The 114,898-nt window shown below is 63.2% G+C and carries 97 protein-coding genes, 2 pseudogenes and 4 riboswitches (2 of these 103 cut by a window edge); of the genes and pseudogenes, 47 read left to right on the plus strand and 52 right to left on the minus strand.

Going from position 1 to position 114,898, the window contains the following annotated elements; translation table 11 throughout:
* From C1M53_RS22925 to C1M53_RS22935, 3 genes are all read left to right on the plus strand, one after another.
* A protein-coding gene (locus C1M53_RS22925; protein WP_129414338.1) for a LysE family translocator crosses the window boundary here: on the plus strand, positions 1 to 582 show its 3' portion. 15 nt of this gene lie to the left of the window's left edge; 582 of the gene's 597 nt are visible here — the last part of the coding sequence; its start codon lies off the left edge, out of view; it ends in the stop codon at positions 580 to 582.
* 191 nt (positions 583 to 773) lie between these two features.
* Positions 774 to 2,063 (plus strand): efflux RND transporter periplasmic adaptor subunit, encoded by a 1,290-nt coding sequence (locus tag C1M53_RS22930; RefSeq protein WP_245488249.1) that lies wholly within the window; start codon positions 774 to 776, stop codon positions 2,061 to 2,063.
* Positions 2,064 to 2,069: 6 nt separating this feature from the next.
* A complete protein-coding gene (locus tag C1M53_RS22935) occupies positions 2,070 to 5,225 on the plus strand; it encodes an efflux RND transporter permease subunit (protein WP_129414339.1) in 3,156 nt (1,051 codons plus the stop codon).
* 89 nt (positions 5,226 to 5,314) lie between these two features.
* Here C1M53_RS22935 and C1M53_RS22940 read toward each other — a convergent pair whose 3' ends face one another.
* The gene (locus C1M53_RS22940) at positions 5,315 to 5,866 is read right to left on the minus strand and encodes a TetR/AcrR family transcriptional regulator (protein WP_129414340.1); all 552 of its coding nucleotides are present in this window, start codon (positions 5,864 to 5,866) and stop codon (positions 5,315 to 5,317) included.
* Between the two features lie 90 nt (positions 5,867 to 5,956).
* Here C1M53_RS22940 and C1M53_RS22945 point away from each other — a divergent pair, with 90 nt between their 5' ends.
* Positions 5,957 to 7,426 (plus strand): MFS transporter, encoded by a 1,470-nt coding sequence (locus tag C1M53_RS22945; RefSeq protein WP_129414341.1) that lies wholly within the window; start codon positions 5,957 to 5,959, stop codon positions 7,424 to 7,426.
* 41 nt (positions 7,427 to 7,467) lie between these two features.
* Here the strand turns inward: C1M53_RS22945 and apaG are convergent, their stop codons facing one another.
* On the minus strand, positions 7,468 to 7,860 hold the full coding sequence (apaG, locus tag C1M53_RS22950) for a Co2+/Mg2+ efflux protein ApaG (protein WP_129414342.1): 393 nt from the start codon (positions 7,858 to 7,860) through the stop codon (positions 7,468 to 7,470).
* Between the two features lie 291 nt (positions 7,861 to 8,151).
* Here apaG and C1M53_RS22955 point away from each other — a divergent pair, with 291 nt between their 5' ends.
* Positions 8,152 to 9,303 (plus strand): glycosyltransferase, encoded by a 1,152-nt coding sequence (locus tag C1M53_RS22955; protein ID WP_129414343.1) that lies wholly within the window; start codon positions 8,152 to 8,154, stop codon positions 9,301 to 9,303.
* A gap of 58 nt (positions 9,304 to 9,361) precedes the next feature.
* The gene (locus tag C1M53_RS22960) at positions 9,362 to 9,685 is read left to right on the plus strand and encodes an MmcQ/YjbR family DNA-binding protein (RefSeq protein ID WP_129414344.1); all 324 of its coding nucleotides are present in this window, start codon (positions 9,362 to 9,364) and stop codon (positions 9,683 to 9,685) included.
* A 51-nt stretch (positions 9,686 to 9,736) separates the two neighbouring features.
* Here the strand turns inward: C1M53_RS22960 and C1M53_RS22965 are convergent, their stop codons facing one another.
* Positions 9,737 to 10,924 carry an O-succinylhomoserine sulfhydrylase gene (locus C1M53_RS22965; RefSeq protein ID WP_129414345.1) on the minus strand — a complete coding sequence of 396 codons (1,188 nt, stop codon included), beginning with the start codon at positions 10,922 to 10,924 and terminating at the stop codon, positions 9,737 to 9,739.
* An 88-nt stretch (positions 10,925 to 11,012) separates the two neighbouring features.
* Positions 11,013 to 11,090, minus strand: a riboswitch (SAM riboswitch).
* A gap of 85 nt (positions 11,091 to 11,175) precedes the next feature.
* Between C1M53_RS22965 and C1M53_RS22970 the strand changes: the two genes are divergently transcribed.
* The gene (locus tag C1M53_RS22970) at positions 11,176 to 12,276 is read left to right on the plus strand and encodes a 2'-deoxycytidine 5'-triphosphate deaminase (protein ID WP_207213142.1); all 1,101 of its coding nucleotides are present in this window, start codon (positions 11,176 to 11,178) and stop codon (positions 12,274 to 12,276) included.
* A gap of 67 nt (positions 12,277 to 12,343) precedes the next feature.
* Here the strand turns inward: C1M53_RS22970 and C1M53_RS22975 are convergent, their stop codons facing one another.
* On the minus strand, positions 12,344 to 12,904 hold the full coding sequence (locus C1M53_RS22975; RefSeq protein WP_129414347.1) for a glyoxalase superfamily protein: 561 nt from the start codon (positions 12,902 to 12,904) through the stop codon (positions 12,344 to 12,346).
* Between the two features lie 364 nt (positions 12,905 to 13,268).
* On the opposite strand from C1M53_RS22975, the gene C1M53_RS22980 reads away from it, so the two are divergent.
* Positions 13,269 to 13,997, plus strand: a complete 729-nt coding sequence (locus tag C1M53_RS22980; protein WP_245488643.1) for an ABC transporter substrate-binding protein — start codon at positions 13,269 to 13,271, stop codon at positions 13,995 to 13,997.
* Between the two features lie 82 nt (positions 13,998 to 14,079).
* On the opposite strand, the gene C1M53_RS22985 is transcribed toward C1M53_RS22980, so the two are convergent.
* Entirely contained in the window at positions 14,080 to 15,066 is a 987-nt protein-coding gene (locus tag C1M53_RS22985) for an MBL fold metallo-hydrolase (protein WP_129414348.1), read from the minus strand.
* 307 nt (positions 15,067 to 15,373) lie between these two features.
* On the opposite strand from C1M53_RS22985, the gene C1M53_RS22990 reads away from it, so the two are divergent.
* From C1M53_RS22990 to C1M53_RS23005, 4 genes are all read left to right on the plus strand, one after another.
* Positions 15,374 to 16,129 carry an ABC transporter substrate-binding protein gene (locus C1M53_RS22990; RefSeq protein ID WP_348630057.1) on the plus strand — a complete coding sequence of 252 codons (756 nt, stop codon included), beginning with the start codon at positions 15,374 to 15,376 and terminating at the stop codon, positions 16,127 to 16,129.
* Positions 16,130 to 16,330: 201 nt separating this feature from the next.
* Positions 16,331 to 17,125 carry an SDR family oxidoreductase gene (locus C1M53_RS22995; protein ID WP_129414350.1) on the plus strand — a complete coding sequence of 265 codons (795 nt, stop codon included), beginning with the start codon at positions 16,331 to 16,333 and terminating at the stop codon, positions 17,123 to 17,125.
* A 64-nt stretch (positions 17,126 to 17,189) separates the two neighbouring features.
* Entirely contained in the window at positions 17,190 to 17,831 is a 642-nt protein-coding gene (locus tag C1M53_RS23000) for a VOC family protein (RefSeq protein WP_129414351.1), read from the plus strand.
* Between the two features lie 72 nt (positions 17,832 to 17,903).
* Positions 17,904 to 18,851: a GlxA family transcriptional regulator gene (locus tag C1M53_RS23005; protein WP_129414352.1), complete on the plus strand. Its 948-nt coding sequence runs from the start codon at positions 17,904 to 17,906 to the stop codon at positions 18,849 to 18,851.
* A gap of 503 nt (positions 18,852 to 19,354) precedes the next feature.
* Here the strand turns inward: C1M53_RS23005 and C1M53_RS23015 are convergent.
* From C1M53_RS23015 to C1M53_RS23035, 5 genes are all read right to left on the minus strand, one after another.
* Complete coding sequence (locus C1M53_RS23015) at positions 19,355 to 21,355, minus strand: dipeptide ABC transporter ATP-binding protein (protein ID WP_129414353.1); 2,001 nt, start codon at positions 21,353 to 21,355, stop codon at positions 19,355 to 19,357.
* Positions 21,356 to 21,357: 2 nt separating this feature from the next.
* Positions 21,358 to 22,230 carry an ABC transporter permease gene (locus C1M53_RS23020; protein ID WP_129414354.1) on the minus strand — a complete coding sequence of 291 codons (873 nt, stop codon included), beginning with the start codon at positions 22,228 to 22,230 and terminating at the stop codon, positions 21,358 to 21,360.
* A complete protein-coding gene (locus tag C1M53_RS23025) occupies positions 22,230 to 23,180 on the minus strand; it encodes an ABC transporter permease (protein WP_129414355.1) in 951 nt (316 codons plus the stop codon). Before C1M53_RS23025 ends, C1M53_RS23020 begins: the two co-directional genes overlap by 1 nt.
* Positions 23,177 to 23,842, minus strand: coding sequence for a dimethylsulfonioproprionate lyase family protein (locus C1M53_RS23030; protein WP_129414356.1), 666 nt, complete (start codon positions 23,840 to 23,842; stop codon positions 23,177 to 23,179). Before C1M53_RS23030 ends, C1M53_RS23025 begins: the two co-directional genes overlap by 4 nt.
* A gap of 67 nt (positions 23,843 to 23,909) precedes the next feature.
* Positions 23,910 to 25,436 (minus strand): ABC transporter substrate-binding protein, encoded by a 1,527-nt coding sequence (locus tag C1M53_RS23035; protein WP_129414357.1) that lies wholly within the window; start codon positions 25,434 to 25,436, stop codon positions 23,910 to 23,912.
* Between the two features lie 110 nt (positions 25,437 to 25,546).
* Between C1M53_RS23035 and C1M53_RS23040 the strand changes: the two genes are divergently transcribed.
* Positions 25,547 to 26,422: a LysR substrate-binding domain-containing protein gene (locus C1M53_RS23040; RefSeq protein ID WP_129414358.1), complete on the plus strand. Its 876-nt coding sequence runs from the start codon at positions 25,547 to 25,549 to the stop codon at positions 26,420 to 26,422.
* A 48-nt stretch (positions 26,423 to 26,470) separates the two neighbouring features.
* Here C1M53_RS23040 and hutH read toward each other — a convergent pair whose 3' ends face one another.
* Positions 26,471 to 28,114: a histidine ammonia-lyase gene (gene hutH, locus C1M53_RS23045; RefSeq protein ID WP_129414359.1), complete on the minus strand. Its 1,644-nt coding sequence runs from the start codon at positions 28,112 to 28,114 to the stop codon at positions 26,471 to 26,473.
* Between the two features lie 113 nt (positions 28,115 to 28,227).
* Positions 28,228 to 29,259, minus strand: a complete 1,032-nt coding sequence (locus tag C1M53_RS23050) for a LacI family DNA-binding transcriptional regulator (protein WP_129416321.1) — start codon at positions 29,257 to 29,259, stop codon at positions 28,228 to 28,230.
* A 255-nt stretch (positions 29,260 to 29,514) separates the two neighbouring features.
* On the opposite strand from C1M53_RS23050, the gene C1M53_RS23055 reads away from it, so the two are divergent.
* The 7 genes from C1M53_RS23055 (at position 29,515) to C1M53_RS23085 (ending at position 36,810) form a co-directional block, all read left to right on the plus strand.
* Positions 29,515 to 30,840 (plus strand): extracellular solute-binding protein, encoded by a 1,326-nt coding sequence (locus tag C1M53_RS23055; protein WP_129414360.1) that lies wholly within the window; start codon positions 29,515 to 29,517, stop codon positions 30,838 to 30,840.
* A gap of 176 nt (positions 30,841 to 31,016) precedes the next feature.
* Positions 31,017 to 31,964, plus strand: a complete 948-nt coding sequence (locus C1M53_RS23060) for a sugar ABC transporter permease (RefSeq protein WP_129414361.1) — start codon at positions 31,017 to 31,019, stop codon at positions 31,962 to 31,964.
* Positions 31,961 to 32,902, plus strand: coding sequence for a carbohydrate ABC transporter permease (locus tag C1M53_RS23065; protein WP_129414362.1), 942 nt, complete (start codon positions 31,961 to 31,963; stop codon positions 32,900 to 32,902). Before C1M53_RS23060 ends, C1M53_RS23065 begins: the two co-directional genes overlap by 4 nt.
* Positions 32,899 to 33,087: a hypothetical protein gene (locus tag C1M53_RS23070; RefSeq protein WP_129414363.1), complete on the plus strand. Its 189-nt coding sequence runs from the start codon at positions 32,899 to 32,901 to the stop codon at positions 33,085 to 33,087. The genes C1M53_RS23065 and C1M53_RS23070 overlap by 4 nt, the downstream gene beginning before the upstream one ends.
* Positions 33,088 to 33,091: 4 nt before the next feature.
* The gene (locus C1M53_RS23075; RefSeq protein WP_129414364.1) at positions 33,092 to 34,189 is read left to right on the plus strand and encodes an ABC transporter ATP-binding protein; all 1,098 of its coding nucleotides are present in this window, start codon (positions 33,092 to 33,094) and stop codon (positions 34,187 to 34,189) included.
* Complete coding sequence (locus C1M53_RS23080; protein WP_129414365.1) at positions 34,182 to 35,177, plus strand: ABC transporter ATP-binding protein; 996 nt, start codon at positions 34,182 to 34,184, stop codon at positions 35,175 to 35,177. The genes C1M53_RS23075 and C1M53_RS23080 overlap by 8 nt, the downstream gene beginning before the upstream one ends.
* Before the next feature lie 13 nt (positions 35,178 to 35,190).
* A complete protein-coding gene (locus C1M53_RS23085) occupies positions 35,191 to 36,810 on the plus strand; it encodes a dihydroxyacetone kinase subunit DhaK (RefSeq protein WP_129414366.1) in 1,620 nt (539 codons plus the stop codon).
* 46 nt (positions 36,811 to 36,856) lie between these two features.
* Here the strand turns inward: C1M53_RS23085 and C1M53_RS23090 are convergent, their stop codons facing one another.
* Positions 36,857 to 38,350 carry a PLP-dependent aminotransferase family protein gene (locus tag C1M53_RS23090; RefSeq protein WP_129414367.1) on the minus strand — a complete coding sequence of 498 codons (1,494 nt, stop codon included), beginning with the start codon at positions 38,348 to 38,350 and terminating at the stop codon, positions 36,857 to 36,859.
* Positions 38,351 to 38,596: 246 nt separating this feature from the next.
* Here C1M53_RS23090 and C1M53_RS23095 point away from each other — a divergent pair, with 246 nt between their 5' ends.
* Entirely contained in the window at positions 38,597 to 38,815 is a 219-nt protein-coding gene (locus C1M53_RS23095) for a hypothetical protein (RefSeq protein WP_129414368.1), read from the plus strand.
* Positions 38,816 to 38,869: 54 nt separating this feature from the next.
* On the opposite strand, the gene araD1 is transcribed toward C1M53_RS23095, so the two are convergent.
* From araD1 to chvE, 4 genes are all read right to left on the minus strand, one after another.
* Positions 38,870 to 39,862, minus strand: a complete 993-nt coding sequence (araD1, locus tag C1M53_RS23100) for an AraD1 family protein (RefSeq protein ID WP_129414369.1) — start codon at positions 39,860 to 39,862, stop codon at positions 38,870 to 38,872.
* Between the two features lie 164 nt (positions 39,863 to 40,026).
* Positions 40,027 to 41,286, minus strand: coding sequence for a multiple monosaccharide ABC transporter permease (gene mmsB, locus C1M53_RS23105; RefSeq protein WP_129414370.1), 1,260 nt, complete (start codon positions 41,284 to 41,286; stop codon positions 40,027 to 40,029).
* The gene (mmsA, locus tag C1M53_RS23110) at positions 41,283 to 42,821 is read right to left on the minus strand and encodes a multiple monosaccharide ABC transporter ATP-binding protein (protein ID WP_129414371.1); all 1,539 of its coding nucleotides are present in this window, start codon (positions 42,819 to 42,821) and stop codon (positions 41,283 to 41,285) included. Before mmsA ends, mmsB begins: the two co-directional genes overlap by 4 nt.
* 141 nt (positions 42,822 to 42,962) lie before the next feature.
* Positions 42,963 to 44,033 (minus strand): multiple monosaccharide ABC transporter substrate-binding protein, encoded by a 1,071-nt coding sequence (chvE, locus tag C1M53_RS23115; protein ID WP_129414372.1) that lies wholly within the window; start codon positions 44,031 to 44,033, stop codon positions 42,963 to 42,965.
* A 262-nt stretch (positions 44,034 to 44,295) separates the two neighbouring features.
* On the opposite strand from chvE, the gene C1M53_RS23120 reads away from it, so the two are divergent.
* The 3 genes from C1M53_RS23120 to C1M53_RS23130 all read left to right on the plus strand — a co-directional run bounded on the left by C1M53_RS23120 (position 44,296) and on the right by C1M53_RS23130 (position 46,017).
* Complete coding sequence (locus C1M53_RS23120; protein ID WP_245488250.1) at positions 44,296 to 45,261, plus strand: LysR family transcriptional regulator; 966 nt, start codon at positions 44,296 to 44,298, stop codon at positions 45,259 to 45,261.
* A gap of 73 nt (positions 45,262 to 45,334) precedes the next feature.
* On the plus strand, positions 45,335 to 45,703 hold the full coding sequence (locus tag C1M53_RS23125; protein WP_129414373.1) for a hypothetical protein: 369 nt from the start codon (positions 45,335 to 45,337) through the stop codon (positions 45,701 to 45,703).
* A 77-nt stretch (positions 45,704 to 45,780) separates the two neighbouring features.
* Entirely contained in the window at positions 45,781 to 46,017 is a 237-nt protein-coding gene (locus C1M53_RS23130; protein WP_129414374.1) for a hypothetical protein, read from the plus strand.
* 134 nt (positions 46,018 to 46,151) lie between these two features.
* On the opposite strand, the gene C1M53_RS23135 is transcribed toward C1M53_RS23130, so the two are convergent.
* Positions 46,152 to 46,496, minus strand: a complete 345-nt coding sequence (locus tag C1M53_RS23135; protein WP_129414375.1) for a hypothetical protein — start codon at positions 46,494 to 46,496, stop codon at positions 46,152 to 46,154.
* Between the two features lie 182 nt (positions 46,497 to 46,678).
* On the opposite strand from C1M53_RS23135, the gene C1M53_RS31760 reads away from it, so the two are divergent.
* Positions 46,679 to 46,846, plus strand: a complete 168-nt coding sequence (locus C1M53_RS31760; protein WP_165358216.1) for a hypothetical protein — start codon at positions 46,679 to 46,681, stop codon at positions 46,844 to 46,846.
* A gap of 113 nt (positions 46,847 to 46,959) precedes the next feature.
* On the opposite strand, the gene C1M53_RS23140 is transcribed toward C1M53_RS31760, so the two are convergent.
* Positions 46,960 to 47,196 (minus strand): hypothetical protein, encoded by a 237-nt coding sequence (locus C1M53_RS23140; protein WP_245488251.1) that lies wholly within the window; start codon positions 47,194 to 47,196, stop codon positions 46,960 to 46,962.
* Positions 47,197 to 47,408: 212 nt separating this feature from the next.
* Positions 47,409 to 47,783: a hypothetical protein gene (locus C1M53_RS23145; protein WP_129414377.1), complete on the minus strand. Its 375-nt coding sequence runs from the start codon at positions 47,781 to 47,783 to the stop codon at positions 47,409 to 47,411.
* A gap of 319 nt (positions 47,784 to 48,102) precedes the next feature.
* On the opposite strand from C1M53_RS23145, the gene minC reads away from it, so the two are divergent.
* From minC to C1M53_RS31765, 4 genes are all read left to right on the plus strand, one after another.
* Positions 48,103 to 48,861 carry a septum site-determining protein MinC gene (minC, locus tag C1M53_RS23150; protein ID WP_129416323.1) on the plus strand — a complete coding sequence of 253 codons (759 nt, stop codon included), beginning with the start codon at positions 48,103 to 48,105 and terminating at the stop codon, positions 48,859 to 48,861.
* A 29-nt stretch (positions 48,862 to 48,890) separates the two neighbouring features.
* Complete coding sequence (gene minD, locus C1M53_RS23155) at positions 48,891 to 49,706, plus strand: septum site-determining protein MinD (protein WP_129414378.1); 816 nt, start codon at positions 48,891 to 48,893, stop codon at positions 49,704 to 49,706.
* Complete coding sequence (minE, locus tag C1M53_RS23160) at positions 49,703 to 49,981, plus strand: cell division topological specificity factor MinE (protein WP_129414379.1); 279 nt, start codon at positions 49,703 to 49,705, stop codon at positions 49,979 to 49,981. The genes minD and minE overlap by 4 nt, the downstream gene beginning before the upstream one ends.
* A gap of 184 nt (positions 49,982 to 50,165) precedes the next feature.
* Positions 50,166 to 50,342 carry a hypothetical protein gene (locus C1M53_RS31765; RefSeq protein ID WP_165358217.1) on the plus strand — a complete coding sequence of 59 codons (177 nt, stop codon included), beginning with the start codon at positions 50,166 to 50,168 and terminating at the stop codon, positions 50,340 to 50,342.
* A gap of 124 nt (positions 50,343 to 50,466) precedes the next feature.
* Here the strand turns inward: C1M53_RS31765 and C1M53_RS23165 are convergent, their stop codons facing one another.
* Entirely contained in the window at positions 50,467 to 51,183 is a 717-nt protein-coding gene (locus C1M53_RS23165; protein WP_129416324.1) for a dienelactone hydrolase family protein, read from the minus strand.
* A gap of 148 nt (positions 51,184 to 51,331) precedes the next feature.
* On the opposite strand from C1M53_RS23165, the gene C1M53_RS23170 reads away from it, so the two are divergent.
* The 6 genes and pseudogenes from C1M53_RS23170 (at position 51,332) to C1M53_RS23195 (ending at position 60,248) form a co-directional block, all read left to right on the plus strand.
* Complete coding sequence (locus tag C1M53_RS23170) at positions 51,332 to 51,934, plus strand: ANTAR domain-containing response regulator (RefSeq protein WP_129414380.1); 603 nt, start codon at positions 51,332 to 51,334, stop codon at positions 51,932 to 51,934.
* Positions 51,931 to 53,168 (plus strand): annotated as a pseudogene (locus tag C1M53_RS23175) (CmpA/NrtA family ABC transporter substrate-binding protein). Before C1M53_RS23170 ends, C1M53_RS23175 begins: the two are co-directional and overlap by 4 nt.
* Before the next feature lie 332 nt (positions 53,169 to 53,500).
* Positions 53,501 to 54,796, plus strand: coding sequence for a nitrate/nitrite transporter (locus C1M53_RS23180; protein WP_129414381.1), 1,296 nt, complete (start codon positions 53,501 to 53,503; stop codon positions 54,794 to 54,796).
* A 12-nt stretch (positions 54,797 to 54,808) separates the two neighbouring features.
* Positions 54,809 to 57,259 (plus strand): nitrite reductase large subunit NirB, encoded by a 2,451-nt coding sequence (gene nirB / locus C1M53_RS23185; protein WP_129414382.1) that lies wholly within the window; start codon positions 54,809 to 54,811, stop codon positions 57,257 to 57,259.
* Positions 57,259 to 57,594 carry a nitrite reductase small subunit NirD gene (nirD, locus tag C1M53_RS23190; protein WP_165358218.1) on the plus strand — a complete coding sequence of 112 codons (336 nt, stop codon included), beginning with the start codon at positions 57,259 to 57,261 and terminating at the stop codon, positions 57,592 to 57,594. Before nirB ends, nirD begins: the two co-directional genes overlap by 1 nt.
* The gene (locus tag C1M53_RS23195; protein ID WP_129414384.1) at positions 57,591 to 60,248 is read left to right on the plus strand and encodes a nitrate reductase; all 2,658 of its coding nucleotides are present in this window, start codon (positions 57,591 to 57,593) and stop codon (positions 60,246 to 60,248) included. The genes nirD and C1M53_RS23195 overlap by 4 nt, the downstream gene beginning before the upstream one ends.
* A 10-nt stretch (positions 60,249 to 60,258) precedes the next feature.
* On the opposite strand, the gene C1M53_RS23200 is transcribed toward C1M53_RS23195, so the two are convergent.
* From C1M53_RS23200 to metH, 13 genes are all read right to left on the minus strand, one after another.
* Positions 60,259 to 62,337: an ATP-dependent helicase gene (locus C1M53_RS23200; RefSeq protein WP_129416325.1), complete on the minus strand. Its 2,079-nt coding sequence runs from the start codon at positions 62,335 to 62,337 to the stop codon at positions 60,259 to 60,261.
* 183 nt (positions 62,338 to 62,520) lie between these two features.
* Positions 62,521 to 63,072 (minus strand): flavin reductase, encoded by a 552-nt coding sequence (locus C1M53_RS23205; protein WP_207213035.1) that lies wholly within the window; start codon positions 63,070 to 63,072, stop codon positions 62,521 to 62,523.
* Between the two features lie 86 nt (positions 63,073 to 63,158).
* Complete coding sequence (locus tag C1M53_RS23210; RefSeq protein WP_129414385.1) at positions 63,159 to 64,193, minus strand: methionine synthase; 1,035 nt, start codon at positions 64,191 to 64,193, stop codon at positions 63,159 to 63,161.
* Positions 64,194 to 64,219: 26 nt separating this feature from the next.
* Positions 64,220 to 65,203, minus strand: coding sequence for a DUF1852 domain-containing protein (locus tag C1M53_RS23215; protein ID WP_129416327.1), 984 nt, complete (start codon positions 65,201 to 65,203; stop codon positions 64,220 to 64,222).
* Between the two features lie 163 nt (positions 65,204 to 65,366).
* A riboswitch (cobalamin riboswitch) is annotated at positions 65,367 to 65,583 on the minus strand.
* A 134-nt stretch (positions 65,584 to 65,717) separates the two neighbouring features.
* Complete coding sequence (locus tag C1M53_RS23220) at positions 65,718 to 66,578, minus strand: helix-turn-helix transcriptional regulator (RefSeq protein WP_245488253.1); 861 nt, start codon at positions 66,576 to 66,578, stop codon at positions 65,718 to 65,720.
* A 123-nt stretch (positions 66,579 to 66,701) separates the two neighbouring features.
* Positions 66,702 to 67,088 (minus strand): hypothetical protein, encoded by a 387-nt coding sequence (locus tag C1M53_RS23225; protein WP_129414387.1) that lies wholly within the window; start codon positions 67,086 to 67,088, stop codon positions 66,702 to 66,704.
* Positions 67,089 to 67,256: 168 nt separating this feature from the next.
* Positions 67,257 to 68,231, minus strand: coding sequence for a GlxA family transcriptional regulator (locus C1M53_RS23230; RefSeq protein WP_129414388.1), 975 nt, complete (start codon positions 68,229 to 68,231; stop codon positions 67,257 to 67,259).
* 119 nt (positions 68,232 to 68,350) lie between these two features.
* Positions 68,351 to 69,541 (minus strand): formaldehyde dehydrogenase, glutathione-independent, encoded by a 1,191-nt coding sequence (fdhA, locus tag C1M53_RS23235; RefSeq protein ID WP_129414389.1) that lies wholly within the window; start codon positions 69,539 to 69,541, stop codon positions 68,351 to 68,353.
* Positions 69,542 to 69,578: 37 nt separating this feature from the next.
* Positions 69,579 to 70,808, minus strand: coding sequence for an aromatic ring-hydroxylating dioxygenase subunit alpha (locus tag C1M53_RS23240; protein WP_129414390.1), 1,230 nt, complete (start codon positions 70,806 to 70,808; stop codon positions 69,579 to 69,581).
* Positions 70,809 to 70,862: 54 nt separating this feature from the next.
* Positions 70,863 to 71,141 (minus strand): hypothetical protein, encoded by a 279-nt coding sequence (locus C1M53_RS23245; protein WP_129414391.1) that lies wholly within the window; start codon positions 71,139 to 71,141, stop codon positions 70,863 to 70,865.
* The gene (locus C1M53_RS23250) at positions 71,138 to 72,238 is read right to left on the minus strand and encodes a hybrid-cluster NAD(P)-dependent oxidoreductase (protein WP_129414392.1); all 1,101 of its coding nucleotides are present in this window, start codon (positions 72,236 to 72,238) and stop codon (positions 71,138 to 71,140) included. The genes C1M53_RS23245 and C1M53_RS23250 overlap by 4 nt, the downstream gene beginning before the upstream one ends.
* 10 nt (positions 72,239 to 72,248) lie before the next feature.
* Positions 72,249 to 73,496 (minus strand): aromatic ring-hydroxylating dioxygenase subunit alpha, encoded by a 1,248-nt coding sequence (locus tag C1M53_RS23255; protein ID WP_129414393.1) that lies wholly within the window; start codon positions 73,494 to 73,496, stop codon positions 72,249 to 72,251.
* A gap of 114 nt (positions 73,497 to 73,610) precedes the next feature.
* Positions 73,611 to 73,816, minus strand: a riboswitch (cobalamin riboswitch).
* A 67-nt stretch (positions 73,817 to 73,883) separates the two neighbouring features.
* Positions 73,884 to 77,681 carry a methionine synthase gene (gene metH, locus C1M53_RS23260; protein WP_129414394.1) on the minus strand — a complete coding sequence of 1,266 codons (3,798 nt, stop codon included), beginning with the start codon at positions 77,679 to 77,681 and terminating at the stop codon, positions 73,884 to 73,886.
* Positions 77,682 to 77,905: 224 nt separating this feature from the next.
* Here metH and C1M53_RS23265 point away from each other — a divergent pair, with 224 nt between their 5' ends.
* On the plus strand, positions 77,906 to 78,331 hold the full coding sequence (locus tag C1M53_RS23265; protein WP_245488254.1) for a Fur family transcriptional regulator: 426 nt from the start codon (positions 77,906 to 77,908) through the stop codon (positions 78,329 to 78,331).
* A 162-nt stretch (positions 78,332 to 78,493) separates the two neighbouring features.
* Here the strand turns inward: C1M53_RS23265 and C1M53_RS23270 are convergent, their stop codons facing one another.
* From C1M53_RS23270 to C1M53_RS23315, 10 genes and pseudogenes are all read right to left on the minus strand, one after another.
* Positions 78,494 to 79,342, minus strand: coding sequence for a metal ABC transporter permease (locus C1M53_RS23270; protein ID WP_129416329.1), 849 nt, complete (start codon positions 79,340 to 79,342; stop codon positions 78,494 to 78,496).
* Positions 79,339 to 80,199 (minus strand): iron/manganese ABC transporter permease subunit SitC, encoded by an 861-nt coding sequence (gene sitC / locus C1M53_RS23275; protein ID WP_129414395.1) that lies wholly within the window; start codon positions 80,197 to 80,199, stop codon positions 79,339 to 79,341. The genes C1M53_RS23270 and sitC overlap by 4 nt, the downstream gene beginning before the upstream one ends.
* A complete protein-coding gene (locus C1M53_RS23280; protein WP_129414396.1) occupies positions 80,196 to 81,095 on the minus strand; it encodes a manganese/iron ABC transporter ATP-binding protein in 900 nt (299 codons plus the stop codon). Before C1M53_RS23280 ends, sitC begins: the two co-directional genes overlap by 4 nt.
* A complete protein-coding gene (locus C1M53_RS23285; RefSeq protein WP_129414397.1) occupies positions 81,092 to 82,012 on the minus strand; it encodes a metal ABC transporter substrate-binding protein in 921 nt (306 codons plus the stop codon). The genes C1M53_RS23280 and C1M53_RS23285 overlap by 4 nt, the downstream gene beginning before the upstream one ends.
* A 108-nt stretch (positions 82,013 to 82,120) precedes the next feature.
* Entirely contained in the window at positions 82,121 to 82,903 is a 783-nt protein-coding gene (locus C1M53_RS23290; RefSeq protein WP_129414398.1) for an SAM-dependent methyltransferase, read from the minus strand.
* Entirely contained in the window at positions 82,900 to 83,142 is a 243-nt protein-coding gene (locus C1M53_RS23295; protein ID WP_129414399.1) for a hypothetical protein, read from the minus strand. Before C1M53_RS23295 ends, C1M53_RS23290 begins: the two co-directional genes overlap by 4 nt.
* Complete coding sequence (locus C1M53_RS23300; RefSeq protein ID WP_245488647.1) at positions 83,133 to 84,200, minus strand: ribonucleotide-diphosphate reductase subunit beta; 1,068 nt, start codon at positions 84,198 to 84,200, stop codon at positions 83,133 to 83,135. The genes C1M53_RS23295 and C1M53_RS23300 overlap by 10 nt, the downstream gene beginning before the upstream one ends.
* 89 nt (positions 84,201 to 84,289) lie before the next feature.
* Positions 84,290 to 87,177: pseudogene (locus C1M53_RS23305) on the minus strand (ribonucleoside-diphosphate reductase subunit alpha).
* Positions 87,178 to 87,281: 104 nt separating this feature from the next.
* Positions 87,282 to 87,482: riboswitch (cobalamin riboswitch) on the minus strand.
* 72 nt (positions 87,483 to 87,554) lie between these two features.
* Positions 87,555 to 88,643 (minus strand): TonB family protein, encoded by a 1,089-nt coding sequence (locus C1M53_RS23310; protein ID WP_165358220.1) that lies wholly within the window; start codon positions 88,641 to 88,643, stop codon positions 87,555 to 87,557.
* Positions 88,644 to 88,732: 89 nt separating this feature from the next.
* Positions 88,733 to 90,901, minus strand: coding sequence for a TonB-dependent receptor (locus C1M53_RS23315; RefSeq protein WP_129414402.1), 2,169 nt, complete (start codon positions 90,899 to 90,901; stop codon positions 88,733 to 88,735).
* Between the two features lie 232 nt (positions 90,902 to 91,133).
* Here C1M53_RS23315 and C1M53_RS23320 point away from each other — a divergent pair, with 232 nt between their 5' ends.
* The 4 genes from C1M53_RS23320 to C1M53_RS23335 all read left to right on the plus strand — a co-directional run bounded on the left by C1M53_RS23320 (position 91,134) and on the right by C1M53_RS23335 (position 95,106).
* Positions 91,134 to 92,189, plus strand: coding sequence for an iron ABC transporter substrate-binding protein (locus C1M53_RS23320; protein WP_129414403.1), 1,056 nt, complete (start codon positions 91,134 to 91,136; stop codon positions 92,187 to 92,189).
* Position 92,190: 1 nt separating this feature from the next.
* Positions 92,191 to 93,234, plus strand: coding sequence for an iron ABC transporter permease (locus C1M53_RS23325; protein ID WP_129414404.1), 1,044 nt, complete (start codon positions 92,191 to 92,193; stop codon positions 93,232 to 93,234).
* On the plus strand, positions 93,231 to 94,037 hold the full coding sequence (locus tag C1M53_RS23330; RefSeq protein ID WP_129416330.1) for an ABC transporter ATP-binding protein: 807 nt from the start codon (positions 93,231 to 93,233) through the stop codon (positions 94,035 to 94,037). Before C1M53_RS23325 ends, C1M53_RS23330 begins: the two co-directional genes overlap by 4 nt.
* Positions 94,038 to 94,230: 193 nt before the next feature.
* The gene (locus C1M53_RS23335; protein ID WP_129414405.1) at positions 94,231 to 95,106 is read left to right on the plus strand and encodes a hypothetical protein; all 876 of its coding nucleotides are present in this window, start codon (positions 94,231 to 94,233) and stop codon (positions 95,104 to 95,106) included.
* Positions 95,107 to 95,176: 70 nt separating this feature from the next.
* Here C1M53_RS23335 and C1M53_RS23340 read toward each other — a convergent pair whose 3' ends face one another.
* Positions 95,177 to 98,932 carry an autotransporter domain-containing protein gene (locus C1M53_RS23340; RefSeq protein ID WP_129414406.1) on the minus strand — a complete coding sequence of 1,252 codons (3,756 nt, stop codon included), beginning with the start codon at positions 98,930 to 98,932 and terminating at the stop codon, positions 95,177 to 95,179.
* A 174-nt stretch (positions 98,933 to 99,106) separates the two neighbouring features.
* Between C1M53_RS23340 and C1M53_RS23345 the strand changes: the two genes are divergently transcribed.
* Complete coding sequence (locus C1M53_RS23345) at positions 99,107 to 99,895, plus strand: DeoR/GlpR family DNA-binding transcription regulator (RefSeq protein WP_129414407.1); 789 nt, start codon at positions 99,107 to 99,109, stop codon at positions 99,893 to 99,895.
* Positions 99,896 to 100,035: 140 nt separating this feature from the next.
* On the opposite strand, the gene ugpC is transcribed toward C1M53_RS23345, so the two are convergent.
* The 6 genes from ugpC to C1M53_RS23375 form a co-directional block, all read right to left on the minus strand.
* A complete protein-coding gene (ugpC, locus tag C1M53_RS23350; protein WP_129414408.1) occupies positions 100,036 to 101,118 on the minus strand; it encodes a sn-glycerol-3-phosphate ABC transporter ATP-binding protein UgpC in 1,083 nt (360 codons plus the stop codon).
* A 2-nt stretch (positions 101,119 to 101,120) separates the two neighbouring features.
* On the minus strand, positions 101,121 to 102,167 hold the full coding sequence (locus C1M53_RS23355) for an NAD(P)-dependent alcohol dehydrogenase (RefSeq protein ID WP_129414409.1): 1,047 nt from the start codon (positions 102,165 to 102,167) through the stop codon (positions 101,121 to 101,123).
* 15 nt (positions 102,168 to 102,182) lie between these two features.
* A complete protein-coding gene (locus C1M53_RS23360) occupies positions 102,183 to 102,992 on the minus strand; it encodes a carbohydrate ABC transporter permease (protein ID WP_129414410.1) in 810 nt (269 codons plus the stop codon).
* Positions 102,989 to 103,852 carry a sugar ABC transporter permease gene (locus C1M53_RS23365; RefSeq protein ID WP_129414411.1) on the minus strand — a complete coding sequence of 288 codons (864 nt, stop codon included), beginning with the start codon at positions 103,850 to 103,852 and terminating at the stop codon, positions 102,989 to 102,991. The genes C1M53_RS23360 and C1M53_RS23365 overlap by 4 nt, the downstream gene beginning before the upstream one ends.
* An 86-nt stretch (positions 103,853 to 103,938) precedes the next feature.
* Positions 103,939 to 105,210, minus strand: coding sequence for an extracellular solute-binding protein (locus C1M53_RS23370; protein ID WP_129414412.1), 1,272 nt, complete (start codon positions 105,208 to 105,210; stop codon positions 103,939 to 103,941).
* Between the two features lie 220 nt (positions 105,211 to 105,430).
* Entirely contained in the window at positions 105,431 to 106,321 is an 891-nt protein-coding gene (locus C1M53_RS23375; protein ID WP_129414413.1) for an AraC family transcriptional regulator, read from the minus strand.
* A gap of 230 nt (positions 106,322 to 106,551) precedes the next feature.
* Here C1M53_RS23375 and C1M53_RS23380 point away from each other — a divergent pair, with 230 nt between their 5' ends.
* The 6 genes from C1M53_RS23380 (at position 106,552) to C1M53_RS23405 (ending at position 114,842) form a co-directional block, all read left to right on the plus strand.
* A complete protein-coding gene (locus C1M53_RS23380) occupies positions 106,552 to 107,418 on the plus strand; it encodes an AraC family transcriptional regulator (RefSeq protein WP_165358221.1) in 867 nt (288 codons plus the stop codon).
* A gap of 159 nt (positions 107,419 to 107,577) precedes the next feature.
* Positions 107,578 to 109,755 (plus strand): TonB-dependent siderophore receptor, encoded by a 2,178-nt coding sequence (locus tag C1M53_RS23385; protein WP_129414415.1) that lies wholly within the window; start codon positions 107,578 to 107,580, stop codon positions 109,753 to 109,755.
* A 39-nt stretch (positions 109,756 to 109,794) separates the two neighbouring features.
* Entirely contained in the window at positions 109,795 to 110,592 is a 798-nt protein-coding gene (locus tag C1M53_RS23390; protein ID WP_129414416.1) for an ATP-binding cassette domain-containing protein, read from the plus strand.
* On the plus strand, positions 110,582 to 111,499 hold the full coding sequence (locus C1M53_RS23395; protein ID WP_129414417.1) for an ABC transporter substrate-binding protein: 918 nt from the start codon (positions 110,582 to 110,584) through the stop codon (positions 111,497 to 111,499). The genes C1M53_RS23390 and C1M53_RS23395 overlap by 11 nt, the downstream gene beginning before the upstream one ends.
* A complete protein-coding gene (gene fhuB / locus C1M53_RS23400; RefSeq protein WP_129414418.1) occupies positions 111,492 to 113,468 on the plus strand; it encodes a Fe(3+)-hydroxamate ABC transporter permease FhuB in 1,977 nt (658 codons plus the stop codon). Before C1M53_RS23395 ends, fhuB begins: the two co-directional genes overlap by 8 nt.
* A 465-nt stretch (positions 113,469 to 113,933) precedes the next feature.
* A complete protein-coding gene (locus C1M53_RS23405) occupies positions 113,934 to 114,842 on the plus strand; it encodes a GntR family transcriptional regulator (RefSeq protein ID WP_129414419.1) in 909 nt (302 codons plus the stop codon).
* Positions 114,843 to 114,851: 9 nt separating this feature from the next.
* Here the strand turns inward: C1M53_RS23405 and C1M53_RS23410 are convergent, their stop codons facing one another.
* Positions 114,852 to 114,898, minus strand: the 3' portion of a protein-coding gene (locus C1M53_RS23410) for a N,N-dimethylformamidase beta subunit family domain-containing protein (RefSeq protein ID WP_129414420.1). 2,173 nt of this gene lie beyond the right edge of the window; only the last 47 of its 2,220 coding nucleotides appear in the window; its start codon lies beyond the right edge, outside the window; it ends in the stop codon at positions 114,852 to 114,854.

The raw sequence follows: 114,898 nt of genomic DNA on the forward strand, positions 1-114,898 counted from the left end.
TTTATCGCTCTTGTCGTCTACGCCTTCGTGACTTCGGTCACGCCGGGACCGAACAACTTCATGCTTCTGGCTTCGGGCGTGAACTTCGGTTTTGCCCGTAGCATTCCACACATGGTCGGCATCAGCGTCGGTTTTCTGATCCTGGCCCTTGCCGTTGGTCTCGGGCTGGGGGCGGCTTTGACGGCATTTCCGGCGTTGCATACGGCGCTGAAGATCGCCGGCGGCGCATATCTGCTTTATCTTGCCTGGAAGATAGCGACGTCACGTTCGATGGGGAGCGGTGGCGAGCAGAAGGCGCGTCCGATGACACTGCTCGAAGCGGCCGCTTTCCAGTGGGTCAACCCCAAGGCCTGGGTGATGGCGGTGACCGCGATGGCAGTTTACACCAATCCCGACAGGCCATTCCTTTCCGTGGCGGTGATCGCCATCACCTTTGCCATCGTGAACCTGCCCACCATTTCGGGCTGGGCCGGCTTCGGCGTGGCGTTGCGTGGCTTCCTGTCGGATCCCGTAAAGCTGAAATGGTTCAACATCGTCATGGGTTTGGCGCTTGCCGCGACGCTCTGGCCGATGCTGCGCTGAGGCGCCGATCACGCCGCCGTGAGTTTGTGCAGTGCATTAAATCTTTGTAATGAAGCCGTTTTGACCATTTTCAGTCGCGAAGTTGCGCTATCTTAGGCTGGGATTCATCGCGCACGACCTCATCCAATGAGGTGAATACGGATGCGCCGTGACCGGCAGGCAAGGGCCTGACCTTAGATCGAGAGGGCGCATTGACGGTTCGCAACAAAGCACTCGTCGGGATCATCGGAGGCGTTCTGGTCGTCGCTGCCGGGGCCTATCTGTGGCCTGCCCAAGCCTCGAAAGTCTGGCAGATGCTGCCGTTCGGGGAAAAGGAAATCGCGGCCCAGGCCGCTACCGGCAACAATAGCGGAGGTGGCCGTGGGCAAGGTGCCGGCCGCAATGCCGTCACCGTGGCAACCGCGATGGCGAAGGTCACCGATTTCCCGATCCAGCGTTACGCCATCGGCTTCCTGGCGTCTCCGGCTGTCGCCAACATCAATGCACGCGTCGCCAGCCAGGTCATGACCATTGCCGTCGAGGACGGACAGATGGTCAAGCAGGGCGATCTTCTCATTACGCTCGATGATCGCGCCCTGAAGGCGCAACTGGAGAAGGACAAGGCGACGCTGGCCAAGGATCAGGCCCTGGCGGCGAGCGCTGATGCCGACCTGGACCGGGCCAAGAGCCTGCTTGCCAGGCAGACTGGCACACAGCAGGCCTATGACCAGGCTTTGGCTGCGCAGAAGGCAGCGCAGGCCACGGTGGCTGCGGATCAGGCGGCGATAGATGCCGACCAGGTCCAACTTGGCTTCACCACCATCACCGCGCCGATTTCCGGTCGGCTAGGGGCCGTGAGCGTCAGTGTTGGCGATCTCGTTACGGCCGGTGGAAGCACCGGTACCGGAGCGACGCCGCTGGTGACGATCACCGAAATGGATCCGCTGCGTGTCGCCTTCAATCTACCGGAGGCCGACCTTTCGCTGCTGCAGCAGGCAGTGGCGAAGCCGGGTTCGGTTTCGGTGACCTTGCACAAGGATGGCACCCCGGCGCCGATCGGTTCCGGAACGGTCGACTTCGTGAATTCCACTGTGGACACGGCATCGGGCACCATTACCGCGCGGGCGACGGTGCCCAATGCCGATCTGAAGCTGTGGCCGGGGCAATATGTGAACGTGACGGTCAACGCCGGTATCATGCCGCAGGTCGTCACGGTGCCGACGCAAGCCGTGCAGCCCAGCCAGCAAGGCTCGTTTGTCTATGTCGTCAAGCCTGACAACACGGTCGAAGCGCGGCCGGTCAAGGTGGCAATCAGCCACGAGAATGAGAGCGCTATCGCCAGCGGCCTGCAGGATGGCGACAAGGTGGTGGTGGACGGCCAGCTGAGCCTGAAGCCGGGTACCGCAGTGCGCGCAGCGGAAGGCGCCGGGAAGAATGGGACTGGCGGAAGCACGTCTCCCAAGGCTGCCGTCAAGGCAAACGGAAACGAAACGGCGGGCTGACCGACCATGATCTCCGAATTCTGCATCCGCAGGCCCGTCGCGACACTGCTGATGTCGATCGCGCTCATTCTGGGCGGTCTGTTTGCCTATAAATTCCTGCCGGTTGCTGCCCTTCCGAGCGCGGAATTCCCCACCGTCAATGTTTCGGCCTCCCTGCCTGGTGCATCGCCCAACGCGATGATGACATCAGTCGCGGTTCCGCTCATCAAGCAGATCGCCACCATCGCCGGTGTCGATTCGATTTCGACCACCAATTCGCTGGGCTCGACCTCGATCGCCGTGCAGTTCGCGCTGAACCGCGATATCGACGCCGCCGCGGCCGACGTGCAGGCGGCGATCGCGCGAACGCAGCGGCAATTGCCGCCGGAAATGACGTCGCCGCCAAGCTACAGGAAGGTCAATCCGGCCGACGCGCCAATCCTGCTGATGGCGCTGACCAGCGATACGGTGCCGCTGACCGACCTCGACGCCATTGCCCAGAACGTCATCTCGCCTTCGCTGTCGACCATCGATGGTGTCGCCCAGGTCATGGTCTGGGGCTCGAAGAAATACGCGGTGCGCATCCAGATCGATCCGACCGCGCTGGCCGCGCGCGGCATCTCCATCGACCAGTTGCAGGCAGCGGTGCAGTCAGCCAACAGCAACGCGCCGGTTGGCGTGTTGCAGAACAGCCAGCAGCAGCTGACCATCACCACCAATACGCAGCTGCAGGACGCGGCCGCCTTCTCCAAGATCATCATCGCGACCAAGAACGGCAACCCAGTCCGTCTTGGCGACGTCACGCGTGTGATCGACTCCGTGCAGAGCACGACCTCGGCCTCCTGGTTCGACAAGACGCGCGGCATCATCCTGGCCGTGCAGCGTCAACCTGATGCCAACACCGTCGAGGTGGTCGACCGGGTCAAGGCGATGTTGCCGTCCTTCGAAGACCAGATGCCGGCAGCAGCGTCGATCCAGCTGATGAACGACCGCTCGACCTCGATCATCGCCGCTGTCGACGACGTCCAGTTCACCTTGCTGCTGACCATCGGGCTGGTCGTTCTGGTGATCTTCGTCTTCCTGCGGCGCGTGACGGCGACGATCATCCCGGCCGTGGCGGTGCCGATCTCGCTGATTGCCACGCTGGGCGTGATGTTCCTGCTCGGCTTCTCCATCGACAACATCTCGCTGATGGGATTGACGCTCGCGGTGGGTCTGGTCGTCGATGATGCCATCGTCATGCTGGAGAACATCTATCGGCACATGGAAGAGGATGGCCTGCCGGCCTTCCAGGCCGCCGTCAAGGGCTCACGCGAAATAGGCTTCACCATTCTGTCGATGTCGATTTCGCTGGTGGCGGTGTTCATCCCGGTTCTGCTGATGGGCGGCGTCATCGGCCGCATCTTCAACGAATTCGCGGTCGTGGTGACGGTGGCGATCCTGGCCTCGATGTTCGTGTCGCTGACATTGACGCCGATGCTGTCGGCGCATCTCCTGACCTTGCCGAAGGGCCACAAGGCAGGGCAGGCGGCTGAGCACCAGCATGGCTGGCTGACACGAGCCTATGATCGCGTTTTGACCTGGTGCCTGGCACATCATGTGATCGTCTTCCTGGTCTTCCTCGGCACCGCGACGCTTTCGGTCTGGCTGTTCACCGTCTCACCCAAGGGCTTCCTGCCGCAGGAGGACATCGGCCAGATTTCCGTTTCGACCCGTGCGCGCCAGGACATCTCGTTCGATGCGATGGTGAAGCTGCAGGCCCAGGTCGCCGAGGTCTTCGAGAAATCGCCCTATGTGGCGCATGTCTCGTCGACGGTTGGAGGCGGTTTCGGCTCGGGTGGTCTCAACCAGGGATCGCTGTTCGTCGAACTGAAGCCGAAGAGCGAACGGCCCGAGATGGCGGACGTGATGGCAAGCCTCAGGCGTCCACTCGCCGACGTACCAGGCATCAGCACCTTCATGCAGCCGGTGCAGAACCTGCGGCTGGGGTCGCGTTCTTCGGCCAGTGCCTATCAGCTGGTCGTCCAGGGTCTGAAGACCGACGAGACCAATGATTGGGCGCAGAAACTGACGGACGCGATGCAGGCCGATCACGCGATGTTCGCCGACGTCAACAATGATTTGCAGAATACCGCGCTGCAGGCTTCGCTGATTGTCGACCGCGACAAGGCGGCCACCCTGGGTGTCGACACCAACACTCTGCTGAACAGCCTCTATGGTGGTTTCGGCACCGATCAGGTGACGACCATCTTCGGCGCTGCCGACAGCTATCAGGTCATCACCGAACTCGATCCGAAGATCGACTGGTCGCCGGAGCGCATGCTGTCGATCCAGTTCCGCACGGCGAGTGGTTCGCTGGTGCCGCTGGGCGCCTTCGCTCGTGTCGACCGTACGGCAGGACCGCTCACCATCAACCAGCTCGGCCAGCTGCCGGCGGTGACGATCTCCTACAATCTGCCGCAGGGCATATCGCTCGGCGATACCGTGACCCGCATCGAGGCGCTCAAGGCCGAGATCGGCGTGCCGAAGACGATTGCCACCTCCTTCTCGGGTACGGCCAAGACGTTCCAGGATTCGCTCGCCAACCAGGGGCTGCTGATCGCAGGCGCAATCCTGACCATCTACATCGTGCTCGGCATGCTCTATGAGAGCTTCATCCATCCGTTGACCATCCTGACCAGCCTGCCTTCGGCACTGCTCGGCGCGGTGTTGTCGCTGCGGCTGGCGGGAATGGATGTCTCGGTCATCGCCGTCATCGGACTTCTGATGCTGATAGGCATCGTCAAGAAGAACGGTATCATGATGATCGACGTGGCGTTGGTATTGCGCCGCGAGGGACGAAGTGCGCGCGATGCGATCCACAAGGCCAGCGTCATGCGTTTCCGTCCGATCATGATGACAACGCTTGCCGCCATCATGGGAACGTTGCCGATCGCCATCGGTGAAGGCGCCAGTGCGGAGCTGCGTCAGCCGCTGGGCGCTGCCGTGGTTGGCGGCCTGATGGTCTCGCAGGTACTCACCCTGTTCGTCACACCCGTGATCTACCTGTACATGGAGTGGCTGTCGCAATGGTTGCTGAGTTTCGTCCGCAAGGGCAAGAAACCGGATCTCCATCTGGTTGAAGGGACCGCGCAACCGTCGCTGTTCGACGAGAACAAGGACCGCCCGGTCGCAGCCGAATAGGCGAGGAGACTGACCGAACCAACTCCTGGCGATCCTGCTGCCGGAACGCCAGAGCCGAAGTCGCGGATGCGATGGGCCTGCGGTCCGGCCTACTGTCCGTCGGTGTGCGTCAGCTTAAGCATATCCGTGAACAGCGCGTGCCAATCGGTCTCGTCCAGGGTGATCAGGCCGAGTGCCCTCAGCAGGAAAGCTCCTTCGCCGGCCAGGAATGCCACGGCGATCTGGCGGTCCGCCGGCCTCGACAGGTCGAGCCGTCCCAGGAAGCCGTTGTACCACTCCCGGCTCTCCGCCACGCGGTCGGGTGCTTCCAGCAGCGCCGTCATCATGACGGCGGAACGCGAGTGTTCTTCCTCGTCCTCGTCGCGTGTCACCGAAAGATGCGCCCGGATCATCGCCTGCGCCGACGGATTGGGCCCGGCTTCTTTCACGACCTTGGTTTCATAGGCATCCGCCCAGCGCGCGATCATCGCGCGGATCAGATTGTCCTTGGTGCCGAAGCAATATTGCACGCCGCTCTTGGTGATACCGGCGGCTTTCGCCACCGCGTCGAAGCTCAACCCCGATGCGCCAAATTCGGTCACCACCGTCTCGGCGGCGTCGAGGACCTTGTCGCGGTCGATGCTGCGCGGTCTTCCTGACATCTGACCCCTTCCATTTCAATACGATCGTATTTATATGCGTGCTCGTGGCCGTTCAAGGCCGCGAGAGAACGTACACTGAAGGAAGCCATCATGTCCCCGTCCAACCGCTGGCTGGTTCTGGCCATCGTGTCGAGCGCGCTGTTTTTGATCGTCATCGACATGACGGTGCTCTACACCGCACTCCCCACGTTGACGCACGACCTCAGGGCGACGGCGACCGAAAAGCTCTGGATCGTCAATGCCTATCCGCTGGTCGTCGCCGGCCTGCTGCCAGGTGTCGGCACACTGGGCGATCGGCTCGGCCACAAGCGCATGTTCCTGGCCGGCCTCGTCGTGTTCGGCCTGGCCTCGCTCGGCGCCGCCTTCTCCCCGACCTCGGCATGGCTGATCGCGGCGCGGGCGTTGCTTGCCCTGGGCGCTGCCATGATGATGCCGGCCACCCTGTCGCTGATCCGGCTGACCTTCATCGACGAGAAGGAACGGGCCTTCGCCATCGGTGTCTGGGCAGCCGTCGCTTCCGGCGGTGCTGCCTTCGGCCCCGTCGTCGGCGGCGCGCTGCTGGAGCACTTCTGGTGGGGTTCGGTCTTCCTGATCAATGTCCCGGTGGTGCTCATTGCATTGCTGGCCGGCGCGACCCTGCTGCCCAATCGGCCGGGCAACAGCGACCACCCCTGGGATCTGGTCGGCTCCGTCCAGGTCATGATCGGGCTGGTCGGCCTGACCTATGCCATCAAGGAAATGGCCAAGCGCGATCCGTCCTGGTTCGCCGCCGCGCTCGCCTTTGCCATCGGTCTCGTCGCCATGATCGTCTTCGTGCGCCGGCAGCTTGCCAGCCGGACCCCGCTGATCGACTTCTCGCTCTTCGCCAATTCGCGCTTCTCGGCCGGTGTGGCGACAGCCATGGTGGCGTCGGCGGCCCTGATCGGCGTCGAGCTGGTGTTCAGCCAGCGTCTGCAGCTTGTGCTCGGCCTCTCGCCGTTGCAGGCCGGCCTGATCATCCTGCCGATCCCGCTCGCCGCCTTCATCGCCGGCCCTCTGACCGGACTGGCCCTGCCGCGTCTCGGCGCCGTGCGCGTGCTGTGGTCTTCGCTGTTGCTGGCCGGGGCCATGCTCATTGCCTATCTGCTGGCCTATCAGGGCGCGACCTGGCTGTGGTTGACCGCATTGTCGCTGATGGGCTTCGGTTTCGGCGCAGCGATGACGGCGGCGTCCAGCGTCATCATGTTGTCGGCTCCGGAGGAAAGGGCAGGCATGGCGGCTTCGATCGAGGAGGTCTCCTTCGAGCTTGGCGGCGCGCTCGGCATCGCCTTTCTCGGCTCATTGATGTCGGGCCTCTACACCTATGCCATGGTGCTGCCGCAAGGCATTGCCGCACAGGCGGGCGACAGTCTCGACGAAGCGTTGCTTGTCGCCGAGCGGCTGGCGCCGGCCGAAGCGCAGACGCTGACCGCGCTGGCGGGTGCCGCCTTCGACCAGGCCTTCTTCGGCGTGATCGCCGCCGCCGCAACGCTGCTGGTCCTTGTCAGCCTGGTGATCTGGCGCCGGACTTCGACGGTGTGAGGATGGCATGTTCCCTTCTCCCTCAAGGGGAGAGGGGGGCCTCAGTTTACCACGCGCCTGGCGTTCGGCAGGTCGAGCGAGAAGGCAGGGATGGCGATGTCGAACTGCTCTCCACGCGCATTGCGCATCGTATAGTGCCCGACCATGATGCCCGATGGCGTCGAAAGCGGGCAGCCTGACGTATATTGATAGCTGTCGCCGGGGTTCAGTTCCGGCTTTTCGCCGACAACTCCCGGTCCGCGCACTTCTTCGACCTGTCCCTGGCCGTCGGTGATGTGCCAGTAGCGCGACAGCAACTGCACGAACTCGTTCGAGCGGTTGTCGATCGTCACCCGATAGCCCCACACGTAACGACGCTCGTCCGGGTCAGAGCGGTCCTCCAGGTAGAAGGGTTCCACCTCGACCACGATGTTGCGGGTGACTGCGCTGTACATGAGAAACCTGATGCGACTCGGTACCAAAGACAGCTGTGAGTTTCCGCCCACGGACTGTCATGGTCAACCTTCTGTCATGTGCACGACATGAAACGGTGATGGTGTGCGCCGATCGCGTCCGGTCCCGTGACGATTCCCGGACATCAGATTGCAAGGCTAGCGCATGACCTCGAAATCGGAATCGATTCCGGAAAGGATCATACGCCAGATCAAAGTCTTAGAGCGTCCTTTGCGCGTCCAAGAGGACGCGCGGCGCTCTGAAGCCTGCGTTTCCGGGAGTGACCTGACTTCATGGACCTGACAATCGCTGCCGCATCCTTCTCTGCCGCCCTGCTTCTCACCAATTTCGTTTCCATAGGACTGGCGTGGTCCCAGCTGGAACGACGCCGCACGGCGCCGGCACCGCGCAGCGATGCGCCGCCGGTTTCGATCGTCATACCCGCGCGCGGGATCGAGCCCTTCACCCCCGAGACGCTGGAACGCGCTTTCCGTCTCGACTGGCCGGACTACGAACTGATCTTCTGCGTCGCCCATACCGACGACCCGGTCGCGCTGGCCATCCGCACCACCATGGCGCGTTTCCCAGACATACCGGCCCGGCTCCTGTTCGGCGACGACCGCATCAGCGGCAATCCCAAGCTGAACAACTGCGTCAAAGGCTGGGAGGCGGCGCGGCACGACTGGGTGATCCTGGCTGATTCCAACGTGCTGATGCCGCGCGACTACATCCAGAACATGATGTTGGCGTGGCGCCCCGACAGCGGCCTCGTCTGCTCGACGCCGGTCGGCTCACGCCCTGACGGTTTCTGGGCCGAGGTCGAATGCGCCTTCCTCAACACGCTGCAGGCGCGCTGGCAATATACCGGTGCTGCCGCCGGTCTCGGCTTTGCGCAGGGCAAGAGCATGTTGTGGTCGAAACCGCTGCTTGATGCCAATGGTGGGATTCACGCTCTGGCCGCCGAGATCGCCGAGGACGCCGCAGCGACCAAGCTGGTCAACGGACTTGGCCTGAAGGTCCATCTGGTGGCTTCGCCGTTCGAGCAGCCACTCGGGCACCGCAAGGTCGAAGCCGTATGGTCGCGGCAGGCCCGCTGGGCGAGGCTGCGCCGCGTCACTTTCCCGCTGTTTTTTGCACCGGAACTGTTTGTCGGCGCGGCCATGCCGCTGCTGTTCGCGCTGATTGCCGCTGCTGGCTCCGGCGCCGACATGTTCTCGACCACCTTGCTGGTACTGGCTGCCGTCTACCTGCCGGAATACGCGCTGGCGCTGGCTAAGGGCTGGTACGCTTCGCCACGCCTGATTGCGGCGATGGTGGTGCGCGACGTCATGGTCCCGGCCATCTGGCTGCGCGGCTGGCTCGGTGGTGCCATCGACTGGCGCGGCAACACCATGAACATCACCACCAAGTCCGAAGAGGCCGAGGAGGTTCTGTCGGGCGCTTGATCTTTTCAGCGGTATCGCTGCCGGCCGGTTTGCGGCATGATCGTCGGGGAGGTTGGCTATGCTGTTGGAGGACCGCTATTGCCAGATCGCGCTCGGTTTTCCCGGAGCCGAGCAGAGCAGCCATTTCGACGTCACCGATTTCCGTGTCCGCGGCAAGATTTTTGCCACATTGCGGCCTAAGGACAATCGCGCCGTCATCAAGCTGGCACCGGACGAGCAGCGGCTGCTGCTCGAAACATCGGCCGGTCAGTTCGAACCGATCCCCGGCTCCTGGGGTCAGAAGGGCTGGACGCGGGTCTGGCTGGAAAAGGCGGACGAGGAAACCGTCCGCCATGCCATGACGATGAGCTGGCGCTCGGTCGCGCCGAAGGCGCTGCGCTAGCGGGGAACAGAGCGGACTGCGGTTCCTTTCGTCGCATCCCGCTCTGGACCGTCAAGCCTTGGCCAGCGCCTGCTCGATATCTTCCAGCAGATCGTCGGTGTCTTCGAGACCGAGCGACAGGCGCAGGGTGCCGTCGCCGATGCCGAGTTCGGCGCGGGCCTCGTCGGTCAGGTTCTTGTGCGTCGTCGTCGCTGGATGGGTGATCAGGCTCTTGGCATCGCCCAGATTGTTGGAGATCAGCACCACGTCGAGCGCATTCTCGAAGGCGAAGGCCGATTTCTTGCCGCCCTTCAGGTCGAAGCAGATCAGCGTCGAGCCGCCGGTCATTTGCTTCTTGATGATGTCGGCCTGCGGATGGTCGGCGCGGCCGGGATAGATCAGCCTTCCGACCTTCGGATGGCTGGCCAGGAAGTCGGCGATCCTGGCTGCGGCCTCGGTCTGCTGGCGCACGCGCAGCGGGAGCGTCTCCAGCCCCTTCAAAAGCACCCAGGCATTGAACGGCGACAGGCTCGGGCCGGTGTGGCGGAAATAGTCGTGCAGGTTTTCGTCGATCCACTTCTTGTCGGATAGCACGATGCCACCGAGGCAGCGGCCCTGGCCGTCAATGTGCTTGGTGGCCGAATAGACGACGATGTGCGCGCCGAGCTCCAGCGGTTTCTGCATCAACGGTGTGGCGAAGACATTGTCCACCACCAGCCTGGCGCCGATCGAATTGGCAAGCCTGGCGACAGCCGCGATGTCTACCACCTCCAGCGTCGGGTTGGTCGGGCTCTCCAGGAAGAACAGCCTGGTGTTGGGCCGGACCGCGGCTTCCCAGTTCTCGATCTCGGTGCCGTCGACCAGTGTCGCCTCGATACCGTATCTCGGCGCCAGCGTCTCGACCACCCAGCGACAGGAGCCGAACAGCGCGCGCGCGGCGACGATATGGTCGCCGGCCTTGAGGCCGCACAGCACGGCGGCCGTCACCGCTGCCATGCCCGACGCTGTGGCGCGGGCGTCTTCGGCGCCTTCCAGCGCGCACATGCGCTTTTCGAACATGTCGACGGTCGGGTTGGCATAACGTGAATAGATGAAGCCCGGCTCCTCGCCCTTGAAGCGGGCCTCGGCGCGCTCGGCACTGTCATAGTGATAGCCTTGCGTCAGGAACATCGCTTCCGACATCTCGCCGAAGCCCGATCGCAGCGTGCCTGCGTGGACGAGCTGGGTTGCGGGTTTCCAGTTGCGCTTTTTCTCGGTCATGGTTCCGTTCCGACACAAAAACTGGCCGCCATATGACTGACAGGCACAAAAAAACCGGCCGCGAAGTCGCAACCGGTCCATACGGCCTTTGTCGGGCCCTGCGGTCCTTTAGCGACTTGTTTAACGTGGCTGCAAGCCGACCGGCCAAATCACCACGGGATAAAGCACCCTTTAGACCCGGGGGCGGCTTGCGTCAATTGCCGGCTTCATTAAGAGCATGGAGGACTGGCTGACTTGAGCCACCTGTGGAGTTGTCATTGCGCAAGACAGGCATTCTTCCCGATCAGGTTATCGCGGCGCTGTTCCATGCGGGCAGCCTGAAGTCGCCGCGAGCGCTCGATGACGACCAGATCCAGCCGGCCAGCCTCGACCTTCGCCTTGGCGAGAAAGCCTATCGGGTGCGCGCCAGCTTCCTGCCTGGTCCCCACAGCACGGTGGAAGCCAAGCTCGACCGGCTCAAGCTGCACGAAATCAACCTCGCCGATGGCGCTGTGCTGGAGACGGGTTGCGTCTACATCGTGCCGCTGCTGGAGAGCCTGGAACTGCCGGATCACATTTCCGCCTCGACAAATCCGAAAAGCTCCACCGGCCGGCTCGACATCTTCACCCGTGTCATGACCGATCATGGCCAGGAGTTCGACAAGGTCGCTGCCGGTTATCGTGGCCAGCTCTACCTCGAAGTCAGCCCGCGAACCTTCCCGATCGTCGTCCGCACCGGTTCACGCCTGTCGCAGATCCGTTTCCGCACCGGCAATGCGCTGCTGTCGGAGGACGAACTGCATGCGCTGCACCGCGCCGAGACGCTGGTGGCAATCGATCCGCCCAACATCTCCAACGGCGGCATCGCGCTGTCCATCGACCTCGCCGGCGACAAGGACGGGCTGGTCGGCTATCGCGGCAAGCACCACACCGGGCTGGTCGATGTCGACAAGCGCGCCGCTCAGGACATCGTCGATTTCTGGGAGCCGCTCTATCGCAGTGGCGCCGGCGAGTTGGTGCTCGATCCGGACGAGTTCTACATCCTCGTCAGCCAGGAGGCGGTGCATGTGCCGCCGCTCTACGCTGCCGAGATGACGCCGTTCGATCCGCTGGTCGGCGAATTCCGCGTGCATTATGCCGGTTTCTTCGATCCCGGCTTTGGCCACTCCGCAGCCGGCGGCACTGGCAGCCGTGCGGTGCTGGAGGTGCGCAGCCATGAAGTGCCGTTCATCCTCGACCATGGCCAGATCGTCGGCCGGCTGGTCTTCGAGCATATGCTGAAGCGGCCGACCGCGCTCTACGGCACCGACCTCGGCTCCAACTACCAGGCGCAGGGTCTCAAGCTGTCGAAGCACTTCCGGGCAGCAAGATGAGCAGTAGGGGAATAGGTCGGCAACTGATTGCCCTATCCCATTTTTTGCAGCCGGCTGCCCAACCATCTCACGACGCAAGGCTTCTGCGCTGGCAGATTTGCCAAATGTGGCCTGCCGGGTCGAAAATCGCAGCCGCAAGCCATCCCTCGGCGGTCGGTTGCAACGCGTCGCGAACGATGGCTCCCGCTGCTATTGCTCTTGCCGTCACCAGTCGGGCGTTTTTTACCTCCAGCCGCAGGGTCATGCTGACGGCCCCGTGATCCTTGGGGAAGAACGGGCCCCCGCGCCAAGGCTCGGCCTCGCGCCGAGGATTGGAACCCATGACGGAAATTGCCATTTCGCCGACCTGCAAATCGATCGCCACCCCATCGTGTACTTTCGTCCGGACGGCATCAAAGGCCTCTTCGTAGAATCGCGCGGCGTCCTGTTCTCGTCCGTGCTCGACAAAGATTGAAACGGTTATGCCGATGTCTTCGCTGTGGGCGACCGACAGGGCATTCCAGCTGGAATATCCAAGCTGCTGGGCGATCAGTTCCAGACAAGCGCTATGCGACAGGTGCGATTGCTTTTCGGCCAGGGCCTTGCGCAATGCCTTTGCCATAGTCTTCGCACGATTGATCGTATTCACGGCTCGATCCTTTCATGGGCGCAATCGGGGTCAGTGCTCGCCTTCCTGACAGTCGCCCAAAGGGTCAACCAGATCGTGTGCATTCACCAATCCAAACGGAGCGAGCGGCAGGCTGCACGGCCTCCGAAATCCTACCCAATCCCGAGGCACGGTCAACGCCGAATGGAAAAGGGTTGCCGTTGCCGAAGGAACGAGCGCGTTGATCCGACTGCCGAGCCACCCATCTAAAGCAGCAAGGCCACGTCGCATCCTACGCTTGCCTGGCCCTCGGCGGCGTGCTTGGCTGTCCACGGACAACAAGACCAACCCGAGGGGGAACATGATGAAAATGTCCAGGTGGTTCGCAACGGTGGCGGCCGCAACGATGATGGTGGCCGGCGCCAGCAGCGCCTTTGCCGCCGACAAGATCAAGATCGGCACGGAAGGTGCCTATCCGCCTTTCAATACCCTCACCGCGGACGGCAAGCTTGAGGGTTTCGACATCGATATCGCCAATGCGCTCTGCGCGCAGATGAAGGCCGAATGCGAACTCGTCACGCAGGACTGGGATGGCATGATACCGGCGCTGCAGGCCAAGAAGTTCGACGCCATCATCGCCTCGATGAGCATCACGCCGGAGCGCAAGAAGCAGGTCGCCTTCACCAACAAATATTACACCACGCCGCTGGCGCTGGTCGCCCTGAAGGACAGCTCGCTGGCCGGCACTGACGGCGAGGCGGTCAAGGGCAAGACCGTCGGCGCGCAGGCCTCCACCACCCAGGCCGACTACGCGCAGGACGTCTATGCCAAGGCCGGCGCCGACGTGAAGCTCTATCCGACGCAGGAAGAAGCGGTGACCGACCTCGTCAACGGCCGCCTCGATGCCGTTCTTTCCGACAAGTTCGTGCTGGTCGACTGGATGAAGAACGGCTCGGCCAAGGACTGCTGCAAGATGATCGGCGACGTCAAGGGAACCGAGACCGAGGCCGGCATCGCCGTGCGCCAGGAAGACAACGAACTGCGTGAGAAGTTCAATGCCGCCATCGACGCCATCGTTGCCGACGGCACTTACAAGAAGATCCAGTCGAAATATTTCGACTTCGACATCTATTGAGCCCAGGGGGCGGCTGATCGCCAGTCCTCCACCGCTGACGATGAAAGGCCGGGACGTGTCCCGGCCTTTTGCTTTCATGCGATCAGATCGCGCTGCTCCATTGCACAGGCACCAGTTCGAAGCCGTTGCCTGCCTTGGCGATGTGGCCGGTTGCGGGGAAGGGGGCGTGATAGAAGGCGACCTGCATCTTCTCCGCTGCGGCCATGTCGAGCAGCTTGCGCCGGGTTTCTATCGCCTGTGGCCCGTCCATATCGAAGATCGCCGTCCAGTCGGGATTGCGCACGAACAGCGCCGGATGGTTGGTTGTGTCCGACAGGGCCATCAGCCTGCCTTCGCCGGAAGTGATGGCGAAGACGGTGTGACCGGGCGTATGGCCCGGAGCGGCGATCGCGGTCACGCCGGGCACGAGTTCCTTGTCGGCTTCGAACTGTTTCACGTCCTTGGCGACGGGGCCGAAGACGCGGCGCACGGTGGCGAAGGCGTTCCTGGCGGCTTCCGGTGCGGCGTTCATTTTGGCATCGTCCATCCAGAACGCCCATTCGGCAGCCGGGACCATGACCTCGGCGTTGGGGAACACGGCGGTGCCGTCCTTGAGACGGAAGCCGTTGATGTGGTCGCCGTGGAAATGGCTGATGATGACGGTCGAGACATCCTCCGGCTTGAAGCCGGCGGCCTTGAAATTGTTCATCCAGACGCCGGAGGTCGGCGCGCCGGAATCGCCATTGCCGGTGTCGATGAGCACCAGCCTGTCGCCGATCTGCAGCGCCAGCGTGGTGTAGGAGATCGAAAGCGCGTCGCTTGGCAGATAGGCGGCTTCCAGCGCTTTCTCGACGTCGGCGAGCTCGGCATTGCGGATGAAACCTTCGAGCGGGCGTTTGCCGAAACCGTCGTTGAGGGCGGTGACGGTGATGTCGCCCACCTTGTAGCGATAGAAGCCGGGGTTGTGGCTCGCGGGTGCGTCCTGCGCCCGGGCCGGAGCGATACCGGCGGGCAGGTCGAGGATGGCGGCGGTGGCGAGAGCGCTGGCGCTTGCCATGACGGTGCGACGGGAAAGGGCGAAACTGGCCATTGATCGGACTCCAAAGGTCAGCAGGCACGGCCTTGACCGGCAGCGCTCATCGCCGACCGGTTCCGCGCCCCGGGGGAACAACCCCGAAATCAGGCTAGCAGCCGGACCGCCCGCTTCAACCCGATGCGGCCGTGGGCGGGTCACCTTTGCGTGAGCCGGTCGTTATCGTGGGGAGAGTTGCACCTGTCTTGCCTTCGGCAGATGGAGCACCAATCGAAGCCCGGCGCTGGTGCTTCCTCGCTTTGCCGGCACATGTTTGGCAAACTCAGGCCGTTTCGGCCGACGTGGAGGGAAAACAAGAATGAAGATTTCGAAATGGCTCGTCTCGGCTGCGGCCGCGACGGTGTTGATGGTTGCGCCGGCTGCCGCCGAGAAGCTGAAGATCGCCACCGAAGGTGCGGCGCCGCCCTTTAGCACGGTGACGGCGGACGGCAAGCTGGCCGGCTTCGACGTCGACATCGCCAATGCGCTGTGCACCCAGATGAAGATCGAGTGCGAGATCGTCGCGCAGGATTGGGACGGCATGATCCCGGCGCTGCAGGCAAAGAAGTTCGACGCCATCATCGCCTCGATGACCATCACCGAAGAGCGCAAGAGGCAGGTCGCCTTCACCAATAAATATTATTCGACGCCGCTAGCGCTGGCTGGCCTGAAGGACACCACGGTGACGGGCACCGAGCCGGCAGCGCTCGAAGGCAAGACGCTGGGCGCGCAGGGCTCGACCATGCAGGCCACCTATGCGCAGGACGTCTACGCCAAGGCCGGCGCCGAAGTGAAGCTCTATCCGACGCATGAGGACGCCGCGACCGACCTCGTCAACGGCCGGCTCGATGCCATCATCACCGACAAGTTCGTGCTGGTCGACTGGGTCAAGAACGGCAATGGCAAGGATTGCTGCAAGGTGATCGGCGACGTGAAGGGCACCGAAGCGCAGATCGGCATCGCCATCCGCCAGGGCGAGGATGCGCTGCGCGAGCGCTTCAACACCGCGATCGACGCCATCGTGGCCGACGGCACCTACAAGAAGGTGCAGGCGAAGTATTTCGACTTCGACATCTATTGAGCGGCCGCGGCTCGGGCTGCATCGAGGCTGACGCGAGAACGGGCGCCGATGGCGCCCGTTTTTGTGTCCGAACGGGAGGCGAAGGTTAAGGGTTCAGGAAAGCATGTCCTAAAAGGTGGCATCTTCGACATTCAGGACGAGCGCCGATCGTCCTATCTTCAACTGGTCTCTCATCGATGGGAGCATCAAAGGAGATCGAAGATGACAAGCGAACACAAGGGTACGGCTCTGGTCACCGGCGCATCGTCGGGAATAGGTGCGATCTATGCCGATCGCCTGGCGAAACAGGGCTATGACTTGATTCTGGTGGCACGCAATGCCGGGAAGCTGCGTAGCCTTGCTGGTGCGATCAGCGACGGCACCGGACGTTCGGTCGAGGTGTTCCCGGCGGACCTGGCAGGCAGCGCGGACCTGGGAAAAGTCGAAAACCTGCTGCGCACCGATGCCAGCATCACCATGCTCATCAACAATGCGGGAATTGGCGCAACCGCGCCGTTGCTCGCCAGCGATGTCGACGCCATGCAGTCGATGATCGATATCAACGTGACCGCGCCGATGCGGCTAGCCTACGCGGCGGCGCCCGGTTTCGTGTCGCGCGGCAAGGGTACGATTATCAACATCGCTTCGATCGTCGCCATTTCCCCCGAAACGTTGAACGGCGTCTACGGCGGCAGCAAGGCCTTTGTCCTGGCCTTTTCGCAGTCGCTGCACCACGAGCTCGCCGACAAGGGCATCCGCGTCCAGGCTGTGCTTCCGGGCGCAACCGCGACCGATTTTTGGGCCTTGTCCGGCACGCCCGTCGAGCATCTGCCCGCCGAAATCGTCATGTCTGCCGATGCGATGGTCGACGCTGCGCTGGCGGGACTGAAGCTCGGCGAACTGGTCACCATTCCGTCGCTGCCGGACATTGCCGACTGGCAGGCTTTCGAGGCCGCGCGCAATGCCCTGAAGCCCAAGCTTTCGCTGGGTGCTCCCGCGAAACGTTATGCAGCCTGATCCCCGGGGCGGTGTCCCTTGCTGCGACGCCGTCCACGGCAACCTTCTCGGAAAGGAAACGACAATGTCCCGCATTCCACACTCCGATAACCCATCGTCCGCAACCGCACTGAAACTGGAAGTCGTGGTGCTTCCCGTCGCCGACGTCGATCGCGCCAAGGCATTTTATGCCGGTCTCGGCTGGCGGCTCGATGCCGACTTCGTCAACGGCGACGCCTTCCGTGTCGTGCAGTTTACGCCGCCCGGCTCAAACGCCTCGATCCATTTCGGCAAGGGGTTGACGCCGGCGGCACCCGGCTCGGCACAGGGGCTCTATCTCATCGTCAGCGACATCGCGGCGGCGCGTGCAAACCTCAATGCGCATGGCGTCGCGGTCAGCGAAGCGTTCCATCGCGCCGCTGTCGGTGGACCGGCCTTGCCCGGACGTGACCCGGAAGGGCGAAGCTACAACTCCTTCGCCACGTTCAGCGATCCGGACGGCAATGGCTGGATCCTCCAGGAGATCACCGCGCGGTTGCCGGGACGCGTCGAGCCGGACGTCACCGCCTACGGTTTGGTGGCCGACCTGGCGGCGGCACTTCGGCGCGCGGCAGAGGCGCATGGCGAACACGAGAAGCGCAACGGCGGCCAGCACGACTTCAACTGGCCCGAATGGTATGCCGCCTACATGGTGGCGGAAAAAGCCGGTTCGGAACTGCCGCTTTGAGGGCAAGATGGAAAGTGTCCTGAATCTCGGCTATTCCACTTTCTGCGCCATAGATCCCGAAGGAATGTGCTGATGTTGCGGATCGGTTTCGTCCTGACGCCCGGCTTCCAGATGATGAGCCTTGCCGCCGCTTCGGCGTTCGAGTTCGCCAATCTGGTTGCCGGCGAGAAGGTTTACGACATGGAGATCCTGTCGGAGACGGGCGGCCTGTTGAGCAATTCGTTCGGCATCCCGATCGAGACGCGCAAGCTACGCCTGTCCGGCTATGACACGCTGATCTTCGGAACCGGGATCGTCATCGACCAGCCGGCTCCCGCAATCGTGGCGTTTGCCCGCAAGGCCTTCAGGTCGGCGCGCCGCATCGCCTCGATCTGCATGGGCGCCGCCATTCTCGCGGAGGCCGGCCTTCTCGACGGCCGGCGGGCAACCACGCACTGGCTTGTCGCCAGCAAGCTGCAGGCGCGTTACCCGAAGGTGCGCATGGAAGAGGACCGCATCTTCATCGTCGACGGCTCGGTCTGGACTTCGGCCGGGATGAGCGCAGGCGTCGATATGGCGCTCGGCATGATCGAGAAGGATCTCGGTGCGGATCTGGCGCGGGCGGTGGCGCAGCGGCTGGTGCTCTACCACCGCCGCGCCGGCGGCCAGTCGCAGCATTCCGAGCTGCTGGCCCTCGATCCCAAGTCCGATCGCATCCAGAAGGCGCTGGCCTATGCCAGGACCAACCTGCGATCGGCGCTTTCTGTGGAGGAACTCGCCGAGGCTGCCCATCTGAGCCCGCGGCAGTTCAGCCGCGCCTTCCGCGCCGAGACGGGGCAAACGCCGGCCAAGGCCGTGGAGAACCTGCGGCTCGAAACTGCACGCGTGATGATGGAGCAGAGCCGGCATCCGATCGAGGTGGTCGCCGCCGAGACCGGTTTCGCCGATCGCGAGCGCATGCGGCGCGCCTTCATCCGTGCCTTCGGGCAGCCGCCGATGGCGATCCGGCGCAGCGCGCGGGAATCGTCGCTGGCGAACTGACATTTGGAGCAGTTCCGGTTTTTACGGGAACGCTCTAACTCTTTGTTTTTATGCAATTCTGGACGCAAGACCGCGTACACTTTTGCTGGAATTTCTCTAGTAGAATACTCAGAAGCCTTCCGGAGGGACAAGCGCATTTCCAGCTATTGGTACATCTCGATCCTGCCTCCACGCGCGCGGAACACACTTTCCCAAACAGGCCCGTTGATAGCATTTCTCCAGGGGCAGCCCGAGCTCAGGCAGACGGACGCCGTCAGTTTTGGCGGCGCGGATGGCCGGCCATGGCTCAGCATAACGATCGTGAGCGCGACGCCGGCAGGTGACTGGGCCAGTGACGGCGCATACATTGCTCAATTCAATCGGGTCGAAATGGTCTGCTCCGATTTTGACCGGCGAGAGTCTACGAGGAGATATGCGCGAGAATAGCCGGGTTCCTTCAGTGGGATATCGCAGCCGACAACAATGAGTAGCCGACCCTGGAGGTCGGCATCTGCCTCGCCGGATCACGCCACCGCCAGTTGATCACCCCGCGCCAGCTGGATGCTCGGCATATGGCAACGGATGAAGCCTGTCTCGGTCTTGCGAAGCGGCGGGCGGCTTTCGGCGCAGACCGTTCCGATCTGTCGCGGGCAGCGGCCCGCGAGCGGGCATCCTTGCCCGCCTGCCGACGTCTCGCCGGGTATGGCCGGGGGGCTTGCGACATACTGGTCCCTGCGCAGCCCGGGTGCGGCCTGGAGCAGCATCTGGGTGTAGGGGTGCAGGGGGGATTCCAGCAGTGTGGCGGTCTCCGCCATCTGCAGGAGCTCGCCCCGGTATAGCACCGCCACCCTGTCGGCCAGCTGCTGCACGACGGCAAGATCATGCGAGATGAACAGCATCGCGACGGAATGCCGCTTCTTGAGCGACTGCAGCAGCTCGACAATGCGCGACTGGACCGACACGTCGAGCGCCGACAGGATCTCGTCGCAGATCAGAAGCTTCGGGCTGACCAGCAAGGCGCGTGCGATGGCGATGCGCTGGCGCTCGCCGCCTGAAAGCTGTTCGGGGTAGCGGTTGAGATAGCCGGCATGCAGGCCGACGCTCTCCAGCACCGTTTCGAGCGTCGTGGCATCGGATTTGATGCCGAAATGGCGCAGCGGCCGCTCCAGGATCGTCTTGATGCGCCTGCGCGGATTGAGCGAGGCGTCGGGATTCTGGAAGATGTACTGGATCTGCCGCAATTGCTCGACGGAACGCTGCCGTAGCACCGGTGCCAGCGCGTCTCCATCGAGGCGGATTTTGCCCGATCGCGGCTCCAGCCGGCCGCTGATCGCGCGGGCGATAGTCGACTTGCCGCTGCCGGATTCGCCGACAAGGGCGACGACCTCGCCCGATTTCAGCTCGAAACCGATGTCGCGGGCAACGATGCTGTCTGCCTTGCCCAGAAGGGTCCGAAGCACACTTGGCGATTGGTACGACAGGGCAAGATCCTCGACGCTGAGCACCGATCCGGCATCGATGTCCGGGCGAGGCGAACGAGCCCGTCTCGTCAGTGCGGCGACGGCCGGTTCGATGTCCTTCCAACGCATGCAGGCGACGGCCCTGTGTTTCTCCACCGGTTCGAGTGTCTGCGGAATGCTCTTGCAATCCGCCTTGGCGAAGTCGCAGCGCGGTTCGAATTTGCAACCGCCGGGGATCTGGTCCCGCCTCAGCATCCCGCGCAGGCCGCGGCCGCTGCTTGCTCCGTCGATCGTCGGGATCGACGCGATCAGGCCGCGCGAATAGGGATGCACCGGGGCAGACAGCAACGCGTCGCAGGGCGCGACCTCGACCAGCTGGCCGGCATACATCACGCCGACACGGTCGGCGATCTGGCTGAGCAGAGCCAGATCGTGGGTGACGTAGAGCATCGCCATGCCGATGCTGCTTCTCAGATCCTTCAACAGCTGGATGATCTGGCGCTGGGTGGTGACGTCGAGGCCGGTTGTCGGCTCGTCCAGGACAAGCAGATCGGGATTGCACGAGACCGCCATGGCAATGGTGACGCGCTGCTGCTGGCCACCCGAAAGCTCATGCGGGAACCGGTGGCCGACATCCGGCAGCCCGACCAGGGCGAACAGCTCCGCAAGACGCCGTTCCATGGTCATGCCGGCCGGCAGGGCCTTATGTGTCGCGATCATCTCGCGGATCTGCGTTCCGACCCGCATGCCCGGGCTGAGCGAGGTCGTCGGATTCTGCGGAACAAGCGCGATGCGTTTGCCGCGCAGGCGGGCCAGCGACCTTGCATCGAGTTTCAGGAGGTCGATGCCGTCGAAAAGCACCTCGCCGGTCTGCGCCAGACTGTTGACGGCACCGTAGCCGAGAAGACGGTAGGCGACGGTGGATTTGCCGCAACCAGACTCCCCGACCAGTCCGAACGCTTCCCCGCGCGCGATGTCGAACGAGACGCCCTGGACGACATTCGTCCAGCTGCCTGGGCGGCCATAGGCGATGCCGAGATTGCGGACTTCGATCAGCGTCTGCATCGTCAGGCTCCCATCACGGGCCGCTGGCCGAGCATGCGCGACAGGCCGTCGGTGAAAAGGTTGAATCCGATGACGAGTGATGCGAGGCCAAGTCCCGGCCCGAAAACCGTCATCGGCGAGGCGATCAGGAGGTTGCGGTTCTCGCTGATCATCAGGCCCCATTCCGGGGTCGGCGGGCGGATGCCGAAGCCGAGGAAGCCAAGTGCCCCGATCAGGATCGGCGCATAGCTCAGCCGCAGCGAAAATTCGACGAGCAGCACATTGGCGGTGTTGGGCAGGATTTCGCGGAACACGACGGACAGTGTTCCTTCACCGCGCAGCTCCGCTGCGGCGACATATTCGCGGGTCGCGACCTCCATCGCTGCTGCGCGAGCGATGCGCGTGATGCGGGGCGCATAGACGATGGCAACCACGACGATGATGAGGGCCGGTTGTCCCGCGAGGGCGGGGCCGGCGGCAATGATCATGACCAGCGCCAGCGCCAGGAACGGTATGCTGATCATCGCTTCGACGACACGCTGCAGGATGTCGTCGAGCCAGCCGCCGACATAACCGGAGACGAGACCGATCGCGGCACCCGCGACCATTCCAAGCACGGTGCCGGCGAAGGAAAGCAGAAGCACGATATGGGCGCCGTACATGAAGCGGCTGAAGACATCGCGGCCGATCTGATCAAGTCCCATGGGGTGCTGCCAAGATGCCCCGGAAAGCGGCAGTCCCGCACCCATTTCGGCATAGCCGAAAGGGGTCCAAAAGATGCCGATGGTCGCAAACAGCAGATGGGTGGCAAGGATGATTGCGCCGGCCTTGAATGGCCCTGGCGCGGTATGCCAGCCGTGGAAGGATCTGGCCGGGCGGGATACGATCGCGCTCATCAGCGTGTCCTCAGGCGTGGTTGCAGCAGCACTGCACAGATGTCGGCAACGAGGTTGGCCGCGACGTAGACGGCAGCGCTGATCATCACGGTTGCCTTGATCAGCGGGATGTCGCGCAGCTGCAGCGCATCGATGAGCAGGGTGCCGAAACCCGGATAGGAGAAGACACGCTCCACGATCACCACGCCGCCGATCAGGAAGCCGAGGTTGAGGGCCGTCACATTGAGCGCCGGCACTAGGGCGTTGGGCAAGGCGTGTCGCCACAGCACCGCCGAAGGACGCATGCCCTTCAGCTCGGCCAACCTGACATAGTCGGAGCGCAGCACTTCGATCAGGCTGTCGCGCAGCACGCGGATGGCATAGACGGCCATCATGATGGCGAGCGTCGTCGCCGGCAGGATCATCGCGCGCAGCATCTCCGGCCAGCTGCTGTGTTCCGAAACCGTTGCCAGTGCCGGCAGGATCGGGACGGCGACGGCAAACAGGAACAGCAGGATCGTCGCCAGCAGGAAGTCGGGCAACGACAGCAGCACCAGCGTGATGACCGAGATGATGTTGTCTACTGCTTTGCCCCGGTTCGTCGCCTGGATGATCGCGGGAACCAACGCCAGGACCAGGTAAAGCACGAAGGCAAACAGCGAGAGTAGCAGCGTGTTGACGATGCGGGGCCCGAGCACGTCGGCGATCGGCCGCCCGGTCGCGAGCGAGGCGCCGAAATCACCGTGCAGCAGATTGCCGAGCCACTGGAAGTAGCGGGTCAGTGGTGGCTGGTCGAGGTGCAGCTGGCTGCGCAGCACCTCCAGCGCCTTTGCCGTCGCATCACGTCCGAGGATGCGGGTCGCGATGTCACCCGGCAAGGCTTCGAGGATCAGGAAGATCAGGACCGAGACGATCAGGAGTGTCAGGGCCGAGAGCAGGATCCGGCTGGCGAGGAGGCGCAATATGCTCATTTCAGATCCAGTCCGGCTTGTGGTGGGGCGGCATCCACCGGCATGTGATCCGGGATGAATGCCGCATCGGTATCGAGGTCGCCCTCCCAGATGTAAAGCAGGACCAGGGGTCTTTCGGCCGAGAGCGTCGCGTGCGGCATCCACGACGGATGGTGGATAATCGCTTCGGTGCCGCGCGATGCCCAGTCCGCATGTCCGGCGCGCCAGAACGAAGGGCCGGTGACTGTATAATAGAGCTCATCGGCGGGGTGATGGTGAAGCGGGTAGTGCGTCCTGGGCCCGAGGAACATCAGGCCGAATGCGATGTCAGGGGCGGTGATCAGTGCAGGCGGACCGCCCTGCGGGCCGCAGATGATGCCGTAGCCATAGTTGTCGCCGAATTCGCTGGAAGGTGGATTGGCGAGGTATGTCTTGCTGCGGGTGATATGGAGATGCGGCAGCAATTCGGACAGCGACCGCGCCAGCTCCGAGCTGCCATGGCGGGAAATCAGTTCGCTTTCGCAGGCTTCCTGGATAGGCACGCGCGCTGCCGGCACCGGCCGTACCGGCGGCAGGCTGGCCTGCAGTGCGCGGAGCCGAGCCGCATGTGAGCGGGACACCGGCAGTGCGTCGCTGTCCAGCGCGTCCGCGAAGCTCTGCAGGAAGGTCGTCAGCACTTTCATAAAAGCATCCTCTTCCGCGGAGCAGGTCTGCTCCGCGGCTCCAGTTTGTTTGGTGATGAAGCGCCGGCTATTGGCTGCAGGTGAGCTCGGAATAGTCGATGCGGTTGACGTCGACATTGGGCTTGAAACCGGTGCAGCCCTTACGCAGGCCTGCGACGATGGACGTGAACACCGGCAGGATCATGCCACCCTCGTCGGCGACGATGCGCTGCGCGTCACGATAGAGGCCGATGCGGTCCTGGTCGTTGGTGGTCTGGCCTGCCTTGACGACGAGTGCATCGAAGTCGTCACGCTTCCAGTGCGTCTCGTTCCATTCGGACTTGCTGTTGAGCGACAGCGTCAGGGCTTCGGCCGGGGGGCGGGCGCTGGTGTAGGAGATGACGGCCGGCTTCTTCAGCCAGATCGTGTCCCAATAGCCTTCCGCCGGTGACGGGATGACGTTGACCTTGATGCCGGCAGGCGCCGCCATCTGGGCGTAGACCTGGGCGAGCAGCAGCATGCCGGGATAGGAATCCGACGTGTAGAGATCGAACTCGATGCCGTCGGCATGGCCGGCTTCCGCCAGCAACGCCTTGGCGCGCTCGACATCCGCCGTCTTGGGAGCCGTTCCGAGGCCCAGCGGCGAGCTCGGTGGGATGGGCGCGTCGTTTCCGATCTCGCCATAGCCGAGCAGCACGGTGTCGAGGATCTTCTGACGATCCATGACGAGCTTCATCGCTTCGCGGACCTTGGGATTGTCGAAGGGCCGCGTGTCCGTCCACACGGCGACATAGAGCGAGGTGGCTCCCGGCGTAGAGACGAGCTCGACGGCCGGATTGTCCTTGAGTGTGATCAGGCTGGTCGGATCGACGGTCAGCGACAGATCCACCGAACCCGAAAGCAGCGCGGACAGCCGCGAGGTCGATTCCAGGCTTGTCGTGATCTCGAGGCAATCGGCCTTCGGCAGGCCGGCGCGCCAATAATTGGCGTTGCGGCGCAGAACGCGGACGGCGCCGTTGATGGTGAAGCTCTCCTGTACGAAAGGTCCGGTCCCGTCACCCTTGACGCGCAGGTCTTCGGCCTTGGCGCCATCTGGAACCATCAAGGCGTATTTCGTCGCGATCAGCATCGGCAGCTCGACGACAGGTTGCTTGACCTTGAAACGCACGGTGTGGTCGTCAACGGCGGTGATGCCGTCGGCATCAAGGAAGGCAAGGGTCGAGAAACCGCCGGGTGAAACAGCTGGATCGAGCAGCCGGCGGTATGAATAGGCGACGTCGGCGGCGTCGAAGTCCGAACCGTCATGGAACTTGACGCCCTTCCTCAGGTGGAAGGTCCATTCCGTCGCATCGGCGTTGGATTCCCAGGATTCGGCAAGCACCGGTATCGGCTGCATCGCGTTGTTGCGGTCGACGAGCGGCTCGTAGACCGCGCGGATATGATAGACGCTGTCGGTGCCGATGAGTGCCGCCGGATCCATGGTCTGCTTTTCGCCATCTGATTCGTAACCGAGCACGCGCATGCAGCTTTGTTGCGCAAAAGCGGCTGTGGCTGGCAGCGAGCAAGCCCCCAGGAGCAGCGCCACCGCGGTGTTTTTCACGAGATTGGTTTTCATATCCTCCCCCCATTTTCGGGCTTATCGAGAGACTATGAAAACGCTGCCGTTCCCTTGCAAACGATTAGAATTAACGTCTACATGAACAGAATTCATGTGGCTTGCGAGAGATGGTCCGGCGTACCTTACCACCCCTGACGACGCTGAGGGCCTTCGAGGCCGCGGCACGATTGCTCAGTTTCAAGGGCGCTGCCGAGGAGTTGCGTGTCACGCAGTCGGCGATCAGCCACCAGGTCGCATCGCTTGAGCGGAATCTGGGTCGGCCGCTGTTTCGGCGGTTGCCGGGACGGGTTGAACTGAGCGAGGAGGGGATGCTGTATTTTCCGGTCGTGCAGGATGCACTGGACCGGATTTCGCTGACCACCGACCTGATCCGGCAATCGAGCGCCCCGGCATCGCTGACGCTCCAGGTCTATGTCACGGTGGCGGTGCGGTGGCTGATTCCGCGGCTGCAGACGCTGAAGGAAACCTCTCCCGAGATCGCGGTCAGCCTCGATGCGAGCCTTCTCGACTGGGAGTTCAATCCCGACCGGGCCGATGTCGGCCTCATCTATACCCGCACGCCAAACCGTCCGAACCTGACATACGTGCTGCTGCGGCGAGAGAAGCTGGTGGCGGTATGCTCGAGCGCCATCGCCAAGGCGATCAAAACGGTCGATGACCTGCGCCACTTCCCATTCCTGGCGGTTTCCGGCAGAACCGAGGACGTTTCGATCTGGGCCGAGAGCGTCGGCATTTCCGGCCTTTCGCAGAAATCGTCGCCCCTGTTCGACAGCAATCTGCTTGCCATCGAGGCTGCCGTCAGCGGGCAGGGGATCGTCGTGGTCCCGGAGTTCCTGGTGGAGGCCGATCTCGCCAGCGGCAGCCTGATTGTGCCGGTCCAATCCGATATCATGCAGCCGGGCGGATGGTACCTGGCTTATCTTCAGCGCCGCGGCGACGAGAAGGCGATCCAGAAATTCCAGAACTGGATCCAGTCTCTATGATGGAAGCCCGCGAGGCGGGCTTCCGAATTTTCCAATCAAATTGGCCGCTTACTGGGTCTTGCTGCCATAGGTCTTGAGAAACGCCGCTCCCGCGGAGATGTCGGGCGTCATCGAACGGTCCTGGTCGAGGAAGGGGACCTTTTCGCGGAAAGCGTCGTGTAGTTTGGCCGTCGCGGTGGCAAGCTTGCGTTCCGGATGTTCCTTCAGGCGCAGGTCGGCTGCCTGGGCGGCGTGCATCAGTTCCATCGACAGGATGGTGAAGCTGTCGTCGATCTGCTGGCGTACCCGCTCGACAACGTAGGGCGCGTTGGTGCCGACATCCTCCACGCCGCCCGCGATGGGACGTGAGTCGAACGAGGTCGGCTGCGCCAACGAGCGGGCCTCGGCAGCCATTGCCATCAGCGGCGCTTCCACCACCAGGAAGGCATGATGGGTGTTTTCCGTGCCGAGGTAGCGCGGCAGCTTCGTGTGGGTGGGGTTGTTCAACTTCAGCACGCGCTCGGACGACGCCGTGGCATGATGCGCCAGCACGATGCCCAGCTCCTCGAAGGAAATGACCCATGGCAGCGGTTCGAAATTGGCCGTCGGCAACACAGCGCCGCCTTGGACGTAACCTTTGCGGGCCTGCGGCAGGTCGGATTTCGGCTCGACGTCGATGGTGATGCCGGGATTGTCGTCTGAGGAATTGATCTGGATTTCCACCAGCGCCTTGGTTCGGGCCAGGCTGTCGGCGAAGCTGCCAAGCAGGTATGGCGCCGTGCGAAAGCTCAGCGGATCTTGCAGGATGCGCTTTTCGTCTGCCTGCCAGAGATAGCTGCCGGCCAGCACATCCCGAAGCCCGGAAGTCGAATCGACATAGCTCGGAAAGGGCCTGAGTGCCGCGACATCCTGCAGGAGCGGCGAGACGTTTCCATTCAGCCCTTCCAGGCTGAGACCGTAGACCAGCTTCGAGGTCTCCAGCAGCTGTTCCGCGTCGTGGATGGCGATGGAAGCGAGTGCTGCCGCATAGGCGTTGGAGCTCAGGATCGCCAGTCCGTCCTTGCCGAACGGCTTCAGCGGTTCGATGCCGGCGGCGGCCAATGCCTCCTTGGCAGGCATGCGTTGGTCCTTGTGGTAGACCTCGCCTTCACCCAGCATGGCCAGTCCGATGTGGCTGAGCAGCGTCATGTCGGCCTGGCCCACCGAGCCGCGCGAGGGCATCACTGGTGTGATATCGTTGTTCAGGAATGCGACGAGCATTTCGGCGACATGCGGCTGGACACCAGGGCCGCCGGTCAGGATGTTGTTCAGGCGGACCGCCATCGCGGCGCGCACGACCGGAACGGCGGTGTCGGGACCGACGCCGACGGAATGGGCGCGCAGCAGCCCCTCGTTGAATTCCCGCGAAGCCTCCATCAGCTCAGGCGTCAGTTCGCCCTTGGCATCGACCATCTTGCGGTCCTTGTTCCAGCCGACGCCGACGGTCAGGCCGTAGATTTCCTGCCCTTCTTTCGCGCCCTGCAGAAGCACTGCATAGGCACGCTTGACCTTGTTGATGCTCTCGCCGCTGACCGAGACGTTCTCGCCATTTGCCACGCGGACAATCATTTCGGGAGTGGTGCCGTGGCCGCTCAAGGCAACGTCAGCCAAGGCGGTTCCGGACAGGAGCAGGACGATGCCGATCGTTCCGGATAGAAGGCGCAGACTTTTCATTAGGATCCCCTGAAGTTGTTTCGGGGGGACTATCGAAATTTAGAAACACGCCCGCAAATGATCAGATTTTACGTCCACGTGAGCAATTTTCATGGCCTGGGCAGGCCGCCGGCTCACGCGAACTGCAGGTTCTCCTTGAGCAGGACCTCGATGCGGATGCGCTCCTGCGAGGCCAGAAGCTCGCGGTGATCGGAACGGGCGCGCATGATGCGCAGCGCGCTGCGCACCGCATGGCCGGGGTCCTGTGCGATCACCGCGTCGATGCGCTCGTCCACCAGCGCCTGTTCGCTGAAGGGCGTGCGCTCATGCGCGACGATGGTCAGCGGACGGGACACCTGCGTGTTCCAGACGGCAGTCAGCGGAATACGCGCTTCCGAGCTCAGCACATAGACTGCAACCGTATCGGGATTGTGCTGCAGGGTGCGCTGGATGATGATCTCGGCGCGCTTTTCGTCGGCATAGGTTTCCAGCGACGGCAGGCATTCGAGCTGCAGGAAGCGGGTGTTGATGATGCTGTCGAAGCCGAGGCGGCGCTGGATGCTGTCCAGCGCCATCATCGTTTCGGAGACGACCACGATCTTGCCGCGCCGTTCGCCGATGAAGCGGCCGACGATCTTGCCGGCGGTGGCGCCGGCGGCAAAATTGTCGACACCGACATAGTCGGCGCTTTCAAGCCGTTCCTGGCCCGACAGGAACTGCACTACCTTGACGCCGCGTTCCACCAACCGCAGCAGCGCATCGCGCACCTGCGGCGATTCCGGCGCCATCACTGCGACGCCGTCCAGTTCTTCATGGTCGATGCCGGTGAGGTATTTCGCGACAGGGTGCGGGTCGTTCATCGCGATCCGGGCGACTTCGACCTCGGTGGAATCGCCGCGCGCCGCCTCGCGAGCCTCACCGACGCGGGCGATGAGTTCCGACAGGTACTGGTCGCCGGATGTCGGCAGTACGAAGCGGAAACGATAGGTCTTGTTGCGTGCCAGCGCCACGGCGGCGGGGTTGCGCACGAAGCCGATACGCTCGATCGCCTCGGCCACTCGTCTTGCCGCCTTCGGGCTGACATTCGGCCGTTCGTTGAGAACACGGTCGATGGTGGCGAGACTCACGCCCGCGGCTTCTGCCAGGTCTTTCGCGGTTGGCCGCACGCTTGTCATCCCGCTTCCAATTAGCCGGATATCTCCAACAAAAGCAGATGAAAAGCAAGAATTGAGGTGCGCACCTCAAAATTTGCTTGCTTTGAGGTGCGCACCTCAATTATGAGTCTCGCAGTGGCGGGCCGGGAGGATCGGCGTGGACCACAGCGGAGGAGTGAGGCCGGGAAGGTCGTTCCGCGTCAGGTGCCCTGAACAGGGTGTTTTCTTCCGATGGAGGTCGGAAGCAGGGGACGGGAGGCCCCAGCCATGAAATCTCGCTATGTCACATCATTGGCCGCCCTGGGTACGCTTCTGGCCGCCGGCATGAGCCAGGCGAATGCAAAGGACCTGACTTTGTGCTGGGCCGCCTGGGATCCGGCGAATGCGCTCGTCGAGCTCAGCAAGGACTTCGAGGCCAAGAGCGGCGTCAAGATGAAGTTCGAGTTCGTGCCCTGGCCGAACTTCGCCGACCGCATGCTCAACGAGCTGAACTCCGGCGGCAAGCTGTGCGACCTGATGATCGGCGACAGCCAGTGGATCGGCGGCGCCGCCGAGAACGGCCAATACGTCAAGCTCAACGATTTCTTCGACAAGGAAGGAATCAAGATGGACGACTTCATTCCGGCGACCGTCGTCGGCTATGCCGAGTGGCCGAAGAATTCGCCGAACTACTGGGCGCTGCCGGCCTTCGGTGACGTCGTCGGCTGGAGCTATCGCAAGGACTGGTTCGCCCGTCCCGAACTGCAGGCCGAGTTCAAGCAGAAATACGGCCACGACCTTGCCGTGCCGAAGACCTTCGCCGAACTCAAGGACATCGCCGAGTTCTTCCAGAAGCGCCAGATCGACGGCAAGACGGTCTATGGCGCAGCGATCTACACCGAGCGCGGCTCCGAAGGCATCACCATGGGGGTGATGGATGTGCTCTACTCGTTCGGCTTCCAGTATGAGAACCCGGCCAAGCCCTATGATCTGCAGGGCTATGTCAACTCCGCCAAGGCGGTGAAGGGTCTCGAATTCTACAAGCAGCTCTATGACTGCTGCACGCCGCCCGGCCATTCCGATGCCTACATGTCCGAGGACATCGACGCCTACAAGTCGGGCCAGGTCGCCCTGCACATGAACTTCGCCTTCACCTGGCCCGGCATCAATGCCGACGCCAATGTCGGCGGCGACAAATCGGGCTATTTCCCGAACCCGGCCGGTCCGGACGGCGTCGCTTTCGCCCAGCTCGGCGGCCAGGGCATTTCCGTGGTCTCGTCATCGGAAAAGAAGGACGATGCGCTCGCCTACATCAAGTGGTTTGCCCAGCCAGAGATCCAGCAGAAATGGTGGCAGATGGGCGGCTATTCGGCGCTGCGCAAGGTGGTCGAGGATCCAGGCTTCGCCACCAGCCAGCCTTATGCGCAGACCTTCCTGGACTCCATGGCCATCGTGAAGGATTTCTGGGCCGAGCCGTCCTACGCCTCGCTGCTGCAGGCGGCGCAGAAGCGCTTCCACGACTATGTCGTCGCCGGCCAGGGTTCCGCCCAGGATGCACTCGACGGTCTCGTCAAGGACTGGACGCAGGTCTTCGACGACGAAGGCAAGTACTGACCGCCGCTGGACGACCGGGCGCCCTTTCATATGCAAAGGGCGCTCCACCACCGTGACCCGGCGCATGGCCCTTTCGACGGTCCATGCCGATGTCCGGGGCCATGTCAGCTCTGGCCCGCCGCCACGCGGCGGGTCATGATGCGGCCATCCCGCAGTTGCCAAGCAGGGGAAGATCAATGTTGCAATTATCGGTCAATCGCGTCGCCGCGGCGACGCCGCGCGCCATAACCAGGCGTGTGCACGGCCTGTCCGACCGGGCGCTCGCCTGGCTGTTCGTCGCGCCGTCGATCGTGCTCTTGCTGGCGGTCAACATCTTTCCGTTGATCTGGACGATCCGGCTGAGCTTCACCAATTTCCGGGTCAATCGGCCCAATGCCGAGGTCGAGTTCATCGGCCTCAAGAACTACCTGAACATCCTGTCCGATCGCGACATCTGGCTGACCATGCAGGCGACGGCGCATTTCCTGATCTGGACGATCGTGCTGCAGGTGCTGATCGGCTTCACGCTTGCCTATCTGATCAACAAGAAGTTTCGCGGCAACGATCTCTGGACGACGATCATCGTGCTGCCGATGATGCTGAGCCCGGCGGTGGTCGGCAATTTCTGGACGTTCCTCTACCAGCCGCAGATCGGCCTGTTCAATTATGCAGTCGGCTTCCTGACCGGCGCCGACCCGTCTTCCTTCTCGATGATCGGCGACGTGTCGCTGGCGCCATGGGCGATCGTCATCGTCGACACCTGGATGTGGACGCCGTTCGTGATGCTGATCTGCCTCGCCGGCCTGCGCTCCATTCCGGCCAGCATCTACGAGGCCGCCGAATGCGACCGCGCCTCGAAATGGCGGCAGTTCTGGACCATCACCATCCCGCTGGTGCTGCCCTTCCTGATGCTGGCGGTGCTGTTCCGCGGCATTGAGAACTTCAAGATGTTCGACCTCGTCGTGCAGCTCACCGGCGGCGGACCGGGTTCGGTCACCGAGCTCACCTCGATCAACCTGAAGCGCGAAGCCTTCGAGAAGTGGCGTACCGGCTATGCCTCCGCCTATGCCGTCATCCTCTTCGTGACCGTCTTCGGCCTGGCCTCGATCTACGTCAAAGCCCTGAACAAGGTGAAACAGCGATGAGCAGCTATTCCGTCACCGAGCCGTCGCTGCGGCAGAAATGGTGCGCCGGGGTCCTGGTCGTGCTCTATGCGCTGATCACCATCCTGCCGCTGGTCTGGATCATCGCGACCAGCTTCAAGTCACCGTCCGACGCCATCGCCTATCCGCCCAAAACCTTCTTCACGCCGACGGTCGAGGGTTACGTCAACGTCTTCACCACCCGCACCCGCCTGACCGAAGAGCAGCTGCAGGCGGTCGGCGAACCGCAGACCTGGTACGACAGGCTGGTGCGCAAGGACGGCCGCGTCATTTCCGGGCCGTCGCGCTTTGCCGAACGCTTCACCAATTCAGTGATCATCGGCTTCGGCTCGACCGTGCTGTGCATCGTGCTGGGCACGGCCGCGGCCTATGCCTTCTCGCGCTTCAAGGTGCCGCTGAAGGACGATCTTTTGTTCTTCATCCTCTCGACGCGCATGATGCCGCCGATCGCGGTCGCCATTCCGATCTTCCTGATGTTCCGCGCGCTCGGTCTCAGCGACACCCATGCCGGCATGATCCTGCTCTACACGGCGGTCAACCTGTCGCTCTCGGTCTGGCTGCTCAAGGGCTTCATCGACGAGATCCCGATCGAATACGAGGAGGCGGCGCTGATCGACGGCTACACGCGCTTCCAGGCCTTCTGGAAGGTCGTGCTGCCGCAGGCCGCCACCGGCATCGCGTCGACCGCGATCTTCTGCCTGATCTTTGCCTGGAACGAATACGCCTTTGCGGTGCTGCTGACTTCCGGCAACGCGCAGACCGCGCCGCCCTTCATCCCGACCATCATCGGCGTCAGCGGCCAGGACTGGCCGGCCGTGGCTGCCGGCGCGACCCTGTTCCTGGTGCCGGTCATGGTCTTCACCATTCTCCTGCGCAAGCACCTGCTGCGCGGCATCACCTTCGGAGCCGTCCGCAAATGAGCAGCTTTTTCGACGGATTGTTCCATCTCAGGCGAGGGGCCTGGGAGATGCTGGCATCGGTGCTGATCGCCGCCGGTGTCGTCATGCTCATGCAGCCCTTCGTGCTGGCGCTTTATTCATGGTCCTTCATCGTCACCCTCGTCGGCACGGTGATGTTCATCATCGTCAGCCATTTCCCGGAGTAGGCCGATGGCGCAGATCAGAATCCAGAACGTGCGCAAGGAGTTCGGCCCCTTCACGGCCGTGCGCTCCTCGTCCTTCACCATCGAGGACGGCGAATTCTTCATGCTGCTCGGCCCCTCCGGCTGCGGCAAGACGACGACGCTGCGCATGATGGCGGGCCTCGAGTTGCCGACCTCGGGCGAGATCTTCATCGACGGCGAGGAAGTCGGCATGAAGCGGGCGAGCCAGCGCGACATCGCCTTCGTGTTCCAGATGTTCGCGCTCTACCCGCACATGAATGTTCGCCGGAACATCTCCTATCCGCTGGTCAGCCAGGGCATGAAACGCGAGGAGGTCAGGACGCGCGTCGCCGAGGTCGCCCGTATCCTCAGGATCGAGCACATCCTCGACAAGCCGGTCGGGGGGCTTTCCGGTGGCGACCGCCAGCGCGTGGCGCTCGGCCGCGCCATCGTGCGGCGGCCGAAAGCCTTCTTCATGGACGAGCCGCTCGGCGCCCTCGACGCCGAGTTCCGCGAGCACATGGCGGAAGAACTGCGTGCGCTGCACGACCGCATGGGCGCCACCACCGTCTATGTCACGCATGACCAGCTGGAAGCCATGCAGATGGGTGACAAGATCGTCGTCATGAACCATGGCGTCGTCGAGCAGTTCGGCCGGCCGCAGCAGATCTACGACTGGCCGGCGACAAAATTCGTCGCCCAGTTCATCGGCTCGCCATCGATGAACTTCCTCGATTTCGAGGGCATGATCGGTATCAACGGCGACGGCGTCGATCTTGGCGGTGTCAGGATCAAGGTGCCGGCGGCGCGCGAGGGTCGCGCCGGCCGTCTCACCCTGGGCGTGCGGCCCGAACATGTCGCCTTCCGCGACGATGCTCCCTACCGTGGTCGCGTCAGCGCCGTCGAATATCTCGGCACCACCCAGATCGTGACGCTCGCCACCGCGCATGGCGAGCTGAAGGCACGCATCTCGTCCGCTCAGGCGGTGCGCGAGGACGAGCTGGTCGGGCTGGAGTTCGACCCGCGCACGCTGTCGCTGTTCGACGCCGAAAGCGGCAAGGCGCTGCTGTCGCAGGCCAATGAAGGGGTGCTCGGTCATGGCTGATGTCGTGCTTGAGAACGTGACGAAGCGCTTCGGCGACACGGTCGCGCTCGACAATGTCTCGCTGACGGTTCCCGACGGCGCCTTCGTCGTGCTGCTCGGGCCGACCGGCGCCGGCAAGACGACGACGCTGCGCATGGTCTCCGGCCTCGACAAGCCCGACCGCGGCGAGGTCTATCTCGGCGGCCAGCCGACGAAGGGGCTGTCGCCGGCCGAGCGCAACGTTGCCATGGTGTTCCAGCAATATTCGCTCTACCCGCATCTGACGGTTCGCCAGAACCTGGAATTCCCGCTGAAATCGCCGCTGCTGCGGACGCCGCGGGATGTCATCGACGCCAAGGTGAAGGAGGTCGCCGAGGTCCTGCAGATCGCCCACAAGCTGGACAACAAGGCGACCGCGCTGTCCGGTGGCGAGATGCAGCGTGTCTCCATCGGCCGCGCGCTGGTGCGCAACCCCGAGATCTTCCTGATGGACGAGCCGCTGAGTTCGCTCGACGCCAAGCTGCGGGCAGACCTGCGCATCGAGCTGAAGCGCATCCAGGCGAAGCTCGGCGCCACTCTGCTCTACGTCACCCACGACCAGATCGAGGCGATGACCATGGCGACCCATGTCGGCGTGCTCAACGAAGGCAGGCTGGTGCAGTTCGGCTCGCCGCGCGAGGTCTATGAACAGCCGGTCAGCGTCTATGCCGCGACCCGGCTTGGACAGCCGCGCATCAACGTGCTGCCGGCAGACCTGTTTGCCGGCGCACCGGCTGGCGCCAAGAGCATCGGCCTGCGCCCCGAGCACATCGTGCAGGGCAACGGCGAGGAGGCGCTGGTCAAGCGGGTCGAGCATCTCGGCGACCAGACGCGCCTGCACCTGACCCTGAAGAGACACGACCTCGTCACCGTGACCGACGCGCACACGCCGCTCAAGGGCGGTGAGACCATCCGTATCCAACCCTCCCGGCCGCTCTATTTCGACGCCGCCGGCATGCGCCTCATCTAGGGAGAGCAGTTTCATGGCCCAGTTCATCAACAAGCGCGAAGACGTCGTCACCGAGGCGATCGACGGCGTGCTCGCACTCTCCGGCGGCGCGCTGACCCGTCTCGACGGCTATCCGCACATCCGTGTCGTGCTGCGCAGCGACTGGGACAAGTCCAGGGTGGCGATCGTCTCGGGTGGCGGCTCCGGCCATGAACCGGCCCATGTCGGCTTCGTCGGCAAGGGCATGCTGACAGCTGCGGTCTGCGGCGACGTCTTTGCCTCCCCCAGCGTCGATGCGGTGCTGGCCGGCATTCTCGCCGTCACCGGCCCGGCCGGTTGCCTGCTTATCGTCAAGAACTACACCGGCGACCGGCTGAACTTCGGCCTCGCCGCCGAGCGCGCGCGCGCCTTCGGCCTCAACGTTTCCATGGTGATCGTCGGCGATGACATCGCGCTACCCGAGCTGCCGCAGGCGCGCGGCGTCGCCGGTACGCTGTTCGTGCACAAGATCGCCGGCGCGCTCGCTGAGCGCGGCGCCGATCTCGAGGCGGTGACCACGGCTGCCAGACACGTCATCGCCGGCACGCGCTCCATCGGCATGTCGCTCGACACCTGCCGCGTGCCGGGTTCGCCGAAGGAAGACCGCATTCCCGAAGGCAAGGCCGAACTGGGGCTCGGCATCCATGGCGAGGCCGGCGTCGAGCAGATCGATTTCGCCGGTGCCAAAGCCTCGGTCGCCACCATGGTCGAACGGCTCGCCGCGGTGATGGGCGAGGGGCAGCATGTGGCCCTGATCAACAATCTTGGCGGCACCTCGGTACTGGAGATGTCAGTGCTCGCGCATGACCTGCTTGGCTCATCGGTCGGCGCAAGGATCAGCCACACCGTCGGCCCGGCACCGCTGATGACCTCGCTCGACATGCAGGGTTTTTCGATCTCGGTCTTTGCTGCCAATGCCGCTGAATTGGCCCTGCTGAAGACCCCTGTGCCGATCGCCGCATGGCCGGGCGTCTCCGAGGTTCGCCCGATTGTCGTCGCTGCCTTGCCGGATGGGCTGACGCCGATCATGCCGATGCCGTCCAACCATGCGGCGACGCGGGCATTCCTGATCAACTGCTGCAACGTGCTGATCGCCGCCGAGCAGGACCTCAACGCCCTCGACGCCAAATCCGGCGACGGCGACACCGGTTCGACCTTGGCTGGGGCTGCGCGCGCGCTGATCAACGCCATCGACCGCCTGCCGCTGTCCGACCACACGCAGCTGCTGCGCGCCATCGGCCTGGAACTCAGCCAGACGATGGGCGGTTCCTCCGGCGTGCTGCTCGCCATCTTCTTCGCCGCCGCCGGCGACGGTGCATCGAGCGGCCTGCCGATCCGCGAGGCGCTGCGGGCAGGGCTGGCGCGCATGCAGGAGATCGGCGGCGCCCATGTCGGCGACCGCACCATGGTCGACGCGCTGGCGCCAGCGCTCGAAGCGCTCGGCAAGGGCATGGCCGATGCGGCGCAGGCGGCACGACAGGGTGCGGACTTCACCGCCACGCTGACACGCGCCAAGGCCGGCCGCGCCGCCTACATCAACGCCCGACAGCTCGAAGGCCATGTCGACCCGGGTGCCGAGGCGGTGGCGCGGTTGTTCGAGCATCTGGCTGCTTAGCAGAGCCTGATTTTCGCTGCCGGGCGCTCGGTTCCGGGGCGCGGATCTAGCGCGAGCCTTTGCGTTTCAGACCGTCAAGCGCATGGCCCAGCCGCGCCACGCCCACATCGATCTCGGCATCCGTCAGCGCAGAGAAGCCGAGCAGCAGACCCTGGCGCGGGCTCTTCCCGATGCACATGGGAGAAATGGGCAGAACGGTAACGCCGGCGCGGCGGGCGGCACCGGCGAAGGCGACATCGTCAATTCCTTCGGGCAGGTGCGCGATCATGTGGACGCCCTGGTGGGGCGTATTCACCGTGAACCGAGCCGCCGGTCGATCGCCGAGCGCCGACACCAGGCTGTTGCGGGAAGTCCGGTAGGCCTCACGCAATCGTCTCAGATGGCTCGAGAAATGCCCTTCGCGCAGGAAGTCGGCCACCACGAGCTGCTGGAACGGCGCCGGAAAACGATCGAGCAGGATGCGCATCCTGCGGAAGGCCGGCACCACCCTGTCGGGAACGACGAGGTAGCCGAGGCGCAGTCCCGGCAGCAGTGCCTTGCTGAAGGTGCCGATGTAGATGACTGTCTGATGGTCGTCGATGCCCTGGAGTGCGGCGAGCGGCCGTTCGTCGTAGCGGAACTCGCTGTCGTAGTCGTCCTCCAGGATCCAGCTGCCGTTTGCGGCTGCCCAGTCGACGAGCGCCAGCCGGCGGGCCATCGAGAGCACCGCGCCTGTCGGATACTGGTTCGACGGGGTGACATAGACTGCCTGGACGGCGTCGCCGTGCTCGGCCAGGCTGTCGACGCGAATGCCATCCCCGTCCACCGGAACGGCGACCTGCCGGGTACCGTGCGCGGCCAGGGCCAGCCGTGCCGGTGGATAGCCGGGATCCTCCATGGCCACCTGGTCTCCGGGATCGGTCAGCGTGCGAATGGCGAGATCGATGGCCTGCTGGGAACCGGCGGTGATGAAGATGCGCTCGGGCGAGCAACGCAGGCCGCGCGCCGCGGCGAGATAGGACGACACCGTTTCCCTGAGAAGCAGTTCCCCCTGCGGGTCCCGGTAGTGGTCCGAGAGGATGCCGACATGGCGGTACGCCAGCCGCTTCAGGATGGAGCGCGTCTTTGCATCGGGGGCGGAACGGCCGGTGACGAACGGTACCTGTGGCGGGGGCTCCAGCACCGCCGATTGAATGGAAGCAAGTGCTGCGCGCGAAAGGCGCGGCGAAACGGCGGCGCGTTGCGTCTGCGCGTGTACGGCCGTGACCGATCGCTCGGGAACATCCTTGGCGACATAGGTGCCCGATCCGGCGCGACCGGAGGCGTAGCCTTCGTTGAGCAGTGTTTCGTAGGCTTCGACGACGCTGCCGCGCGACACGGCCCAGAGCTTCGTCGCAGCGCGTGTCGAAGGCAGCCGCGCCGCCGCCGGTATCTGGCCGGAAACGATGGCCTGGCGCAACTGAAGGTAAAGCTGCCGGCTGATCGGCATGGTGGACTGGCGCTCTAGGGCGACGTGCACCAGATGGGCAGGACCTTCATGCCGGCGTGAACTTCTTTCCACTCAAAACTCCCGAAGGCGGTCTGGGTCGATGCGCTGAAGTGGACCTTCAGTTTCGTCAGAATTTGGAGGAACAATGAACCACTTTTGAGAGGATGAATGCAAGATGCGTCGTGATATGCCGGCTGTCCGAAGCGCCTTGACCGCTGTTTTGGCCACTGCCTGCCAGGCGATGCAAGCGACGCCTGTTCATGTTATGGTGGGGGCTTCGCAGCTGCATGCCGCATGCGCGGCGTCAGGAGGCCTGACATGACAGCTCTCCCACTGCTTGCAAGACTGCCGGGCGCCGTTGCGCTGGCATTCGCGGTTCTGGCCCGCAGGTGGACATCGATCGATCTCCTGCCTCCCGAAGGCGCTATCTGCTCGGATCGTCTCGAGCGGGAAATGAGCGAGAGGATGCAATGGTCGAGACCGGTCTGGCTTGCGCCGATGGTCGACAACAGACCTGACTGGCATCCGCTGGACTGAGGCCCGACGCGCAAAATCAGAAGATGCGCTGTGAGCGGCTCTGCGGGGGCTTCGCTAAAGCGCCTTCACCACCACCGTCTCGGGCTGCTCGATCTCGAGCGGGTTGCGCAGCGGCAGGCCGAATTCCGGCGCTTCGATTTCGAAGACGTCGCCGCCTTCGGTGCGGATGCCGTCGGCGAAGGACAGCGTCGCCGTGCCGAACATATGCACGTGAACGTCGCCTGGCCGGCGAAACAGCGCATATTTGAAATGGTGGTGTTCGAGATTGGCGATCGAATGCGACATGTTGGTTTCGCCCGACAGGAACGGTTTCTGCCACAGCTCCTTGCCGTCGCGCAGGATGCGCGAGGTGCCACGGATGTCTGCAGGCAGGTCGCCGATCAGGATCTCCGGGCCGAAGGAGGCGTTCCTGAGTTTCGAATGGGCGAGGTAGAGATAGTTGACCCGTTCGGTGACGTGGTCGGAAAACTCGTTCGACAGCGCAAAGCCGACGCGGAACGGCTGGCGATCGTCGCCGATCACGTAGATGCCGGCGATCTCCGGTTCCTCGCCGGCGTCTTCGGCGAAGGCCGGTGAGAGCAGGGCGGCACCAGGTGCCACCGCCATGGTGCCGTTACCCTTGTAGAACCATTCCGGCTGGACGCCCGCCTGTCCCGCAGTCGGCTTGCCGGCGTCGAGGCCCATGCGGAACATCTTCATGGAATCGGTCAGCTGTTCCTCGCCCTCGGCATTCAGCTTCTTGTGCATGGCGTCGCGCGTTGCCGCGGAACCGAGATGGGTGAGGCCGGTGCCCGTGAGATGCAGATGTGCCGGGTCGGGATGGTTGATCGGGGACAGCAGCCGGCCCTTGCGGTAGAGCGTCTCGAGGTCGACCGTGTCGGCAAGGCCCTTCTTCTCGATCAGCGCCTCCAGCCCGGTGCCAGTGCGTGCCGCTTCAGTCGCTAGCGAATAGACGCTGCGGGCGCCGGTGACGACGCGGGCCTTGCCGCCATTGCGCGCAACCACACGAATGGCGTCGCTGTCGTCGAGGAACTGGGAGATCAGCATGATGGCCTCTTTCCGCCGTCAATCCGGCAAAGTCCTTCCTGCGCGGCCCGGCTGGCGGTCCACGTTCAAATGGTTCGTTCGGATGTTGCCCGCGGGGCTTCACTGCCCCGGATATGCCCGGTCTCCCGGCTTGCGAGCTGTCCTGGCCCCTTGCTTCCGGGGTGTCAGGCCTTCTTCTTGTTGTAGAGATCGAAGGCGACAGCGCCGAGCAGCACCAGGCCCTTGATGACCTGCTGCCAGTCGATGTTGATGCCCATGATACCCATGCCGTTGTTCATCACGCCCATGATGAAGGCGCCGATCACCGCGCCGGCGACTTCGCCGACGCCACCCATTGCGGAAGCGCCGCCCACGAACACCGCCGCGATCACGTCGAGCTCCATGCCGGCACCCGCCTTCGGTGTCGCCTGGTTGAGGCGTGCGGCATAGATCAGGCCGGCCAGTGCAGCCAGCATACCCATGATGACGAAGACATAGAAGGTGAGCCGTTCGGTCTTGATACCGGAAAGGGCGGCCGCCTTGATGTTGCCGCCCATGGCGAAGATGCGGCGGCCGAAGGTCATGCGCTTGGTTATGAACACGAACAGAGCCGTCAGGATACCCATCACGATCAGCACATTAGGCAGGCCCCGGTAGGAGGCGAACTTGTACATCAGGAACATGATGATGACGGCCATGATGGCATTCTTGATCGCAAACAGGCCGAAGGGCTCGGTTTCGTGGCCGTGGCTTTCCTGCGCGCGCCGTGCCCGCGTTGCCGCGTAGAACATGCCCAGCACGATCAGCACGCCGATCAGCATGGTGGTCGAATGCAACGCGATGCCGGTGTTCGGGATCGCTGTGCCAGAGGCATTGAGCGCCGGCTCCACGATGGTCCAGCGGCCGATGATGTCCGGAATGAAGCCGGCCGACAGCATCTGGAACTCGGTCGGGAAGGGGCCGACGGAGCGGCCGCCGAGCAAAGCGAGCAGCAGACCCTTGAACACCAGCATGCCGGCCAGCGTCACGATGAAGGAGGGGATCTTCATATAGGCGATGAAGTAGCCCTGTGCCCCGCCGATGACGGCGCCGACCGCGATGCAGGCGATCGCAGCAAGCAGCGGATTCCAGCCGTAGTCCACCATCAGCACGGCCGCGACCGCGCCGACGAAGCCGGCGACGGAACCGACCGAGAGGTCGATATGGCCGGCGACGATGACCAGCAGCATGCCGAGCGCCATCACGATGATGTAGGAGTTCTGCAGCACCACATTGGTCAGGTTGACCGGCAGGAACAGAATGCCGTTCGTCATCACCTGGAAGAACACCATGATGACGATCAGGGCCAGCACCAGCCCGTATTCGCGCAGGTTCTCCTTCAGCGCGTCACGCATGGATTGCCTGGCGGGAGCCGTTTCGGTGGGCGTCGCGGTTTCGGTGGTCATGATGCCGCTTTCTCCTCCCCGCGGACGATCGCCCGCATGATCTTTTCCTGGCTGGCCTCGTGCCCGGCGAGTTCGCCGACGATGCGGCCCTCGTTCAGTACGTAGATGCGGTCGCAGATGCCGAGCAGTTCGGGCATCTCCGACGAAATCACCAGTATGCCTTTGCCCTCATCGGCCAGCTTGTTGATGATGGTGTAGATTTCGTATTTGGCGCCGACATCGATGCCGCGTGTCGGCTCGTCGAGGATCAGCACATCGGGATTGGAGAACAGCCATTTCGACAGCACCACTTTCTGCTGGTTGCCGCCAGAAAGGTTGCCGGTGACCTGGTAGACGCTGGAGGAGCGGATGTTGGTGCGCTTGCGGAAATCCTTGGCCACCTTCAATTCGCGCATGTCGTCGATGACACCGGCCTTCGAGGACACGCCCGGCAGATTGGCGACCGTCACATTGTGCTTGATGTGGTCGATCAGGTTGAGGCCGTAGGTCTTGCGGTCCTCCGTGGCGTAGGCGAGGCCGGCGGCCACCGCCTTCTCCACCGTCGTGGTGTCGGCCGGCTTGCCATGCAGCAGCACTTCGCCGCTGACCTTGGTGCCGTAGCTGCGGCCGAACACGCTCATGGCGAACTCGGTTCGCCCGGCGCCCATCAGGCCGGCGATGCCGACGACCTCACACTTGCGCACCGAAAGGTTGATGCCCTTGATGATCTGGCGCTCGGGGTGCAGCGGATGGTGGACCACCCAGTCCTTCACCTCGAAGATGGTTTCGCCGATCTTCGGCGTGCGCGTCGGATAGCGGTCTTCCATGGTGCGGCCGACCATCGAGGTGATGATGCGGTCTTCGCTGACGTCGTCGCGGTCCATCGTCTCGATGGTGCGGCCGTCGCGGATGACGGTGACGCGGTCGGCCACCTTCTTCACTTCATTGAGCTTGTGCGAGATCAGGATCGACGTCATGCCCTGGCGCTTGAATTCCAGCAGCAGGTCGAGCAGTGCATGGCTGTCCTTTTCCGAAAGGCTGGCGGTCGGCTCGTCCAGGATCAGCAGCCTGACCTCTTTCGACAGCGCCTTGGCGATCTCCACCAGCTGCTGCTTGCCGACGCCGATATTGGTGATCAGCGTATCGGGATTTTCGGCAAGACCGACGCGCGCCAGCAGTTCCTTGGCGCGGCTGCGCGCCGCGTGCCAGTCGATGATGCCAAATTTCGCCTGTTCGTTGCCGAGGAAGATGTTCTCGGTGATCGACAGCAGTGGTACCAGCGCGAGTTCCTGGTGGATGATGACGATGCCAACGCGCTCGCTGTCATGGATGCCGCCGAAACGGCATTCCTGGCCGTCGAAATGGATTTCGCCCTCATAGCTGCCATGCGGATAGACGCCGGAAAGCACCTTCATCAGCGTCGATTTGCCGGCGCCATTCTCGCCGACGATGGCGTGAATCTCGCCTTCCTCGACGCTCAGATTGACGTCCTGCAGGGCCTTCACCCCGGGGAACGTCTTGGTGATGCCGCGCATCTCCAGAATGGTTTTTGCCATTGCCAAACCCGACGCCTGTGGAGCCCGCCCGCGAAAGGCTGGGTTCCCATGATACAGAACGGCCCAAGAGGCTAAAAGGGGCTGTTGAAAGCTGCGAAAGGGGCTCCGCGCCGGTGTTGCCAGCGCGGAGCCCGAGCTTGGTTATTTCAGGTCTTCAGCCTTGATGTAGCCGGACTTGACCAGCAGCTCTTCGTAGTTCGACTTGTCGACCTCGACCGGCTTCAGCAGCACCGACGGAACCACCTTGACGCCGTTGTTGTAGGTCTTGGTGTCGTTGATCTGCGAAGGTTCCTTGCCCTGCATCACCTGGTCGACCACCTCGGCGGTCACCTTGGCGAGTTCGCGGGTGTCCTTGTAGACGGTGGAGTACTGTTCGCCGGCGATCATCGCCTTCACCGAAGGCACTTCGGCGTCCTGGCCAGAGATGATCGGCCACGGCTGGTCGCCGGTGCCATAACCGACGCCGCGCAGCGAGGAGATGATGCCGCGCGACAGGCCGTCATAAGGCGCCAGCACCGCATCGACGCGGCTGCCGTCCGAGTAGTTGGCCGACAGGATGTTGTCCATGCGTGCCTGCGCGACCGCTGCATCCCAGCGCAGCGTGCCGACCTTTTCCATGCCCATCTGGCCCGACTTCACGACGAGGTCACCCTTGTCGATGAGCGGCTTCAGCACCGACATGGCGCCGTCATAGAAGAAGAAGGCGTTGTTGTCGTCCGGCGAGCCGCCGAACAGTTCGATGTTGAACGGGCCCTTCTTCTCCGGATAGCCGAGGCCCTTGAGGATCGAATTGGCCTGCAGCACGCCAACCTGGAAGTTGTCGAAGGTGGTGTAGTAGTCGACGTTCGGGCTCTGCTTGATCAGGCGATCATAGGCGATGACCTTGACGTTCTGCTCGGCTGCCTTCTTGAGCACGTCGGAGAGCGTGGTGCCGTCGATCGAGGCGACGATCAGCGCCTTCGGTCCCTTGGTCACCATGTTCTCGATCTGCGCGAGCTGGTTCGGGATGTCGTCTTCCGCATATTGCAGATCGGTCTTGTAGCCCTTGGCTTCCAAAGCCTTGACCAATTCGTTGCCGTCGCTGATCCAGCGCAGCGAGGACTTGGTGGGCATGGCGATGCCGACGAGGCCCTTGTCTTCGGCGTGCGCGCCGAAGGTCATGGCTGCGAAACCGATCGCCACCGTGGCGATCAACGTTTTCATGAGCTTCACTGTCTCTCTCCCTAAGTTGAAGATGCCGCGCCGGAAATCCGGCGCTCGCGCAATACCGCCAGATGGCGGCCCGTCGATCCCTGCTAACCTCCCAGTCGCCCCGCTGCCGCCTCTGGCCGTTCTTTCGACGCCGGCTAAGTCTGCCGCAGCGAGCGCGCGAAGGGTGGTTCCCTTGGACATAACTGTCAAATTCGATCTTCGCTGTTTGATATATCGAAAATGGTATATGTGTTCCGATATTAGGCAGTGAGTGAGGTGGCAGGTGGATAGCCAGCGGGACGGCGTCGGTCGCGGAGATGGCGTGGCGCTGCTGCACAGCGGGCTCAGCCTGCGTCACATGCGCATGATCGTGGCGCTCGACGATCATGGCCGGGTCAGCGCCGCGGCCCAGGTGATGAACATCTCGCAACCGGCCGCCTCGCGCATGATCGCCGAGATGGAGGCCATTCTCGATGTGACGCTGTGCGAGCGGCTGCCGCGTGGCATCGCCATGACACCCTACGGCAAGGCCTTGGCCCGGCGCGCCCGCATCATCCTGATCGAAATGCGCGAGGCCGATCGCGAGATCGCCGAACTGAAGGCGGGCAAGGGCGGTTCGGTGTTCCTCGGCGCGGTGACGGCGCCCGCGATCGAACTGGCGGTGCCTGCCATCCGCGAGATCCGCCGGCTCTACCCGCGCATCGAGATCACCATGCAGGTCGAGACCAGCAATGTGCTGGCGCGCGAACTGATCGCCATGCGTCACGATTTCATCATCGCGCGCGTGCCGGACGACCTCAATCCGCGCCTGTTCGAAAGCCGCGTCATCGGCATCGAAAAGGCCTGCCTGATCGTGCGGCGCGGCCACCCGCTGATGGTCAACAGGACGGTTCGGCTCGAGGAGACCGCCGGCTACGACTGGGTGTTCCAGTCGGGCTCATCGCCACTGCGCCAGGTGATGGAGGCGAACTTCCTCAACCGTAACATCACCTTGCCCGAGCGGATCTTCAACACCAGTTCGCTGCTGCTCACCCTGGTGATGGTGGCGCAGTCGGATGCGATCGCACCCGTCTCGGTGCAGGTGGCGAAGTTCATCCAGGGGCCGGAAGGGCTCGGCGGCGCCATCGACGTCGTGCCGACGGATTTCGACATCGAAGTCAGGCCCTATTCGCTGATCACCATGAAGCAGCGCGTGCTCTCGCCCGCCGCCAAGATGCTCTACGACTTCATCCTGCGCGAGGTGAGCTAAGGCGAACGCTGTTGGCGACCGGATCTGGCTGCTTGCCTTGCCTGTTGAGCCGCGATGCCGTAGCGATGCCCGGATGATGGAAACGCAGCACGGCACAAGGGCGCTGGCGCAGAGGCTTCTCTGTGTCCTTCTCGTGCTGTTTTTCTGGCAGTACGGACAGCCTGCTGCCGCGGTCGTCGCCGCCGACGGCCTGCCACGGATCTCGGTTGCTCAGCCGGACCTGAAGCTCGGCCTGCCCAACAAGCCGTCATTGGCGCTGGAGAGCGCGCGCTCGATCCGTGCGAAGTTCCATGCATCGGCCTTCGATGCGATCCTGCGCGGCCCGGATGCACTGGAAGCGCCCGCGCTGTCTTCCCGTGTCGAGCAATTGCCCTCGCGCGACATCGGCGGGCAGAAACCCGAGCGCCCGCAGGCTCGCGACCCACCGGCGGCGGTAGCTTAAGCCCCCAGGGGCATCCTCACATTTCCGATTTTCATGCGCGCTGCTCTTGGGCAGCTGCGCTAGCACGGGCATTTCGAATGAACCGTATCCTCACCCCGTATTCGCTGTTCGGCGTTGCGGCCGCGACGCTGCTGTTGTCAGCCAAACTCCTCATCTCGGTGGGCGTCATCCATTGGGTGGTCGCAGCCTTGCTGGACCTGCCGCTTCTGCCTCAGCTCGTCCTGGCCGGCATCCTGGCCGTTCCGACACTGGTCCTGATCTGGAGGATCGTCTGGCTCTGCTATGAAGCCGAGACCAGCCCTGAGAACAATTGAAGCAACCTCCGCCCCGGCTTGCCGGGGCGGGTTTTGCACCAAAGCATTTTTGTAGCCAGGTGGAACCGCTTGGCGTTACAAAAATGCAGCAAAAACAAAAACCTAAAGCGTTTCCGTGAAAAGACGGAAGCGCTCTAAAGGCCCCAGGGATGTTTCGGCGCGGGGTCGCCAAGCGGATCGTGCAGGTCGTCCACATCCGGAAAGAGCTCCTTGAGCCCCATCCGGCTCATCGCGGCCGACGACTTCGCCTCGAGCTGGGCGGCATTCCCTTTGGCCCACTCGACGAGGCGAGCGATTTCCGGTTCGTCCTGGATTGTCGACGATACCCAATCAGCCCATTGGCGGATTCGGGCTGCTCGCTCAAAGTCCGAGAGGCAGGCATTCAGAAGATTGAGCCGATGCTCTTCGCGTTCCTTGCGTCGAAGGGCAAGAAACCTGCGTCGCTGCAGTCCGGCTTGTTCGATCGTCGGGGTTTCCATCGCATGCTCCTGCTCGTTGCAGGCTCCAGTTCAGCAGCGTGGCAGGCCAAACGGCCACCCGTTTCCTGCTCGGATTCTCGAACCTTTGCGGACCTCTCATCAGCCAAAAGTTGCCATGAAACGGGTGGGGCGCTCGGTGGACTCTTGCGATTGTTGCCTCCAGTCAACCGTGGAGGCAACAAATGGTACCGTTTCTTCTGGCGATCAACAGCCATGCCGCTGCCCGCGGCGAGGGGCTGCATACCGAATTCAGCAAGCACTACGCGTTGCTGCTGCGTGCGGCACAGGTGCGGAGCGAAACGCAACGGTTCGTCAGATCGCCGAAGCCGGCACTGCGCCAGGGCACCTGACGCTGTCGTCGCAATCTGCTCGCTGTCGCTTGCCAGTCGTTCGGGAAGGCCTCCTGGTGATGAGGACACCGGCCATCGCCTCGCAACCGATCAGAAGGGCTTTCCGTCAGATCCTAAGTCTGGGAGGTTTCTTCCGCGGTGCGCTTCAGGTGCTGCTGGCGTGCGTAGCCGGATGACACGGCCAGGCGGGTGAGATGCAGCTCATGCTCCTGCAGTTTGTTTGCAATCAGCAGGGCGACAACGGCGGAGCGCGCATCGCCGTCCGAAGCCGCGATAAGCGCATCTGCCGCCTTGTCGATTTCCAGGCGTGCATCATCGTTCCGTACTTCTGCCGGCTCGGCCATGGTCATGTTCCAATCCGAACAATTCCAGCAAAACCGTGCAGCGGTTTGCGTCCGGAATTGCATTGAAATCCGAGCAATTCCAGCAAAAGTGTGCTGCGGTTTTGCGGCCGGAATTGCGTTGAAATCCGAGCAATTACAGCAAAAGTGTACAGCGGTTTTGCGTCCGGAATTGCGTTGAAAAAGAGCGTTTTCGTGTTTTTGAGAAAGACGGAAACGCCTCAGGCGGCTTTGCGTGTGAGCAAGTCGATTTCGCTGTTGGCTGCAACGGGTAGCGCGCTGGCTGGCGTGTTGATCTCGACGACCGTCATTTCGAAGATGCGCGAGACCTCAAAAAAGGAACGGCCCTTGCTCAAGGCAAGGATCGCGGCTTCTTCCGCGCCGATCCAGATGTTGGCATTCCTCGCATCCTCATCCGTATAGTCAGGGTCGTCGTCATGGCAGCCACGCTCGTCCCAGTCCTCCAGCAGGGAATGTCCTGCCAGTCCATCCAGCGGATGTATCTTTTCGCTAATGAAGACGGCTTCCGCTGCTTTCGACGCGTTCCGGAGTTCTTCCTTCGTCGCGCCATCCATCCTGATCGTGAGAGTCCACATTCCAGCCTCCTACGGCTTCTAGAACAACAGTGAACAAAAAGAGAACAAAAATGTCAAGCGGAGTCTTGGAGGCGGCGGAAGTGCGCTTCTTCGGCGGGGATGGCGTCTTGTTTCGAGTTGCACGCGTTGCCGTCGGGCAGCCTGAAAGTGCGCGACGCGTCATGGCTGGCTAAAGCTGCTCCGCTGCCGCGCTTTCGCCTGTTGCCCGACGACGAGCCGGCTATTGGGTTTGACCACGTCAAACCGCGTTCGCGCGTAGCGCGTTAACCTTTTGTTAACCATTTCGCTCCTACACCTTGGGAACCGAAAATTAACCAAGATCACCATCGTGTTAACCAAACCCCGGCCCATCCGCCTCAAGGGGCGCTCCTTCCTTGCCCTGTCGCTTGCCCCGGAACTGCCGTTCGAGGACTGGCTTGCCGGGCTCGATGATCTCGCCGCCCGTTCCGCCGGTTTCTTCCTGCGGCGTCCGGTGGTGCTCGACATCTCCGGCCTCGACATCAAGAAGGCGGAACTGCGCACGCTGGTCGACGAACTGAGCCAGCGCAATGTCCGGGTCATGGGCCTTGAAGGCGCACGGCATTCGCTGCTCGGCCCGGACATGCCGCCGGCCATGAACGACGGCCGCCCGGCCTCGGATTTCGATGCGGCGACCGAAGACGAATCAGCCGAGGCCGGCGAATCGGTCGAGGCGCAGGCAGCGCCGGCCATGGAAACGATCGCTGTTGCAGGCCCATCGGTTCAGGTCACCGGCTCGCTGGTCGTCACCGAACCGGTTCGCTCCGGCCAGTCCATCTTCTTTCCCGAAGGCGATGTCACCATCATCGGTTCGGTCGCATCGGGCGCGGAAGTCGTCGCCGGCGGCTCGATCCACGTCTACGGCACGCTGCGGGGGCGTGCGCTCGCCGGCACCACCGGCAACGGTTCGGCGCGCATCTTCTGCCGCAAGCTGGAGGCGGAAATGATGGCGATCGACGGCTTCTACCTCACGGCGGAGGACATGGAGCCGGATCTGCGGGGGCGGGCAGTGCAGGTGTGGCTGGAAGGCCATGCGCTCAAAACTGGTATTCTAGGCTGACCCGACGAAGGTCCATAAAGGAGAGGTCAATGGGCAAGGTTATCGTGGTGACATCGGGCAAGGGCGGCGTGGGCAAGACCACGTCCTCGGCCGCGCTGGGCGCCGCTCTGGCGCAGAACGGCGACAAGGTCGTCGTCGTCGATTTCGACGTCGGCCTGCGCAATCTCGATCTCGTCATGGGCGCGGAACGCCGCGTCGTCTACGACCTCGTCAACGTCATCCAGGGCGAAGCGAAGCTGACCCAGGCGCTGATCCGCGACAAGCGCGTGGAGACACTCTACCTGCTGCCGGCCTCACAGACGCGCGACAAGGACAATCTTACGCCGGAGGGCGTCGAGAAGGTGATCGCGTCCTTGAAAAAAGCCTTCGACTGGGTCATCTGCGACAGCCCGGCCGGCATCGAACGCGGCGCTACCCTTGCCATGCGCCATGCCGACATCGCCATCGTCGTCACCAATCCGGAAGTCTCCTCGGTACGCGATTCCGACCGCATCATCGGCCTGCTCGATTCCAAGACGCTCAAAGCCGAAAGCGGCGAGCGCATGGAGAAGCATCTTCTGCTGACCCGCTACGATTCCAACCGCGCCGAGCGCGGCGACATGCTCAAAGTGGACGACGTTCTGGAGATCCTGTCGATCCCGCTGCTCGGCATCATTCCCGAAAGCATGGATGTCCTGCGTGCCTCCAACCTCGGTTCGCCGGTCACGCTGGCCGACGAGAACAGCGCGCCGTCGCGGGCCTATTTCGACGCGGTGCGCAGGCTGCGCGGCGAAGCCTTGCCGGTCACCATCCCGGGCGAGAAGCGGGGCTTCTTCGGCAAGCTCTTCGGGAGGAAGGCGGCATGAACCTGTTCCGGTTTTTCTCCAAGACGCAGTCGGCGCCGGCGGCGCGCGAGCGCCTGCAGGTGCTGCTTGCCCATGAGCGTGCCAGCGCCGGCGGCGCGGACCTCGTCGCCAAGCTCAAGGACGAGATCCTGCGCGTCATCTCCAGGCACATGCAGATCGACCAGGACAAGGTGAGCGTGAAGATGGAACGCGGCGAGCAGGTCTCAACGCTGGCCGTCGACGTCGAGATCCCGTTCAGCGCGGTCAAGGCGGCGGGCAGGAAGAAGGCAGCCTGACTCGGGCGTTTCCGTCTTTCGCGGAACGCAAGGCGCACGTCAGAGAGATCGCGGCGGACATCAGCCTGCCTCGGTACGCATTTCAGGGGATGGGGGTCAGAAAACGTCGGCGCGGTAGTGACCGGTGCAACGGCAGCCGTTGCTGCGGTGCCGCGCCGAATACCATCAGCAAAGGAGCTAGACCATGACCCGCATTTCACTTCTGGAACGGCTGAAGGAACTCCAGCAGATGCCGCGCTACCAGGGCCGCGACATCACCACGATCAGCGCCGTGCTGTCGAACCAGGCGCTGGCCAAGCACATCGAGGTCTGCGAGCAGGGCGCCGGTCTCGCACCGCGTCCGCAGGGCCAGGCCGCATAAATCAGACCGCTCGGACGGTATTGCCGTTGCCCCATCCCCTCACGGGTATGGGGCTTGTTGTTTGCGGCGCGCCAATGCGCGTCGCATTCTTTCGAGTTTGCTCTTCGTGCCCGGCGCAGACGCTCTAGAGATGCTGGTCTAGAAGCCAGTCCCAGAGCTTGCTGTCGTTCAGTGCAGCCGCTTCCACGGCGGAATGATCGACGCCTTCGAGCACGCTCAGCCGCGCATTGCGCTTGATAGCCTTGAGCCGCTCATACAGCACCACCGAGTCGGACAGCGGAATGACGTCGTCATCGGTGCCGTGAAAGGCCCAGAAGGCGGCTTTTTCGTTCGTCCTGCTGAGATAGTGGCGGTTGCCGCCACCGGCGATCGGGACCACGGCTGCGAACCGTTGCGGAAACTGCTCGGCAAGCGCCCAGGCGCCGAAAGCGCCGCGGCTGTAGCCGATCACGTAGATGCGGCTGCGGTCGACGCGGCGGCTGGCGATGACCTCCTCGAGCGCGGCGTCGACCTTCTCGATCGGATAAAGCAGTTCTTCGCTGGGGTTCTGCGGCGAGAAGACGAGGAACGGGAACTCCTTGCCGCCCTCGATCAGCTTCGGCAGTCCGCTCCGCCGGACCTTTTCGATGTCGCTGCCGCCCTGGTCGCCGCCATGCAGCCAGACGACGAGCGGATATGTCTTGCCGGAGGTGTCATAGTCCGACGGCGTGTAGAGCAGGTAGCCGAGGTCGGCCTGGATGGTGGCCTTCGACGTCTGTGCGGTCTGGCCGGCCAGCGCCGTCTCCGGGATTGAAAGAGCGCTCGACGCGAGCGCAACAGCCAACAGCAACGATCGAAACATCATCCATCCTCCACAACAGCCCTCCCACCTCCATCGATCACATTTTGCCGGTGAGGTCGACACCGGCGCAAAGCGCGACGGTCCGGTGCTCTCGAACATCGGGTTCAATTTTTGTTGCATTGCAGCAAATGCGCGGCAAGAGTGGCGCATGCTTGCCAGTGCGCTCCGTATCCTTGTCATCGATGAGAACCGCATCCGCGCGGCGATCATCGAGGCTGGGCTGCGCGAGGCCGGCCACCCCGAGGTCACGCTTGTCGATGATGTGACCGGTATCGCCGCCCGCATTGCAGCGCTGCAGCCGGACGTCATCGTCATCGATATCGAGAATCCCAACCGCGACATGCTAGAGAACATGTTCCAGCTGTCGCGCGCCGTGAAGCGGCCCATTGCCATGTTCGTCGACCGCTCCGACACGGCCTCGATCGAAGCCGCGGTGGATGCCGGTGTCTCGGCCTATGTCGTCGATGGCCTGAAGAAGGAACGGGTCAAGCCGATCCTCGACATGGCCATCAGCCGTTTCAATGCATTTTCGCGCATGGAGCGTGAGCTCGAGGAAGCGCGCACCGAATTGCAAAGCCGCAAGACGGTCGAGCGCGCCAAGGGCATCCTGATGAAATCGCGCGGGCTTTCCGAGCAGGAAGCCTATGCACTGCTGCGCAAGACCGCGATGAACCAGAACCGCAAGATCGGCGACGTGGCACAGAGCCTGGTTACCGCCGCGGGCCTGCTGGGCGCAGGAGACGATCAATGAGCCGGGCGTACCAGATCTCCGGGGGGGTCCTGCCGCTGCTCGACAGCGCCGTGCTGGTTGTGGCGCGCGAGCTGGCTTTGCCGCCGGCGAAGGCATCGATCTTCACCTCACCCGGGAGAATTCCTGGGCAAGCATCCGTGACCGCCTTGCCGTCGGTCATTTCCATGTCGCGCATATGCTGGCGCCGATGCCCATTGCCTGCAATCTCGGCCTGACGCCGCTCGCCGCGCGCACCATCGCGCCGATGGCGCTGGGGCTCGGCGGCAATGCGGTCACCGTCTCGCGCGCGCTCTGGCAGGCGATGCTGGCGCAAGACGCGTCGCCGAATCTCGATCCCCGTTCCACCGGAGAGGCGCTGGCGGCGGTCGTGGCCGATCGAAAGGCGGCCGGCGAGGCGCCGCTGCGCTTCGGCGTCGTACATCCGCATTCGGGCCATAACTACGAGTTGCGCTACTGGCTCGCCGCCTGCGGCGTCGATCCCGAGCATGATATCGAGATCGTCATCGTGCCGCCGTCCTTCATGGCCGATGCGCTCGGCACCAGGCGCATCGACGGCTATTGTGTCGGCGAACCCTGGAACACGGCCGCGGTGGTCAAAGGCGTCGGCCGTATCGTCACCACCAAGGCCGGAATCTGGCGCTCCAGCCCGGAAAAGGTGCTGGGTGTCGCGGCCGAATGGGCCGAGGAACAGCCGGAGGCACTGGCGGCACTGTTGCGGGCCCTCTACCGCGCCGCCGCCTGGTGCGGCGACAGCGGCAACCATGCCGAACTTGCGCAACTGATCGCCAAGCCTGGCTTTGTCGACTGCCCTGCCGAATGGCTGAAGCCGGCACTCACCGGGCTGATCCAGACCGGCGACGGCGGCGAGGTGGCAACGCCGGATTTCTTCGTGCCGCAGGCCAAGGCCGCGACCTTCCCGTGGAAGAGCCATGCGCTCTGGTTCTATAGCCAGATGGTTCGTTGGAGGCAGATAGAGGCCACCCCGGCCAACGAAGCGATCGCGCGCGAGACCTATCGTCCTGATCTCTACCGGCAGGCCTTGCGTGATCTCGGAGTGGCGCTGCCGGGAGCCAATGCCAAGGTCGAAGGTGCACTGGTCACCGAAACGCCGGTCGGTTCTGCCGGCGCCAGCCTGATGCTCGGGCCGGATGGTTTCTTCGACGGGCAGGTGTTCGATCCCGACCGTGTCGAGGACTATATTCGCGGCCAGCTTCCTGCCGGGTTGAAAGCGTAGGCAGTCTTCTACATTGCATCATTTTTGTGCACTACAATACGTCATTTGCCGGAAGTTTTGCCAGCGCTGAACAGGCTCGATCCTGGCCGATGCGCTGAAGCGCATTGATTCCTTTGCATAAAACAATGCCAGTCAAAACTGGCACGCATCCTGCTTTGTAACAGTCGAGGCCCAGGGTTGGGCCACGAGTTCTGCGTCCAATGATGGGCGCACCAGGCAAGGCTGCCGTTCAGGTCACCACGCGATCCCGGATGTACGGACGCGCGGCGACCTGTTCGGCAGCCTTTTTGTTTTCAACCGCACGGCGGCGCTTGCCGAATACGGAGCGAACAATGAGCGTATCTTCTCGACAAGGCCGGGATCCGGCAGCCACGCATGCACTGACCCTGTCCACCCTGTCGTTCACGGTGTGCTTTGCCGTGTGGACCATCTTCTCGATCATCGGCATCCGCATCAAGCAGGAGCTCGGACTTTCGGAAACCGAATTCGGCCTGCTGGTCGGCACGCCGATCCTCTCCGGCTCGCTTGCCCGCATCGTGCTCGGCGTATGGACCGACCGTTTCGGTGGCCGTCTGGTCTACACCGCCACCATGCTGGCGGCGGCACTTGCCACCTTCCTGCTGGCGTTCGCGCAGACCTATCCGCAGATGCTGGTTGCCGCGCTCGGTGTCGGTCTGGCGGGTGGCTCCTTCGCCGTCGGCGTCGCCTATGTCTCACGCTTCTATCCCGCCGAGAGACAAGGTACGGCGCTTGGCATCTTCGGCGTCGGCAATGTCGGCGCCGCCGTCACCAAGTTCCTGGCTCCCTTTGTGATGCTGGCACTGGGCTGGCGGGATGTGGCGATCATCTGGGCCTGCGTGCTCGGCTTCATGGCGTGTTTCTTCTGGTTCAGCGCCAACGACGATCCGGTGATCCGGCAGCGGCGTGTCACCGGCGCCAGCCCACCGCGTAACTTCCGGGCTGAGTTCGAACCCCTGAAGGACCTGCGCGTCTGGCGGTTCGGGCTCTATTATTTCTTCGTCTTCGGCGGTTTCGTCGCCCTGGCGCTCTGGCTGCCGCGATACCTGATCGGCGTCTACGGCTTCGATATCGCCACCGCCGGCATGATGGGTGCCGCCTATTCGATCCCCGGCTCCATCTTCCGCGCCTATGGCGGCGTCCTGTCGGACAGGATCGGCGCGCGCATGGTGCTCTACTGGACCTTCGCCGTATCGGCGGTGTGTTGCGCGGTGCTGGCTCTGCCGGCAGCTGATTTCACGGTGCGCGGCATCAGCGGCCCGGTCTCCTTCCATTTCGAGATCGGCTGGATCGCCTTCGTCGCCATAGCCTTCGTGCTCGGCTTCTTCATGGCTGTCGGCAAGGCCGCGGTCTACAAGCACATCCCGGTCTACTATCCGGACAATGTCGGCGCCGTCGGCGGCCTTGTCGGCATGATCGGCGGGCTCGGCGGCTTCTTCCTGCCCATCGCCTTCGGCGCGCTCAACGACCTGACCGATGTCTGGTCGAGCTGCTTCATGCTGCTGTTCGTCATCGTCGCCGCCTGCCTTGTCTGGATGCATGTCGCCATCCTGCGCATGGAGCAGGCCCGCGCGCTGGCCGAACAGGCCGCCGTGTCGCCGGCTGAATAGGGACCTGCACCCATGACAGAGAAACTCGTCATCATCGGCAACGGCATGGCCCCGGGGCGCATGCTGGAGCACCTGCTCGAAGCCGCGCCCGGCCGTTACCAGATCACCATCTTCAACGCCGAGCCGCGCGTGAACTACGACCGCATCATGCTGTCGCCGGTCCTTTCGGGCGAGAAGCAATACGAAGAAATCGTCATCCATGGCGACGGCTGGTACATCAGGCACGGCATCACGCTCTACAAGGGCCACAGGATCGTCGCGATCGATCGCGTGGCCAGGACAGTCACGTCGGACAAGGGCGTGACTGAGCCGTATGACAGGCTGGTCATCGCCACCGGTTCTGTGCCTTTCATCATCCCGGTGCCCGGCAAGGACATGCCGGGCGTGCTCTCCTATCGCGACCTCGACGATGTCGGCGCCATGCTGCTTGCCGCCCAGTCACGCGACAGGGCGGTGGTGATCGGCGGTGGCCTGCTCGGGCTGGAGGCCGCGGCCGGCCTCAAGGAACGCGGCATGGAGGTCACCGTGCTGCATGTCATGCCAACCCTGATGGAGCGCCAGCTCGACCCGGCTGCAGGCTACCTGCTGCAGAAGCAGCTGGAGGCGCGCGGCATCGCTGTCAGGACGAGGGCGAACACCAGGCAGATCGTCGGCGACGGCAAGGTGCAGGGCGTCGAGCTCGACACAGGTGAGATCATCCCGGCGACGCTGGTGGTCATGGCGGTCGGCATCCGGCCGAATGTCGGCCTCGCCAGGGAGGCAGGGCTGGAGGTCAATCGCGGTATCGTCACCGACGACCGCATGCTGACTTCCGATCCGGACATCTTCGCGCTCGGCGAATGCACCGAAGTGGACGGCCGCGTCTACGGTCTTGTCGCGCCGCTCTATGAAATGGCCAGGGTGGTCGCGGCGGAGCTGGCGGGTGCCGAAGACGGGCGCTTCGTGCATTCCGACACGCCGACCAAGCTCAAGGTCACCGGCATCGACCTCTATTCGATCGGCGATTTCGCCGATGGCGAGGACCGCGAGGAGATCATCCTGCGCGATGCCGCGGCCGGCATCTACAAGCGGGTGATTCTGCAGGACAACAGGATCATCGGCACGGTGCTGTTCGGCGAGACGGCCGATGGCGCCTGGTTCAACGACCTGAAGAAGAAGGAAGTCGACATCTCCGAGATGCGCGACACGCTAATCTTCGGGCAGGCGTTCCAGGGGGGCGCTTCAGCGGACCCTCTGGCGGCCGTTGCGGCTCTGGCGGATGATGCGGAAATCTGCGGCTGCAACGGCGTCTGCAAGGGCAAGATCGCGTCTACCATCACGAAAAAGGGCCTGACGTCGCTGGACGACGTGCGTGCCCATACCAAGGCGTCGGCCTCGTGCGGTTCGTGCACCGGCCTCGTCGAGAAGGTGATGGCGCTGGTGCTGGGCGATAGCTACAACCCGGCCGCCGTGCAGCCGATGTGCGCCTGCACCGACCTCGGTCATGACGAGGTGCGCCGGCTGATCAAGGCGAAGGGCCTGAAGACCATCCCGGCGCTGATGCAGGAGCTGGAGTGGAAGACTTCCTGCGGCTGCGCCAAATGCCGGCCGGCGCTCAACTACTATCTCGTCGCCGACTGGCCGGGCGCCTATGCCGACGACTACCAGTCGCGCTTCATCAACGAGCGCGTCCACGCCAACATCCAGAAGGACGGCACCTATTCGGTGGTGCCGCGCATGTGGGGCGGGGTCACCTCGGCCGCGGAGCTGCGCGCCATCGCCGACGTGGTCGACAAGTTCGCCATTCCGACCGTCAAGGTCACCGGCGGCCAGCGCATCGACATGCTGGGCATCAGGAAGGAAGACCTGCCGGCGGTATGGGCCGATCTCGGCCAGGCCGGTTTCGTCTCGGGCCACGCCTATGCCAAAGGACTGCGCACGGTGAAGACCTGCGTCGGCACCGACTGGTGCCGCTTCGGCACGCAGGATTCGACCGGCCTCGGCATCCGCATCGAAAAGTTCATGTGGGGTTCGTGGACGCCGGCCAAGGTCAAGATGGCGGTCTCCGGTTGTCCGCGCAATTGCGCCGAGGCGACGTGCAAGGATGTCGGCGTGATCTGTGTCGACTCCGGCTACGAGATCCACTTCGCCGGCGCCGCCGGTCTCGACATCAAGGGCACGGAAGTGCTCGGCCTGGTCCGCAGCGAGGACGAGGCGATGGAGGCGATCGTCGCACTCGTGCAGATGTACCGCGAGCAGGCGCGGTATCTCGAGCGCATCTACAAATGGGCAAAACGCGTCGGTCTCGACGAGATCCGCCGCCAGATCATGGCCGATCCCGACAGGCGCAAGGCCTATTTCGAACGTTTCGTCTTCAGCCAGAAATTCGCGCAGGTCGATCCGTGGTCCGAACGCGTCTCCGGCAAGGACAAGCACGAGTTCCGGCCGATGGCCGAGACAGATTTCCGGGTTGCTGCGGAGTGATGAAGATGGATTGGCTGGATATCGGCATACTCGACGACATTCCGCCGCGCGGCGCGCGTTGCGTGAAGACCCCGAACGGCAGGATCGGCATCTTCCGCACGCATGACGACCGCGTCTTCGCCATAGAGGACCATTGCCCGCACAAGGGCGGCCCGCTCAGCCAGGGCATCGTGCATGGCGCTTCGGTGACCTGTCCGCTGCACAGCTGGGTGTTTTCGCTGGAAACCGGCAAGGCGTTGGGGGCCGATGAAGGTTCGGTGAAGACAATCCCGGTGCGCGTCGAGGCGGGACGCATCGCGATCTCGCTCGGCGCCATGCTGCAGGCAGCGGAATGAACGCCGCTGTGGGCAGCGCCGAAGCGAGCACCACCTGCCCCTATTGTGGGGTGGGGTGCGGCGTGCTGGCGAAACCTGGCAACGAGGTCTCCGTCCGTGGCGATCCCGACCACCCGGCCAATCACGGCAGGCTGTGTTCGAAAGGTTCGGCGCTTGGCGAGACGCTGAACCTCGACGGGCGGCTGCTTCACCCGGAAATCGCCGGCAGGCGTGCCGACTGGGACACGGCGCTCGACACCGTTGCCGGGCGTTTCCAGCAGACAATCGCCGAGCACGGCCCGGATTCGGTCGCCTTCTACATCTCCGGCCAACTGCTGACCGAGGACTACTACGTCGCCAACAAGCTGATGAAGGGTTTCATTGGTTCCGCCAACATCGACACCAATTCCAGGCTGTGCATGGCCTCGTCGGTCGCCGGCCACCGCCGCGCCTTCGGCGAGGATATCGTGCCCGGGGTCTATGAGGATTTCGACGAAGCCGACCTGATCGTGCTCACCGGTTCGAACGCTGCCTGGTGCCATCCAATCCTCTATCAGCGCCTGCTGGCCGCCCGCAAAGCCCGCGGCACCCGCATCGTGGTGATCGATCCGCGCCGCACGGCGACGGCCGACGAATGCGACCTGCACCTGGCGCTCGCTCCCGGCGCGGATGTGCTTCTGTTCAACGGCCTGCTTGCGCATCTGGCGCGCGCCGGCGCGCTGGACCGGCACTACATCGCCGAGAGCACGACAGGGTTGGACCAGGCCTTGGCACTGGCTGCCGCCAATGCGCCGAGCGTGGAGCATGTGGCGCAGGGGTGCGGCCTGGCGCCGGCCGATGTCCGCTTTTTCTTCGAACTCTTCTCTGTCACCGAGCGGGTGGTCACGGTCTACAGCCAGGGCGTGAACCAGTCGGCGCATGGCACCGACAAGGTCAATGCCATCATCAATTGCCACCTCGCGACCGGTCGGATCGGCAGGCCCGGCATGGGGCCGTTCTCGGTGACCGGCCAGCCGAACGCCATGGGCGGCCGCGAAGTTGGCGGGCTGGCCAACCAGCTTGCCGCCCATATGCACTTCGACAATGGGGCCGACGTCGACCGTGTCGCACGCTTCTGGAACGCGCCGGAGATCGCGACCAGGGCCGGGCTCAAGGCGGTCGATATGTTCCGTGCGGTTGGTGATCGCCGGATCAAGGCGCTGTGGATCATGGGCACCAATCCCGCCGTGTCGATGCCGGATGCCGGCCGGGTGCGGGCGGCGCTGAAGGCCTGCGACTTCGTCGTCGTCTCCGACGTGACGCGCACCGACACCACCCGTTTCGCAGACGTGCTTCTGCCCGTCGCCGCCTGGGGCGAGAAGGACGGCATGGTGACCAATTCCGAGCGCCGGCTTTCGCGGCAGCGGCCATTCCTGGTCATGCCGGGCGAGGTGAGGCCCGACTGGCGCATCATCTGCGACGTCGCTGCCCGCATGGGGTTTGGCAACGCCTTCGGTTTCGCCGGTCCCGCCGCGATCTTCCGCGAGCATGCCGCACTGTCCGCCTTCGAGAACAAGGGCGAGCGGCTGTTCGATCTCGGCGCGCTGGCCGACATCCCGGACGCGGATTACGAGACATTCGAGCCCCGGCGCTGGCCGGCGCGCGACGAACGCAAGGCGGGCCGCCTCCTGGGCGACGGCAGGTTTCCGACCCCCGACGGCCGTGCGCGTTTCATCGCTGTGCGGCAGGAGGGCGTGGCGCTGGCTGTCAGCGCCGCCCATCCGCTGATGCTCAACACCGGCCGGCTGCGCGATCAGTGGCACACCATGACCCGGACCGGTGCGGTGCCGCGACTGATGGCGAACGCGCCGGAACCGATGCTCGACCTCAATCCGCTCGACGCTGAAGCCCATGGGCTGGCCGAAGGCGATCTCGCCCATCTGTCGACACGATATGGTTCCGCCCGCGCCAGGGTCCGTATCACCGACGCGCAGCGGCCCGGCCAGGCTTTCCTGCCCATGCACTGGAGTGGCCATTTCGCCGCCAATGCCGGGGCAGGGGCGCTGGCGACACCGATCACCGATCCGCATTCCGGCCAGCCGGAGCTGAAGAACGTACCGTTGCGCATCGTGCGCGAGGAGATCGCCTGGGCGGGCGTTCTGATCACACGCCGCAATCTGCGGCCGACCGGCTTCGTTCACTGGAGCCGGTCGGCCGTTACGGGTGGCTGGGTCTATGAGCTCGCCGGCACCGAGACGCCGGACCAGGGCATCCTGCTGGCACGGGGGCTGCTCGCCACGCCCGATCGTCTCGTCGAGTATCGCGACCGCAAGGGCCTGACCTACCGGGCCGCGGCGGTGGATGAAAACGGCGCGCTGGCCGAAGCACTGATGGTTGCTCCGAAGGGGCAACTGCCGGCGCGCGACTGGCTGTTGTCGCTGCTTGGCAGCCGCGCGCAGCTCACCTTGACCGACCGCCAGGCATTGTTATCCGGCCGCGCGCCCGCCGCCGTGCCGTCGGCCGGCCGCATCGTCTGCTCCTGCTTCAACGTCGGCGTCAACCAGCTGGCCGATGCCGTTTCCGCCGGTTGCCGCAGCCTGGAGGCCATCGGCAGGGAACTTGGCGCCGGCACCAATTGCGGCTCCTGTCGCTCCGAGATCAGGACTATCATCGGGGCAGGCCTGGCGGCCGGATGATCTGCGGCGATCACTTCCACATCGAACGCATCTTGCCCTTGAGGTCGACATTGCCGCGCGGCCGTGCCGACTGCTCGTCGCGCAGCGCCTGGCTGGTCCAGGACGTCAGCTGGAAATGCTGCAGGATGTGCGACGGGATGAAGCGCGTCTTCGAGGCATAGACATGCTTGTCGCCGCGCGCGACCTGGCTGGAGGGGTAGAAGCGCTGCGGCACGATCAGGTGCAGGGAATCCTTCGCCCGCGTCATCGCGACGTAGAGCAGGCGCCGTTCCTCCTCCAGCTCCTTGCGTTCGCCGGCGCTGAGATCGATCGGGATGCAACCGTCGACGGCATTGAGCAGGAACACCTTGGTCCATTCCTGGCCCTTGGCCGAATGGATCGTCGACAGGATCAGGTAATCCTCGTCCAGCAGCGGCGGGCCGGCCTCGTCGCTGGTTGCGCTCGGCGGGTCGAGCGTAAGGTCGGTCAGGAAGCGGTCGCGCGACGGATAGCCGGAAGCGATCTGCTCGAGTTGCAACAGGTCTGCCCGGCGCACGGTTGCGTCCTCGTGCTTGCGCTCGAGATGCGGTTCGTACCACAGCCTCGCCCGCTCCATCTCCGCCGGCCAGCCGGGGTTGCGGCGCAGGTCGCAGAACAGGTCGACGAACTGCGGCCAGTCTTTTGCGGCGCGCACCGGCGGCGCGAAACGCGCCAGGCCCATCTCGAGGTCGAGCGACTGCTCCATGCTGTCGATGGCCTGGGTCGCGGCGGCAGGCCCGATGCCCGGCAGCAACTGCATGACCCGAAAGCCGGCAATGCGGTCGCGCGGGTTCTGCACGAAGCGCAGCACGGCAAGCACGTCCTTGACGTGGGCCGCATCGAGGAATTTCAGCCCGCCAAACTTCACAAAGGGGATGTTGCGCCGGGTCAGCTCGACCTCGAGCGGTCCGGAATGGTGCGATGCGCGAAACAGCACCGCCTGCTGCTTGAGCAGGGTTCCGGTCTCGCGCTCCTTCAGCACCTCGTCGCAGATGTAGCTTGCCTGCTCGGCTTCGTCGCGCACGGTGACGATGGCCGGCTTCTCGTGCGACGAGCGGTCGGTCCACAGGTTCTTGGTGAAGCGTTCGGTCGCCTCGCCGATGACCGCATTCGCCGCATTCAGGATCGCGTCGGTTGAACGATAGTTGCGGTCGAGCGTCACCACATCGGCGGGCGCCGGAAACAGGGTCGGGAAATCGAGGATGTTGCGGACTTCCGCGGCGCGGAACGAATAGATCGACTGGGCATCGTCGCCCACCACCGTCAGGCCGGTCCCGTCCGGCTTGATCGCGGTCAGGATCGAGGCCTGCAGCCGGTTGGTATCCTGGTATTCGTCGACGAGGATGTGGTCGAAGCGCGAGGACAGATGCGCGGCGATGTCCGGTTCCGCTGCCATCTGTGCCCAGTAGAGCAGGAGGTCGTCGTAATCGAGGATGTTCTGCCGCTGTTTTGCCTCGACATAGGCGCCGAACAGCCGTTTCAGCTCCTCGCTCCAGCCAACGCACCAGGGGAAGTACTCGGCGACGACCTTTTCGAGCGCATCCTGTGCGTTGACCACGCGCGAGTAGATCGAGAGGCACGTCGCCTTGGTCGGGAAGCGGTTTTCGGTCTCTGAGAAGCCGAGTTCGTGCCGCACCAGGTTCATCAGGTCGGCGGAATCCTCGCGGTCGTGGATGGTGAAGCTCGGCTCCAGCCCGATCTCCAGCGCATAGTCGCGCAGCAGTCGCGCGCCGATCGAATGGAAGGTGCCAGCCCAGGTCAGGCCTTCCGTCAGGCTGGCGGCACGATCCTTCATCACCTCGGCGGCGATGCGCTCGACGCGCTTGCTCATCTCGGTTGCCGCCCGGCGCGAGAACGTCATCAGGAGGATGCGCCGCGGATCGGCGCCGCGCACGATGAGATGCGCGACCCGATGGGCGAGTGTGTTCGTTTTGCCTGAACCGGCGCCGGCGATGATCAGCAGCGGTCCGCAGACCGCACCGTCTCCGTGCAGGACCGCTGCCTTCTGGCCGTCGTTCAGCTTCGACAGATAGGCAGGTTCCTCGATCGAATCACGGATGGCGATGTTCATGCGGCCATGAAGCATCGTTTCCGTTTCGTTCGCAATGGCCGCGGGCCGCCTTGCGACACCGGGTTACGCCAGCCTGCTCGGCAAGCTTTCCCATGCACGTCTCCAGCGGGGAGCGGAGAAACGGCGGCCGATTTGGGAGCCGGCACTCGGAAACGCTGGCATAGGGTTCGCCGACGTATCAGGCTAGCCTTTGAGATAGCGACGCATGCAATAGAGCAACGCTGCCTGTTCCTCGTTCTCGCGGACGTCTACCACGCGCCCGAAGAGGATACGGTGGGTTGCCTCGTCGACGGCATTGCTGAGTTCGCATTCGAAGCTGACCGAGGCGTCTGTCAGGACGGGAACACCCGTAAGACCTTCTGTCCATTCGCCAAGCGCAAATCGGTTCACCACCGCTGTCTTTCCGCCGAAGGCGTTGGAAAGGTTCTCGTGGCCCGGCATCAACGTGTTGACGCAGAAATAGCGTGCGTTTTCGAAAGCATGAAAACATGAGCTCGCACGATTGATACAGACGAGCAGTGTCGGCGGGGTATCGCTGACGCTGCAGACAGCGGAGGCCGTGAACCCGTAGCGCTTGCCGCCGGAACTGGTGCTGACGACATTGACCGAAGTGCCGAGGCGCGACATCCCGTTGCGAAACGTGGCTCTGTCCACAATGCCGAAGCGATGTTGCATCATATTCATTTTGATCTCCCGGGCGCGTTCGGAACGGGCAAAACCGAGGCGCTCGCGCAAGGCCGCCTGTCTCCCTACGGCGGGAACGGCAAAGCATGTCCAGACAGTCGACAGCATCGCACGGCTGTCTGGACGTGCCCCAGTCGTCAGGCCTGGGCTGTGAGTTCTTTTCGAACGATTTCCGCGCCTGCACTCAAGGCATTCAGCTTGCCTCTGGCTACTCGACGGGAGAGGGGGGCCATGCCGCAATTGGTGCAGGGGCACAGTTTGTCGGCATCGACAAACTGAAGTGCTCTTCGCAGAGTACCGGCCACCTCCTCCGGCGTCTCAATGACATCGCTTGCCACGTCGATGGCCCCGACCATCACTTTCTTTCCGCGAACAAGTTCGATGAGATCCATTGGAACGTGAGAGTTGTGGCATTCCAGGGAGATCATGCCGATGCTGGATTTCTGCAGCTTGGGGAAAGATTCCTCATATTGCCGCCATTCCGACCCGAGAGTCTTCTTCCAGTCTGTGTTGGCCTTGATGCCATACCCGTAGCAGATATGAACGGCAGTTTCGCACTTGAGCCCTTCGATTGCCTTTTCCAGGGTGGCAACTCCCCAATCGTTCACCTCGTCAAAGAACACATTGAATGCGGGCTCATCGAACTGGATGATATCGACGCCGGCAGTCTCCAGTTCCCTGGCTTCCTGATTGAGGATCTTGGCGAATTCCCAGGCCAGTTTTTCTCGGCTCTTATAGTGATTGTCAAAAAGCGTATCGATCATGGTCATCGGACCCGGCAGAGCCCATTTGATAGGCTGCTTGGTCTGCCGGCGCAGGAACTTGGCGTCTTCAACGAAAACCGGCTTTTGGCGCGACACCGCGCCGACGACTGTCGGGACGCTCGCATCATAGCGATCCCGAATTCTGACGGTCTCGCGTTTTTCGAAATCAACCCCGTCCAGGTGCTCGATGAACGTCGTGACGAAATGCTGGCGCGTCTGCTCGCCGTCGCTGACGATATCGATGCCTGCCTGTCGCTGATCGTCGAGGGACAAACGCAAAGCGTCCTGCTTGCCTTCGATCAACTCCTCATCCTGCAGTTTCCAGGGTGACCAGAGTTTCTCCGGCTGGGCAAGCCACGAGGGTTTTGGCAAGCTGCCGGCGGTAGACGTGGGCAACAGTGTTTTCATGATAGGCAGCCTTGTCTTTTGGTTGGTCAGCGAACGTGATTGACGGACCACTGCTCGAGGATGGACTTGTATGGTTTGATGAAGTGCTCCTCGGCGAACTTTCCCTGCTCGATCGCCAGCCGGCTACGCTCTTCCCGATCGTAGACGATGCGGGTCAATGAATAATCCTGGTGTTTCAGACTTGGCTGGTAGCACGCCCCTGCCGACGAGTTGGCGTTGTAGATCTCGGGTCGATAGATCTTCTGAAAAGTCTCCATCGTACTGATGGTGCCGATCAGCTCAAGATTGGTGTATTCTGCAAGCAGGTCGCCGATAAAATAGAAAGCCAGAGGCGCTACGCTATTCGATGGCATAAAATAGCGGACCTGCATTCCCATTTTCTGAAAGTAGTGGTCCGTCGAAGACAATTCATCTTGCCGGTACTCAACGCCCAATACAGGGTGCTGATTTTTGGTGCGGTGATATGTCTTGCTGCTTGAAGCGCTCAGACATATGACCGGAGGTTTGGAAAAATGCTTCTTGTAGGCATCTGAGCTCAGGAAGCTTCTGAACAGGTTTCCATGCAGATCTCCGAAATTTTCCGGCATGCTGAATTCCGGGCGGTTCTTGTTGTGCTCCGGCAGCAATACGCTGAAGTCGTAGTCTCGCACGTAGGAGGAGAAATTGTTCCCCACAATGCCTTGGATCCGCTCGTTCGTCTTTCGGTCAACGATGTTTGTTTTCAATATTTCAATTATCGGGAAGGCATTGTTGTTGCCTTCGGCGCCAATAATCATCTCAACCGAAATGATGTCGAGTTCGACAGAATAACGATCGCCCTTGGGGTTGTCCCAATGCGCCAGGGCATTGAAACGATTGTCGATCATCCTCAAGGCATTGCGCAGGTTTTCCTGGCGGTTCTCCCCTCGGGCCAGATTGGCGAAATTGGTCGTGATACGCGTATTGTCCGATGGGCGATAATCCTCGTCGAAACGAATACTCTTGAGGCGAAACGTAAAGTCGTCACTAATTGTGACCTGCCGGCGAGCGACAAGGGCCATGCGGGGAGTGGCGACTTGAATTTTGGGTTGAGACACGACTTACCCCAATGAGTTGGGGGCATGGGTCAGCGGACACATAGCAAGGCGGTCCGCTACGCGGCCTCCGCTACGGCACACCGGGACACCCCGCCCGTGGACGTTGTTTCGCCAAGGCAGGTCTCCTGGCTCGCGGGTCATCGCTTCTGTCCGTCTTCCCAGGGTTTCACCCCAGTGACATTCTGGACGTCAGCTCACCGCTTACAGTTGCGGGGGCAGCTTCGGCTTTCCCGAATATGACGGGGCACCGACTTCCCTCTTAGCCCCGGCGCGTTGCACGCAACGACCGGGGAACCTAGACGCCTGCACCTTCCTGCAATTGTCAGATGAAGTCAATAGCGCATAAAGAAATGTTTATATCTTTATCGCGTGCGTCAGCGTCGGATTTCGCGGCTCCGGCATGTCCCGGTTCCATCCTGCTTGTCGTGCAGTTGCACGCAGCATCACGTCACGCCGGTCGTTTCTTCAGCGGGATGATGTTCGGCGCTGCCTCAGCCTCTGCGGCGTCGCGGCCAACCGCTTCGCCGCGGGCAAGCGTCCTGCGCGTGTTTCCCTCGGGGATGCCTGTGGCAAGCTCCTCGAAATAGCGTGCCGGGGTTGTTCCCAACATGCGCTTGAACATGGAGATGAATGCGCTGACGCTGTCATAGCCGAGATCGCCGGCGATGTTGGTGACCGATTGGCCCTCGCCAAGACGCTGCAACGCCAGGCCGATATGAAGCTGTTGGCGCCAGCGAACGAACGACATGCCGGTTTCCCGCTGGAACAGCCGGCTCAACGTCCTGTTGCTGGCGCCGACGCGGGCGCCCCACTCGTCGATCGTGAAGCGCTGGTCCGGATGCTCGATCATCGCCTTGGTCAGCCGCAGAAGCCTCCTGTCGTTCGGCATGGGCAGATGGATCGGTTCCAGCGTTGCGGTCGCCAGTTCGTCGAGCAGCACGGCGATGAGCCTTCCCTCGCGCTCGCGGCCCATTGCGGCCGATGGCATCTCGCAGTCGAACCGCAGGATGAGCTCGTGCAGGAAAGGCTGGACGAACAGGATGCCGCAATCCTGGTCGAGCGAAGCGGCCAGGTCAGCATCGATGTAGAGGTTGAGGATCTTGATATGTCCCGCGACCCGGCCGGCATGGGAGACATCGCCCGGTATCCACATGGCGCAATGCGGCGGGACGGTCCAGAGCCCGCCGGCGGCCCGCATCGTCAGCACGCCGCTGATGACACACATCAGCTGCGCCTTGTCGTGATGGTGGGGCTCCGTCTCGCCGACGAAAGTCGTTTCGGTGATCAGGCTGAAGACGGGGCGTGGCACATCATCCACGTGTCTGAAGCCCTGTATTCGCGGAAAATCCACCTGCTTCTCCCGATCCGGGTCAGCCAAGCCGACAGCGTATCCCAAACCTGTGCGGCATGTCATCGAGGCTCAGGGAGCCTATCATCCGGCACGCGCCTCGAGCAGCACAAGCATGCCTCTGGCTGCCGCTCGCCTCTCGTCCGTCTCAAAAAGAACGGAGAAGCCGAACGCCTTGCTCGCGGTCACCGCCGCCAGCCGCACCGCCGCGCTGGTGGGTTTCTTGCCCTCGATCACGATCATGGCACGGCAGTACTTCCTGAAACGATCCTTTGTCCGCTTGAAGAACAGGGCCTTTTCCCTGCGCTCCTCGGCTGTTTCCGCGTGATGGTCGTCCGGTGCGTGATCGGTGATCAGGACGAACGGCGCCTGCCGGTCCAGAAGCCCTTCGAGTTCGGCGAGGATCGAGGCAGGCGATTGTCCTTCCTCCCGCGCGAAGACAAGCGGGAAGCGCGTATCGTCCAGGAACATTGATCTGTTTCCTTCAGCTGACCAGGTCGATCGGCGGACCTGCCGATGGCATGAGCGATATCCCAAGCATGCCACAGCGGCGTCCGGGCTGCTCTCGCGCCCCTGCCAACAAATCCCGTGAACCCGCCATTGCGGTTTCGCGCGGACTTTCCTGTCAGATATGGCCCGTCAGATATGGATAGCTGCCGTCCGCAGCTCCGACGGGCTCTGGCCGTGGAACTTCTTGAAGGTCCTGGCAAAGTGCGAGGCACTTTCGAATCCCGCTTCCAGGGCAATCTCCAGCATGGAAGCATCGGTGTTTGCGACAAGCGCCTTGGCATGGATCAGCCGCACGCGCTTGTAGGCATTGGCTGGCGACATTCCCGCCTTTTCCTTGAAAAGGCGCTCGAGTTGGCGCCGGCTCACGCCTACTTGCCGTGCCAGTTGGGTGATCGGGATGCGGTCGTTGATATGCTGCTCCATCGCCAGCAGCGTCGCCTTGATACGGACGTCCTCCGCTTCGTCGGCAAATGTGCGCCTCGCCTGCAGATGGAAGGGGGAGCGGGCGTGGTCGATCTGGAGGACTTCCAGCGCGTTGCGTTCGGCATCCTCGCTGATGTGGCTGCGCACGATCAGCGCCGCCATGTCGGCCGCGCTGCTGCCGCCGGCGCACGAGCCACGGTTCTCGTCGAGATGGAAGATCCTGTCCGAGCGGACGACATGGTCGGGAAACCGGTCCTGGAAGTCGCGCGCATGGAGCCAGCTGACACAGCACTCGTGGTTCTTCATGAGACCGGCATCAGCCAGGATGAACGTGCCGGTGCACAGGCCAATGAGCGGTACGTTTGCTGCTGCAGCGCGACGCAGATAACGCGTCGTCTCGGCATCGACGGGCTCCTCCACATTGAGCAGTCCGCCGACCACCACGATATGGCTGAAATGGGCCGGGTCCACGAAACCGGACGTCGGAACGACCTGCACGCCGCAGCTCGATTTCACGGGGTTCTTCGAACTTGCCAGCACATGCCAGTCCGCGCTGACGCGACCCGACCGGTCGAGTTCGTCGCTTGCCAGCCGCAGCGTGTCGATGAACAGCGCGAAGGCCGACAGGGTGAAGGAGCGGCCGAGGATAAAACCCACGCGCAGCTTTGCTGGGGAATTCATGGATCTATCTCCTGGCTCGAACACAATCCGGCAGCCTCCCGTTCCCATCGGAAAGCGGCGCAGGCCACCGGTTCTCCCAAAGCCTGCGCCAAGGCTGCGACATTTTTAGGTCGTACCGATCAGGCAGCTTTCGAAATATCGCCATGCGGGTCAAGCACGTACTTGACCGCCGCGCCCTGGTCGAAGCTCTCGTAGCCTCGCGCGGCGTCCTCGAGCGAGATCACCCTGGCGTTGACGATATCGGCGATCGGCAGGCGGTCATGCAGGATGGCCTGCATCAATTGCCGATTGTATTTGAGCACCGGCGTCTGCCCGGTGTGGAAGGATTGCGCCTTGGCCCAGCCGAGTCCAAGACGCAGCGAGAGGCTGCCGTGCTTGGCAGCCGCGTCGACGGCACCTGGGTCTTCCGTCACATAGAGCCCGGGAATGCCGATCGAGCCGGCAGCACGGGTGATCTCCATCATTTGGTTCAGCACGATCGCCGGCTGCTCGCCGCCGCTATGGCCGCGGGCCTCGAAACCGACCGCGTCGATCGCGCAATCGACTTCGTTGGAGCCGGTGATTTCAGCGATCATGTCGCCCAGCCTGTCGCTTTTGGAAAGATCGACGGCTTCGAAACCCACCCTGGCGGCATGGGCAAGCCGCTCCTTGTTGAAGTCGCCGACCATGACCACGGCAGCACCCAGGATTCGCGCCGAAGCGGCCGCGGCGAGGCCAACCGGTCCGGCTCCGGCAACATAGACGATTGAGCCGACACCGGCGCCGGCGCGGACAGCGCCATGGAAGCCGGTCGGCAGGATATCGGACAGCATGGTCAGATCGCGGATCTTTTCCATCGCACGGTCGCGATCGGGGAACTTCAGCAGGTTGAAGTCGGCATAGGGCACCATGACGTAGCGGGCCTGACCACCGATCCAGCCGCCCATGTCGACATAGCCATACGCGCCGCCGGCGCGGGACGGATTCACGGTCAGGCACACGCCCGTGTCCTGTCCCTTGCAGCAGCGGCAACGTCCGCAGGCTACGTTGAAGGGCACGGAGACGATATCGCCGACCTCGAGCATTTCGACGTCGCTGCCTTTTTCGATCACCTCGCCGGTGATCTCGTGGCCGAGTACCAGGCCTGCCTCGGCCGTGGTGCGACCGCGAACCATGTGCTGATCGGACCCGCAGATGTTGGTCGAAACCACCTTGAGGATCACCGCATGCTCGATGCGCCGGCCATCCGGGGCTGCGAATTTGGGATCCTCGATGTCCTGGACTTCGACCCTGCCTGGGCCGAGATAGACCACGCCTCTGTTCCTGCTCATCCTATCCTCCCTGTTCGATTTCCAGCCGAGTCATTCGCTACGGACGGGCGATCTCCTCCAGATACCAGTTGATGTAGCGAAGCTCGTTGTTCTCCATCGGCGCGATCGGGCCGGGCACGAAATAGTGCGAGCGCACGCCGCGCGCGGTGTGCTCGATGATCTTCTTGTCCTCCTCGGTGGTGACCTTCCAGAGCCAGGTCAGCTTTTCCAGGTCGTAGTCACGGCCTTCCTCGGCGTCGCCACGCACGAGCCAGATCAGCTCCATCTCGCATGTATCGGCGGTCTTCGGAATGAAGCGGTAGATCATGCCATGATCGGGGTAGCAGACGAGGAAGGTGCTGCCGCCGAGATGGATCGAGGTGACGCCGCCGTCATACTCGCTGAACCGGCCCATCAGCGGCGCAATCGGCTTGCCGTCCTGGCTGCCGGTGGAGACGCCGTCATAGAGTGCATAGCGGAACGTGTGGATCGCCTCCTGACCCGCTGCCGAGTTCTGCCAGCGATCGCCGCTGACCACGTCGATACCCAGCGCGCAGGTCCGCGCCTCCATTGCCTGGTTGAGCTTCTCGATCATCTCGAGCGGCTGCTCCAGGGCATGGGTCTGGGAATATTCGGGATGAGCCGGTCCGCAATGATAACACTCGACGTAGTTTTCGACAGCCAGCTTCCAGTTGGCCTGCAGCGGATAGAGTTCGCGATGCGCCACCTTCGCTTCGCCCCAGCCATACTGGCCGCAACTGGTGCGCAGTGATTGCTCGATCGGATCGAAGTCGAGCGGCGTCTCGGCGAAGGAGATGAAGACGAGCCCGGACGCGACCCGAACGTGCAATTTCTTCAGCCCGTGTTCGTTGCGGTCGAAGTCCTTCGGCATCAGCCGCGCGGCGCGCAGCGAGCCGTCATTGCTGTAGGTCCAGGCGTGGTACGGGCAGACGAAGAAGCGTGCGTTGCCCTTCGGCTTGGTGCAGACCTCGGCGCCGCGATGCCGGCACACATTGAGCATCGCGTGGATCGCGCCATCGGCGGCACGTGTCAGGATGATCTGCTCGTCGCCCAGCCGGAACAGCTCGAAGTCGCCTGCATTGGGAATGACGCTCGCATGCGCCAGGCAATGCCAGTGCCGGCGAAACAGGCGTTCCATGTCGCGCTCGAAGATCGCGGGATCCATGTAGAACGGCCGGACCAGGCCATGACCCGGCCGGTGCGCTGCGATCAGGTCGCCGATCCTGTCATCGGCGGCGGATGTCTGTTGAAGATGCAAGATGCTCATCGCTGGCTGCTCATCATTGGCTTGGGAGGGCTGGCGTAGGGTTGGGTCTGATCTTCAAAGATTGGGAACGGGTCTGGGCCAGTCGTCCGAGCAGGCGACAGCCGCCAGAAGACTGCGAAGCACCGCAACGCCCGGGTGGAGTGACCCACGACGATCGATCAGCTCGATCTGTCGTTGCGCGGCAATCTCGAGACAGATGCCTGGCGGCACGGACATCAGCCAGTCGGCAAAGACTTCTTCCGGCGGCGGCAGCGGCGAGATCGCTGCCATCGTCTTGGCGTCGACCTTATGCGGTCGCGTCGCGACCATTTTTTCGTCGTCGCGGGTGGTCATGCCTCGATCTCCAGTGGAGTGAGCGGTTTCGAGCAGCAGGCGAGGATGTAGCCGTCAGCGATCTCCTCATCGAGGATGCCGCCGTTGTGGTTCATCTCCACGTTGCCCGAGACCTTCCGGACACGACAGGTGCCGCACAGGCCGAACTCGCAGGCCGCCGAGATGCGAACGCCGCTGGCACGCGCGGCCTGAAGCACTGTCTGACCGGGGACACAGTGCCCATCGACATCGGAACTGGCGAAGCGGACCGGGAGTGCCGCCTCGGCAGGTTGTGCAGGGTTCGCCTCCGCCGCTCCCGGTGATGGCACCTCCACTGGCGGAGCGCCGAAACTCTCCTGATGATAGTGGGCCATGTCGAAGCCGGTGGCTTCCAGCATGGTGCGCACGGCGCGCATGAACGGATCCGGTCCGCAGCAGAACACCTCGCGTTCGTGGAAGTCGGGTGACAAAAGCGGCAACCTGACGGCATCGATCCGTCCCATATGGCCGAACCAGCTTTCGCGGCTCGACCGCTCCTCGATCATGAAACCGAGCGACAGGCCGGGCATGTTGGCGCCGAGCAGCTCCAGTTCCTTGCGGAAGATGATCTCTTCCGGCCGCCGGGCGCAGTTGACGAAGGCGATGTCCGTCCATGGTGCGCAGTCGTTCAGCCAGCGCAGCATCGACATCATCGGCGTGATGCCGGAGCCCGCCGAAATGAAAAGATACTTCGCTGCGGCATGGTTGTGGTGCGAGAAATCGCCCGCCGGGCCGCGCGCCTTGATGCGCGACCCGCGCTTGAGATTGTCGAACATCCAACGCGTGCCGATGCTGCCGGCCTGCGCCTTGACGGTTATGGAGATCGAGAGCGGTCGCGACGGGGACGAGGCCAGCGTATAGGTGCGCATCAGCGGACCGTCGGCTGTCGGCAACTCCAGCGTGATGAACTGGCCCGGCTTGTAGCGGAACCAGGTCTGCGCATCCGAGCGGAAGGTGAAGGTCTTCACGTCAGGCGCTTCGTCGGTGATGCCGGCCACTTCCAGCACCTGCAGGCGATCGTCCCATGGCACCATCTCGTCGAGATGGCGATAGAGGTGGATGCTCGTAACGGCGTTCATTGGAGCGGCCTCAAGCGACGCTGCGCAGCGCTGGTCTTTCGCCCTCGGTGAGCCGGGGCTCCATGAAGCGCGCATACCATTCGACGAACTGGATCACGCCGCCTTCATGCAATTCGGAATACGGGCCCGGCTGGTAGGCCGGCGAGTTGATACCGAACGCGTTCTCCTCGACGATGCGGCGATCCTCGTCATTGGTCAGCGTCCAGACGTGGATCAGGTTCTGCAGGTCGTAGTCGACGCCTTCCACGGCATCCTTGTGCACCAGCCATTTGGTGGTCACCGCCGTCTCGGTGGCGCTGATCGGGAGAACGCGGAACGTCACCGCGTGATCGCCCAGTATGTGGTTCCAGGTCGTCGGATAGTGGTAGAGCATCAGGGTGCCGATGCGGTCGGTGGCGACACCGTCGGACAGGTTGCGCTGCACGGCGCGCTGGCCGGTCATGGTGTAGCTCACCGCATGTGGAAGCAGTGGCGCCCGTGTCGTGCGGTACTGACCGGCCGTATCGATGACGAAGCGCGAAGGCAGCCCGTCGGCTTCGCAGCGTGCCCAGTGTTCCAGCAACTCGGGGTCATCCTCGACACCGTTGACGCCGGTCACGGTCGGCGCTTCAGGGAAGGTCTTGCAGAGCTCCGGATGGTTACCCGCGCAATGGTAGCATTCGCGGTTGTTTTCCCAGACCAGCTTCCAGTTGCCCTTTTCGACGATCGTGCTTTCGAAGGCGATCTTGGCGTCGGCCAGGCGATGCGGCAGGAAGTAGGGCTCCATCATCTGGCGGAAGGGAGCGAAGTCCGCCGGCTGGTCGGCCAGGCAGACGAAGATGTAGCCGCCGGCGCTTTCGCAGGCGACCGGCTTCAGCCCGTAGTCGTTGCGGTCGAAGCCTTCGGCCATCTGCCGGGCGAACAGAAGCTTGCCGTCGAGGTCGTAGGTCCACTGATGGTAGGGGCAGACCAGACGGGCAGAGGTGCCTTTGTCGACGGTGCAGACGCGGCTGCCGCGATGGCGGCAGGAATTGTGGAAGGCGCGGATCTTGTTCTCGCGGTCACGCACCAGAACGATCGGGTAGGCGCCGATCTGGACGGTGAAGAAACTGCCCGGCTTGGCGATCTCGCAATCATGTCCGACGAACAGCCAGTCGCGGTACCAGATCAGCTCCATGTCGAGCTTGAAGAAATCCGGATCGGTGTAGAAGGGCTGTTCCAGCGAGAAGCCATCGCGCCTCGCGCGGATGAGCTTCAGCATTTCATGACGTGCGTCCATGTCCTGTCCTCGTCAAAGGACTGAACTGGTGGTGATGGAGGGTAGATGGCCATGTTGGACGGTCTTTGACCGGCGCACGGCTTTCTGCCTCTTGACCGCCCACCGCGATCAGTCGAGTTCCAAAAAGTCCAGGGCTGGTTTCCGGGCTCCGAAGCTGTCCTTGTGGACCGTCTCGACACCTTCCCAGGCTTTCGCCCAGTGGTCTGTCGTCGAGACAGAAGCTTCGCTACCGTTGCGGGGGCAGCGCCGGCGTCAAACCGGCTTCCCAATTATCCCTCCGGCGGGGTTCGCCGGAGAGCACCTTGAACGTGCCGATCTGATCACGGACGCCGCGCCGGTGCGATGACGAAAGCGACATCGGCGCAGTGCAAAGACGACAGGCCGGAATTACTCGGCGGCCTCGGCAAGAGGCGAGGGCACATAGTTGAGGATCGGCCCAAGCCAGCGCTCGACATCCGCGACACTCATGTCCTTGCGCCTGGCATAGTCCTCGACCTGGTCACGTTCGACCTTGGCGACGCCGAAATAATAGCTCTCGGGATGCGCGAGGTAGAGGCCGGAAACCGACGAGCCGGGCCACATCGCCATGCTCTCGGTCAGGCGCACCCCAATCCGCTCCTCCGCCTGCAGCAGATCGAACAACGTCACCTTCTCGGTATGGTCCGGTTGGGCCGGATAGCCGGGGGCCGGGCGGATGCCCTGGTAGGGCTCGCCGATCAGGTCGTCCGGCGCGAGGTTCTCGTCGGGTGCATAACCCCAATATTCCTTGCGCACCTTCTCGTGCAGGCGCTCGGCAAAGGCCTCGGCGAAACGGTCCGCCAGTGCCTTGACCAGGATCGAATTGTAATCGTCGTTGGCGCGCTCAAAGCGTTCGGCGATGGCCACTTCCTCGATGCCCGCCGTCACCACGAAACCACCGATATAGTCCGGCTTGCCGCTGTCCAGCGGTGCCACGAAATCCGAGAGCGCGACATTCGGTTTGCCGTCGCGCTTGCTCAGCTGCTGGCGCAGCGTGAAGAAGGTGGCGAGCTCGCTGTCCCGGGCCTCGTCGGCAAACAGCTGGATATCATCGCCTGTCGTGTTGGCGGGCCAGAAGCCGAGAATGGCTTTCGGCGCGAACCACTTCTCGTCGATGATCTTCTTCAGCATCGCCTGCGCGTCGTCGAACAATTGCCGCGCCGCCGGCCCCTGCTTTTCGTCCTCGAGGATCCTGGGATAGCGCCCCTTCAGTTCCCAGGTCTGGAAGAAGGGCGTCCAGTCGATGTAGCGGGCGAGTTCGGCCAGGTCCCAGCTTTCGAACACCCGGGTTCCAAGAAAAGACGGCTTCGGCGGCTGGTAAGCGGTCCAATCGACCTTGTGGGCGTTGGCGCGCGCCCTGGCCAGCGGCAGCCGTTGCTTTTCGCGTTCCGAGCGCTCATGCGCCTCTGTCACCTTGCGATACTCTGCCTGGATCGTCTCGACATATCCGGCCTTCATGTCGGGGGAGAGCAGGCTGGAAACGACGCCGACCGCGCGGCTGGCATCGGTGACATAGACGGCCTGTCCCTTCTGGTAGCGCGGATGGATCTTGACGGCGGTGTGGACGCGGCTGGTCGTTGCACCGCCGATCAGCAGCGGGATGTCGAAACCCTCGCGCTCCATCTCCGAGGCCATATGCACCATCTCGTCGAGCGACGGGGTGATCAGGCCGGAGAGGCCGATCACGTCGACCTTTTCGGTGCGCGCCGTCTCCAGGATCCTGGTTGCCGGCACCATGACGCCGAGATCGATGATCTCGTAATTGTTGCAGGCCAGGACCACGCCGACGATGTTCTTGCCGATGTCGTGCACGTCGCCCTTGACGGTGGCCATCAGGATCTTGCCGGCGCTCTGGCGTTCGCCATTGTCGATGCCGGCGGCGGCATTGGCGAGTTTCTCGGCCTCCATGTGCGGCAGCAATCCGGCGACGGCCTGTTTCATCACGCGGGCGGACTTCACCACCTGCGGCAGGAACATCTTGCCTGCGCCAAACAGGTCGCCGACGACATTCATGCCAGCCATCAAAGGGCCTTCGATGACATGCAGGGGGCGTTCGGCCTTCAGCCGGGCCTCGTCGGTGTCGGCATCAATGAACTCGGTGATGCCGTTGACCAGCGCATGCGAGATCCGCTGTTCGACTGGCCACTCGCGCCAGGCCAGGTCTTTTTCCTTGGCTTCCTTGCCGGCCGTACCCTTGTAGCGCTCGGCGATCTCCAGCATGCGCTCGGTCGCGGTGCCGCCCGCCTTGGGCTGGCGGTTGAGCACGACGTCCTCGCAGGCCTCGCGCAGTTCGGGATCGATCGATTCGTAGACGGCCAATTGCCCGGCATTGACGATGCCCATGTCCATGCCGCGCTGGATGGCGTGGTAGAGGAACACGGCGTGCATGGCCTCCCGCACAGGCTCGTTGCCGCGGAACGAGAAGGACAGGTTGGAGATGCCGCCGGAGATATGGACATGCGGCAGCGTTGCGATGATTTCTCCCGTCGCCTCGATGAAGTCGACGCCGTAATTGTCGTGCTCCTCGATGCCGGTGGCGACCGCGAAGACGTTCGGATCGAAGATGATGTCCTCCGGCGCGAAGCCGGCCTGTTCCGTGAGCAGTTTGTAGGCTCGTGTGCAGATCTCGACCTTGCGCGCCCGGGTGTCGGCCTGGCCGACCTCGTCGAACGCCATCACCACGACGGCGGCGCCATACATGCGGCACAGCCGGGCGTGATGCAGGAAGGCCGCTTCGCCTTCCTTCATCGAAATCGAATTGACGATGGCCTTGCCCTGCACGCATTTCAAGCCGGCCTCGATGACGTCCCATTTCGAGGAATCGATCATCACCGGCACACGGGCGATGTCGGGCTCTGCGGCGACCAGGTTGAGGTACTCGACCATCGCCTTTTGCGAGTCGATCAGGCCTTCGTCCATGTTGATGTCGATGACCTGCGCGCCGTTGGCGACCTGGTCGCGTGCAACGTCGAGGGCGGCCGCGTAGTCGCCGCCGGTGATCAGTTTCCTGAATTTCGCGGAGCCGGTGACGTTGGTGCGTTCGCCGACGTTGACGAAGGGAATGTCCTTGGTCAGCGTGAACGGTTCCAGGCCTGACAGGCGCATCTGCGGCGATCGTTTCGGCAGCCCGCGCGGCGCGTACCGGGAGACCGCGTCCGCGATCGCCGCGATATGTTCCGGCGTCGAGCCGCAGCAGCCGCCGACCACATTGACCAGCCCTTCGCGCGCGAAGTCCTCGACCTGGCCGGCCATGAACTCCGGGCTTTCGTCATATTGACCGAATGCGTTCGGCAGTCCGGCATTCGGATAGGCGCAGGTGAAGGTCTCGGCCACAGACGACAGTTCCGCCAGGTGCGGACGCATGGCGGCAGCACCCAGCGCGCAGTTCAGGCCGATGGTGAAGGGCAGGGCATGCCGCACGGAATGCCAGAAGGCCGTCGGCGTCTGGCCCGAAAGCGTGCGGCCGGACAGGTCGGTGATCGTGCCGGAGATCATGATCGGCAGCCGGATGCCCTTCTCAGCATAAATCTCCTCGCAGGCGAAGATGGCGGCCTTGGCGTTGAGCGTGTCGAAGATGGTTTCGATCAGGATGATGTCGGCGCCGCCGTCGATCAGCCCGCGCAACTGTTCGCCATAGGCGAGGCGCAGGTCGTCGAAGGTGACGGCGCGGTAGCCCGGATTGTTGACGTCCGGCGAGATCGACGCGGTGCGGTTGGTGGGACCCAGCGCGCCGGCGACTAAGCGGCGCCTGCCGTCTTCCTGTTCGGCCCGGCGCAAGGCGCGCCGCACCAGCCGCGCACCGTCGCGGTTCAGCTCGTAGACCATGTCCTCCATGCCGTAGTCGGCCTGCGCGATCGACGTGGACGAGAAGGTGTTGGTCTCGACGATGTCGGCACCGGCCTTGGCATAGGCGTAGTGGATGTCTTCGATGGCCTTGGGCTGAGACAGGATCAGCAGGTCGTTGTTGCCCTGCTGATGGCAGGCGCAGCCGCTGAAGCGGTCACCGCGGAAGTGGTCCTCGCCAAAGCCGAGCCCCTGGATCTGCGTGCCCATCGCGCCGTCGAGCACAAGGATGCGCTCGCGCGCGGCAGCCTGCAGTGCTGCGAGAATTTCCGAGCCGTCAGGACGTGACGACAGCGGGCCGAAGAGCTCATCGACCGAAGACATATTGCGACACTCTTCATTCCAGGAACGACGTCGCCAAAACTAATCACATAAAGACATCTTTATGTCAATATGCGGATGCTCCCTGGTTGCGGGACCTTGGTTCCGTGCCGTTGCTCTGTCACTCTCAAAGCACGGCAATGTTTTTTGCGAATGCGACGCATCTGAGATAGGAAAGCCCAATCGGCGAAAGCCTGTCAAAAGCCGAGCAAGGGGAGACCCACAGGTTGGAACGGAACATCGCGGATCTTTGCCGGGAGTTCGGCTTGCGCCTGACCGGCCCGCGCCGAATCATCATGCAGGTCCTGTTCGAGTCGAGCGATCATCCCGACGTCGTCGAATTGCACCGCCGCGTCACCGCGCTCGAACCGACGATTTCACTCGCCACGGTCTACCGTACGGTCAACCTGCTGCGCGAGAAGGGCGTCCTGGAGCGCCACACCTTCGGCGATGGCCGTGCCCGCTACGAGACCACGCCGCGCGAACACCATGACCATTTCATCAATGTGGAAACCGGAACCGTCATCGAATTTCAGTCCGAGGAAATCGAGCGCCTGCAGGAGGAGATCGCCCGCAAGCATGGTTTCACCATCGTCAGCCACAAGCTCGAAATCTATGTGCGGCCCCTGAAGCGGGGCCGGAACAGAAGCTAGAGCATTTTGTAGCCAAGTGGGACCATTTGGCGTTACAAAAATGCATTGAAAACAAAATCTTAGAGCGTTTCCGTGAAAAGCGGAAACGCTCTGGAGCGGTTTGCGGTTTGGCGCGAACGGCAATCGGCTCTCGCTTGCTCCGGCCGAGGACCGCAGGCCTCGTCAGCCTGCGATATGGCTGGTCTCTGCCCGTGCGGCCCGCAGGCTGGTGACGAGGAACGCCATGATGAACAGGACTGTCAGCAGCAGCACGATGGTCGGCGCGGGTGCGCTGTCGATGAAGAACGACAGGTAGACCCCCAGCAATGACGCGCCGACCGCGATCACCACCGAAAGCCAGAGCATGGCGCTGAAGCGCGTGGTCAGCAGGAAGGCGATAGCGCCGGGCGCGATCAGCATGGCGATGGCGAGGATGATGCCGACAGCTTTCAGTGCGCCGACAATGGTCAGCGAGATCAGGCACAGCAGGCCGTAGTGCAGCAGCTGTACCCGCAGCCCGACGGCTCTCGCCTGCGCCGGGTCGAAGGCATGCAGCAGGAAGTCGCGCCATTTGAGGCCGATGATGCCGGCGGTTATCGCCGCGACGACGGCTGTTTCGACGATGTCGCGCAGGCCGATGCCGAGGATGTCACCGAACAGGATATGGTCGAGATGAACCTCGGACTGGATCTTGACGTAGAGTACCAGTCCAAGCCCGAACATGCCGGAAAACACGATGCCCATCACCGTGTCCTGCTTGATGCGGCTGTTGTCCTTGAGGAAGCCGGTGGCGAGCGCACAGATCATGCCGGCCGCGAAGGCGCCGACCGCGTAGGGCAGGCCGACAATGTAGGCGAGCACCACGCCGGGAAAGACGGCGTGGCTGATGGCGTCGCCCATCAGCGACCAGCCCTTGAGCACGAGGAAGCAGGAGAGCAGGGCGGTGGGAACCGCAACCAGAACCGCAATGACCATCGCATTGATCATGAAATCGAACTGGAAGGGAGCGAGCAAGGTATCCAACATGGTCAGGCTGTCCTTTCCAGCGCCTGGGCGGCGCGCCGGCGCGCTGCCAGCATGCCGTGCTTGGGTGCGAAGACGAAGGCGGTCAGAAAGATCAGCGTCTGCAGAACCACGATGATGCCGCCGGTCGCCCCATCGAGGAAGTAGCTGGCATAGGCGCCGATGAAGCTGGTGGCAGCCCCGATGACTACGGCGATCACAAGCAGGCGGGGGAAGCGATCGGTCAACAGATAGGCCGTGGCACCCGGCGTCACCACCATGCAGATCACCAGGAAGGCGCCGACCGTCTGCAGCGCGGCAACCGTCGATGCCGACAGCAGGGTGAAGAACATGATCTTGAGCGCCGCCGGGTTGAGGCCGATCGAGCGCGCATGGCTTTCGTCGAAGAAGACGACCATCAGGTCCTTCCATTTCAGCAGCAGGATGGCCAGCGAGACGAAACCGATGATGGCCAGCTGCAGCGTGTCTTCAGGCGTGATGGCAAGGATGTTGCCAAGCACGATGGTCTGAATGTTCACGGAGGTCGGCGACAGCGAGACCATGAACAGGCCGAGCCCGAAGAAAGAGGAGAAGATCAGGCCGATGATGGCATCTTCCTTCAGCTTGGTGCGCTGGTTGAGGAAAAGCATCGCAGCGGCGGCGAGACCGCCGGAGAAGAAGGCACCGATCGAGAAGGGCAGCCCCAGCATGTAGGCACCCGCGACACCCGGCACGATCGAATGCGAGAGCGCGTCGCCGATCAGCGACCAGCCTTTCAGCATGAGATAGCAGGAGAGGAAGGCGCACACGCCGCCGACGAGCGCCGAAACCCACATCGCGTTGAGCATGTACTGGTAGCCGAAGGGCTCGAGGAGCAGCGCGCTCATTCGCTGTCCTCCCTGAACTGCTGCTGCATGGCCCCGGGTTCGCCGTAGAAGACCAGCGGCCGCTCGTCATCGGTGATGACGGCCAGGCGGCGTCGGTCTTTGTCCTCATGCAGTCCAGCGCCACCGAGAACGAAATGGCGCAGCACACCGCCGAAGGCCTTCTCCAGATTGGCCTGGGTGAAGGTCTCGGCGGTCGGGCCGGAGGCAAGCACGGTGTTTTTCAAAAGCACGGTGCGGTCGCAGAATTCCGGCACGCTGCCGAGATTGTGCGTCGACACCAGCATGACGCGACCCTCGTCGCGCAAGGCGCGCAACAGGTCGATGATGGCGTCCTCGGTCTTGACGTCGACGCCGGTGAACGGTTCGTCGAGCAGGATGACGCGCCCGTCCTGCGCCAGCGCACGCGCCAGGAAGACGCGCTTCTTCTGCCCGCCCGACAGTTCGCCGATCTGGCGTTTGCGGAACTCCGACATGCCGACACGGGCCAATGCCGCAGAGACCGCCTCACGGTCGGCAGCCTTCGGAATGCGCATCATGTTCATGTGGCCGTAGCGGCCCATCATGACGACATCCTCGACCAGGACCGGAAAGTTCCAGTCGACCTCCTCGGCCTGCGGCACATAGGCGACCAGGTTGCTGCGCAGTGCCTCGGCGACGGGCATGCCGAGCACCTGGATGCTGCCTTTGGCCAGCCGCACGAAGCCCATGATCGCCTTGAACAGGGTCGACTTGCCCGAGCCGTTGACGCCGACCAGCGCCGTGATCGTGCCGGTCGGGACCTCGAAGCTGGCATCACGCATCGCGGTCTGGCCGTTGCGATAGGTGACGGTCGCGTCCTTGACGGAGATGCCAGCCGGCGAGGCCGGCTGGGCGATGATCTTGAAGGCAGCCGTCATTGCGAGAGGCCTTCGGCCAGACCCTGCCGCAAGGTGTCTGAGGTGACGCGCAGCAGGTCGATATAGGTCGGCACCGGACCGTCCGCTTCGCTGAGCGAATCGACATAGAGCACGCCGCCATAATGCGCGCCGGTCTCGCGGGCCACCTGCCGTGCGGGCTTGTCGGAAACAGTACTCTCGGAAAAGACCGCGACGATCCCGTTCGCCTTGACGGCATCGATCACCTTGCGGACCTGCTGCGGCGTTCCCTGCTGGTCGGCATTGATCGGCCACAGATAAAGCTCCTGCATGCCGAAGTCGCGGGCCAGGTAGCTGAAGGCGCCCTCGCTCGACACCAGCCAGCGCTTGTCCTGCGGGATCTCCTCGAGCTTCTGGCGGATCGGCGCAATCGTCGCCTCGATCTTCTGCTTGTAGGCCTCGGCATTGGCCCGATAGGTATCGACATTGGCCGGATCGTTCTTGATGAAGGCGTCGCGGATGTTGTCGACGTAGATCAGCGCGTTCTTGGGCGACATCCAGGCGTGCGGATTGGGCTTGCCGGTGTAGGGCCCTTCAGTGATGCCCATCGGCTCGACACCTTGAGAAACGACAGCGCTCGGCACGTCATGCAGGTTCTGGAAGAACTTCTCGAACCACAATTCGAGATTGAGGCCGTTCCAAAGGATCAGCTTCGCGCCCTGCGCGCGCTGGATGTCGCCCGGCGTCGGCGCATAATTGTGGATCTCGGCGCCTGGTCTGGTGATCGATTCCACGATGGCGGCATCGCCGGCGACATTCTTCGCCATGTCGGCGATGACCGTGAAGGTGGTAACGGCCTTGAATTTCTCCTGCGCGGCCGCCGGTGCGATCGCCAGGACGGCACTGACGGCCATTCCCATCGCTGCGGCCAGGATCGACCGTCTCATCCCATCATGCATGAATGCCTCCTAGTTGCGACTAATTCTCATTTGCATTCGACCTTTGATGCAAATGAGAATTGTTTGCAATAAGAATCTGCAGGAAGCGGGCTGAAGCCGGGTCTTCTCCTAGCTGCCGTGCGCGCCTTTCTTCCGGAGCAGGGCTTCGACAATCCAGCCCTTGCCGTCGAGCGCTTCGTTGCGAACCTGTTCGAGCCCTCCGACGATCTCCCGCAGCCTGCCGGAGACGAGCATGTCGTCCGGCATGCCGGCATAGAGGGTCCAATGCACGTCGTTGTGGCCGCCGACGGTGTCCGCCGCCGGGGCGGCAGGCTGCATGAACACGATGGTGTCGGCGTTGTTTGGGAAACCGCCAGCAAGCGAACGCCCGGTCGCCGTCAGAATCGATCGGCCGACATTGCACAACGCCACCTTGTGCGCCGTCGTCAGCACCTGGATGCCGCTGTTGCCGGGGATCACCTCATAGTCCAGCTCGAAATCTCCGCTCGATCGCAGTCGCTGCAGGATACGTGCCAGCGTTTCGATCAGCGAAAACCCGCTCCTGACCAGGAATGCCCCGCACTCGGAAGCATCCAGTTCCTCGAAGGAGAGACCGGCATGCCGAAGGTCGTCAGCAGGTTCCACGCCGCCGTCCCTGTGCTGCGGTTCCTTGTAGGAAGTGGTGCGGAACGGCCGGTTCCGCACATAGAGTTCGATGATCTCCGCACGAAGGCGGGCAGGGTCCTTCATGCGTCTGGCGAGGTCCTTGCCGGCGCCCTTGTCAGGGCCTTCGCCAGGCCCGTGATAAGGAATGAAGAACAGGGTCACGTGGCCGCGGACATTGACCGCTTGCACCGTCACGAAATCCGGATTGCCGGCACCGATCCCGACGATGAGGACCTTGCGCCTCATTGTCGGATCGCGGATCCTGGGGCGATCGACCCCTGCAGGGCCTCGAAAAGCTCGACGAGCCGGCGCGGTCCGGGATGGTCTCCCTGGTATCGCTGCAGTCTGGCGATCTCGATGTTCGCCGCCGCAGCAAGGTCCGCGCCGACGGGTTGCGCAAGCAGCCACGACAGGAACACGTCTTCCGGCTGCTGCAGCGCTGCCGACTGTCCGGCGATTTGCCGTGGCTCGACGTTCAGTCCCATGCCAGCGCTCCGCCGTTCTGGTACTCGATGACGCGGGTCTCGAAGAAGTTCTTTTCCTTCTTCAGGTCCATCGCTTCCGACATCCATGGAAACGGGTTGTCGGCTTCCGCAAACACGGGGTGAAGACCGAGCTGGGCGCAGCGCCGGTTGGCGATGAAATGCATGTACTGCTCGCACAGCGCCGCGTTGAGCCCGAGGAATCCTCTCGGCATGGTATCGCGGCCGTACGAGGCCTCCAGTTCCGCGGCATCCGCGATCATGCCGCGCACCTCTTCCTGGAATGCCTTCGTCCACAGATGCGGGTTTTCGATCTTGATCTGGTTGATGACGTCGATGCCGAAATTGAGATGGATGGACTCGTCGCGCAGGATGTACTGGTACTGCTCGGCAATGCCGACCATCTTGTTGCGCCGGCCGAGCGACAGGATCTGTGCGAAGCCGGTGTAAAACCACATGCCTTCAAAGATGACATAGAAGGCGACGAGGTCGCGCAGGAAGGCCTGGTCCGCTTCCAGCGTGCCCGTGCGGAAGTCCGGATCGTCGAGATGCTGCGTGTGCTGCAGCGCCCACGCCGCCTTGTCGGTGATCGACGGCACCTCGCGATACATGTTGAACAGCTCGCCTTCGTCCAGCGACAGGCTTTCGACGATGTACTGGAAGGTATGGGTGTGGATAGCCTCCTCGAAGGCCTGGCGCAGCAGATACTGCCGGCATTCCGGATTGGTGAGATGCCGGTAGATGGCAAGCACGATGTTGTTGGCGACAAGCGATTCCGATGCGGCGAAGAAGCCGAGATTGCGCTTGATCATGCGCCTTTCATCGTCGGTGAGGCCGTCTTTCGACTTCCACAGCGCGATGTCGGCCTGCATCGACACTTCGGTCGGCATCCAGTGGTTGTTGCAGCCGGAGAGATATTTCTCCCACGCCCAGCGGTATTTCAGCGGCAGCAGCTGGTTCACGTCAGCACGCGCATTGATCATGCGTTTTTCGTCGACGGAAACTCGGGCACCGCTGCGATCGATCTCGCCGAGGCCGGTGGCGGCGGCAACGGGTGGCATATCCGCCGCGAGATCTATGATGGCTTTGGGCTGGGCTTTCGGTTCTGACCAGTCGAGCATCTTGTTGTCTCCTTCTTTTTCTCTGCTGCTTACTGGCAGGCTTCGCATTCGGGATCATCGATGGCACAGGCCTTGCCCCACGCCGCATCGGCATGGATGACGATGGCTTGCGCGGCCGGTGCCGCGGCCACCACCGCGGAGACGGCATTGAGCTTGCCGTCGGTGCCCTTCAGCGTCGACTTCTCGACATGCGTCGCCGAGCGCGAGCGCAGGTAGTAGGTCGTCTTCAGACCCTTGCGCCAGGCTAGGCGATAGAGTTCGTCGAGCTTCTTGCCCGATGGATTGGCGATGTAGAGGTTGAGCGACTGCGCCTGATCGATCCATTTCTGGCGGCGGGAGGCGGCGTCGATCAGCCAAGAAGAATCGATCTCGAAAGCGGTCGCATAGAGCGCCTTGATGTCGTCCGGGACCCGGTCGATCTGGCCAAGCGAGCCGTCGAAATATTTGAGGTCGGAAATCATCACTTCGTCCCACAGGCCGCGCGCCTTGAGATCATGCACGAGCTGCGGTTCACCACGGTGAAGTCGCCGGACATGTTCGATTTGACGAAGAGGTTCTGGTAGCCCGGTTCGATCGACTGCGACACGCCGCAGATGTTGGAGATGGTGGCGGTCGGCGCGATCGCCATGCAGTTCGAGTTGCGCATGCCGGATTTCCTGACCCGCTTGCGCAGCGCGTCCCAGTCGAGCGTCGAAGACGCATCCATCTCAACGCCGGGCCGTGCCTTTTCCAAAAGGGCAATGGAATCGATCGGCAGGATGCCCTTCGACCACAGCGATCCATCGTAGCTCGGATAACGGCCGCGTTCGGCGGCAAGATCGACCGAGGCGGAGATGGCATGGTAGCTAATCGCCTCCATGCTGGCGTCGGCGAAAGCGACCGCCTCATCCGAAGCATAGGGGATGTGCAGAAGCTGCAGCGCATCCTGGAAACCCATCAGCCCCAGCCCCACCGGCCGGTGGCGCAGGTTGGAACGGCGCGCCTCGGGGATGGTGTAGAAATTGATGTCGACGACGTTGTCGAGCATGCGCATGGCGACGCTGACGGTCCTTGCGAGGTGATCGAGGTCCAGCCCCTTTTCCGCAACGTGGTTGACCAGGTTGATGGAGCCGAGATTGCAGACGGCGACCTCGTCCTTCGACGTGTTCAGCGTGATTTCGGTGCACAGGTTGGACGAATGCACGACGCCGACATGCCCTTGCGGTGAGCGGATGTTGCAGGGGTCCTTGAAGGTGATCCAGGGATGTCCCGTCTCAAACAGCATGGTCAGCATCTTGCGCCAGAGGTCGACGGCGCGGACCTTGCGGAACACCTTGAGCCCGCCGGCGGCGGCCTTCGCTTCATAGGCCTCGTAGGCTTGCCGGAAGGCGGAGCCGTAAAGGTCATGCAGGTCCGTCGTCTCGTCGGGAGAGAACAGCGTCCATTCACCGTTGCCCTCGACCCGTTCCATGAACAGGTCCGGCACCCAGTTGGCGGTGTTCATGTCATGCGTTCGGCGGCGGTCGTCGCCGGTGTTCTTGCGCAGGTCGAGGAATTCCTCGATGTCGACATGCCAGGTTTCCAGATAGGCGCACACGGCGCCCTTGCGCTTGCCGCCCTGATTGACGGCGATCGCGGTGTCGTTCGCCACCTTCAGGAACGGCACCACACCCTGGCTCTCGCCATTGGTACCCTTGATATGAGCACCGAGGCCGCGAACCGGCGTCCAGTCATTGCCGAGGCCGCCGGAATATTTGGCGAGCAGCGCATTGTCCTTGACCGCCTTGAAGATGCCGTCGAGATCGTCGGCGACGGTGGTCAGGAAGCACGATGACAGCTGCGGCCGCAGCGTGCCGGAATTGAACAGCGTCGGCGTCGAGGCCATGAAATCGAAGGAGGACAGGAGGTCGTAGAACTCGACGGCCCGTGCCTCGCGGTCGATCTCGCGCACCGCCAGTCCCATGGCGACACGCATGAAGAAGGACTGTGGCAACTCGAAACGCTTGCCCCTGGTGTGCAGGAAATAGCGATCGTAAAGGGTCTGCAGGCCGAGATACTGGAACTGCAGGTCGCGCTCCGGCTTCAGTGCGGCGCCAAGCTGGGCGAGGTCGAAGCGGCCGAGTTCCGGATCGATCAGCTCGGCCTCGATGCCGGTTGTTATGAATTCGGGGAAATAGGAAGCATAGCGGCCCGTCATCTCGGCCTGCGTTGCCTGTTCGGGGCGGCCGGTGACAAAGCTGAGCGCTTCGCGGCGCAGGCGGTCGAGCAGCAGGCGGGCCGAAACGAAGGCATAGTTCGGTTCGGTCTCGACAAGGGTGCGCGCGGCCAGGATTGGCGCTAGCGACAGTTCATCCAGGGTGATGCCGTCATAAAGATTGCGGCGTGCCTCGGTGAGGATGGCTTCCGGCGAAACCGCGTCGAGCCCGGCACAGGCCTCCTCGACCACGCGCGCGAAGCGGGCCTCGTCAAGCGGTGCGAGCGTGCCGTCTTCGCCCCTCACATTGAGCGAACCGCCCGGCACGACCGCATCTGCCTTGTCGGCCAGGCGCTCGCGCGCCCGCTCCGCGCGGTAGAGCACATAGGCGCGCGCCACCTTGTGGTGTTCGCCGCGCATCAGCGCCAGTTCGACCTGATCCTGGATCTCTTCGATGTGGAAGGTGCGCCCGGCCTCGAAGCGGCGCGTCAGCGCCGTAACCACCTGTCCGGCCAGATCCTCGACAACGTCATGCACACGCCGCGAGCCTGCCGCAGTCGAGCCTTCGACGGCGAGGAACGCCTTGGTCAGCGCCACCACGATCTTCGTTGCGTCGAACGGTGTCACCGAGCCGTTGCGGCGTATCACCTTATAGCTTGGCTCGGCCTGAGGTGAGGTGTGGCTTTCGGCGATAAAGGGAGCTTTGGGAGCCCCGTTCGTGGTGAGTGCTGCAGTCGTTGCCATATCATCCCCGTGGCGTTGAGGGCGGGGATTCTGGGGGAACGCATTGGCCATTCGGGACGCAGCGACGCCCGGCCACGCGCACCGCCGGGACACCCCGCCCGAGGTTCGTTCTCGTTCGTCGCGGCAGGTCTCCTGGCTTGCAGGTCGTCGCCCTTGTCGGCCTTCCCGGTGCGTTACGGCACCAGTGGCATTCTTCGACGCGGGCTCACTGCTTACAGTTGCGGGGGCAGCACCGGCTTTGCACCGGCTTCCCTCTTAGCTCCCAAGTCAGACGACTCGGGAGAACCTCGACTTCGATATCTAGTATAGAACGCCGACTCGATGTCAACGACTGGTGTGGGTGATGGCGAATTTGCCGACAACGCATTTTCAGCGGCTCACCGCTTGAAACTGATCATGATCGCCAGCGTCATCGAGGGGCGGGCTATTTCAGTCGGTGGAGCAGGCACCGGAGAGGCCCGCTTTACGGTCTCGATCGCTGCGCGATCGAGGGCCGCGCTACCGGAGGAGCCTGCGACCGAAGCCGATCTGACGACGCCCTGGGCATTGACGCGCAACTGCACGCGAACCGATGCAGAGCCGCTGGCGCCTGGAGGATATTGCCTGAATCGGCGAATATGGGCGATGACCTCGGCCTGCCATTGCGCCGGTGATACCGCGCTGCGTCCGGCTGGCTTCGCGGATCCCATTAACGCCGTCTGCTGCGACGAAGCCGCCGCCGGTCGGTCGGCCTTTTCAGATGGGCCGGATGTCTCGGTTGCCACGGCCTTCTTCGGCGCGCTTTGGCGTTGCTGGCGAACCGGCCTGGCGGGCGCGGCTGGTGCGGGTTTGTGAGCGCGGCTTTTATTCTCGGCCTTTCGAGTTTGCTGTCGTGCGGCGTCGGGCTTCTCGACCGGGCGGGCGAGTTTGCTTTCCGGTGCCTTCTTGATGGCCGGCACCGCTGGCGCGTTTTCCTGCGCGGAGCGGAGAACTTCCAGGCCCGGAGTGACTTCCTGCTTCGGTTCAGTTGCTTCGGTCCTGGTTTCCGCTGTTTCCTGTTGCGGCTGCGGCGCGGGTTCGGTCGTCCGAGGCTCGTCCTGTTCGGGGAGTGGATCGGCCTGTGCCGGTTCGTCTTGCGAAGGTATTTCAGGCGCTTTTTCGATATCGGGCTGACGAAGGGAGCCTGCCGGTTCGCCGGCCGCATCCGCGGGCTGCTCGGTCTTGGGAGCAGCCTCGGATACATCCGGAGGCACCCATTCCACGGAGATGGCGTCGACGATACCTGGATCAGCGGCGGGAGGCAGGGTTATCGCGGCGAGATAGAGCCCGGCGCCGATATGAGCCACGATGGAGACCACGCCACCCAGCAGCCAGCGTTGCGCAGCGCTGCGGTTGCTTGCCGGGTCCTCGCCAGGCTCTGGTTTCGGCGCTGCAGTGGTCGGGAGGGCGTCGTCGGCATCGGGCCGCGGCGCCGGAATTTCCGGCACCGTCCTGTCGTCGGTCGCAGGGACGGGCGAAGCAGGGCCGGCGCTGCGCGCGGACTTCCGCGCGCGCGATCTCGCCGGCCTGGCCATGCCTAGAACCGCATGGCCGAGTTCAGGTAGAAGGTGCGACCCTGTTCCGGGAAGCCGTAGGCGAGCTGGTAGTTCTTGTCGAAGATGTTCCTGACGCCGAAGTCGAACTCGAAATTGTCGTTCAACTTGTAGTTCATGTTGAGATTGACCAGCGCAAAGCCCTTGGTTTCAAAGAACGTGGTCTCCAGCCGGTCCGTCGACCAGCGCGCGCTGTAGATGGCGACGTTGGGCGAGACGGTGAAATTCTCGTACGGTACCCAGTCGGCATAGAGATAGGCGCTGTGCTCCGGCGTGCCGATGGGCTTTAGGCCCGGCCTGATCGGGTCGGAGATGTTGCGCTTGAGGTAGGTGTAGCTCGCGCCCACGGTCAGGTTGGAAAGCACATCCCATTCGCCGTAGACTTCGGCGCCGTAGTAACGGCCGTCGCCGATGTTCTGGCTCTGGACCTTTCCGCCACCAACGCTCACCGACTGGATCACGTCGGAGACGTCGCTGTAGAACACCGAGCCACCGATCTTCAGCATTTCGGTCGGTTTGCCGGCCCAGCCGAGCTCGTAGTTCACGGCGCGCTCGGGGCTGAGATCCGGGTTCGGCAGCGCGTCGCCGAAGCGGGTGCTGAACCGGTCGAACAGCGTCGGGAAACGTGTGCGCGAGGAAATGCTGGCGTGGAATTCCGACGCGTCGCTGTAGCGATAGATCGCCGCTCCCTGCCAGTTGAACGCCGAGCTGCCGCCATGCGGGTATTCGGACATCTTCTTGCTGGCCGAGTCGTATTTCTGGGCCTTGACCAGCTTGTTCCTGTCGTAGCTGATGCCGCCGACGAAATCCAAGCTCTCGGTTGCGTGGAAGGTATCTTCGACCGCCACCGACCAGGTGTCCTCCAGCTTCGTCTGCTTCGGGTCGACGAAAGCGGAAGCGCCCGGTTGGTTGTGATCCCAGTTGGTATGGTCGTCTCGGCGGTAGTGAACTGCGCCTTTCAGCGTGTTCATCGGGATGAGTTCGGTTCCGGCCTCGACGCTGACGCCATAGGCGCTGTCGTCATAGTAGCTGTTGAAGGCGCGCGCCTGCTTCTGGCTGGTGAAGGTCGAGTCGTCATAGGCCGAAAGCAGGTTGTAGAAGGTGTTGTAGTAGGCCTTGGTCTTCACATAGGACTCATCACCGAGTTGCGTGTGCGAATAGAAGGCCAGCGAGTCGATGTCCCAGCGCGGCCATTCCCAGTCGCGCTGGTAGGCGGCGCCCGCCGGCAGTGGCGTGCGCGTGATGCCACGCACCGGTTCGTAGATGCTGTAGGGGGCTGCCTTCTCACCCTGCTGCTTGGTGTAGCTGATGACGTATTCGTCGGTCTCGTTCGGCGTGTAGCCGAGCTTGAAGTTGGCGCGCCAGTCACGAACTTTGGAGAAGTTCCGGCGACCGCCATCCTCGACCGGCCCACCAATGCCGACCGGAACCGGATTGAAGCCCTGCGGCAGGAACCAGCCGTCGCTGTTGCGGAATGAACCGCTGGCCTGCAGGTAGAATTTCTCCTGCTTGGTTCCGACCCAGCCGGACGTCGTGAACGCGGCAAGGTCGCCGATGTTGCTGATGTCGATGCCGGTGCGCAGTTCGCCTTCGAATTCCTTGGTCGGCTTCCTGGTGACGAGGTTGATGGCGCCGCCCATGCCGCCGGGCCCGCTCAGCACCGAGACATAGCCCTTCTGCACCTGGATCTCGGACAGGTCCGGCGTCAAGAAGCGTCCGTAGTCGAGACGGTTGTCGGCCGGCAGGTAGACACGGATGCCGTCGATATAAAGCGGTACCTGGAAACGGTCGAAGCCCCGGACGTAGATCAGCCTTTCATTGCGGCTGCCGCCCGTGTTGGAGACCTCGACACCTGGTGTGGCTGCCAGCGCATCGTCCAGCGTGTTGCGGTTGCTCTTGTGGATGTCCGTTGCCGTCACGACGCTGCGCGACACCGACTGGCCGCCGATGTCGGAGGAGGCGCCGGCGGCGGCGCCATAGACGACGATCTCGCCCAGCTCGAAGACCGGCGATGTTGCCATGCGGGCAGGGGGAGCCGGTGCATCGTCTTTTTTCTGTTCGACGGCTCCGCCTTGTTGCTGCGCATAGGCAACAGGCAGTGCGGCAGTGGTTGTCAAAAGGACGAGCAAAGTCGTCGACGAAAGTCGCTTCATGAAAATCCCCCTCAAGGCCCCGACCGGACGGGCCTGCCGCCAACGTGACGACAGGTCGTCCTCTCAATTTGTAGGCGTAATATACGGACAAATACAAAGAACGCGCATCCCGTCAAGGCAACGCTCTGCGTTAAAGAGTTTATTGCGATAGGCCAGCAATCCTCTTCCTTGACCGATATGTCAGAACAGAAATAACTATCGTGCTGATTTCGAAGCGTGCGAGGGAACACGAATGGATCGACGGGGATTTCTGGCGCGGCTCTCGCAGGTGCTACTGCTGCTATGCTTCGGCATGGCCGCTTCCGCCCAGGCCGCGGGCCGCACGATCGTCGATTCCGCGGGGCGTTCCGTCACATTGCCTGACCATGTCGAGCGCGTGCTGGCGGCAGGCCCGCCGGCCTCCGTGTTGTTGTATGTGCTGGCTCCCGACAAGATGGTCGGCTGGGTGCGCGAGCCGAGCGCGGTGGAAAAGGAATTCCTGGCGTCGCCCTACAGGGATCTGCCCGCCCATGGCCGGCTGACCGGCAAGGGCAATACGGCCAATCTGGAACTTGTGCTGTCGCTGAAACCGGACATCATCATCGATGTGGGCACGGTCGACGCGACATACGCGTCGCTGGCTGACCGGGTGCAGGAGCAGACCGGGATTCCCTACGTCCTGATCGACGGCTCGTTCGCCAAGTCGCCGGAAACGCTGCGCAAGACAGCCGAGCTGCTGGGCGTATCGCAGCGCGGTGAGGAACTCGCTGCCTACGCCGAAACCACGCTGAAGGACCTCGATGCGCTGCTGGCGACCATCCCGGCGAACGAGCGTCCGAAAGTCTATTACGGGCGCGGCCCGAAAGGCCTGGAGACCGGACTGGCCGGGTCGATCACCACCGAGATCCTCGGCGCGGTCGGCGCCCGGAATGTCGCCGACGCGGCCGGCAAGGGCAGCCTGGCCAATGTATCCCTGGAACAGGTCCTTGCCTGGAACCCCGATGTGATCCTGACACTCGACGCGAACGCCCGGGCGGCCGTTGTGAAGGATCCGTCCTGGGCAGGCATAGGAGCGGTCCAGAAGGGGCGTGTCTACCACACGCCGACGGTTCCGTTCGGCTGGTTCGATTCACCGCCCGGCATCAACCGGCTTGTCGGCGTGCCGTGGCTGGTCTCGGTTCTTTATCCCGGCAAATCGTCGGGCGATATGGCGGCAACCGTGCGTTCCTTCTACAAATCGTTCTACCATGTCGAGCTGACCGACCAGCAGCTGGATGCCTTGCTCGCGGATGCCCGACCAAAACCATAAGATGACGCAGTCTCCAGCAGCCGCCGTCAGGGCGGCCGGCAAGGGTACGGCCGGCTGGATCGCCGCATGTCTGGCGCTGTTCCTGGTGGTGGTGGCAGCGCTTTCCTTCGGCCAATACGGCGTCAGCCTGCCTGAGGCTTTCCGGGTCGTCGCGGCAAGGCTGGCAGGTACAGAAAGCGGCCTGCCGACGATCGTCGATACGGTGGTGTGGAACGTGCGTCTGCCGCGTGTCCTGTGCGGACTTCTGGTCGGGGCCGCGCTCGCCGTCAGCGGGGCGGTGTATCAGGGGCTGTTCCGCAATCCGCTGGTCTCCCCCGACATTCTGGGCGTCTCTGCTGGCTCCAGCCTCGGCGCCATCTGCGGCATCTTCTTTTCGCTGCCGGTGCTTGCCGTGCAGGGCCTGTCGTTCGCCGGCGGGCTGGCCGCGGTAGGGCTTGTCTATGGCATCGGCAGCGCGGCACGCGGGCGCGACCCGATGCTGATGCTGGTGCTGGCCGGCATTGCGATCGGGGCCCTGATGGGTGCCTGCATCTCGCTGCTCAAGGTGCTGGCCGATCCTTACAACCAGTTGCCCGCCATCACCTTCTGGCTGCTCGGCAGTCTCGCCAGCGTCACCCGCGGCGACCTCATCTCGATCCTGCCGGTGATGGTGATCGGCCTCATCCCGATGGTGCTGCTGCGCTGGCGCATGAACCTGATGACGCTCGACGATGAAGAGGCGCGGGCGCTCGGCGTCGAAACGGGAAGGATCCGGCTGGTCCTGATCGTGGCCGCCACGCTGATGACGTCGGCTGCCGTCTCCGTCTCCGGCATCGTCGGCTGGATCGGATTGCTGGTGCCGCATCTGGCACGTGCCCTTGTCGGTCCCGATTTCACACGGCTGCTGCCGGCCAGCCTGCTGCTGGGGGCAGGTTACCTGGTGCTCATGGACACGCTGGCCCGCAATGCGGCCAGCATCGAAATCCCACTTGGTATCCTGACCGCGGCCGTCGGCGCACCGTTCTTCCTGTGGCTGCTGGTGAAGTCGGCAAGGGGCTGGGCCTGATGCTGAGCGCCGTCGATCTCGCCTTCGGCTATCCGGGAAAACGTGTCGGCAACGGCGCCACCTTTTCGGTTTCGGCCGGCGAAGTGTTCTGCCTGCTCGGGCCGAATGGCTGCGGCAAGACAACCCTCTTCAAGACCTTGCTTGGTCTGCTGCCGGCACTCGGCGGACGGCTGGAGCTGGACGGCATCGCTGTTTCCAGCTTGTCGCGCGGCCACTTCGCGCAGCGTGTCGCCTATGTGCCACAAGCCACGGCTGCCCATTTCCCCTTCACCGTCTTCGACGTTGCCTTGATGGGGCGCGCCAGCAGGATCGGCACTTTCGACCGGCCGTCGGCCGGCGACAGGGCGATCGTGCACGAGACGCTCTCCCAGCTCGGCATCGCGCATCTGAGCGACCATCCCTATACCGCGATCAGTGGCGGTGAGCGCCAGATGACGCTGGTCGCGCGGGCGCTGGCGCAGCGCCCCGCCATGATCGTCATGGACGAGCCGACGGCCAGCCTCGATTTCGGCAACCAGGCGCGCATCCTGAACCAGATTCTGGCCCTTGCGGGCGAGGGCATCGCCGTCGTGCTCTCGACGCACGAGCCCGGCCACGCCTTCGCCTGTGCGGGCACCGTCGCCCTAATGAGTGCCGGAACGATTGTCGCCTCCGGAACGCCGGATGCGGTTCTGACGCCCATGGCGCTCAGCAGCCTCTACGGGGTGGATGTCGCTGTGGCGCGCCTTGCCGGGATCGAGCAGCAGGTTTGCGTGCCTGTCCTGAAGCGCGGGGCGGAGGCCTCACAGATTGCCCGAGGATAGGGTCAAGCCGCCTGGCGGTCTGCCACCGGCAGTCGATTGAGTGCGCCGGTCGGCTGCACGAATGCTTCGGGCGCAAACTACAGCCGGACATTGCATTGCCACCTTTTTGTCGGCACCGCACTGCATAAAACTGGCCACTCGCTGGTCGCGCCTGATATTCAGCGGTCGATAAACGCCGCTGAAGATCGAAATCATGCAGCTGTTCTTCCCATTCGACGACTCCGTCCCGGAGGCCGGGGCCTGCCTTGATCAGGTCTATGCGGCGTTTGCCTCTTATCGGGCGCCACGCGGTTTCTGCCGGCAGTGCTTCACGCCTGAACAGGAGGAACAGATCTGCGGCTCGCGCGCCGTGCGCACCGCGGACTATGCCCGTTTTTCACCGATCTATTTCGAGCATCCCAACTGCTCGGGCGGCATTGCGACGTTCCGGCACTGGCTGCCGCGGGCGCTCGAATGCGCGGCGTTCGACACGCGACCCGACCCGATGCTGCCCGGCCAGATCGCCAGGCTCGGCCTGCTGTCCTGGCCGCAGGCCGAACAGGACGCCCTGCGCGATGTCTTCACGCGGGCGGCGCTGAACTGGTTCGCGACAGGTGATCCGGCGCCGCTGGGACGACAGTGGCCGGATGACGTGAACAACACGCGGCTGCACGATGTCTGGACAGCAGAAATCCTGCTCTCGGCCTTGACCTATCTGCGCGTCGATCCGGTCTCGCTGGCAAGCCATATGCTGGCAACGGACACGGCCTGGGCTTGCCTTGGCATTGCGGCGGCGGTCGGCCGTCCATGCATCCTCGATGATATCGGCTACCTCGTACTGGAGAACCCCGGTGACGAAGCCGCGATGCGGTCAGCTTTCACGGCACTCGACCGTCGCGCCCGCGCCGGTTTTCACAGCGTCCTCACCTATGGGATGCTGATGAACCGCTGGGAGACATTGTCGACCCGCGGCGATGGCAAACGCGCCGTTTGTCTGCTCGGGGCGATGGATCATGCCGATCCGCCGCGGGTCACCGAAATCGAGCAGGCTGACGACGACAGGCTCGTCGCAGCGATCGTTGGCTCCTGAAAGCAGGCGTCCTGAATGCCGCAGGCAGGTTGGCTCAGAACCGGATGGGCCGGCCCTGAGCCTTCCTGGTTCAGAACTTCACGCTGAGCCTTGCGTCGACGCCATTGGTCGACGACCCGGAGCCGAACTCGCCATTGTAGGAGATGCCGATGGTGGCGTTGTCGGTCACCTTCATGTCGAGGCCGGTCTGCAGCACGAAGGTGTTCCTGGCGATCGGCACACCGGTCACCGTGAACAGGCTGGAACCGGCAAAGCCGACCTTCGAGAACGGCGTGGTATCACCGAAGGCATGCTTCCAGCCGACCGTGCCGTTAGCCGATGCCGCGACCGAGCCGAGCATGAAGTCGGTCGAGGCACGCAGGCCGAGCGTGGAGAAGGTGGTGTTGGTGGTCTGCGCCTCGGCGCTGAGGGCCGCCGCACCACCCTTTTCGGTGAAGCCGTCGGTGTGCAGGCTGACATGGGCGAGGTTGACGAACGGCTCGAAGGCAGCACCGGCCGCATCGAGGCGATAGCCCAGTTCACCGAAGGCCTGGAAGGCACCGGCATCATAGTCGGCCGACAGCCCGTCGTTGAAGCCGCGGAAGGAGACGGTGCGACCGGTCTCGATGTTGCTCCAGGTGTAGGACAGCCCGGTGCGCAGGGCCAGCGCACCCCAGCGCGTGCCGCCATAGAGGCCAAGGTGATAGTTGTCGCTGTCGCCGGACGACGAGCGGTCCTTGGCATCGAAGGAGGTGCGGCTGTAGCCGGCGAGCACACCGACGCGCCAGGCTTCTGCAAGCTCGGTGTCGATGCCGGTGATGAAGCCGCCGGTCGACTGCTTCATGCGGGACGCATTGCCGTCGCCGTCGATGCTGCTCCAGGCACCGAAGACCTGGCCCCAGGCCGCGGTCTTGGCGGTGGTCGCAGCTTCGATGTCCTTGCCGTCGGGACCATAGGCCATGACCGGCAGCGAGGCTGCGGCGACATCGCCGAAGGCGGCACGGACGCGGTCATTGGCTGCATTGCGCACATATTGCGAGGAGTTGATCAGCGCGGTCGCACCCGATGCATGCACCTCGCCAGACAGCTGCTCGAAGGCCGCACGTGCCTCCTGCGCGCTGGTCTGCCAGACGACCGCATCATAGACCGGGTTACCGCCTCCGAGTGCCTGGGTGGCGGCGGCCGCAGCCTGCTGGTTGGCCGTCGTGCCGACGGTCGGAAACGCCACGGCATTGCGGGCAATGTCCAGGTAGACATTCTTCGGATCATAGGCGAGACCGAGGTCGATGAAGGGCATGTCCTGGGTCAGCGCGGCGAACGAACCGGTGACACCGCCATCCGCGGTCAGGATGGTGTAGCGGCGGCCGGGTTCATAGTTGCCGGACGCCTTGGTCAGGTTGACCGCCGCGCCCGCGATGGTGGCGGTACCGCTCGCGACCAACCGATCAGAGGCACCAGAGGGATCGATCTCCAGTTCGTAGACCGAGCCGGCGGCGAGGGTGAGATTGCCGGTCACGGAAAGCGTGCCGATCGAGTTGCCCGGTGCCACCGAAGCCCCGTTGGCCACCACGAGACCACCGATGCTGCCCCTGCCGGCGAGCGTGGAGCCGGCGGTGACGGAAACACTTCCCGCCAGCCGCGCGTCTGCGTGGCCGTCGTCGCCGATGACCATGCCGCCGCCATTGACCTGCGTCAGGCCGGCATAGGTGTTCTGGCCGTTCAGGACCAGGATGCCCTTACCCGTCTTGACGAGGCCACCGGTACCTTCGATGACCCCGGCGAAAGAGCTGTTGTTGGCCTGATCGACGCTGAGCGAGGCCTTGCCGAGGTCCAGGATACCGCCGCGGCCGGACAGGGAAGACATCGACAGATCGAAGTCGTTGAGATCCAGCCTGCCCGCATTGACTGCGTAGACGGTGCCGCTGACAAAGGCACCGGCGGTTCCCGCCTTGAGGACGCCACCTTCGACAACGGTCCCGCCTGTGTAGCTGTTGGTGCTGGCGAGCACGAGCGTTCCGGCGCCTCGCTTGGTCAGGCTGCCTTGCCCCGATATTGCCTGGTCGATGGTGAGGGCATTGCCGGCATCGGCAATATCGATCCAGCCATTCTGTTCGAGTACGAGGGAACGATTGAGCTCGTTCATCGCCTGGCCGGCGATCCGCAGGCCGCCATTGGCCAGCCGAAGCCTGGCCGCCGGGCCGCCGAGGGCGGCATCCTCATCGACAATGACGGTTCCGCCATCGGTCACCAGCGTTTCGCCGATGAAGGAATGGTCGTCGATGCAGTATTCCTTGATCGCCTGGCCGAAGCGGGCATCCTTGCTGCTGCAATCCAGCAGCGTCTTCTTCTCGGCGAGCGTCAGGCCGGTAAGGATCGGATTGCCGTCGGCATCGGCGATCTGGCCGAGATAGATGTCGTTGCGGTTGTTATTGCGCGTCAGGTAGAATTCCTTATTGCGGCCCTCGAAATTGTAGGCCTCCGAGCCCCAGACAAGCCGGGTCCTGGTTGTGCCGCCATCGTCGTAGCTCTGCAGTTGCGGCCCCACCCAGCGCAGTTCCTGTGCGACCGGCTCATGGTCGGAAAACGAATTGCCGTTCGGCAGTTGCGCTTTCTTGGCCAGATTGCCCGAATATGCGCCGGTGTCGGCGATCTCGGTCCATTTGGCGAAGGGACGCGACATCATCACGTGGTCGATGGTGACGCGATCCCAGCTCACCCAGGTGTTGGTCTTGTCCTCGCCGTCGCTTGTCCAGGTCGCGCGCTCGTCTCCGACCCGGCTCGGCTGGAACAGCTCGCGGTTCCGCTCCAGCTGGAAGAGCTGATATTGTTTCTTCAGCACATTCATCGTCACCGGCAGGTTGGCGGTAACCGGATAGGTTTCGTCGGCGAAGTTCAGCCCTTTCGACGCCATGTCCTTTGCGACGATTTCTTCCCACTGCCGCCAGGTCATCTGCGAGATGCTGGTGATGCCGGGAAACTCCGACCGGTGGCTGTTGAAGTAGCTGGTGATGACGTTGCGGTACTTTGCCTGGCCGTTACCCTCGACCATTCGCATGTCATTGAAATAGTTGGTGAAGGCCGTCTCCTGGCCCTGCGGCACATATTGCTGGGCAAGGGTTTTCCAAAGCGTACTGGCTCCGGTGTCGACGATGGTGCGCGCAAACAGCGTTGCTTGCTGTTCGGCACGGTGCAGACCGCGCTCGGAGACATCGCCGGCGTTGAAATCGCCGAGGATCACGGTCGGGATCGAGGTGCCGGCAGCGGCGGCGTTGAGATCCTTGGCCTGCTTCAGACGGTTGGTCGGCTCGTCATAGTAGTTCATGTGGACGCTGTTGACGACGGTATCGGGAAAGCCGTTGCCCGGGCTGATGCGCACGACGTCGCCGGGCAGATTGGTGAAGGGAACCGTGGAGAAGATGCTGCCGTTGCCTTTGCCACCTTCGTCGGGATTCTTTTGAGCGGGGAGGAAACCGGGCTGCTTGCGCGGCACGAGGTTCATCGCGTCGATCGTGTTCTGCGAGAAGGCATCGACAAGGTTCAGGCCGTTGGCGACCTTGTTGTTGTTGTTCAATTCGGGAAGGACGAACACGTCGGGGGCGGCGTTGCGGATCAGCTCCTTCATGGCATCGGCGAAGACGAACTTGCCTGCCGCTTTCTGGATCGGGTCCCACATCTTGGAATCCTGCCCGACATTCCAGATGTTGAATGCCATGAACTTGACGGAATGGTTGTTGGCCTGAGCCAGCGCCGGAGACCACGCTGCCGCGGTGGCCAAGGTGACGACGCTGGCCGTAAGGCCGAGGCGTGACATCGCGCTTCTGTTGCCTGCACCTATGTTGCTACGCATGAACGGTCCCCTCTAGCTAAAATGTTACTTTTCCAACATTAGTCTCCGGGTATGTCAGTTTGACAACATTACACATCAGTCGTGTTGGTTTGACAACATTCCAGTTTTGGATGTCTTGAGTTGTCTCCGATCGAGGCTCACAACACCGGCCGGGGAGTGGGGCACGAGATTCGGATGAGCGTTGAAACGACAGCGGGAGAGGGAAGCGGCAAGAAGGAGAGCCGGCAGGCATTCCTTCTGCGCTATATCCAGCAGAACCATTACATCTCGATCGACGAGATCACGCGCCTGTTTTCGGTGACGACACAGACCGCCCGGCGCGATGTCATGGCGCTAGAGCAGATGGGGAGGGTCAGGCGGCTGCACGGTGGTGCTGCCACCATAACGGCGATCGACCCCATAGCGCTGCGGCAAAGGCGGACGGAAAACGCCGCGCAGAAGGCCAAGGTGGCGGCGATCGTCGCAGACCTTGTCCCCGACGGGGCAGCCATTTTCATCGATACCGGAACGACCTGCGAAGCGGTGGCGGTGGCGTTGATGTCTCGGCGCGATTTGCGGGTCGTCACCTACAGCCTGCGGGTCGCGACCATCCTGAGCGAAAACTCCAGTTTCTCCATAGCCGTACCCGGCGGGTTCGTCCGCCCCGTCGACGGTGGCGTGTTCCAGGAGGATACGGCCGACTATGTTCGCCGCTTCAAGTTCGACCTGGCCATCATTTCGGTCAGCGGCATCGATGACGACGGCGACATCTGCGACGACGATCATGCCGAGGTGGCGGTCGTTTCCGCGGCATTGGCGCAATCCGGGCGCAAGATCCTGGCTGTCGACTCGAGCAAGTTCGGCAGGCGTGCGCTGGTCAGGCTCGGCTCGTTGCGCGATGTCGATATCCTGGTCACCGACTCCCTGCCGCAGACCCCGCTGCTTGGCAAAGTGCGCGCCAGCGGGGTCGAAGTTCATACCTGAACAGGTCTTTGGCACGACAGGCGTAGCGCGCCATGCGTTTCATTGGCCAGAGCATTTTGTAGCCCAATGGAATCGCTTGGCATTACAAAAATGAAGCGAAAACAGAAGCTTATAGCGTTTCCGCGAAAAACGGAAACGCTCTAGGCGCGCAAGGTCTCGCCGCTTGCCTGGTCGAAAAGATGCAGGCGCTCTTCCGGCGCGGTCAAGGTGACTTCGTCACCGACACGGATGCGTGCTGCCGACGGAACGATCGCGGTCACTTCTCCGGAGCCGAACGGTACCGAAATCAGTGCGTCGTTGCCGTGGAACTCGGCGAGCGCCACCTTGCCGGAAAATGTGATCGCGGCGTCGGTTTTGCTGCCGAGCGAGAAGTCCGCGGGGCGGATGCCGAGCACGGCCCGCATGCCGTCCTTCAGCCGGAACGCGTGGCCCGAAACCGCGAAATCATGCTCCGCGACTTCCAGCCGCCAGCCGTCCGTCTTTCTTACGGTGACATCCAGGAAGTTCATGGCCGGCGTGCCGATGAAACCGGCAACGAACTGCGTGCGCGGACGCTCGTAGATCTCCTCCGGGGTTGCCACCTGCTCGATCTGCCCGGATCGCATCAGCACGATGCGGTCCGCCAGGGTCATGGCTTCCAGCTGGTCGTGGGTCACATAGACGGTCGTCGTCTTCAGGCTCTGGTGCAGCTTTGCGATTTCCACGCGCATGTGGTTGCGCAGCTTGGCATCCAGATTGGACAGAGGCTCGTCGAACAGGAACACCTTTGGCGTCTTGATCATCGCCCTGGCTATCGCCACACGCTGCTGCTGTCCGCCTGACAGTTCGGAGGGCTTGCGGTTCAGGTAGGGGCCGAGGCCGAGCGTAGCCGAGACGGATCCCACACGCCGCTCGATCTCGTTGAAGGGTACCTTCAGTCGCCTCAGGCCGAATGCGATGTTGTCGAAGATCGTCATGTGCGGATAAAGCGCGTAGTTCTGGAAGACCATGGCGATGCCGCGCTCGCGCGGCTCCACCTCATTGACGACGCGCCCGTCGATGCTGAGTTCGCCGCTACTGATCTGCTCCAGCCCGGCGAGCATGCGCAGCAAGGTCGATTTTCCGCAGCCCGACGGCCCGAGGAAGACGACGAACTCGTGGTCGTTGATCTCCAGGTCGAAGTCCTGGATGACGGAAGTTGAACCGTATGCCTTGGCAATGTGGGAACAGACGATGGCCGACATTGCTAGGTCCTCTCTTCGTTCATGCGGATCTGCAGTTTGACGTCGCTGGGCAGGCCGCGGGCAGCGCGTTCGAATGCGAGAATGCTTCGCGCGAAATCGAACGTCTCGGTGATCAGCGGCTTCAGGTCGACCTTGCCGGAGGCGATCAACTGCAGGGCCCGTTCAAAGATGTTGGCGTAGCGGAACACGGTCTCGATCCGAACTTCCTTGGAAATCGCCGCCGGCACGTCGACGGCCACTGGATCGACGGGCAGTCCCACCAGGACGATTGCGCCCCCTGGCCGGACCGGCCGGAAGAGATCGCTGAAAGCCTTGGGGTTGCCGCTTGCCTCGAAGACGATGTCGACGCCCCATCCATCCGTCTCGGCTGAGACGATGTCGGCGAGCGTGCCATGGTTCAGGTCGACAGGAACGATACCGGGGTAGCGTCCGGCGATCTCCAGTTTCGGCGCGCTGAAGTCGCTGACATAGACCTTGCTGCAGCCTCCGGCCAGGGCAGCAAGCGCCACCATGATGCCGATCGGCCCGCAGCCGATCACCGCGGCGATGTCGCCGGGAACGATACGGGCCCGCGATGCCGCCTGCATGCCGATGGCGAATGGCTCGACCATGGCGCCTTCGGCGAACGAGACCTGGTCGGGCAGCCTGTAGGTGAAGGCTGCGGGATGGACCACCTGCGGTCGCAACACGCCGTGAATGGGAGGCGTCGCCCAGAAGGTGACGTCGGGATCGACATTGTAGATGCCAAGCTTGCTTGCCCGTGATGAAAGGTTGGGCACGCCGGGCTCCATGCAGACCCGGTCTCCGACTTTCAGGCTGGTCACCTCGGCTCCGGTCTCGATGACGACACCGGCGGCTTCGTGGCCGAGCACCATGGGGCCGCGAACGACATAGTCTCCAATCCGGCCATGGGTGTAATAATGGACGTCCGAGCCGCAGACGCCGACGGTGTGAATTGCGATCCGCACGTCCTGCGGACCGAGTTTCTCCGGCACGTCGATCTCACGGAGTGCGAGCTGGTTCATCTTTTCCAGGACGAGGGCTTTCATGGCGGAGCTTTCAGATCAGGATTTCTTGCGGAATGCGGAGTTCAGGAACCCGCTCAGCACGCCGAGGAACAGCAGCGGAGGCAGGGAGAGCAGCACGACGGACGCATTGAGGATGCCCCAGGGCACGTTCATGCCCTGCTGGGAAAGTTCCGAGGCGACGATCGGCAAAGTCTTGGCATTGCCGCTGGAAAGCATCAGCGCGATCAGGAACTCATTCCAGACCAGCACGAAGCTGAAGGCGATCGCGCCGACCAGCGCGCGGGAAGCGACCGGCAGGGACACACGGAAGAATACCGCATAAGGTCCGTAGCCATCGACAAAGGCGGCCTCCTCGATCTCTGGCGGAATGCGCTGGAATGCAGGGATCGCCAGCCACATCGTCACCGAAATGGTGAGCAGCGAATAGGTGATGGTCAGCGCGAGCAGCGTGTCGTAGAGGCCGAGCTGCAGCCAGATGACCATCAGCGGGATCGCCACCGCCACCGGTGGCAGGAAGCGCAGCGACAGCACGAAGAACTGGATGTCTGCCGACCATCGGTTGGGATAGCGCGCAACGGCATAGGCTGCCGGCAAGCCGAGCACGAGGCCGATGACGACCGCGCTGCCGCAGGCGATAATCGAGTTCGTCAGGCCGGCCAGAACACTGTTGCGTTCCAGGATGTAGACGACATTGTCCAGGGTTGGCGTGAACAGGAGTTTCGGCACCCTGGTGATGATGTCGACATTGTTCTTGAGCGCATTGAGCCCGGTCCAGAACAGCGGAAACACGGCCAGGAATGCCGCGAACGCGAGCACAAGCCGTGCGAGCAGACGTCCAGGGCTCATCGTTGCACCCGCTTCCACAACACCGTGAAGGTGACGCTCGTGACGATCATCATGATCACCGCCATCGACGAGGCGTAGGAGACCTTGCCGGCCTCGATGAAGCCTTGCGAGAACGCATACATATCCAGCGTTTCGGTCGCCACGCCGGGACCGCCGCGCGTCATTACATAGATCAGGTCGAATGAGCGCAGCGATTCGATCATCTTGACGAACATCAGGCTGATCAGCGGCGCCTTGAGCATCGGCAGCGCGACATAGGCCTGGATCTGCCACGGGCGCGCATAGTCGAGGCGAGCCGCTTCCAGCGGCTGGGGAGGCAGGGTCTCTAGCAGTTTGAGCACGATGACCGAGAAGAACAGCCCCCATTGCCAGACATCGACGGCGGCCACGGCAAACAGGGCGGTCGAGGCATCCGAGAGCGGATCGAAGATCCGGCCGGTCAATGCGCGATAGGGATAGGTGGCGATGCCATAGAGCGGATGGAAAGCGAATTTCCAGACGAATGCCGCCGATACCCTGGGTAGCAGCACGGGAACGATGAACAGGATGCACAGCAGGTTGCGGGTACGCGCCGATGTGTTCTCGAACATCAGTATGCCAAGCCCGATGGCCACGACCATCGTCGCCACGACGGTGACGACTTCCCACTTGAACGAGACCCACAGCGAATTCAGGAATCGCGCGTCCGAGAAGAGCGCCGTGAAGTTGGCGAACCAGACGAAGCTGTGCGTCGTCGAACTGAGCTCCCGGTTCTGCAGGGAGATCAGGATGGCGTAGACGGTCGGCACCATCGCCAGGATGAGCAGTATCACCATGGTGGGTACCAGAAACGCAGTGGGTAGCGACGATCGCTTCAGCATCACTCGACCTCAGGGTAATCGGATCAGGTCACGGTGCGGCCGCTGGCGGGGGAGGTTGCCAGGGCCGCACCGCAAGCGCGAGCAAGCTATTTCTTGATCAGCTCGTCCGCGTATGCCTTGAGTTCATCGAGGCTGCCCTTGACGTCGGTGCGGGTGCCGTTGACCAGTTCCTCCAGCAGGATGCCCCAGCGATCGCCGAGGTCCGGCCAGCGGCGGTCCTGCCAGAAGTTCACCGCAGTCACATTTCCGGTGTCGGCCATCGCCTTGCCGAGATCGGCGCCATAGATGTCGGCGAACTCCTTGCTGGAGAGGATGCTGGTGCGGTTGAGTTCGCCGAACTGATGCTCGTCGAGCCGGCGTTTCTCGTTTTCCTTGGACGTTGCCCAGGCGATGAACAATCCGGCGCACCGCTTGGAAGCCTCGTCAGCATTGGCCTTGGCCGCGATGGCGAGGCCGTGGCCATAACCGCCGCCGGGCAGGGGCGATGGCGGCGGCAGGAAACCGACCTTGCCGATCACCTGCGAGTATTTCGGATCGGTGGCCATGCCAGCTAGCGGTGTGGACTCGACCAGCAGCGCCACCTGGCCAGCCAGGAACGCACCGGTGGACTCGTCCCAACTGCCGGTCTGGGTGCCCGGAGGCGAATATTTGAACAGTTTGAGGTAGGTGTCGGTGGCCTTGAGCGCTGCCTCGGAATCGAAAACCGGCTTGTCGCCGTCGAACCAGGCGCCTCCATAGGCCTTGAAATACGGCATCCAGCGCCAGACGTTGGCGCCCGAGCCGCGTGCCCCGCGCAGGGCGATGCCGTAGACCCCCTTGTCGGGATCGTTGAGTTTCTCGACCGCGGCCATGAGTTCGTCGAGCGTCTTCGGGGGCTGCACGCCGGCTGCTTCGAGCAGGTCCTTGCGATAGACCATCAGGTCGCCGCCACCGGTGAGGGGCGCGAACCAGACCTTGTCGGCAACGGTCGCGACCTTCTGCCGGCCGGGATCGAAATCGGCATAGTCGTAGTCTTCCGGATAGTAGTCCGTAAGGGGTACGATCCAGCCGGATGACGAGAACAACGCCACATTGGCTTCGTCGACATAATAGACATTGTAGTTGCCGACAGTGGATGCATCGGCGCGCGACTTTGCACGGCGGTCGTTCTCGTTGAGATAATCGATCTGGAACGTGGTGCCGCTGAGGTTCTTGAATTCGTCTTCGTATTTCTCGAGGAGAGTCAGTCCGTCGCGCGGTTGTGCCAGTACCTTGATGGGCTTTTCGCAGGATTTCTCCTGAGCGGCGACCACAGTCGAAGTCGCCGTCAGAAAAAGACAAGCGTATGCGATGCTCGAAGCGAGCTTTTTCGAAGCCATATTTTCCTCCCAGGCAGATTGTATTTGGATGATGCCGCCCTCGATGGCATCTCCACTTGACGTCCCCCGATGCCGGATGTGACGCCGGTATGGATGCTAGCAGTTGCAGGCTCGCGCTCTAGCGCTCCTGCTGCATGATTCCTGTACTCTCATGCAGGATTGCCGCGCCTTTGGCACGTTTTTGCGTTGCAGCATGGATCAAAAGTCCGTTTACGCCTGATCATGCGTCGCGTTTCAGAAGGCGATGCGAAGCCATCTTGCGGTACTGGGAAGGCGTCATGTGATGCTGGCGCAGGAATGTCCGATTGAAGTTCGAGATGTTCATGTAGCCGACCTCGAAGCAGATCTCGGTAACGGGCATGTCGGACTGTGCCAGCAACTGGGTGGCTTTCCAGATGCGCAGCTTGTTGATGTGGTCGGTGAAGGTGTGGCCGCTGTTTCTCTTGAAGAAGCGGGAAAACGAGCTCTCGCTCATTCCGGCCAGCGCGGCCACATCGGGCAGGCGGATTTCTCGGCCGATATTCGCGAGGATGTGGGAGAACACCCGCTGCAGCGTGTCGGCCGAGCCGTATTCCAGGTCGGGCGAGAAGGTCTGCGACGACAGGACATGGTATTCGTCCGACCGTTGCAGCACGTCGAGCAGGCCGAGGAACGCGGAAAGCTTGGCGATGCCCGACAGCGTTTCCATGTCATGGATCATCCTGGTGGCGCGCTCGCGGGTGCCGGAATGGAAGCTGAGACCGCGCTCCGCCCTTTTCAGGAATTCCGTGCAGTTTCCCAGTTCAGGCAGCAGGGTGGCTGCATCGCGTAGCTTGTCCGGGTGGAACTGGATGACGATATCCCGGCCTTCGATGAGCTCGCCGGGCTGTACCTGCGTGACCCAGTCATGCGGAAGATTGCTGCCGACGACGGTGAGTTCGCCTGGGCCGAATTCGCCGATGTGATCACCGACCAGCAGCAGGCCCGACGCGTTGGTGATCAGATGGATCTCGATCTCGGGATGAAAGTTCCAGACATTCCGCACCCAGGGATAGTTGTCCTTGCGCCAGAGGAAGGTTTCGTCGGCGCTGGTGAGTACGTATTCGAATGAGGCCTGGCCGGCCAGTCGCATCGTCAGTTCCCGGTTCTCGACGTTGGCTGCTGCGTGTATTTCGGTGCCCCGTCATCCCTGACGGCGAAAAGGACTGTCGTCGTTTTGTGCCGCCCTTGTCCAGCCCGCACCCGCGTCGTGCAAATTCAATCAATGCTTGCCGTTAAAATATGAGTAATGTACTCATGAATCTTCGACAATCTCATCCCTGATGCCGAAGGATGGGGGCAGGTTTGAATTTCCGCCCAAAAATGCACGCCATGGTCCACGGCTTTGCCGTGGTCGACAATCTGAAATGGCGTGCCTGGGACGACGTGGTGGCCGATGTCTGGCGCGCCCATTGCGCGCAGGACGCGCAGGGCGACTATGTCTCGCCCGATCCGCGCCTTTTCGTCATGCTTGATCTGAACCCCGGAGGCGTCTTCGTGCTCGACCATCCGGGTGCCGGAACAGCCGGTCGTCATGACGCCGCCGAAACCATGAGCTACGTGCCGGCCGGCATGCCGATCAGTGGCCGCGGCGAGCGGTTGAGGCGCATCAAGCATCTCGATCTGCATTTTTCGGAAGCAGCGGTGACGCGGCGTTTCGGCCGGACTGTCGACCAGGGGCGCCTGTCGATGCCGCGTTTCCAGTTCAGTGATCCCCGGATGGGACCGCTGGCCCGGGCCATCGCCGACGAGTGCACCAACCCGGTCGCGATGCACGGTCTGTTCGGTGCCGGCTTGATCAATGCGCTACTGGCATTGCTTTTCGACATCCGGGGCGAGGAGGGGCAGCGCAGATCCGGCCTGTCGCGCAGCCAGTTGCGGCTGGTCACCGAGTTCATGGAAAACAACTGTTTCAGGCCGATCCGGCTCAGCGAACTGGCGGATCTGGTGCAATTGTCGGAAACGCATCTGAGCCACGCCTTCAAGGCCTCGACCGGGCTGCCGCCGCATCGCTGGCAGATGAAGGCGCGTATCCGCAAGGTTCAGGAAAAACTGCGCCGTGAATCGCTGACCTTGAGCGAGGTTGCGCTGGCAGCAGGGTTTTCCGATCAGGCCCATTTCACGCGCGTGTTCAAGGCGGTGGTCGGGCTGACGCCGGCCGAATGGCGCCGTAATGCCGCACACCAGTGACCGCCGTTCAGGCCGCCTGCTTTTCAGTCAGGAATCGACAATTCACCGCAAGAAGGTCCAAGCCACTGCAAGATAAGATGAGTTATTAACTCAACTTAATAGCTCAACTGAATTGAAAGCCTTTTCCTCGGCGAAAGGCGAAGTGGCGTGGGGGTCTGCATGGCACGTATTCAACTTACAATGCTCGGCGCTTCGGGTTTGGCGCTCATCGCCTCGCTGGGGCCGGTTCTTGCCCAGCAATCCACCCAACTGGAAAAGATCGTGCTCCAGGGCGAGGGCGGCGAACAAACGGGCGATCGTTCAGCTGCCGTCGGCAAGGTCAAGGGCGTCGTGGCCAAGGCCACCACGACCGGATCCAAGACCGCAACCGATATCAAGGAGATCCCGCAGTCTGTCTCCGTCATCGGCCGGGAGGAGATCGACGACCAGGGTGCACAGAAGGCCGACGAGGCGCTGCGTTATACCGCGGGCGTGTTCGCGCAGCCCTTCGGGCCGGACAGCGACACCAACTGGATGTTCATCCGCGGCTTCCAGGCAACGGCGACGGGAACCTACATGGATGGCCTGCAGCTGTTCAGCCATGCCTTCGGCGGGTTCTATGTCGATCCGTTCAGCCTCGAGCGCATCGAGGTGCTGAAGGGGCCGGCCTCCGTGCTCTACGGCGGCTCCAATCCGGGTGGCGTCATCAACTATGTCAGCAAGCGTCCCGATTTCGAGACACGGCGCTATGTCGAGACAGGCATCAACGATGCCGGCAACGCCTATCTCGGCGTCGATCTCGGCGGCATCTCGGACAACAAGGTGCTGAGCTACCGGGTGCTCGGCAAGGTCGCCGGCGGCAATACCTATTCCGATCTCCAGGACGGCTGGCGCGGCTTCATTTCGCCGAGCCTGACCTGGAAGCCGGACGAGCAGACCAGCCTCACCATCCTGGCCAACTACAGCCATATCGACGAGAACCACAATGGCGGCTCGTTCCTGCCCTACCAGGGCACCGTCGTCGACCGCATCGTCGGCGGGATCAACTATGGCCGCATCCCGCGCGACGCCAACTATACAGAGCCGGATGTCGATACCTACCAGCGCCGGCAGGGCTCGCTGGGCTATGAGTTCGAGCATACGTTCGACAGCGATTGGACCATCCGCTCCAACGCCCGCTTTGGCGCCGCCAATGTCAGGGAGATCAGCATCTATCCGAATGGCTGGGCAGGCCCGACAACGCTCGATCGTATCAATTTCGGCCACGACACCGATGTGACGACGTTCCTGCTCGACAACCAGGTCGAAGGCAAGTTCGACACCGGCGGCATCGAACACCGGTTGCTCGCGGGCATCGACTATAAATTCTACAACATCGACCAGGTGCAGTCGTCGGCGCTGTTCGGCACGACGCCGCCCATCGACGCCTTCAACCCGGTCTACGGCGTCGGGCTGACGCCAAGGGTCAGCTATCTCAACCAGGATCTCAGCCAGCAGCAGCTCGGCCTCTACGTTCAGGACCAGCTGCGCTTCGGCGGCGGCTGGATCGCCACCCTGAACGGCCGTTATGACCGCGGCTGGCTGAGCGTGCATGACCGGCCGAACTTCTATGCGCCGACGTTGGACGCCACCCAGAAGCGCAGCGACGGCTCCTTCTCCGGGCGGGCCGGTCTCGCCTATGAATTCGACAACGGGCTGACGCCCTATGTCAGCGTCGCCACCTTCTTCAATCCGCTCATCGGCACCAATGCCTCGGGCAAGCTGTTCGAGCCGGAAGACGGCATCCAGTATGAAGCCGGCATCAAATACGCGCCGACCTTCGTCGACGGCCTGTTCACGCTCTCGGTGTTTGATCTGACCCGTCGCAACGTGCAGTCCAATCTGACCCCCTTCACATATGTCCAGACCGGCGAGGTGCGATCGCGCGGCGTCGAACTGGAGGGCAAGGTCAATGTCACCGAGGATTTCAAGATCACGGCCGCGCTGACCGCCTACAACATCGAGGTCACCAAGGATGAGGACAGGACCATCATCGGCAAGCGGCCTTTCATCGTGCCGGAGGTGATGGCCTCGGCCAAGGCCGACTACACCTTCCGCGGCGGCTGGTATGACGGCATTTCCGTCGGCGGCGGCCTGCGTTATGTCGGCTCGTCCTGGGCCGACAACCAGAACACGCTGAAGGTGCCGGCGGCGACCCTGGTCGATCTGAAGCTCGGCTATGAGAAGGACAATTGGGGCATAGACCTCAATGTGACCAATGTGTTCGACAAGGCCTATGTGTCGAGCTGCCAGGGCGCCCTGGTCTGCAGCTACGGCGAGGGTCGCGCCTTCAAGCTGAAGGCACATACAAGCTGGTAGTCGCCGGAGGCGACTGCCGTCGTTGTGGAGAATGACGTCATGGATGCAGCAAACAATGCCGACCTGCATCTTTACGATGTCGATGCCGTCTCCTTTGCCGCCGGCGGACGCACCATCCTGTCTCCGCTCACCATGACGCTTCGGCCGGGGCGTTTCTACGGCCTGGTCGGACCGAACGGGTCGGGCAAGAGCACGCTGCTGAAACTGCTGGCGCGCCAGCAGGATCCGGCCGCCGGCTCGATCCGGCTTTCAGGCAGGCCGCTCGAAACCTACGGCACGCGCGATTTCGCCCGCTGCGTCGCCTACATGCCGCAGTTCACGCCGCCGGCAGAAGGCATGAATGTGCGTGAACTGGCCAGCCTCGGCCGGTTTCCATGGCATGGTGCACTCGGCCGTTTCGGCACCGATGACGAGGACAAGGTCACCCGGGCCTTGGCGCAGACGTCGCTCGCTGCCCTTGCCGAACGCATGGTCGACAGCCTGTCGGGGGGAGAGCGGCAGCGCGCCTGGCTTGCCATGATGCTGGCGCAGGACACACACTGCCTGCTGCTCGACGAACCGACCTCGGCACTCGACCTCGCGCATCAGGTCGAGATCCTGGCGCTGGTGCGCGAGCTCAGCCGCAAGCAGGGTCTCGCCGTCGTTGCCGTCCTGCACGATATCAACATGGCGGCTGCCTTCTGCGACGAACTGATCGCGTTGCGCGAAGGCCGGATCGTCGCACGCGGCACGCCGGAGCTGATCCTTGAGCCCGAGATGCTGGACAGCATCTACGGTTTGGCCATGGGCATAACCAGGCATCCGCAAACCGGTGCGCCGATCAGCTATGTCCTCTAGGCGCGACGGCCAACCAGCGGGCGTATCGGGTTTGCCTGGTCTCGACAGGCGAGCTTTCCTGGTCCTGGCCACCTCGGCCCTGCTGCCGCTGCCGGCATCCGCAGCCCCGCCGCGTATTGCCGTCATCGACTGGGGGCTGCTCGAAACGGCGCTGGCGATCGGTGTCGAGCCTGCCGCCGCGACAGAGTTGAAGCAGTTCGCCCGCATCGCCGTGGAGCCGGCGGTGCCTGAAAGCGTCGTCGACCTCGGCCTGAGGGGGGCACCGAACTACGAGCTGCTGCGCATCCTCGCTCCCGACCTGATCCTGATCTCCGGCTTCTACGAATATCAGCGTTCCTCGCTGGAGCGCATTGCCCCGGTGTTGGCGTTGCCGATCTATGAAGCCGGCAAGCCGCCTTACCCGCTGGCGCAGTCATCGCTTCTGGCTTTGGGCGAGCGCATCGGGCGCAAGGAGGCCGCAGACCGCTACGCCTCGGAGACGGCCACCGAACTGTCGGAGCGGCGCCTGGCCCTGCGTTCCTTCGCGTCACGCCCGGCCTTTCTGATCAGCCTTGGTGATGCCCGCCATTTCCGTGCCTTCGGTGCGGACTCCATGCCGGGCGACGTGCTGGCGCGGCTCGGCATAGCCAATGCCTGGAAGGACGACACCAGCTACAGCGCGGCGGCGCCGGTCGGCATCGAGGCGCTTGCCCGCGTCCCGGAAGCCTCGATCATCGTGCTTGCGCCTCTGCCGGCGGAGGTCAGCCGTGGTCTGCCCGACAATGCGCTGTGGAACGCCCTGCCGGCCGTCCGCGAAGGGCGTGTCGCGGTGCTCGATCCGGTCAACCATTTCGGCGGTCTGCCATCGGCACGTCGCTTCGCGCGCCTGCTGGCCGATGCCATGGCACCGGGGCCGGGTCATGACTAGGCGCATCCCGATACCGATACTGCTGTGGAGTGGATTCGGGCTTTTCGCCTGCACGCTCTTCGGCCAGAAGGTCGCTGCGCAGTGGTCCGGGCTGCACCCAGGGCAGGCTGTGGATCTCGATCGCGTCATCCTGTTCTACGGCCTGCTGCCGCGGGCCGCCGTTGCCGTGCTTGCCGGCGCGGCACTCGGGCTTTCGGGCCTGCTGCTGCAGCGCATATTACGCAATCCGCTGGCCGAGCCGTCGACGCTGGGCATCTCGGCCGGCGCGCAACTGGCCCTGGCGCTGGCAACGCTCTATGCGCCCGCCTTGATCGAGCATTCGTCCGCCGGGGTGGCGTTTGCCGGTGGCACGCTTGCCGTGGCGCTGATCCTTGCCCTGACCTGGCGACGCGGGCTGGAACCGGTCTCGGTCGTGCTGGCCGGCATGATGGTGGCGCTGACCGCCAATGCCGCCGGTGCCGCGCTGATCCTGGCCAATGGCGACTATCTGTTTTCGCTGTTCATCTGGGGTGGCGGCTCGCTCGTCCAGCAGGGTTGGGATCCCGCCATCGCCATCGGCTGGCGGCTTGCCGTCGGCCTTGCCGCTGCCGTCCTGCTCATGCGGCCGCTTGCCATACTCAGCCTCGACGATGTCGCTGCGCGCGGCCTTGGCCTATCGTTGAATGGCAGCCGCTTCCTGTTGATCGCGCTGGCGGTCTGGCTGGCGACCACCGTGGTGGCGGAAGTCGGTATCATCGGATTCGTCGGTCTCGCCGCACCGGTGCTGGCCACCTTGTCTGGCGCCCGTTCGCTGAAGCAGAAGCTGATTGCTGCTCCGCTGATCGGCGCCGTGCTGCTTTGGCTGACGGACGGCCTGGTGCAACTCGCTGCCGGGGCCGGCGGCGAAAGGGTGCCGACAGGTGCCGCGACCGCCTTGCTGGGCGGGCCGCTGCTGCTCTGGTTGCTGCCGCGCCTGCGCCTCTTCGAATGGCCTTCACTCGATCGGCCTGCACACACGGCACGCCGTGCTGTCCGTCCCTGGCTCTGCGTCGCCATGCTCGCATCGGCTGGCGTCATCGCGCTGGCCGTTGCGCTGCTGCTCGGCCAGGGGCCGCACGGATGGTCGCTCGCCGGCGGTGACCTGCTGGCTGATCTGGTGTCATGGCGCCTGCCGCGCGTCGTCGTCGCGGCCGCCTGTGGGGGCATGCTCGCCGCCGCCGGCGTCGTCATCCAGCGCGTGACCTCCAACCCGCTGGCGAGCCCTGAGGTGCTGGGCATCGGCGCCGGTGCCGGTGCCGGCCTGGCGGCCGTCCTGCTGTTCACGGCAAGCGCCGGGCTCGGCTGGCAGCTGGCCGGCTCGACTGCCGGAGCACTCGTGGCGCTCGCCGTGATCCTGGTCATCGCTGCGCGTGGCAATCTCGGCCCCGAACGGCTCCTGTTCGCCGGCATCGCGATGAACGCGCTGTGCAGCGCGGTGCTTGCGGCCGTCATCGCGCTCGGCAACGCGCAATCCTACCGGCTGCTTGGCTGGCTGACCGGCTCCACCATCCAGGCAAACTGGCTGGAGGCGTCGATCGCCGTGATTGGCCTTCTCCTGATCACCGCCCCATTGCTGCTTGCCGCCCGCTGGCTGGCGATCCTGCCGTTCGGCCCCAGCATGACGCTTGCGCTCGGGCTATCGGTCCGGCTTGCCCGCAACACGTTGATCCTGATCGCCGCTTTCGCCAGTGCCGTCGCCGCCCAGTTCGTCGGCCCGCTCAGCTTCGTCGGCCTGATCGCGCCGCATCTGGCCCGCATGATCGGCCTCGATCGGCCCCGGCCGCAATTGGCCGGCGCCGTCATCCTCGGCGCGCTGCTGATGGTGGTGTCTGACTGGCTGTCGCGGATGCTGTTCTTCCCCTACCAGCTTCCCGTCGGGCTGTTCGCCTCGCTGCTGGGCGGGTTGTATCTGACCGTCCTGCTGGGCAGGGGCGTTCAGCGGCGCGGTTGATCCTGGAGTACTGGTGCCCGCCTGGCACTTTTGTAGGCGACATGCCACCAGGCGGGCTGCTTCCCCGTCGATGTGCACCTTGAGCGTCGAAGCACGGCGAACATACTTGCTTTGACGAAAAGTGGTACTCGGTGGTTGGAATTTTTTTGTGTTGGTAAACAAATAGGGGCAGCAGCGGAGTGATTATTACTGATCGTGTGAAGTAAATTATGAATTTACCGTGGTTCTTCAAGTAAGTGGGCGAGGCGCCCTGTACCAAAATATTCTGGTTTGTGTATCATTTGGTTGGCAAATGATCGTATCTCTGAGGGGGAAGCACGTTCATTTGCGGAAAAATTCAACCATGATTCGTGTATGTCGCTCGGATATCTTGAAAACCATCGAAGTAGGCCCGTGGCGGGTCATTCGACGATAGCCGCACCATGCGTACTATACGTGCGCAAAACACAATGCTAGCGTCGATGGATGACCGCAGTCTCACCGCTTCAGGAACGTATCCGCAACCAGCTTCAGGCGGAGTTTTTCACCGGCATCCAGGTTGGCGAGCGCATCAACGAGGCGGAGATCGCCTCGGCGCTGGGCGTCTCGCGCACGCCTGTTCGTCAGGCGCTGATGCAGTTGCAGCGCGAGGGCATCGTCAGCTACGAGCCGAACCGCGGCTTCAGGCTGGTCGAAGCGGTTCCGCGCGACGCCGAGCAGGCCGGTGCGCTGTCGCTCGATGAAAAGGTGATGCGCGACATGGCGCTTGGCCTGCTGGACGGCGTCATCAGCGAACGCGCGCTTCTCGGGCGCTACGGTGCGACGCAGGGTGCACTGACATCCACCTTGCGTCGCCTGATGCGCGACCAGCTGGCGGAACCTTCCCCGGGGCGCGGCTGGATTTTTGCCGACGTCGGGGCGGCGGCGCTGGAAGACGGTTATCGTCTGCGCCAGATCATCGAGCCGGCCGCGATCCTGTCCGACCGCTATCAGATCGACGAAGCCGCGCTTGAGGCGCTCGACGCCGAGCACGTGCGGGCCATCGAGGCGATGGAGACCATGGACAGCCGGCGCCTGTTCGAGCTCGATGCCAAGTTTCACCTGATGGTTGCCCAGGGCACCGGCTCGGCCAGCCTTGTCGCGGCGATAGCGCGGCAGAACAACATCCGCCGAGTCAACGAATATCTCGGTTTCGGCCGGGCTGAGCGCATCCGCCAGTCGATGGTCGAGCACCGCGGAATCATGGCGGCGTTGCGGGCCACCGAACATCAGGTCGCTGCAGCGCTGATGCGCATGCATCTGCAGATCTCGCGCGAGGAAACCTTCATCCATCTCGAGGAGGACCTCGAATCCGTGCGCTCCGGCCGCGTTCGCATCGGTGGCGAAGACGGTTGAGGGGGATGCTCAGCCGAACGGCGACTCTTCGGCAAAGCGGCGGATGACATTCTCGG

Source organism: Mesorhizobium sp. Pch-S (assembly GCF_004136315.1).
Classification (GTDB): Bacteria; Pseudomonadota; Alphaproteobacteria; order Rhizobiales; family Rhizobiaceae; genus Mesorhizobium.

What these genes read in the sequence shown, in the direction of transcription:
- C1M53_RS22935 (WP_129414339.1), top strand. Translation starts at nt 2,070, where the DNA reads ATGATCTCCGAATTCTGCATCCGCAGGCCCGTCGCGACACTGCTGATG.
- C1M53_RS22940 (WP_129414340.1), bottom strand. Translation starts at nt 5,866, where the DNA reads ATGTCAGGAAGACCGCGCAGCATCGACCGCGACAAGGTCCTCGACGCC.
- C1M53_RS22945 (WP_129414341.1), top strand. Translation starts at nt 5,957, where the DNA reads ATGTCCCCGTCCAACCGCTGGCTGGTTCTGGCCATCGTGTCGAGCGCG.
- apaG (WP_129414342.1), bottom strand. Translation starts at nt 7,860, where the DNA reads ATGTACAGCGCAGTCACCCGCAACATCGTGGTCGAGGTGGAACCCTTC.
- C1M53_RS22955 (WP_129414343.1), top strand. Translation starts at nt 8,152, where the DNA reads ATGGACCTGACAATCGCTGCCGCATCCTTCTCTGCCGCCCTGCTTCTC.
- C1M53_RS22960 (WP_129414344.1), top strand. Translation starts at nt 9,362, where the DNA reads ATGCTGTTGGAGGACCGCTATTGCCAGATCGCGCTCGGTTTTCCCGGA.
- C1M53_RS22965 (WP_129414345.1), bottom strand. Translation starts at nt 10,924, where the DNA reads ATGACCGAGAAAAAGCGCAACTGGAAACCCGCAACCCAGCTCGTCCAC.
- C1M53_RS22980 (WP_245488643.1), top strand. Translation starts at nt 13,269, where the DNA reads ATGATGGTGGCCGGCGCCAGCAGCGCCTTTGCCGCCGACAAGATCAAG.
- C1M53_RS22985 (WP_129414348.1), bottom strand. Translation starts at nt 15,066, where the DNA reads ATGGCCAGTTTCGCCCTTTCCCGTCGCACCGTCATGGCAAGCGCCAGC.
- C1M53_RS22995 (WP_129414350.1), top strand. Translation starts at nt 16,331, where the DNA reads ATGACAAGCGAACACAAGGGTACGGCTCTGGTCACCGGCGCATCGTCG.
- C1M53_RS23000 (WP_129414351.1), top strand. Translation starts at nt 17,190, where the DNA reads ATGTCCCGCATTCCACACTCCGATAACCCATCGTCCGCAACCGCACTG.
- C1M53_RS23005 (WP_129414352.1), top strand. Translation starts at nt 17,904, where the DNA reads ATGTTGCGGATCGGTTTCGTCCTGACGCCCGGCTTCCAGATGATGAGC.
- C1M53_RS23015 (WP_129414353.1), bottom strand. Translation starts at nt 21,355, where the DNA reads ATGCAGACGCTGATCGAAGTCCGCAATCTCGGCATCGCCTATGGCCGC.
- C1M53_RS23020 (WP_129414354.1), bottom strand. Translation starts at nt 22,230, where the DNA reads ATGAGCGCGATCGTATCCCGCCCGGCCAGATCCTTCCACGGCTGGCAT.
- C1M53_RS23025 (WP_129414355.1), bottom strand. Translation starts at nt 23,180, where the DNA reads ATGAGCATATTGCGCCTCCTCGCCAGCCGGATCCTGCTCTCGGCCCTG.
- C1M53_RS23030 (WP_129414356.1), bottom strand. Translation starts at nt 23,842, where the DNA reads ATGAAAGTGCTGACGACCTTCCTGCAGAGCTTCGCGGACGCGCTGGAC.
- C1M53_RS23035 (WP_129414357.1), bottom strand. Translation starts at nt 25,436, where the DNA reads ATGAAAACCAATCTCGTGAAAAACACCGCGGTGGCGCTGCTCCTGGGG.
- C1M53_RS23040 (WP_129414358.1), top strand. Translation starts at nt 25,547, where the DNA reads ATGGTCCGGCGTACCTTACCACCCCTGACGACGCTGAGGGCCTTCGAG.
- hutH (WP_129414359.1), bottom strand. Translation starts at nt 28,114, where the DNA reads ATGAAAAGTCTGCGCCTTCTATCCGGAACGATCGGCATCGTCCTGCTC.
- C1M53_RS23055 (WP_129414360.1), top strand. Translation starts at nt 29,515, where the DNA reads ATGAAATCTCGCTATGTCACATCATTGGCCGCCCTGGGTACGCTTCTG.
- C1M53_RS23060 (WP_129414361.1), top strand. Translation starts at nt 31,017, where the DNA reads ATGTTGCAATTATCGGTCAATCGCGTCGCCGCGGCGACGCCGCGCGCC.
- C1M53_RS23065 (WP_129414362.1), top strand. Translation starts at nt 31,961, where the DNA reads ATGAGCAGCTATTCCGTCACCGAGCCGTCGCTGCGGCAGAAATGGTGC.
- C1M53_RS23070 (WP_129414363.1), top strand. Translation starts at nt 32,899, where the DNA reads ATGAGCAGCTTTTTCGACGGATTGTTCCATCTCAGGCGAGGGGCCTGG.
- C1M53_RS23075 (WP_129414364.1), top strand. Translation starts at nt 33,092, where the DNA reads ATGGCGCAGATCAGAATCCAGAACGTGCGCAAGGAGTTCGGCCCCTTC.
- C1M53_RS23080 (WP_129414365.1), top strand. Translation starts at nt 34,182, where the DNA reads ATGGCTGATGTCGTGCTTGAGAACGTGACGAAGCGCTTCGGCGACACG.
- C1M53_RS23085 (WP_129414366.1), top strand. Translation starts at nt 35,191, where the DNA reads ATGGCCCAGTTCATCAACAAGCGCGAAGACGTCGTCACCGAGGCGATC.
- C1M53_RS23095 (WP_129414368.1), top strand. Translation starts at nt 38,597, where the DNA reads ATGACAGCTCTCCCACTGCTTGCAAGACTGCCGGGCGCCGTTGCGCTG.
- araD1 (WP_129414369.1), bottom strand. Translation starts at nt 39,862, where the DNA reads ATGCTGATCTCCCAGTTCCTCGACGACAGCGACGCCATTCGTGTGGTT.
- mmsB (WP_129414370.1), bottom strand. Translation starts at nt 41,286, where the DNA reads ATGACCACCGAAACCGCGACGCCCACCGAAACGGCTCCCGCCAGGCAA.
- mmsA (WP_129414371.1), bottom strand. Translation starts at nt 42,821, where the DNA reads ATGGCAAAAACCATTCTGGAGATGCGCGGCATCACCAAGACGTTCCCC.
- C1M53_RS23125 (WP_129414373.1), top strand. Translation starts at nt 45,335, where the DNA reads ATGATGGAAACGCAGCACGGCACAAGGGCGCTGGCGCAGAGGCTTCTC.
- C1M53_RS23130 (WP_129414374.1), top strand. Translation starts at nt 45,781, where the DNA reads ATGAACCGTATCCTCACCCCGTATTCGCTGTTCGGCGTTGCGGCCGCG.
- C1M53_RS23135 (WP_129414375.1), bottom strand. Translation starts at nt 46,496, where the DNA reads ATGGAAACCCCGACGATCGAACAAGCCGGACTGCAGCGACGCAGGTTT.
- C1M53_RS31760 (WP_165358216.1), top strand. Translation starts at nt 46,679, where the DNA reads ATGGTACCGTTTCTTCTGGCGATCAACAGCCATGCCGCTGCCCGCGGC.
- C1M53_RS23140 (WP_245488251.1), bottom strand. Translation starts at nt 47,196, where the DNA reads ATGACCATGGCCGAGCCGGCAGAAGTACGGAACGATGATGCACGCCTG.
- C1M53_RS23145 (WP_129414377.1), bottom strand. Translation starts at nt 47,783, where the DNA reads ATGTGGACTCTCACGATCAGGATGGATGGCGCGACGAAGGAAGAACTC.
- minD (WP_129414378.1), top strand. Translation starts at nt 48,891, where the DNA reads ATGGGCAAGGTTATCGTGGTGACATCGGGCAAGGGCGGCGTGGGCAAG.
- minE (WP_129414379.1), top strand. Translation starts at nt 49,703, where the DNA reads ATGAACCTGTTCCGGTTTTTCTCCAAGACGCAGTCGGCGCCGGCGGCG.
- C1M53_RS31765 (WP_165358217.1), top strand. Translation starts at nt 50,166, where the DNA reads ATGACCCGCATTTCACTTCTGGAACGGCTGAAGGAACTCCAGCAGATG.
- C1M53_RS23165 (WP_129416324.1), bottom strand. Translation starts at nt 51,183, where the DNA reads ATGTTTCGATCGTTGCTGTTGGCTGTTGCGCTCGCGTCGAGCGCTCTT.
- C1M53_RS23170 (WP_129414380.1), top strand. Translation starts at nt 51,332, where the DNA reads ATGCTTGCCAGTGCGCTCCGTATCCTTGTCATCGATGAGAACCGCATC.
- C1M53_RS23180 (WP_129414381.1), top strand. Translation starts at nt 53,501, where the DNA reads ATGAGCGTATCTTCTCGACAAGGCCGGGATCCGGCAGCCACGCATGCA.
- nirB (WP_129414382.1), top strand. Translation starts at nt 54,809, where the DNA reads ATGACAGAGAAACTCGTCATCATCGGCAACGGCATGGCCCCGGGGCGC.
- nirD (WP_165358218.1), top strand. Translation starts at nt 57,259, where the DNA reads ATGAAGATGGATTGGCTGGATATCGGCATACTCGACGACATTCCGCCG.
- C1M53_RS23195 (WP_129414384.1), top strand. Translation starts at nt 57,591, where the DNA reads ATGAACGCCGCTGTGGGCAGCGCCGAAGCGAGCACCACCTGCCCCTAT.
- C1M53_RS23200 (WP_129416325.1), bottom strand. Translation starts at nt 62,337, where the DNA reads ATGAACATCGCCATCCGTGATTCGATCGAGGAACCTGCCTATCTGTCG.
- C1M53_RS23210 (WP_129414385.1), bottom strand. Translation starts at nt 64,193, where the DNA reads ATGAAAACACTGTTGCCCACGTCTACCGCCGGCAGCTTGCCAAAACCC.
- C1M53_RS23225 (WP_129414387.1), bottom strand. Translation starts at nt 67,088, where the DNA reads ATGTTCCTGGACGATACGCGCTTCCCGCTTGTCTTCGCGCGGGAGGAA.
- C1M53_RS23230 (WP_129414388.1), bottom strand. Translation starts at nt 68,231, where the DNA reads ATGAATTCCCCAGCAAAGCTGCGCGTGGGTTTTATCCTCGGCCGCTCC.
- fdhA (WP_129414389.1), bottom strand. Translation starts at nt 69,541, where the DNA reads ATGAGCAGGAACAGAGGCGTGGTCTATCTCGGCCCAGGCAGGGTCGAA.
- C1M53_RS23240 (WP_129414390.1), bottom strand. Translation starts at nt 70,808, where the DNA reads ATGAGCATCTTGCATCTTCAACAGACATCCGCCGCCGATGACAGGATC.
- C1M53_RS23245 (WP_129414391.1), bottom strand. Translation starts at nt 71,141, where the DNA reads ATGACCACCCGCGACGACGAAAAAATGGTCGCGACGCGACCGCATAAG.
- C1M53_RS23250 (WP_129414392.1), bottom strand. Translation starts at nt 72,238, where the DNA reads ATGAACGCCGTTACGAGCATCCACCTCTATCGCCATCTCGACGAGATG.
- C1M53_RS23255 (WP_129414393.1), bottom strand. Translation starts at nt 73,496, where the DNA reads ATGGACGCACGTCATGAAATGCTGAAGCTCATCCGCGCGAGGCGCGAT.
- metH (WP_129414394.1), bottom strand. Translation starts at nt 77,681, where the DNA reads ATGTCTTCGGTCGATGAGCTCTTCGGCCCGCTGTCGTCACGTCCTGAC.
- sitC (WP_129414395.1), bottom strand. Translation starts at nt 80,199, where the DNA reads ATGAGCGCGCTGCTCCTCGAGCCCTTCGGCTACCAGTACATGCTCAAC.
- C1M53_RS23280 (WP_129414396.1), bottom strand. Translation starts at nt 81,095, where the DNA reads ATGACGGCTGCCTTCAAGATCATCGCCCAGCCGGCCTCGCCGGCTGGC.
- C1M53_RS23285 (WP_129414397.1), bottom strand. Translation starts at nt 82,012, where the DNA reads ATGCATGATGGGATGAGACGGTCGATCCTGGCCGCAGCGATGGGAATG.
- C1M53_RS23290 (WP_129414398.1), bottom strand. Translation starts at nt 82,903, where the DNA reads ATGAGGCGCAAGGTCCTCATCGTCGGGATCGGTGCCGGCAATCCGGAT.
- C1M53_RS23295 (WP_129414399.1), bottom strand. Translation starts at nt 83,142, where the DNA reads ATGGGACTGAACGTCGAGCCACGGCAAATCGCCGGACAGTCGGCAGCG.
- C1M53_RS23300 (WP_245488647.1), bottom strand. Translation starts at nt 84,200, where the DNA reads ATGCCACCCGTTGCCGCCGCCACCGGCCTCGGCGAGATCGATCGCAGC.
- C1M53_RS23315 (WP_129414402.1), bottom strand. Translation starts at nt 90,901, where the DNA reads ATGAAGCGACTTTCGTCGACGACTTTGCTCGTCCTTTTGACAACCACT.
- C1M53_RS23320 (WP_129414403.1), top strand. Translation starts at nt 91,134, where the DNA reads ATGGATCGACGGGGATTTCTGGCGCGGCTCTCGCAGGTGCTACTGCTG.
- C1M53_RS23325 (WP_129414404.1), top strand. Translation starts at nt 92,191, where the DNA reads ATGACGCAGTCTCCAGCAGCCGCCGTCAGGGCGGCCGGCAAGGGTACG.
- C1M53_RS23335 (WP_129414405.1), top strand. Translation starts at nt 94,231, where the DNA reads ATGCAGCTGTTCTTCCCATTCGACGACTCCGTCCCGGAGGCCGGGGCC.
- C1M53_RS23340 (WP_129414406.1), bottom strand. Translation starts at nt 98,932, where the DNA reads ATGCGTAGCAACATAGGTGCAGGCAACAGAAGCGCGATGTCACGCCTC.
- C1M53_RS23345 (WP_129414407.1), top strand. Translation starts at nt 99,107, where the DNA reads ATGAGCGTTGAAACGACAGCGGGAGAGGGAAGCGGCAAGAAGGAGAGC.
- ugpC (WP_129414408.1), bottom strand. Translation starts at nt 101,118, where the DNA reads ATGTCGGCCATCGTCTGTTCCCACATTGCCAAGGCATACGGTTCAACT.
- C1M53_RS23355 (WP_129414409.1), bottom strand. Translation starts at nt 102,167, where the DNA reads ATGAAAGCCCTCGTCCTGGAAAAGATGAACCAGCTCGCACTCCGTGAG.
- C1M53_RS23360 (WP_129414410.1), bottom strand. Translation starts at nt 102,992, where the DNA reads ATGAGCCCTGGACGTCTGCTCGCACGGCTTGTGCTCGCGTTCGCGGCA.
- C1M53_RS23365 (WP_129414411.1), bottom strand. Translation starts at nt 103,852, where the DNA reads ATGCTGAAGCGATCGTCGCTACCCACTGCGTTTCTGGTACCCACCATG.
- C1M53_RS23370 (WP_129414412.1), bottom strand. Translation starts at nt 105,210, where the DNA reads ATGGCTTCGAAAAAGCTCGCTTCGAGCATCGCATACGCTTGTCTTTTT.
- C1M53_RS23375 (WP_129414413.1), bottom strand. Translation starts at nt 106,321, where the DNA reads ATGCGACTGGCCGGCCAGGCCTCATTCGAATACGTACTCACCAGCGCC.
- C1M53_RS23380 (WP_165358221.1), top strand. Translation starts at nt 106,552, where the DNA reads ATGCACGCCATGGTCCACGGCTTTGCCGTGGTCGACAATCTGAAATGG.
- C1M53_RS23385 (WP_129414415.1), top strand. Translation starts at nt 107,578, where the DNA reads ATGGCACGTATTCAACTTACAATGCTCGGCGCTTCGGGTTTGGCGCTC.
- C1M53_RS23390 (WP_129414416.1), top strand. Translation starts at nt 109,795, where the DNA reads ATGGATGCAGCAAACAATGCCGACCTGCATCTTTACGATGTCGATGCC.
- C1M53_RS23395 (WP_129414417.1), top strand. Translation starts at nt 110,582, where the DNA reads ATGTCCTCTAGGCGCGACGGCCAACCAGCGGGCGTATCGGGTTTGCCT.
- fhuB (WP_129414418.1), top strand. Translation starts at nt 111,492, where the DNA reads ATGACTAGGCGCATCCCGATACCGATACTGCTGTGGAGTGGATTCGGG.
- C1M53_RS23405 (WP_129414419.1), top strand. Translation starts at nt 113,934, where the DNA reads ATGACCGCAGTCTCACCGCTTCAGGAACGTATCCGCAACCAGCTTCAG.